The organism is Magnetospirillum sp. 15-1 (assembly GCF_900184795.1).
Classification (GTDB): domain Bacteria; phylum Pseudomonadota; class Alphaproteobacteria; order Rhodospirillales; family Magnetospirillaceae; genus Phaeospirillum.
The window spans coordinates 1-115,343 of sequence record NZ_FXXN01000025.1 but is presented as its reverse complement, the minus strand read 5'-3'; the positions used below and the strand labels follow the sequence as shown (position 1 = coordinate 115,343).

The following is a 115,343-nucleotide window of genomic DNA, read 5'->3' as shown; positions in this document are numbered from 1 at the left end:
ACCATGCGGGGCGAGCCGTCATCCTGAATCTTGGCGATGAAGCAGCACACCTTGGTGGTGCCCACGTCCAGCGCCGCGACGAGGCCATTCCTTGCCGCCATGCTCAGCGCTCCCTTGCCATGGCGGTGGGCGGCGCGATGGAGGCGGTGTTGACCGCCGTCGGCTCGCGCGAGCTCTTCAGCACCATGCGGTCGGGAACGCGCAGGTCGATCATGGTGATCTGCTTGCCCGACAGGGCGCGGGTCTTCTCCAACTCGGCCAGACGGTGCCACGCGGCTTCGGTGTCCAGTTCGGGCAGGCGGGCCTCCAGGCCCTTCTCCACGTCGTCCAGCTTGATGTTCCAGCGGCGGTTGCCCACCCGGACGGCCGCCTTGACCCGGGCGGCCAGTTCGGGCTCGGTGGCCAGCAGGGCGAACAGCTCGTCGGTGCGAGCCGGCGCGCCGTCGCCGACCACCAGGGGCAGGTCCTCGAAGCCCTCGATGGCGCCGGGGATGTTGTGGCCGTCGCGGTCCACCAGCACGAAGCTGCTGTCGGTCTGCCACAGGGCCACCGGCTGGCGCTCGACGATGGACAGGTGCAGGGCGCCGGGCAGGCGACGCTCGATGGCGGCGGCGCGCACGCTGGGCAGCGCCTCGACCCGCGCCCTGGCGGCGGCGATGTCGACGCCCAGGATGGGATCGCCGTAACGGGCGCCGAGCGCCGAGACCAACTGTTCGGCCGGGGTGCGGCGGCGGCCCGAAACGGTGATGTCGGCCACCTGGAAGCCGGCCTCGGCGGTGGAATTCAGGAACGCCATGCCGGTATCGCGCACCAGACGCTGCGGCTTGCCCGAATGCCACAGGGCCAGCCCGCTCACCATGACGGCGGTGACCAGCAGGCCGGCACCGGCCAGCTTCTGCAGCGGGGTCATGTCGAGGCGCAGGCGCGGCAGGCGGCGCTTGGCCTTGGGCCGAGCCGGGGCAGCCGTCGCGGCGGCCGTCGCCGTCTGGCGCTTGGCCGAAATCTGGCGCGGCGCCCGGTGGACGCCGGGACGGTCGTCGGCGGTGATGACGATATCGGAGGGGTTCAGTCGCATCGCGCCTCCTCCACCATCCACCGCACCAGCTCGGGGAAGGTGATTCCCTGATAGGCGGCCATCTCGGGCACCAGCGAAGTGGCGGTCATGCCGGGCTGGGTGTTGACCTCCAGCATGACCAGCCGGGGCGCGGCACCCAGAGTGGTGTCGTCGTAACGCAGATCGGCGCGGCTGACGCCCCGGCAGCCCAGCGCCTTGTGGGCGGCGACGGCCAGCCGGCAGGCCTCGGCGTAATCGGCGGGGGCGATGGGAGCGGGCATGATGTGCCGCGAGCCGCCCGGCGCGTACTTGGCCTCGTAATCGTAGAAGCCGTGCTCCGAGGTGATCTCGAGAACGCCGAGGGCCCGATCGCCCATCACCGCCACGGTCAGCTCGCGCCCGGGGATGAAGCTTTCCACCAGCACCTCGTCCGCGTCGAACGGCCAGCCGGTCAGCGGCGAGGGCTGGTTCTCGCGCACGATGAACACGCCGACCGACGACCCTTCGTTGAGGGGCTTGACCACGAAGGGGCGGGGCAGGGGATCGGGACCGGTGCTTTCGGCGCGGGTGATCACGCGGCCCTCGGCCACCGGAATGCCCGCACTGGCGAACAGGGCGCGGGCGAAGGCCTTGTCCATGGCCGCCGCCGAGGCCAGCAGGCCGGAATGGGTGTAGGGCACGCCCAGGAGGTTCAGCACGCCCTGGACGCAGCCATCCTCGCCGAAGCGGCCGTGGAGCGCGTTGAACACCACGTCGGGCTTGGTCTCGGTGATGGCGCGCACCAGTTCGGCCGGATCGCGGCCGCAATCCACCAGAGCGACCTCGAATCCTGCCTGCTCCAGCGCCTTGGCGGCGGCGGCCCCCGAACGCAAGGACACGTCGCGCTCGGCCGAGGCTCCTCCCATCAGGACGGTGACGCGCTTGGCCTTGCTCATGACTTGTCGCTCCTGACGCCGATACGGCGGATTTCCCAATGCAGGTCCACGCCGCTGGTCTCCAACACCCGGCGGCGGACCTCCTCGCCCAGATCCTCGATGTCGGCGGCGGTGGCGTCGCCGGTGTTCAGGAGGAAGTTGCAGTGCTTTTCCGACACCTGGGCGCCGCCCCTGACCAGCCCGCGGCAGCCCGCCGCGTCGATCAGCTTCCAGGCGCTCATGCCCTCGGGGTTGGCGAAGGTGGAACCGCCGGTGCGCACCTTGACCGGCTGGGCGTCTTCCCGCGCTTTGGCGATCTCGGCCATGCGCGCGCCGATATCGGCCGGCTTGCCGGGGCGGCCCTTCAGCGAGCCCGACAGGAAGATCCAGCCCTCTGGCACCGTGCTGCGGCGATAGGAGAAGCCCAGCTCGTCGGGTCCGAGAATCTGCAGGTTACCCGCCCGGTCCAGGGCCTGGGCCGAGACGGTGACGTCCTTCATCTCGGCCCCGAAGGCGCCGGCGTTCATGCGCAGCGCGCCGCCGATGGTGCCCGGCACGCCCGACAGGAATTCCAGCCCGGCCAGACCGGCTTCCTCTGCGGTACGGGCCACGGTGAGGTCGAGAGCGCCCGCGCCGGCGGTGATGATGTCGCCGCTGACATCGATGGTGGCGAAGGGACCGACCAGACGGATCACTATGCCCGGCACGCCGCCATCCCGGACCAGCAGGTTGGAGCCGACGCCCACCACGGTGACCGGCACGTCCTCGGGCAGGACCTCCAGCACGGCGATCAGGTCGTCCAGGTCGGCGGGGCGGAACAGCGCTTCGGCATTGCCGCCCACCCGGAACCAGGTGAAGGGCGCCATGGGCGCGTCGAAGCTCATCCGTCCCCGCACCGGGGGCAGGGCGTCGCGCCAGTCATGGAGCTTGCGCGCCGTCATCATTCGGCGCCTCCCGGCGAAGGATCGGGCAGAGCGGCCAGTTCGGCGGGCAGGGCATGGGCCCAGGCGGTGATGTTGCCGGCACCCAGGCAGACCACCATGTCGCCGGGGCCGGCCAGGGAATTGACCAGTGGCGCCAGGGCCTTGGGTTCGGCCAGCGCCATCACCCGGCGGTGGCCGTGTTCCTGCAGTCCCTTGACCAGCGAGGCCTTGTCGAAGCCTTCCATGGGCTTCTCGCCCGCCGCGTAGACGTCGGCGACCACCACCATGTCGGCGTCGTTGAAGCAGGTGCAGAACTCGGGGAACAGGCTGGACAGGCGGGTATAGCGATGGGGCTGCACCACGGCGATGACGTTGCCCCGGCAGGCGGAGCGGGCGGCCTTCAGCACGGCGGCGATCTCCACCGGGTGATGGCCGTAATCGTCGATGACGGTGACGCCCTTGGCCTCGCCGGTGCGGGTGAAGCGGCGCTTCACGCCCTTGAATTCCGAAAGCGCCTTCTTCACCACGTCGTTGGGCAGGCCCAGCTCGTTGGCGACCGCGATGGCCGCCAGGGAGTTCAGCACGTTGTGCTCGCCGTACATGGGGAGAAAGATGTCGGCGATGGTCCGGGTGGCGCCGGTGACGCGGTCGGTGATGACCACGTCGTAGCGGGCGCCCTTGATGTCCATGGTCAGCCTGTCGACCCGCACCAGGGCCTGGTGGTTGAAGCCGTAGGTCACCAGCTTGCGGTCGGGGATGCGGGCCACCAGGGCCTGGACCTCGGGGTGGTCGATGCACATGGCGGCGAAGCCGTAGAACGGGATGTTCTCGACGAAGGTGCGGAACGCCTCGTGCAGCTTCTCCACCGTGCCGTAATGGTCCATGTGCTCGGGGTCGATGTTGGTCACCACCACGGCGGTGGACGGCAGCTTGATGAACGAGCCGTCGGATTCGTCGGCCTCGACCACCATCCATTCGCTGGCGCCCAGGCGGGCATTGGTGCCGTAGGCGTTGATGATGCCGCCGTTGATCACCGTGGGGTCCAGCCGCGCGGTGTCGAGAAGTGCGGCGATCAGCGAGGTGGTGGTGGTCTTGCCATGGGTGCCGCCGATGGCGATGGCGGATTTCAGGCGCATCAGCTCGGCCAGCATCTCGGCGCGGCGCACCACGGGGACCAGCTTGGCGCGGGCCGCCTGGACCTCGGGGTTGTCGGCCTTGACCGCCGACGACACCACCACCACGCGGGCATCGCCCAGCGCTTCCGCCGCGTGGCCGATATGGACGCGGATGCCCATCTTGCGCAGGCGCTCGACGTTGTAATTGTCGGCGATGTCGGTGCCCTGGACCGAATAGCCCAGGTTGTGAAGGATCTCGGCGATGCCGGACATGCCGATGCCGCCGATGCCGACGAAGTGGATGGTGCCGATGTTCAGCGACATGGTGCGCATGGGGTCAGGCTCCACTCATCTGGGGGATCAGCCCGACCACAAGGTCGGCCAGCGCTTCGGCCGCGTCGGGGCGGCCGGCGTTGCGGGCGCAGGCGGCGGTCCGCACCAGGGCTTCGGGCTGGGTGAACAGGGAGTCCAGACGGGCGGCCAGGGTCTCGGGCGTGAACGAGTCCTGCTGCATCAGCCAGGCGCCGCCGCAATCCTCGGCGGCGTGGGCGTTGGCGGTCTGGTGGTCGTCGATGGCGAAGGGATAGGGCACCAGGATGGCCGGGCGGCCCAGCGTGGTCAGCTCGGCCACGGTGGAGGCGCCGGCCCGCGCGATGACCAGATGGGCGGCGGCCAGACGCTCGGGCACGTCGGCGAAGAAGCTTTCCAGGGTGGCGTCGATGCCGGTGCCGGCATAGGCCCGGCGCACGCCGTCCAGATCCTCGGGGCGGCATTGCTGGGCGATGCGGATGCGGGCGCGCAGGGTCTCGGGCAGGCGGGCCAGCGCCGCCGGGATCACCTCGGACAGGATGCGGGCGCCCTGGCTGCCGCCCAGCACCAGCAGGTCGATGGGACCCTCGGCGCCGATCTCGGGATAGGGCGTCTCTCGGCTGGCCAGGATGCCGGCGCGCACCGGCATGCCGGTATGGACCAGCTTGGGGACCAGTCTGGCCTCCACGTGGCTGACCTCGGCGAACGAGGTGGCGATGCGCCGCACCCGGCCGGCCAGCAGGCGGTTGGCGCGGCCCAGCACGGCGTTCTGCTCGTGAATGGCGGTGGGAATGCCGGCCAGCGAGGCCGCCGCCATGCCCGGCACCGAGGCATAGCCGCCGAAGCCGATCACCGCCGCCGGGCGGATGCGCTTCAAGATGGATCGGGCCTGGATGATTCCCAGGCCCAGTTCCAACGCGGAGCGCAGGGCAGAAAGCTTGCCGCGCCCGGCGATGCCGCCGGCCGAGATGCGGAAGGTCTCCAGCTTGCCCAGCGTGCCGCCGTAGGCGGCGCCGCGCTTGTCGGTGATCAGCGCCAGGCGGTAGCCGCGCGCCAGCAGTACCGAGGCCAGGGCCTCGGCGGGGAAGACGTGGCCGCCGGTGCCGCCGGCAGCGAGAGCGATCAGGGGCTTGGTGCTCATGCCTCCATGCCCTCCCTGCCGTAGCGGGTGCGGGTCAGCGCCAGCACCATGCCCATGCCGAGAGCCAGGGCGACCATGGAGGAACCGCCATAGGAGATGAACGGCAGCGTCATGCCCTTGGCCGGCATCATGCGCAGCGTGGACGCCATGTTGACGATGGCCTGCAGCCCGAACTGCACCAGCAGTCCGGCGGTGGCCAGGACGACGAACAGGTTGTCCTCCTTGTGGATGCGCGAGAAGCCGCGCAGCACGATGAAGGCGAACAGCATGACCACGAACAGGCACAGCACCACGCCGAATTCCTCGCCGCCCACCGCCAGGATGAAGTCGGTATGGGCGTCGGGCAGCACCAGCTTGACCCGGCCCTCGCCGGGGCCGCGACCGAACAGCCCGCCGTTCTTGAAGGCGTTGAGCGCGGTGGTCACCTGATAGGCGCCGCTGCCCGAGGGATCGAGGAACTTGTCGAAGCGCGCCTGGACGTGGGGGAAGACGTAATAGGCGCCGACGATGCCGATGGGCGCCGCCAATCCCAGGCCGACCACCAGGATCAGCGGCAGCCCGGCCAGGAAGAACTGGGTGCCCCAGATGGCGGTCAGAATGGCGGTCTGGCCCACGTCCGGCTGGATCAGCAGCAGGAGGGCGACCACGCCGAAAAGGGCGGTGGCGATCACCCGGCCGGGGAAGGCGGGGTCCAGGCGGGCCGAGGCGAACATCCAGGCCGAGACCACCGCGAACATGGGCTTGACGAATTCGGAGGGCTGGATGGAGATGCCGGCCAGATTCAGCCAGCGCTTGGCGCCCTTGATCTCGCCGCCCAGCACCGGGACCAGGACCAGCAGGGCGATGGAGCCCAACAGGCCGATCACCGCCATGCGCCGCACCTGCTTCGGGCTGAGCAGAGAGACGGCCAGCATGATGGCGATGGACGGGGCCAGGAAAACGAACTGGCGGCGCACGAAGTGGAAGCTCTGCGCCCCGATGCGCTCGGCCACCGCCGGGCTGGCCGCCATGGTCAGGATGGCGCCGACGGCCACCAACAGGAACAGCGCCGCGATGGTCCAGCGGTCGACGGTCCACCACCAGCGGCCCAGGACGGAGGTATCGGTGCGCCCGAAGGTGACGCTCATACCGCCCCTCCGTCGCTGAAGGCCTGGACCAGCGCGCGGAAGGTGTCGCCGCGATCCTCGAACGACTTGAACTGGTCCCAGGACGCGCAGGCCGGCGACAGCAGCACCACGGCGCCGGGGATGGCGTCGGACACCGCCAGATTGCGGGCGGCGGCCACCGCCTTGTCCAGGGTGGCGCAGCGGGTATAGCGCACCTTGCCCTCCAGGGTGGCGGCGAAGGCTTCGCTGGCCTCGCCGATCAGGAAGGCATGCTGGACTCGGCCGAAATGCTTCTCCAGCGAGGCGATGCCGCCTTCCTTGGCCTGACCGCCGGCAATCCAGTAGACGTGGTCGTAGCAGACCAGGGCCTTTTCCACCGCGTCGGCGTTGGTGGCCTTGGAATCGTTGATCCAGTCGATGCCGTGATCGCTGCCCACCAGCTCCTGGCGATGCCCGAGGCCGGGATAGGTGGCGAGCGCTGCGGCGATCACCTTGGGGGCGAGACCTTCGGCCCGCGCGGCGGCGTAGACGGCGCAGGCGTTCTGCCAGTTGTGGCGGCCGGGCAGATTGGCGATCTCCTTGAGGTCGCAAATGGGCTTGGCGTTGTCCAGCAGCACGCCTTCGGGGGCGGAAACGCCCTCGGACAGCACGGATTCCACGGAAACCTTCACCACCCGGACGCCCATGCGCGACAGTTCGGCGACAATGGACCGGCAGGGGCCGTCATCGACGCTGATCACCGCGGCGCCGCCGGGGGTCAGGTAGTCGAATACCCGGCGCTTGGCGGCGATGTAGCCGGTCATGCCGCCGTGGCGGCCCAGATGGTCGGGAGTGACGTTGAGCAGGATGGCGACGCCCAGCTTCAGGCTGTTGGTCAGTTCCAGCTGATAGGAGGACAGTTCCAGCACATAGCGTCCGTCGCCCGGCAGTTCGGGCAGGTCCAGGGCGGGCGTGCCGAGATTGCCCCCGGCGGCGGCGGCGATGCCGGCCTCGGCCAGCACATGGGCCAGCAGGGTGGTGGTGGTCGACTTGCCGTTGGTGCCGGTGACGGCCAGTATGCGGCTGCCAGCCTTGGCCAGGGCCAGCAGTTCCACGTCGCAGACCAGCGGCACGCCGGCCGCGCGGACCCGTTCCGCCACCGGATGGGGCTGGGGATGGGTGTGGGGAATGCCGGGGCTCCACACCACCAGATCGGCCTTCTCCAGGGGAATCTGCGCGGGATCGCGGATGGGGATGCCGGCCTCGGCGGCGGCCTTGCGGCCGGCCTCGCTGTCGTCCCAGGCCATCACGCCGGCGCCGGCCGCCAGCAGGGCGCGCGCCGTGGCGGTCCCGGACTTGCCCAGGCCCATCACCAGAACGCGCTTACCTTTGAGGAAGGGGACGGGGATCATGACCGGTTTACCTCAACGCAGCTTCAGGGTGGCCAGCCCGGCCAGGGCCAGGATGGTGGCGATGATCCAGAAACGGATGACCACGGTGGGTTCGGCCCAGCCCTTCTTCTCGAAGTGATGGTGCAGCGGCGCCATGCGGAACACCCGTTTGCCGGTCAGCTTGAACGACGCCACCTGGACGATGACCGAGACGGTTTCCAGAACGAACAGGCCGCCGACGATGCCCAGCACCAACTCGTGCTTGGTGACCACGCTGATGGCGCCCAGCGCGCCGCCTAGCGCCAGACTGCCGGTGTCGCCCATGAACACCATGGCCGGGGGCGCGTTGAACCACAGGAAGCCGAGGCCGGCGCCCACCAGGGCGCCGCAGAACACCGCCAGTTCGCCCGAGCCCGAGACGTAGTGAATCTGCAGGTAGTTGGCGAAGACGGCGTGGCCGACCAGATAGGAGATGATGGCGAACACGCCGGAGGCGATCATCACCGGCACGATGGCCAGCCCGTCCAGGCCGTCGGTCAGGTTCACCGCATTGCCGGCGCCGACGATGATGAACACCGCGAAGGGCAGGTAGAACCACGAGAGCTGGAGCAGCACGGTCTTGAAGAACGGCACCGCCAGGGCGCCGGCCAGGGGCTCGCGCTGCAGGCTCATGACCCAGACTGCGGCGCCCAGGCCGATGGCGATCTCGGCCACCAGCTTGACCTTGCCCGGCACGCCCTTGGGGTTCTTCTTGGAGACCTTCAGGTAATCGTCCCAAAAGCCGATCAGGCCGTAGCCCAGGGTGACCAGCAGCACGATCCAGACATAGTGGTTGCGCAGGTCGGCCCACAGCAGGGTCGAGATGGACAGGGCCAGCAGGATCATGAAGCCGCCCATGGTGGGCGTGCCCTTCTTGGTCAGCAGGTGGGATTCCGGACCGTCGGCGCGGATGGGCTGGCCCTGCTTCTGCCACTGGCGCAGCCAGGCGATGATCCGGGGGCCGACCAAGAAGGCGACGATCAGCGCGGTCAGCACCGCGCCGCCCGTCCGGAAGGTCAGGTATTTGAACAGGTTGAACAGCGGAACCTGATCGGCCAGGGGGTAGAGGAAATTGTACAGCATTCAGCGGCCCCCTTCGGCCAAAGCGTTGACCACACGTCCCATCCGGCTGCCCGCCGAACCCTTGACCATCACCACGTCGCCGGGCCGCAGGGCCGCCTTGACCAGCGGCGCGACGGAATCCGCGTCGGCGGCATGGCCGCCCCGGCGTCCCTCGGCCAGGGCCTGATGCAGGTGGCTGGTCAGTGTCCCGGCGGTGAACACCAGATCGATGTTCCAGCTTTCCGCCGCCTGCGCGATGGAGGCATGCAGGGCGGGACCCTGGGGACCCAGTTCCAGCATGTCGCCCAGCACGGCGATGCGCCGGCCGCCCTTGGCGGGCCGCACCGAGGCCAGGGTGGCGATGGCCGCCTTCATGGAGACCGGCGAGGCGTTGTAGCTTTCGTCGATCAGCTCGAAGCTGCCGCCCGCCATCTCGACCCGGCGGCGCTGGCCGCGCCCCTTGGGCGCCGCCATGGCGGCCAGGGCCATGGCGCCCAGATTGATGTCGGCGCCCAGCGCCTCGACCGCCAGCAGCACGGCCAGGGAATTCATGGCCCATTGCCGCCCGGCGACGCCGACCCGATAGGACAGCGGCTGGTCGGCCACCAGGGCGAACACCGCCGTGGACTGGGGATCGACGGCGCAATCCAGCAGGCGGGCGGTGGCCTCGATGTGGTTGCCGAAGGTGCGGACATCCTTGATGCCGGCCTTGGCGGCTCTCTCGGCCAGGAAGGCGAAATGGGCGTTGTCGCGGGGCAGCACGGCGATGCCGCCGGCCTCGATCCCGTCAAAAATCTCGGCCTTGGCGGCGGCGATCTCGGCGGTGGAGCCGAAGAACTCCATATGCACCGCCTCGACCGTGGTGATCGCCGCCACGTGCGGGCGCACCATGCGGACCAGCGGGGTGATCTCGCCCGGATGGTTCATGCCGATCTCGAAGATGGCGTATTGCACGGCGGTGGGCATGCGGGCCAGCGACAGCGGCACGCCCCAGTGATTGTTGAAGCTGCCGACGCTGCAATGGGTGGTGCCCTGGTCGGACAGCGCCAGGGCCAGCATCTCCTTGGTGCCGGTCTTGCCGACGCTGCCGGTCACCGCGACGATATGGGCGTGGCTGCGGGCGCGCGAGGCGGTCCCTAAGTCCTGCAGCGCGGCCATGGTGTCCTTGACCAGCAGCAGGGGGGCGTCCTCGTTGGTGCCCTCGGGCAGCCTGTGGACGATGGCGGCGGCGGCGCCATTGGCCAGGGCCGAGGCCACGTGGTCGTGGCCGTCGTGGTTGGGGCCTTCGAGCGCGATGAACAGATCGCCGGACTCGATGCTGCGGCTGTCGATGGACACGCCGTTGGCTTCCCAGGCGGGGCCGGAGGGGGTGCCCGCCACGGCGGCGGCGACTTCGGCCGAGGTCCACAGCGGGCGGATCATGACGCGCTCCCTTCGATGGAAGGAGGGGCGTCGGCGAGGCGGACCGCGTCCTGGGCTTCCTCGGCATCGTCGAAGGGCAGGACGGCCGCGCCGACGATCTGGCCGCGCTCGTGGCCCTTGCCGGCGACCACCAGCACATCACCCTTCTGCAGGCCGGCGACGGCGGCGCGGATGGCCTCGCGGCGGTCGCCGATCTCGATGCCGGCCGGGCAGACGCCACGCACGGCGGCACGGATTGCGGCGGGGTCCTCGGAGCGGGGATTGTCGTCGGTGACGATCATGGCGTCGGCCAGACGGCAGCCGATGGTGCCCATCAGCGGACGCTTGCCGGGGTCGCGGTCGCCGCCGCAGCCGAACACGGCGACCAGACGGCGGGCGGCGTGGGGGCGCAGCGCCTTCAGCACGGTTTCCAGCGCATCGGGGGTGTGGGCGTAATCCACATAGACCGGGGCGCCGTTGGCGCGTTCGGCCACCTTCTGCAGGCGGCCGGGCACGCCCACCAGATGCTCGAGGGCGGCGAGGGCGGCATCGGAATCGGCGCCAGAGGCCAGGGCGAGGCCTAAGGCGGCCAGGGCGTTGTCGGCCTGGAAACGGCCGGCCAGCGGCAGATGGATGGTGGCGGCCTTGCCCATGATCTCCAGCTTCAGGTCCTGACCGCGGGCGGTGGGCCGCACGGCGATCAGGCGCAAATGAGTGGCGGCGCGGCCGTAGCCCAGCACCTTGATGTCGCGCTTGGCGCACAGCTCGACCACGCGGGGCGCCAGATCGGAATCGGCGTTGATCACCGCGGTGGCGCCTTCGGGCAGCACTTCGGCGAACAGCCGCAGCTTGGCCTCGGCATAGGCGTCCATGTCGGCGTGGTAGTCGAGATGGTCGCGCGTCAGGTTGGTGAAGGCGGCGGCGGCCAGCCGGACGCCGTCCAGGCGGTGCTGGTCGAGGCCGTGGCTGGAGGCCTCCATGCAGGCGTGGGTGACGCCCATGCCGGCCAGACGGGCCAGATCGGCATGCAGCCCGGCCGGATCGGGGGTGGTCAGGCCGCCGGAATTGTCCCAGCCCGGCGCGATGATGCCGAGCGTGCCGATGGCCGCCGAGGCATGGCCCAGGCGCGTCATGATCTGGCGGAAGAAGTCGGCGGTGGAGGTCTTGCCGTTGGTGCCGGTGACGGCGGCCATCACCTTGGGCTGGGCGCCGTGGAAGGCCGAGGCCATCAGGGCGAAGCGGCGACGCGGATTGGCATCGGTGACCAGGACCACCTCGGGCGGCAGCTCGATGCGCGAGCCCTCGGGGGCCAGCACGGCCACGGCGCCGGCGGCGATGGCGGCGGGGATGAAGGCGCGGCCGTCGGCCCTGGTGCCGGGCAGGGCGGCGAACAGGTAGCCGGGCGCCACCGCGCGCGAATCGGCGGTCAGACCGGTGATGGTCACGTCGCGGGAGGGCGCGGTCGCCGTCATGTCACTCAACCGCCGCAACTTCACGGCCTCCTCCGGTGTGGGCGATTCCCTTGGTTCCGTTGGACGGGGGAATCGGCAAGGTCTTGGGCATCAGCCCCAGCAGCGGCGCGATCTGGGCGATCACCCGGCCGGCGGCGGGCGCCGCGGTCCAGCCGGCGGTGATGAAGCCGAAGGTCTGCTTGGTGGCCTGGGGCTCGTCGATCATCATCAGCACCGCGTAGCGCGGCGCATCCATGGGGAAGGCGGCGATGAACGAGGACAGCACCGCCTTCTTGCGATAGCCGCCGTTGCCGACCTTCTCGGCGGTGCCGGTCTTGCCGCCCACCTCGTAGCCGGGAACGTCGGCCTTCTTGCCGGTGCCGTCGGTGACCACCATGCGCATCAACTGGCGCATGGCCTCCGAGGTCTTGGGCTTGACCACCCGGATGGCGGGCACCGCGTCGCCGGGGGCGCGGGCCAGCAGGGTCGGCGCGTGGTATTCCCCGCCGTTGACCAGGGCGGCGGTGCCGGCCAGCAATTGCAGCGGCGTCACCGACAGGCCGTGCCCGAAGGAAATGGTGACGGTGTTGATCTCGCGCCAGGGGGAGGGGACCAGGGGGCCGCCCACCTCGGGCAGTTCCAGCGGCGGGGATTGCAGCATGCCGATGCGGGCCATGAAGGTGCGCTGCGCCTCGGTGCCGGCGTCCAGCGCCATGCGGGCCGAGCCGATATTGGACGAGTGGATGAGGATTTCCGGAATGGTCAGCCAGCGATTGAGCGCGTGGTCGTCGTGGATGGTGTGTCCGGCGAAGACCAGCGGCTTGGTGGCGTCGAAGCTGGAATTGAGGTTGGCCTTGCCCAGATCCAGCACCATGGCGGTGTTGAACAGCTTGAAGGTGGAGCCCATCTCGTAGGCGCCCTTGGTGGCGCGGTTGAACATGGACGCGTCGGTGGGGGCGGGCGGGTCGTTGGGGTCGAAATCGGGCAGGCTGACCATGGCCACCAGCTCGCCGGTGCGCACGTCCATCACCATGCCGGTACCGCCCACCGCCGAGAATTCCTCGACCGAACGGGCCAGCTCGTTGCGCACGATGGTCTGGACGCGGATGTCGATGGACAGGGCCAGCGGCTCGCGGCTTTCACGCAGCGCGTTCTCGAAGCGCTTCTCGATGCCGGCCACGCCCTTGTTGTCCACGTCGGTGACGCCGACGGCGTGGGAGGCTAGCGGGCCGTGCGGATAGATGCGGCGCTCGCCCTTTTCGAACAGCAGGCCGGGAATGCCCAGGGAATTGACGTCGTATTGCTGGCGCGGCGTCAGGTTGCGCTTGAGGTAGACGAACTGACGGCCCGACGACAGGCGCTCGATGGTCTCCTCCAGGTCCAGCTCGGGCAGCACGGTCACCAGGCGGATGGCGGCGTTCTCGATGTCCACCTTGGCGAGCTTCAGGTCCTCGGGCCGGGCGAACAGCGACACGGTGGGAAGCGACGAGGCCAGCAGCACCCCGGTACGGTCCGAGATGTCGGCCCGGTCCATCTGCAGGTCGTCGGTGCGGGCCTGGGGCTGGGTATGCTGCTTGGGCGGGTTGCGCTCGATGACGGCGACATCGACCATCCGCGCCCCGATGGCGGTGAAGGCCAGCAGAAAGACCAGGGCGGTGACCACCAGACGCGAGCGGCCGGTCTCGATGGCCTGCATGCGCACGCCGTCCAGACGAAGCGCGGCGCCGGCCTGAAGGTCGTCGCCGGCATGGAAGCCGGGGGTGTGGCGGCGAGGCGCGAAGATGCTCACTGGACGCCTCCCGGCTCGGTCTGAGCCAGGGCCGGGGACGGAATCACGATGCTCCGGCCGCCCTTCGCAGGGGCCGGAGCCGGGGTGGCGGCCTTCGCCGAGGGGGCTTCCAGGGGTTTGACCGTGGGACCTTGGGCCAGGGTCGCGGTGCCGGGCTTGTTGGGTTGCGGCTTGCCGGGCTGCTGCGGTTTGGCGCTGTCCACCGGCCGGGGTTTGGCCGGGCCCTCGGCCAGCTTGACCGGGGTGGCGTGCGGCGCGGACTTGGGCGCCTGGGTGGCCGGCGCCTGGACCGGCAGGGACATCCGGGACGGCGATACGGCGGCGTAGACCACGCCGGTGGCCGGAATTCCGTCCTTGGGCAGGGTGTCGAGCGTCGCCACCTGGGTGGGCGTCACCGGCTTCATGCCCAGATGCTTCTCGGCCAGGGTGCGCAGGCGGACCGGATCGTTGAGATAGCTCCACTCGGCGCGCAGGACGTGGATGGTCTCCTGGTTGCGGTGAATCTCGGCGTTCAGGCCGGCGAGCCGCGCCTCCAGATCCTTGACCTCGTACTTGACCACGAACAGCACCACGCCGACGCTGACCGCCAGCAGGGTCCACAGGATGGTGCCGGTCAGTCCGCGTCTCATGAGCCGGTCTCCCAGGCGGGAGCCTCGGTGCGGATGGCGGCGCGCAGCTTGGCCGAGCGGGCGCGGGGATTGGCGCGCGCCTCGTCCTGGCCGGGAGCGATGGCCTTGCGCGACAGCAGGGTGAAGCTGGCGGCGGGACCGGTGCCCTGGGCCTGGGGCACGTGGCGCGACGGGCGCGACGCCTCGCCGGCGCGGGCCTTCAGGAAGCCCTTGACCACCCGGTCCTCCAGGGAATGGAAGGTCACCACGGCCAGACGCCCGCCGGGAGCCAGCAGGCGCTCGGCGGCTTCCAGACCGCGCTCCAGCTCGCCCAGCTCGTCGTTGACCGCGATGCGCAGCGCCTGGAAGGTCCGCGTGGCGGGGTCGATGCCGTCGCCCGAGCGCGGCACCACCCGGCGGATCACCTCGGCCAGTTCGCCGGTGCGCTCGAAGCGCTTGGCGCGGCGGGCCTCGACGATGGCCTTGGCGACGCGGCGCGACAGCCGCTCCTCGCCGTAGCGGTAGATGATGTTGGCCAGCTCGCCCTCGGGCGTGTCGTTGACCATGTCGGCGGCGCTGGGGCCCTGGGCCTCCATGCGCATGTCCAGTGGCCCGTCCTTGGCGAACGAGAAGCCGCGCTCCGGCTGATCGATCTGCATGGACGACACGCCGATGTCGAGAGCGATGCCGTCAACCTGGTTGACATTTTGCTGACGCAGCAACGAATCCATATCGCCAAATCGACCCTCGATCATGGCGAAACGGCCGTCCTGGCTTTGCTCCAGGGCGCGGCCGCGGGCCACGGCGGTGGGGTCGCGGTCGATGGCCCACACCCGGCAGGCGGAGGTGGACAGGATGGCGCGCGAGTAGCCGCCGGCTCCGAAGGTGCCGTCCACGTAAACGCCGCCGTCGCGGGGCGCCAGCGCCTCGATCACCTCGGCCAGCAGGACCGGGATATGGGGGGCGGGACTCACGAGGACACCTTGGGGGAGGGGCGCAGCGGCAGGGTGGGGCGGGACTGCAGGGCGCGGGCGCGGATTTCGGTCTCCACCGCCTTGTAGGCCTCGGGCTGCCAGATCTGGAAGGTCTGGCCCTTGCCGACGAAGGCGACGGACTCGGTGATGCCGGCATGGGCCATGATGTCCTCGGGCAGGACGATGCGGCCCTCGGGATCCCAGGGCAATTGGCGGGCATCGGCGAAGATCAGGGCCGACAGGTCTTCCTGCTCGGCGGAAAAGGCATCGAAGTTCTGGGCGCCGTCGGACAGGCGCTCCATGAAATCCATGCCGCAGCCCTCGACACAGGCATTGGTGAACGAGCGGTAGCAGACGATTCCGGCGAAGCTTTGGGCAGCCAGGGCCGCACGGAAGGTCGCCGGCACCGAAGCCCGCCCCTTCTTGTCGACCCGATTGACGAATGTGGAGAGGAAGAGTGCCACCCTCGTCCGCCTTCCGCTTGCTGTGCCCGAAAACCCCTTGCCCATCCCCGCGACACACTACGCCTGTGTGTCCCGATGGGATGGTGTCTAATGGGATAACATGGGAAAACATGGGAGTCAATGGAATCGGATAGTAATCGCATGGGAGAAACCCAATTAGGAACAATGCTGGGAAGTTTTTACTAAAGTAGTCGAGGAACGCCCTGCAGCGCCTTGATATTTACCAATTTTTCACATTTCGCCGCCGAAAGGGTGGAAAAACCCCGGCGGGATCGCATCGTGAACAGATGGCTCAAAGGCCCGGATGGGACCTTGGGACGGGTTTGGGAATTCATGGGAAAAGCGTCAGACGGCCTGTAAGCCGGGTTCTGTCCCCGCGGTTAAGCGGGTGACGGCCATTCATCTGGGACGCCCGTTACCGGACGCCTCTCGCGACCGACCCGGACGGCGACGCGGAAACGCGTTTCGTCCCCGGCCGAAGCCAGGAACAGTGCCGTCCCTATTTGGTCTTGCTCCCGGTGGGGTTTACCGTGCCGCTTCCGTTGCCGGTCGCGCGGTGCGCTCTTACCGCACCCTTTCACCCTTACCCGCTGCCGGGCCGAAGCCTGGGGGCGGGCGGTTTGCTTTCTGTGGCACTTTCCCTGGGGTCGCCCCCGCCGGACGTTATCCGGCACCGTGTTTCCGTGGAGCCCGGACTTTCCTCCCCCAGACGCGAAGGTCCAAGGGCGGCCGTCCGGCCGTCTGACGCGGCCCCACTTTAGGGCCTGGAGAGTGCAGGTCAAGTGCCACGAAGTGTGAACGTGGTTCAAAAGAAAAGGCCTCCGGATGGTGGAGGCCTTTATTGGTTCTATACTTAGGTCTGGTCGGGTGGAAACCGTATTTACCCGAACAGCTTGTCGATCTCGTCCTGGGAGATTCCCTGGTTTTCCAGGGCTGGGCCGTTGAGCAGCTTGGAATCGTCGTCCTTGTGCTCCTCGAAGATCTTGGGCGATACGTCGGAGATGTTCTCCGGCCCCCAGATCTCGATCATGGCGTTGATGCGGGCCTCGACGTATTTGAGGGTCTTGACCACCTTGGTGATGCGCTGGCCGGTGATATCCTGGAAATTACAGGCCTCGAAGATGCTGCTGACGGTGTCGTTGATGTCCTCGACCAGACGGCCGACATAGGAATCGGCGGCATGGGCGTGGATTTCCTTACCGATGCTCTCGATCTTCTCGGCGGCTTCCAGGATCTGCTCGGTGGCCCGCTCGGTGGACGACACGATGGCGTCCAGCTCGAAGGTGACGGCCATCAGGCGGTCGTCGTCGGCGTCCTTGGGGCGCAGCGCGGCGATTTCCGCCTTGGTGTGCTCAATGCAGACCGCCAGGGCGCGCAGCTCGGTCTTCAGCATGGAGACCTCGGCGGCCTTTTGCGGCAGCACGTCGTCGGCCGGGGTCGCCACCGCCGCCACCGGCGGAGCGTCGCCGCGGATCAGGAACTCCAGACCCTTGAGGTCGGCACGCAGTTCGGTGATGGCCTTGAGGACCTCGGAATTGGAGGCGTTGGGCGTGGCCTCGCCGCGCGCCTGAAGCCGCTTGATCTCGGCCGTAAACAACTTGCGCTCGGTCGTCATGACTGCCTGCCGTTCCCTTATACTGTCACCGATGGCGGTCTTGCTCCGCCATCAACCACCCGCTCCACCCACGGCCTGTATGATTTATCCGTAACCTGGATATGCTGGGTCAACCACTTCTTGAGCAATTCCACAACTTGCTCGTCCAAAGCGCCGCGCTCTCCCGCCCGGTAGCGGCCGCAGACGTCGCGGACACGGGTTTCCATCTGGCGGTGCTCCGCCTTATGGGCCTCGAGGTCGGGATAGCCGCAGGCGGCCATCATACCTTCCTCGCGGCGAAAATGATGCTCTGCATATTCGGAAAGGGCGGACAGGACGCTGCCGACCACGTCCCGGCTCTGGCCGGTATCGATGGCGTCATATAGCTGGATCAGCAGGTCGATCAGGATGCGGTGGTCGGAATCCAGCAACGGATTGCCCACGCTGAATGCTTCGCTCCACGCGATCGATGTCATCGGGCCCCCTGCCCCTGCGTTCCCGCCTATAGTTACTATACCGTACATCCGAGGCGGCACAAGCATTCCCGATGTCCAGTGCGCCTCTCGCCGGGCGATCGGGCTTGATGTAGACTCCGGGAGCGGAGGATGATGTGACCCGACTGAGACTCGCCACCTTCAATCTGGAAAACCTGGACGACCACCCGGCGGGTGGAATCGATTTCGAGGACCGGATCGCGGTGATGCGGCCGCAATTCCTGCGGCTGCGCGCCGACGTGCTGTGCCTGCAGGAGGTCAACACCCATCCGGCCACCAAGAGCGGGCCGCGCCTGTTCTCCGCCCTCGACCGCCTGCTGGCCGGCACCGAGTACGAGCACTGGCACCGGGCGGCGAGCCTCAATCGCGGCGGCGTGCATCCCTCGGACAAGCACAATCTGGTCATCGTCTCGCGCCTGCCGATCCGTTCGCACCGTCAGCTCTGGCACGATCTGGTGCCGCCTTGCGCCTATCGGCCGGTGCGCTCGGAGCCCGCTCCGGCCGAGGCCCAGAAGGTGGAATGGGACCGCCCCATCCTGCACGCGGCGCTGGGCCTGCCGGGTGGGCGGGTGCTGCATGTGATCAATGTTCACCTGCGGGCGCCGCGCGCCGTCTGGCTGGAGGGCCAGAAGGAACGCTTCGGCCGCTGGCTGTCGGTGGGCGGCTGGGCCGAGGGCTTCTTCCTGGCCGGAGTCAAGCAGGCGGGGCAGGCCCTGGAGGTTCGTCTGCTGGTGGAGGAGATCTTCGATGCCGAGCCCGACGCCCTGGTGGTGGTGTGCGGCGACTTCAACGCCGCCGAACGCGAAACCGGCCTGCGCATCATCCGGGGCGACGAGGAGGATACCTGCAACGGCCATCTGGCCATGCGCATGCTGGTGCCGCTGGAGCGCAGCCTGCCGGAGAACCGGCGCTATTCGGTGATCCACCATGGACGGCCGGTGATGCTGGACCACATCCTGGTGTCGCGGCCGCTGCTGGGCTGGTACCTGGGCGCCGAGATTCATAACGAGACCCTGGGCGACGAACTGGTTTCGCCCGCCACCATTCACGCCACGCCGGAAAGTTATCACGCTCCGGTCGTCGCCGAATTCGCGCTGCCCGAGCCCTGAGGGCATCTCGATAATCATCTCAATTCCGACGATGCGCCTCCGGCCCGGCGTCGCTATAGTAGCGGCGGAGCGAGGGGAGGGGCCATGACCGAGTGGCTTTATGGATTGGTGGGCGAGGTACCGTTCCCACCCAGGCGCGCCGTGGTCTACCGGGCGGTTCTGGTGGTATGCATCGTGCTGTCCACCGCCATCGCCATCATCGATACCGTGCCGGGTGCCTGGATCGGTTTTGAAAGCGCCGTCTCGGCGACCGGCGGGCTGTTCCTGGTCATTCTGTCCCTCGATTATATCCTGCGGCTGGTGATTGCCTGGGGTCAGCGGGCCGAGGACGAGGCCGGGCTGGCGGCCATGGCGCGTTATGCGCTGTCGCCCTACGGTATCTTCGACTTCCTGGCGGTGGTGCCGTTCCTGGTGGGCGAGGCCACGGCCCTGATGCCCCACGACGGCGAGACGGTGTTCGGCATCCTGCGCTTCCTCAAGCTGGCGCGCTACTCCCCCGCCCTGGAAACCCTCGGCGTGGTGGTGCTGCACGAGTTGCGGCCGCTGCTGGCGTCGCTGTTCATCATGCTGATCCTGGCCATCTCGGCCTCGACCCTGATCTATTTCACCGAGCGCGCCGCCAATCCGGCCCTGGCCAGCGTGCCGGCCGCCATGTGGTGGGCCATCGTCACCCTTTCCACGGTGGGGTTCGGCGACGTGGTGCCCATCACGCCGCTGGGCAAGCTGTTCGGCAGCGTGGTGGCGGTGCTGGGCCTGTGCATGTTCGCGCTGCCGGCCTCGATCCTGGCCTCCGGGTTCGCCGAGGAGATGAAGCGCCAGAACTTCGTCTCCACCTGGCATCTGGTCGCCAAGGTGCCGTTCTTCCAGCGCCTTCAGGCCAGCCAGATCGCCGAGATCGCCGGCCTCCTCAAACTGGCCCGCGCCATCAAGGGCGAAGTGCTGATGCGCGAGGGCGATACCGGCGAGTGCATGTATTTCATCGTCAACGGCCAGGTGGAGGTCAAGGGCAAGGCCGGGACCTTCATCCTCAAGAACGGCGATTTCTTCGGCGAGATCGCCCTGATCGAGCGCTGCCCCCGCACCGCCACGGTCAAGGCGATCAGCCGCTGCCAGTTGCTGATCCTCGACGCCCGCGACTTCCACAAGTTCGTCGCCCACGACCATGCCCTGCTGGAAGTGATCTGGGAGACCGCCCGCGCCCGCATGGCCCAGGCCGAGAATGCCGGCGACAAGGCCAATAAGGAAAAGGAACCCGCGTGAGCGAACCGCGCCTGAAGGCGAAGCTGTGGATTCACGCCGCCATCCGCCGCTGCAGCGTGCTGGCCATCCCGGCCTTCGTGGTAGCCAAGGGCGACGAGGATGCCGGCGCGGTGCTGATCAAGCTCAACCGAGGCGCCGCCGGCTGCGAGGTGTTCACCCAGGTCAGGGACGGGGCGGGCGAGGCGGCCTGGCTGCGCGCCACCGGTCCCGACCCGGTGGCCGAGGGGGTTGCCGATGCCTATATCCGCCGCCAGCGCGACATCGATTCCGACCTGTGGGTGCTGGAGGTGGAGGACCGGGAGGGGCGCGTGCCGTTCCTCGAGCGCATCTTGGCGGGCTGACCTTAAATACGCTATGAAGCTTCCTTCCGAAATTTCTGCCCAAGGACCCGTACCATGACCCGTCAGCTGATCTCTTCCGGTTCCTCGTTCGAGGAAGTGGCCGGCTATTCCCGCGCCGTGCGCCAGGACCCCTGGGTGTTCGTCTCCGGCACCTCGGGCTTCAAGGACGGCAAGATCGCCGAGGACGTGGTCGCCCAGGCCGAGCAGTGCATGGCCACCATCGCCGCCGCGCTGGAGCAGGCCGGCTCGTCCCTGAAGGACGTGGTCCGCGTCAAGGCCTACATCACCGAAGCCGCGTTCTTCGAGAAGATCGCCCCGGTGCTGGGCAAGGCCTTCAAGGGCGTCCGCCCGGCCAACACCACCATCGTCTGCGGTCTGGTCGATCCCCAGATGAAGGTGGAGATCGAGGTCACCGCGCTGAAGGCCTGACTCTTCGTCCATGAGTGCCCGGACGTCGTCCGGGCCCTCATTTCCTGAATCTCCGTCACGGGAGCACCGCATCATGCCCACCATCCTGATCACCGGCGCCAATCGCGGCATGGGATTGGAATTCGCCCGGCAATATGCCGCCGAGGGCTGGCGGGTGCTGGGCACCGTACGCGATCCCATGGCCGGTCGCGCCCTGTCCGAGGCGGGCGGCGAGGTCTATGTCTGCGACGTGGCCGATCCGGCCCAGGTGGCGCGGCTCAAGGCGTCCCTGGCCGGGGTGGGGCTCGACATTCTGCTCCTCAACGCCGGTATCTACGGCGAGAAGCAGGATTTCGGCGACGTCGATCCCGCCGCCTTCATGAAGGTGATGGCGGTCAACGCCCTGGCCCCGCTCAAGCTGGCCGAGGCCTTCGCCGACCAGCTGGCCGGCCGCAAGATCATCGCGGCGGTGTCGTCCATGATGGGCGCCATGTCGGACAACACTTCGGGCGGCTCCTACGCCTACCGCGCCGCCAAGGCGGCTCTCAACATGGTGATGAAGAACCTGTCCATCGATCTGGCGCCCAGGGGCATCCTCACCGTGGCGCTGTCGCCCGGCTGGGTGCGCACCGATATGGGCGGCCCCGACGCGACCCTGGACGCCGCCACCGCGGTGGCGGGTATGCGCAAGGTCGTGGGCGGTCTGAGGGCGGAGGACAGCGGCGCCCTGATCCATTACGATGGGTCGCGCCTCGCCTGGTAAGGAGTGGGTCATCATGGCCGCACCGGTGGAGTTCTATTTCGATTTCGCCTCTCCCTACGGCTATTTCGCCTCGCTGGAGGTGGATGGCGTGGTGGCCGGCTTCGGCCGCGAGGTGGAGTGGAAGCCGATCATGATCGGCTCGGCTTTCAAGGCGTCGGGCAACCTGCCGCTGGTCAGCCAGCCGCTGAAGGGCGATTACGCCCGCCACGACTGGGAGCGCATGGCCCGGCTGATGGGGGCGCCCTATCGGCTGCCCGATCCCTTTCCGGTGCCGGCGCTTGCCCCCTCGCGGGCCTATTGGTGGCTGGAATCCAAGGATAGGGGGCTGGCCAAGAGCTATGCCCGCGCCGTCTATCTGGCCTATTTCGCCGAGAATATGGATATCTCCAATCTGGAGGTGGCCTGCGCGCTCGGCGTACCCCTGGGCATCGACCCGGACGAGATGGCCGCCGCCGTCCAGTCGGCCCAGTGGAAGGGCCGGCTGAAGGACGAGACCGAGGCGGCCATCGCCAAGGGAGTGTTCGGTTCGCCGTTTTTTCGTGTCGACGGCGAAGGCTTTTGGGGCGCCGATCGTTTATGGATGGTGCGAAGCTGGCTGGAAAAGGGCGGCTGGTAACCTAAATTAGCAATAGGGTCCCGACCGGAGGTCAAGCCATACTTGCCGCCGGTTGTCTGCGATGGCGCTTGGTGCCATTGTCGCCGCCCTGAATGAACGGAGTGCGTTGCGTTGCCGCTTATCATCGATCTGAAGCCGGGCGAGAAACTCATCATCAACGGCGCCGTGCTGGAGAATGCCAGTTCCAACACCAAGGTGCGGGTGCTGAACGACTGCTCGATCCTGCGTCAGAAGGAGATCCTGTCGGATTCCGACAGCGTGACGCCAGCGTCGCGGGTCTATTTCGCCCTGCAATGCGCCTATATCTTCCCGGCCAAGCGCGGCGAGTACCTGCGCATGTTCAGCCACTATCTCGACAGCTACGTGGAGGCCTGCCCCAGTGCCGCCCCCATCAAGGACGAGATCGGCGAGGCGGTGGCCGAGGGACATTACTACAAGGCGCTGAAGTCGACCCGCCACCTGCTCGAGCACGAGACCAAGGTGCTGGGCTCGCTGCAATCCGCCGCCGCGGCCGAGGAAGCCGCCGCGCACGAGTAATGCGGGCTCTTTTCCCGATGCTTCGCCCGGCATGACATTGGCCGGCCGGCTTATTCGCCGGCCGGCCAATTTTACTTCAGATAGGTCAACAGCGACAGGCTGCGGGTCTGGGCCAGCGACTGATAGCTGGCCTGCAGCGCCGTCTGGTCGGACAGCATCTGGGTTACCGCCGTGGTCTGGTCGATCTGGGAGATGTCGGTTACCCGCTGGCTGAGGAAGCCGATGAACTGGTTATGCTTCTCGTTGGCCTGAGACATGGTCTTGCGGGTGCTGTCCAGCAGGCTGGCCACCGTCTTGACGTCGCCGGTCTTTTCCGCGCCGAAGGGCGGGGTGCCGGGGGCGGGGGAGTCCAGGGCGTCGTTGATCAGGAACAGGGCCTGACTGATACGCTCCTGGTGGGCGTCCAGACCGCCGGCGGTGCCGTACTGGCCCTGGGCGATCAGGCCCAGCGCCCGGATGGCCTTCTCGAAGGCCGGGTCGGACGCATAGACTCCCACATCCACGGTGCGGCCGGTATCGATGCGGTGCTGCAACTGCAGGCTGTCGCCCTTGTACCAGCTGTCCGTCTCGATCTTGGTGTTGGTCGAGAGGTTTTCAGTGGTCAGGGCGACGCTGGCGATCTCGATGTAGCCGCCGGTGTTGGCCACCACCTTGTAGACGCCGTCGTTGACGCCGCTGGTGCTCTTCATGGTGATGACGGTGTCGACGGCCGGATAGGGGTTGCCGTTGAAATCCTTGAAGCCGTTGGGGTCGGGCGAGGTGATGCGCTCGCCGAGCGTGCCGGAGGAGCTGAAATCCAGCGAGGTGAAGTTGCCGGAATCCCGCGTGACCGTCGTGTTGTTGTTGGCGTCGAAGAACGACATCTTCACATCGGTGCGGCCGGTCTGGGGCAGAAGCTGAGACACCCGCGCGCCTTCGGGATTGAGCACGAAAGAGACTGAGGTGGGGGTGGTGGCGGTCACCGTGAAGGTGCCGTTGTGGCCGACGGTGCCGCCCAGGGAGATCTGGTCGCCCACATTGACGCCGGCAAAATCGACGGCGGCGCCGTTGGCGGCGGTCAGGGTCACGGTGGTCTGGCCGGTGGCCGCCGAACTGGTGCTGGTGAAGTTCAGCGTGCCGGCGGTGGCCGGACTGGCCATGGCGCCACCGTTGACCCCGAAGGTGATGGCGGTCGAGGCGACCGCTTCGTCCTTGGCCGGATCGAGGTTGGTCTTGAAATTGACCACGCCGTTCTTGTTGCTGACGACCTCGTAACTGCCTTCATAGCCGGTGGTGGCCCCACCGTTGGACAGGTCCGGCGCAATGGTGAACTTGGTGCCGACCGTCAGGCCGGACAGTGACCCGGCCGTATTGGCGGTCATGTTCATGCTGCCGTCGGGGGCGAAGGCGAAGTTCAACTGGGAGGTGGCGGCGGCCAGGATGTTGGTGGGCGTCCCGCCGAAGCTGATGACGTTGGTGGTGCTGTTGCCCTCGGCCAGCGGGGTGCCGGCGACGTTGCACATGGCCTTGGACTTGACGGTGAAATCGCCGTTGTTGGAGGGCGTGGCGTTGCTGTCCGAGACGGTGATGCGCGACCCGGCATAGACGTTCTTGAACGCATCCGAGCGGCCGGGGATGATCACCCCGGTGGTACCGTCGAAGCTCATGGACGTGGCTTCCAGGTTGGTGATGGACAAATCCTGGAGGTTGGCGTTGCGGGTGGTCGAGAAGGTGTTGATGGAACCGTCGTAAAGGGACTGGAACTGGGACAGGCTGGCGGCGGGCAACTGGACCGGCACGTTGGATACCCGGCCGCCAGAGAACAGGTACTGGCCGTTGACGTTGGTGGCCAGGTCGGACTGCATGCTCTGCATCACCTGGAAGGCGGTGTTCTGGATGCCCTTGATGTTCTGCTCGGTCTTGGGATTGGCCTGCCGGAACGATTCGAGCGAGTCGCGGAAGATGGTTATCGACTTCTTGATGCCGTCCATGGCGGTGGTGGCCGCCTGCAGCTTGGTGTCCCACACGCTGTTGTTGTCGATGAAGCGCTGGGCCGAGGTCTGCTCGTTCTCGAAATTGATGACCGTATTGGCGCCCGTCGAGATGCCGTCGTAGGTCTGCGACTTCATCTTGGTGGTAACCTGAAGCTGTTCGTTCTGAATCCGCGTCTGGATGTCGAGGATCCGGTTGACGTAGGCGGTGTTGGCGCCAAGCGTGCCGATACGGGTCATGATCGGCCTCCCTTACTTCACGATATTGACGAGGACATCCAGCATTTCCTGCAGCGTCGAAATAACCTTGGCCGACGCCGAATAGGCTTGCTGGAAATTGATCATATTGGCGACTTCTTCGTCCAGGTTCACGCCGCTGGTCGAAGTGTACTGGGAATTGAGCGCCTGGCCCAGGGTGGTCTGGTAGTCCTGCTGGTCCTTGGAATGGGCCGCGTCAGTGGAGACCTGGGCAATGGAGGCGGCGGCGTGCTCGGCGAAGCTGTAGGCGCCGGCATACAGGCTGCCGGCCGTCGCCATCTGGGTCTTGCCCGACATGGCGGCGCCCAGCGCCAGCGCGGTGGTGTTGTCGCCTTCCGACAGGAAATATTTGCCCAGGTCGGTGTTGTACTGCATGGCGCCGCGGCTGACCTTGGCGGGCGAACCCTGGATGTCGGTGCGCACCTCGAGGGTTCCCGACTTGCGGCTCGACGCCGTGTGCATGTTCAGTTCGGTGATGAAGCTGCCGGCCGGGGTCAGGGTATCGGGGGTGGCGCCCAGGAACAGCTCGCGGTCGGAGGTCTGGCGGATGCGCAGGCGATAGCCTGACCCCTCGGGGATCACCGCGGCCTGGGCCAGCTGCGATTGCTGCAGGCCCAGGTAGGATTTCATGTCCGACACGCCGATGGTGCCGCCGGTCACGTCGATGTTCAACGGGACGCCACGGTCGTCCCAGACGCGCAGACGGTAGGCGTTGGGGCCTTCCTGCACGGCCGCGGCCTTGGCCGAGCTGCCCTGGGCATTGATGGCGTCGGCGATGTCCTTCAGCGTCATGGCTCCGGCGCCGATGGAAATCTGGCTGACCGTGCCGTTGGCGTCGGTGATGCCGATATTGGTGGACGACGTGGTGGTCAGCGACGACGAGGACAGGGTGGCGGATTCGTTGGTCTGGGTCTGGGCGTTGATCTTGGCGGCGATGTCGTAGAGCGACGAGCCGGCCGCCATGCTGATGGTGTTGCCGATCTTGCCGGTGGGGTCGGAGAGGGTGAAGCTGCGCGCCGCGCCCAAGGTGAAGTCCTTGGAGACCACATCGGAATCCACGATGGAATTGGGCACCGTGGTGGTGAAGAAGTCGTTCAGGCCGAAGAAGTTGGAGAATCCGGCCACCTGCTTGTCGGCCTTGTTGTCGCCGTCCACGTCGAAATTGATGCGGGCGTCGGTGGCGTCCGAGCCGGCGGCGGTGGCCTTCTGGTCGCGGAAGGCCAGGGTCACCGACGGCACGCCGGTGTCGAGGACCAGATTGCCGGTGGTGATCGAGGCGCTGGCCGAGGTCATGGCGTTGCCCTGATAGCTCTGCTGGCGCATCCAGCTTTGGATCTTGGCCGCCACGTCGGTCATCTTGACGCCGGGCGGGGTGGCCGTGTCCGACATGTCCAGCGCGGTGGCGGCGCCGGCATCGTCGGTATAGCTGGTGCTGCCCATGATGGTGCGCAGCGTGGTGGAGGCGATCTGATTGCCGCTGGTGTCGAACAGGGCGATGGTGGTGTCGTCGTTGCCCGAGAACCAGATGTGCTGCGGGTTCGAGCCGTTCAGCGCCGGATTGTTGGGGTTCACCAGCTGGCGGGTGCCCACCATCTTGGAGTTCTGGGTGGGGAAGATGGTGCCGCGATTATGGGCCTGGTTGACGCTGTCCTTCAGCTTGGCGGCCACCTCGTCCATCTGGGCCTGAAGGTTGGGGATGGTGGTGTCGCGCATGTCGAGCAGGGCGCGCAACTGGCCGTCGTTGATGTCCGCGCTGATGTCGGGGGAATCGCTGGTGCTCAGCGTCAGCTTGTTGAAGTTGCCGCCGGCCGCGGTCATCCAGGAATCGGTGATGGTGGTCGCCACGTGGCTGAGCACGGCGGGGCCCTTGTCGACCAGGGTCTTGCCGGTCTTGGTGAAGACGCCCACCGACCCGTCGCCGCGCTCGAAATACTGGATGTCCATGTACTTGGAAAGCTCGGTCAGGGCGGTGTCGCGCTTGTCCTGCAGGTCGCCGATATCGGCGCCGACGGCGTTGTTGCGGACGATCTTCTGGTTCAAGTCGAAGATGTTCTGAAGCTGCGTGTTGACCTGCCCCGCTGTGTCGTGGATGGCCCGGTCGGCCTCCAGCCGCAGGTTCTGCATGTGGCTGGTCATATCGGTGAACTGGCTGGTCATGTCCTTGGCGGTCTGGACAACCGACGACTGGAAGGCCGGCGTGTTGACCTGGGTGGCCAGGGTCTCGAACGATGTCTGCAACTGCTCGATCTGGTGCGAGATGGAGGTGCTTTGCCCCACCGTGCCGAACAGATCCTCGAGCCGGGGGTAATAGGTCTGGGTGACGTCCAGGGCGCCCTGGGTCGAGGTCTGGCGACGGATGTCGCGCATCAGTCCCTCGTCCACGTTGCGGGTCAGCGCGCCTTGCTGCACGCCGGCGCCGATGCCGTTGACCACCCGGGATTCCGGGGTCATCTGCTTGCGGACGTAGCCCTTGGTATTGACGTTGACCACGTTCTGGGAAATGACGTCCAGGCCCTTCTGGTTCGTCAAAAGTCCCGAAACTGCAGTATTGAGTCCGAAGGTAAGGGACATGATTTCTCTTCCCCGCCTTTGACGGCGTTACAGGGCTTTGTTGAAGGACAGCGAGCCGCCCGTGCCGGCGCCGGCGTCGAAGATGCCGGCCCGACCATAGGCGGTGGTGCTGGTGACGTTCTTCTTGGCGGCGTCGACCATGATGTCCATCACCCGCTGATAGGCTTCCATCTCGGCCTTGAGGCGCCGCGCGTTGGTCTCGACCAGCTCGTTCAGGCGGGTGCCGACGGCCACCAGCATCTCGCGCCGGTCGTCGTCCAGCAGGCGGGCCAGGTCGGGCTCCTCCACCAGGGGCTGGACCGACTGCTCGTAGAGGCGCGCCAGGGCGGCCTTGTTTTCGGCCAGCAGGCGCACCGTCTCGGGATCGTGGGAGAGCAGGGCCTCGTTCTCGACATCGAGCAGGTCGCACAGATTGGTGCAGGCGAACAGCAGGTCGTCGTACCAGAACAGCTCGGCTTCGGCCTGGGCCGCGGCCAGTTCGTCGTCGTCGAGGAGGTCGTGATCGTGGAGATCGGTGTGCGGGAAATCGCGGTCGTCGGTCATGTCACTGCACCTCCTGGTGGCTCAGCAGCATTTTCTGGACGGCGGCGCCGATCCCGATGCCATTGCCCTTGCTGGCGACCATCTTGCCGTACTCGTCGATCAGCAGGGACCGGAACATCTGCTCGCCGCTGCCGCCGCCGAAGATGCCGTCGGTTTTGATGCCTTCGAACATGTGCTGCATCATCTGGCTCATATACATGGCCTCGAACTGGCGGCCGGCCTTGGCGGCCTTGGCGGTTTCGGCGGGATTGGCCTTGGGCATCTTCACCCCCGGCATGCCGGTATCGGTGAAGGGCATGGCGGCCAGGGAGGGGAGCGTGCTCATCACAGGACCTCCAGTTCGGCCTGCAGCGCACCCGCCGCCTTGATGGCCTGAAGGATGGTGATCAGGTCGCGCGGGCCTATCCCCAAGCTGTTCAGGCCCTCGACCAGCTCCTGCAGGGTGACCTTGTGGGGGACCACGGCCAGCTTGTTGCCGGCGCCTTCGTCCACCTGGATGTCGGTGCGCGGCACGGTGGTGGTGGTGCCGCTATCGGAGAAGGGCGAGGGCTGGGAGACCTGCGGCGTCTCGGTGATGCGGATGGTCAGCTGGCCCTGGGCGATGGCCACCGTGCTGATGCGCACGTTCTCGCCCATGACGATGGTGCCGGACACTTCGTCGATCACCACGCGGGCCATCTGGTCGGGCTCGACGCGCAGTTGCTCGATATCGGTCAGCAGGCCGACCACGTTGCCGCGATAGCCCGGCGGAACCGAGATCTGCACCGTGCCGGGGTCGATGGGGCGCGCCATGTCGCCGCCCAGGAAGGAGTTGATGGCCTGGGAGATGCGGCGCGAGGTGGTGAAGTCGGGATTGCGCAACGACACCTTGACCGATTCCAGGTGCGACATCTCGAAGGGCAGTTCGCGCTCGACGATGGCCCCGTTGGCGATGCGGCCGGCGGTGGGCACGCCCTTGGTGACCGACGAGCCCGAGGCGCCCGAGGCGGTGAAGCCGCCGGTCGCCACCTGGCCCTGGCCCACGGCATAGACCTCGCCGTCGGCGCCGATCAGCGGGGTGACCAGCAGGGTGCCGCCGCGCAGGTCCTTGGCGTCGCCCATGGCCGAGACGTTGACGTCGATGCGGGTGCCCTGGCGGCCGAAAGGCGGCAGGACGGCGGTGATCATCACGGCGGCGACGTTCTTGGGAGTGAGCTGGCTGCTGATGGTGCCGGTCTTGTCGCGGATGTTGACGCCCAGGCGCTCCAGCATGCCGGTCAGGCTTTCCTTGGTGAACGGCGCGTTGGTCAGCGAGTCACCGGTTCCGTTGAGGCCGACCACCAGGCCGTAGCCCACCAGCATGTTGTCGCGGACGCCCTCGAAATCGGCGATGTCCTTGATGCGCGAGGCCCCGAAGGCTTCGGCGGGCATCATGCCCAGCGTCGCGGCCAGCAGCGAGGCGGCCAGCAGCAGGGCGCGGATCGGTTCGGCGGGAAACAGGGCTCGGCGGACAATGGGTCTCATGGCGGTCTCATCCCAACGAACAAAATATGGGTCTGGCAGCCATGCTCTTGCGAAAGTCATGCCAAAGAAAAGTTCGTTGTATTTCAATGTGATGCCGCTTTGCGTTCAGAGGCTGCGGCGGTTTTAGCCGGGCAGTTAAGGCCCTTTGGCCCGGCAAAACCTGCCCAGTTGACCCGGAGCGCCGGCTCTGGCGAAATAACGCCTGTCGTACTCTGGCCCAACCGGGTAGAATCGGGGCATGAAGATTTCAGGCGTGGGCTCCAAGGGTGCCGTCTCCGGCACCAAGAAGTCCGCAAGTTCAGGCGCCAAGGGCGAGTTCAAGAAGGCTCTCATCGATTCCATGGATTCGATGGAGGAGGCGCATGCCGTCGAGGCCCCCATGGGCATGACCGGCATCGACGCCCTTCTTCTGGTCCAGCAGGTGGATAATTCGACCGAGCGCGAGTCGCGGCGCCGCCTGGTCCGTCGCGGCGAGGAATTGCTGGACGGTCTGGAAGAACTGCGTCACGGCCTGCTGATGGGGGAAATTCCCAGTGGCCGGATGATGGCCCTGGCCCAGAACGTGCGGGCCCGGCGCGAGAATTGCGGCGATCCGCGTCTTGCGGCGATCCTTGACGAGATCGAACTCCGCGTCGAGGTCGAACTGGCCAAACTGTCGCCGCGCGGCTGATTTTCCTGTTGCGAGCCGATTTTACCCTTCGATGGGGTGCCGGGATGCAAGACGGCGCTTGCGAGGGTGCGCCCCTATCCATATATTGCGCAGCGACTTGAACCCCGAGCAGGAATTCGAGGGATCGTATGAACGTCACGTTGCCGCCGGACTACGTTCCGTCCGAGGACGAGCCCTTCATGAACGACACCATGAGGGAGTATTTTCGCCAGAAGCTGCTGCGGTGGCGGGCCGAACTCCTGCGGGAATCCGACGAGACCCTTCAGCACCTTCAGGAAGGCGGCATGCAGGAGCCGGATATCGCCGACCGCGCCTCCGCCGAGGCCGACCGTGCGCTGGAGCTTCGGACCCGCGACCGCGAGCGCAAGCTGATCTCCAAGATCGATGCCGCCATCGGCCGTGTCGCCGACGGCTCCTACGGTTATTGCGAGGAGACGGGCGAGCCCATCAGCATCCGCCGCCTTGAGGCGCGGCCCATCGCCACCCTGTCCATCGAGGCGCAGGAGCGTCACGAGCGGTTGGAGCGGACCCACCGCGAGGACTAAGTCCTCCCCGGACATAAGTATAGTTGCCAATGCCCCGCCTTCCGGCGGGGCATTTTTTGTTGATAAACCACATTTTCAATGCCTAAAAAAGAAGCGACAATATATCAGCGGTTCAAAAAATAGGCATTGGGGGTGGGGATGGCCGAGCCGGAACGAATCCTGGAACTGACCCAGGCGGTGCATGCGGTTGCCAACGACAAGATCAGCGAAATCAAGAAGGTGACGGGCACCACCCGTATCTTGTCGCTCAACGCCCTGATCGAGGCGGCGCGGGCCGGCGAGTTGGGGCGCGGCTTCGCCGTCGTCGCCAACGAGGTCAAGAACGTCTCGGACAACATCAACACCATCACCCGGTCGCTGGAGGGCGAGCTGTCTTCGACCATCAACGACCTGATGAGCCTGGGGCAGGTGATGGTCAAGCAGTTGCGCGGCTCGCGCCTCGCCGATCTGGCGCTCAACATGATCGAGATCATCGACCGCAACCTCTATGAGCGCTCCTGCGACGTGCGCTGGTGGGCCACCGATTCCGCCGTGGTGGAGTGTCTGGCCCAGGAGAACGCCGAGGCGGCCAATTTCGCCTGTCGCCGCCTGGGCGTCATCCTGGATTCCTACACGGTCTATCTCGACCTGTGGATCGCCGATGCCGAAGGCCGGGTGGTGGCCTGCGGCCGTCCCGACCGTTACCCGCGGGCCATCGGTTCCGACGTGTCGGGCCAGTCGTGGTTCAAGGGGGCCATGGCGAGCCGCGACGGCGGCGAATACGCGGTGGCCGACATTTCCACCAACCCGCAACTGGGCGGGGCCCAGGTGGCCACCTACAGCGCCGCCATCCGCGAGGGCGGCGACAATTGCGGCCGGGTGATCGGCGCGCTGGGCATCTTCTTCGACTGGCAGGCCCAGGCCGAGAGCGTGGTCAAGGGCGTGCGCCTGCGCGAGGAGGAGAAAGCCGCCACCCGCTGTCTGTTGCTGGACCAGGATTTCCGGGTGATCGCCGCCTCGGACGGCCTGGGCGTGCTGACCGAGCGGGTGCCGCTGGACACCCGGCACGGCACGGCCGGCTCCTATGTGGACGATCGCGGCACGGTGATCGGCTACTCCCTGACGCCGGGCTACGAGACCTACGAGGGGCTGGGCTGGTACGGGGTGATCATCCAGCAGCCGCAGGCGATTGCGACGACCCGGCACTGAGGCCGATGGCCTCGACCAGGGTGCGCAGTTCCTGGCGGGCCGCCACGTGGCTCATGTTGAAGTCGAAGCCCAGCGGCTTCTTCTTCAGGTCGATGAGGGTCAGGCCTTCCAGGAACATGGAGCGGTAGATCACCCGCTCGCCCAGGCCGGGAATGACGCGGAAGCCCACCCGCTTGGACAAATCGGCCAGCAGCTTCTCCATGTCGCGCTTGTTGCGCGCGTCCAGGGTGGACAGGCGGTTCCTGAGCACGATCCAGTCGACCACCGCTTTCTCGCCCCGCATGGCGCGGGCCTTCTTGGTCTCCCACACCATCTCGGCGTAGTGGCTGGGACGGCGGATCTTCATGCTGCCCGGTTCCACCAGGGCCAGCACGTCCAGGTCCACCAGGGAATCGTTCAGCGGCGTCACCAGGGTATCGGCGAAGGAGTGGCCGAGGCGCGACATGGGGTGATCGCTGCCGGGAGTATCGATCAGCACCACATCGTGGCGGGCGACGAAATCCTTGAACACCTCCTCCAGCCGGGCGCAATCGGCCGCCCCGTCGCCGGAGGGCGGAATGGCCACGTGCTCGGGCAGGGGCAGGCCCAGTTCGGCGCGGTCCTGCCGGGCCGCCCGGTTGCCGATATAGCGGGTCAAAGTCGCCTGGCGGGCGTCGATGTCGATGCTGCCCACCGACAGCCCCTTGTCCAGCAGGCTGACGATCAGGTGCATGGAGATGGTCGACTTGCCGGTGCCGCCCTTCTCGTTGCCGACGACGATGACGTGGGCTTTCTTCATGACGGTTCCACCTGTTTCAGCCAGACCTTGGTGTCGTGGAAGACGGCGCCGCCGCCCGGCACGGCCGGGTCGGCGCTGGTCAGATGATTGATGCCCAGGCCGCCCTCGAAGAACTCGTCGGGCCAGATGCCTTCCACCGCCACCACGCCCCGGGCGATGCCGGGGGTCGGCTTGACGTGGACGGTGACCTCCGCCTTGGAATTGCCCAGGGTCACCAGCCCGCCATCGGTAAGCGCCAGGGCGGCGCAGTCGTCGGTGTGGATCAGGGCGGTGGGCCGCCCGGCCCCTGCTCGCGAGGTGGGCATCTCGGTGAAGCTGGTGTTGAGGAAGTGCCGCGACGGCGGCGTGATCAGGCGGAAGGGATGGGCCGCGTCGGCGTCGTCGGTGACCGGCAGGTGGTCGGGCAGTTCGGGCAATCCCTCGGCCTTCCAGTCGGGAGCGAAGCGGAAGCGGCCGTCCTCGTGGCCGAAGCCGGAAAGGAAATGGGCGTCCTCGAACACCTTGGCGCAGTCCAGCCCGCCCAGCACGTGCAGTTCGTCGGCGCCCGGCAGGTCCGAGGCCACCAGCACCTGATCGATCATCTCCCACTCGTCCATCTCGAAGCCGGGGTGGACGGCGCCCAGGCGGGCCGCCAGATCGGCGATCACCCGGTGGTTGGCGCGACTCTCGCCCACCGGCGGGATCACCGGCTTGGCCACCTGCAGGAAGGTATGGCCGTAGCTGGAATAAAGGTCGGCGTGCTCCATGCTGGTGGTGGCGGGCAGCACGATGTCGGCGAAGCGCGCCGTGGCGGTCATGAACTGCTCGTGTACAGCCAGGAACAGGTCGTCGCGCAGCAATCCCCGGCGCACCAGGCCGCTGTCGGGAGCGACGGTGGCGGGATTGGAATTCTGCACCAGCATGGCGGTGACCGGCGGGCCGCCGGCCAGATCCTTGGGGTCGTTGGTCAGCACCGGGCCGATGCGGCTCATGTCCAGGACGCGCACCTTGGGGGCGGGGACGTCCAGGCCGTCCAGCAGGGTGCGCTTGAGGTCGAAGACGCCGCCCATGCTTTGCACCGCGCCGCCGCCCCTGTGCCGCCACGCTCCCGACACGGCGGGCAGGCACGACACGGCGTGCAGGTTGACCGAGCCGTTGCGCGACCGCGAATAGCCGTAGCCCGAGCGCAGATACGAGCGCTTGGTGCCGCCGTAGAGGCGGGAGAAATCCTCGATCTCGTCCACGGACAGGCCGGTGATGGCGGCGGCCCATTGCGGCGTGCGGCTCTCCAGGTGGCGCTCCAGCCGTTCGGGGCAGTCGGTGTAGCGGGCCATGTAGTCGCGGTCGGCCAGACCGTCCCTGAACATCACATGCATCACCGCACAGGCCAGCGCCCCGTCGGTGCCGGGGCGCAGCATCAGGTGAAGGTCGGCCTTCTCGGCGGTGGGGGTGCGGTAGGGGTCGACCACCACCAGCTTGGCGCCGCGCCGCTTGCGCGCCTGACTGATCAGGCCCATCAGGTGCACCTGGGTGGCGGCCGGATTGGCGCCCCAGATGACGATCAGGTCGCTTTCGGGTATTTCGCGCGGGTCGACGCCCCATTTGGCGCCGGTGCCCGCCACCCAGCCGGTGCTGGCGGCCGCCGAGCAGATGGTCTTGGCCTGCTCGGAATAGCCCATGACGCGGCGCAACCGGTTGATGCCCGATTGCTGCACGAGGCCCATGGTGCCGGCGTAGAAATAGGGCCATACCGTCTGCGGCCCCAGCCGGGCGGCCGCCTCTTTGAAGCGGGCGGCGATCTCGTCCAGCGCCTCGTCCCACGAGATGGGGGCGAAGCGGCCCTCGCCCTTGGCGCCCACGCGCTTCAGCGGCGTGGTCAGCCGGCCCTCGTGGTGCACCCGCTCGGCATAGCGCGCCACCTTGGCGCAGACCACCCCCTCGGTATAGGGCATGTCGCCGCCATGCACCCGGCCGATGCGGCCCGGTTCGGGAATCTCCACCACCAGCGGGCAGGCGCTGGGGCAGTCGTGGGGGCAGACGGAAAGGGCGGTGTCGACGGTCACGGGCGGAAATCCGGTCATGGTGCGTTGCAGCGGAGTCTAGCGGTGGCGGGGGGCGGGTGCAACGGCGATGCGCCTTTAACCCTTGATCCACCGATGCTATTCTCCGCGACATCTAGATGGTTCCATATCGAGGAAGAACAAGGTGTTGACGGAAAGCCCCGCCGAACGGGTGGATTGCGTGGTGATCGGGGCCGGAGTGGTCGGGCTGGCGGTGGCGCGCGCCCTGGCCCAGACCGGCCGCGAGGTGATCATCCTGGAAGCCGAGGGCGCCATCGGCACCGGCATCTCGTCGCGCAATTCCGAGGTGATCCACGCCGGCATGTACTATCCGGCGGGCAGCCTTCGGGCGCGCCTGTGCGTGGCCGGTAACCGCATGCTGCGCGATTATGCCAGCACGCGCGGCGTACCCCACAGGATGACCGGCAAGCTGATCGTCGCCACCAATGAGGCCGAGGCGGCCCAACTGGACACCATCCTCGCCCGGGGCAAGGCCAACGGTGTCGAGGGGCTGGCCCCCGTTTCCGCCGCCCATGCCAAGGAGATGGAGCCCGACCTCAACTGCGTCGCGGCGCTGTGGTCGCCCTCCACCGGCATCGTCGACACCCATGGGCTGATGCTGTCGCTGCTGGGCGAGGCCGAGGAGCGGGGCGCCGCCCTGGCCGTCAAATCGCCGGTGACCGGCGGGCGCCCGACCGATGGCGGCATGCTGCTCTCGGTAGGCGGCGTCGAGCCCACCACCCTGCTGGCCCGCCGGGTGGTGCTGGCCGCCGGCCTTGCCGCGCCGCGCCTGGGGGGCGTTCTGGGGCTGGCTAATGTGCCGCCGGCCTATCTGTGCAAGGGCAATTACTTCACGCTGACCGGCCGTACGCCGTTTTCGCGGCTGGTCTATCCGGTGCCGGTGGCCGCCGGGCTGGGGGTGCACTTCACCCTGGACATGGGCGGGCGCGGCCGGTTCGGTCCCGATGTGGAATGGCTGGAGGCCGAGGATTACCGGGTCGATCCCCGCCGGGGCGATTCCTTCTACGCCGCCATCCGCCGCTACTGGCCCGGCCTGCCCGACGGCGCGCTGGAACCCGCCTATGCCGGCATCCGCCCGAAGATTTCGGCGGAAGGCGCGCCGGCCGCCGATTTCATGATTCACGGCCCGGCCGAGACCGGGCTGCCTGGCGTGGCCGCCCTTTACGGCATCGAGAGTCCGGGGCTGACGTCCAGTCTTGCCATCGCCAAGCATGTGGGGGAGTTGCTGGCATGATCAAACGCCTGATCGCCATGATGGCGCTGCTGGGGGCCGCGTCGCCGGCCCTGGGGCTGGACCGGCCCCGTGACTTCGTGCCGCCGCCGCCCTCCATGATCCCCAATTTCCGCGAGCAGACCCGCGACGTGGTCATCGAACTGGGCACCTATGCCAAGAAGCGCAATCCGGCCTTCCAGGTGCTGATGCGCGGCGGCTCGGAGCTGCTGGTCAAGGGCGAGCTGGAGATGGAGTGGGACGACCTGCACGATCCCTCCGGCGCCAACTTCATCAAGCGGCTGCCGCTGCGCTCGGTGTTCCGGCCGCTGGTCAAGGTGCTGGACGGCATCGTCATGGACGGCCTGTATTGCGGCCCCTATTCCTTCGACAAGCCGCTGGGCGAGGTGATCAAGGCGCGGCGCGACCTGGATCTGGAACTGGACGCCGAGAAGAAGCGCGGAATCCACCGTCCGCCGGTGGCGGTGGAGATGGGGCCGTTCAGCAATGACCCGGCCGAGGAACTGCGCAAGTACAACGAGTTGAAGCAGAAGCAGGCCCGCGCCGAGACCCAGCGGCGCGAGACCTATGCCCTGGACGCCCTGCGCTCCGAGGGCCGCAACGTGCTGACCATCGAGATGTGCGACAAGCCGGCCGAGCGCGAGGCCGCCTACAAGTCCGCCATCCGCGACCACGTCACCCCCTATGCCAAGGTCGGCACCGGCCCGCTGGACGAGACGCCGCGTGCCCATCCCGCCTTCGAGAACGCCAAGGAAATCCTTACCGTCGCCAATGCCCGCAACTGGCTGCCGGTGCTGCGTTCCGACCGCTTCGGCACCAAGGGCAAGTTCATCGAGGCCATCGCCGAGACCAATTACGACATCGTCCTGGTGGACGTGGCGCACCGCTCGGCCGAGCTGCTGGTCAAGGCCGACGTCCAACGCCTGAAGTTCAAGAAGCTGGGGCCGCGCCGGCTGGTCATCGCCGTGATGCCGCTGGGCCGCGCCTATGACTGGCGCTGGTACTGGCAGAAAGGCTGGGAGGTGGGCAATCCCGCCTTCCTCTACGCCCTGGACGAGGACCCCGGCACCTTCGTCACCGACCTGGGCAGCGGCGAATGGCGGGGCATGCTGGGCAAGTATCTGGCCGGCGTCATGGATCTGGGCTTCGACGGGGTGATGTTCGACGATGTCGGCACCTATCTGTGGTTCGAGGACCTGATGCCGTTGGGTGGGTGACGGAGCTGTTGACATGGATGGGGGAATCGCCATTTACTTCCTTGTGGCCGGGAGATCTGCCCTGAGCGGATCGCTGAGACGAGGTTCTCACCCGACCACCTTATTTTTTGTCGGGAGGGGCTGAGTGCACCTCCTCTATCTCGACGATTCCGGTAATGCCAACGATGCCAGCCAGCAATTCTTCGTGCTTGCCGGAGTTTCCGTATTCGAGCGCCAGGGGCATTGGCTGTCGGAGCGTCTGGATGCCATTGCCGCCCGCTTCAATCCTGCCGATCCTGGGAGTATCGAACTCCACGGCTCTCCGATGCTGACGGGGGCTAAATTTTGGCGCTCGGTGCCAAAGGCCGTGCGGGTCGAGGCGATGAAGGATGCGCTTGGCGTTCTGGCATCCTCCCATGTCAGCAACCGGGCCTTTGGAGTGGCGGTCCGCAAGGCGGCTATCTCGCCGCGCGATTCCGTCGATTATGCCTTCGAGCAGTTGAGCAGCCGTTTCGATCAGTACCTGATGCGCCTGTTCAAGGGAGGCGACACCCAGCGCGGCCTGATCATCTTCGACAAGAGCGCCCGTGAGGCGGCAATCCAGAATTTGGCGATCGGGTTTAAGAAGAATGGGCATAGCTCGGGTGTGTTGAGGAACATGGCGGAGGTGCCGGTGTTCCTCGATTCCAGGAATTCCCGGTTGGTGCAATTAGCCGATCTGATCGCCTATGCGCTATACCAGAAATATGAGCGTTCGAATTCGACGTTCTTCGACGTTATCGGAGCCCGGTTCGATTCATCCGGCGGCATCGTTCATGGCTTGCATGTCATTGACCAGATGGATGGCCTGAGTTCATCATGCTGACCGCGTGCCGCAGTTACGAGGAAGCCTGCCGGACCTTTCGCTGGAAGATTCCGGAACGCTACAACCTGGCCTTCGACGTGTGCGACCGCCAGACCATGGCCGGGGCCGACGGTCATCGTACCGCCCTGATCGTCGAGGCTCCGGACGGCAACGTCGAGCGCCACACCTTCCACATGTTGCGCCTGCTGTCCAACCGGCTGGCTAATGCCCTTGCCGCCTTCGGGCTGGTGCCCGGTGATCGGGTGGCCATGGTGCTGCCCGCCGGATTGGAGGCGGCGGTGGTCCTGCTGGCCGTCACCAAGATGGGCGCCGTGCTGGTGCCGGTGCCGCTTTCCTTGGGGGCCGAACCCCTGGGCTGGCGGCTGGCCGACAGCGGCGCCAGGGTGGCGGTGATCGATCCGGCGGCGGTACCCGCCCTGGACCGCGCCCGCCATCGCCTGCCCGAACTGGAGCGGGTGCTGGCGGCGGGGGAGGGCGGCGCCGGAGCGCTGGACCTGTGGTCGGTGCTGGAGAAATCCTCCGACGCCTTCACCCCCCTGGTGACGCCCGCCGACCACCCGGCCTTCATCTTCTATCCCGAAGGGGCCTGCGGCACGCCGGCCGGGGTGATCCACGCCCACCGCGCCATGGCCGGCGGCCTGCCGGCGGTGGAGATGTCGCTCACCTTCTTCCCCCAGTTCGGCGATATCGTCTGGACCTCGGGCGACTGGATGGGGGCCGAGGCGCTGTTCCGTGCCGTGCTGCCCGCCTGGCATCACGGCGTGCCGGTGGTGGCCCGCGCGGGGGGCTTCGACCCGGCGATGGCGCTGGACCTGATGTCGCGCCATGGGGTGCGCACCCTCTATGTGCCGCCCCGTCACCTGGGGCCGCTGACCGAGGCGGCGGCCACCCGGCCCCATGCCATGCCGCGCGCCATCGCCACCGGGCCGGACCCGGTGGACGAGGCCCTGCACGAACGGGTGATCAAGGTGTTCGGCGTCCATGCCAACGAAGCCTGGGGCGTGCTGGAAAGCGGTGCGGTGGCGGCCAATCTGGCCGGTCTGATGGAGTTGCGCCCGCCGTCGCCCGGCCGGGCGGCGCCAGGGCTGTCCATCGAGTCGGTGGACGAGCGCGGCCGCCCCATGCGGGCCGGCGACCGGGGTCTGCTGGCGGTATCGCCCAACGCGCCGGGCAGTTTCCTCGGCTATTGGGGGGATGGCGCCGGCGCGGCCAAGCGGGTCAACGGCTGGCTGCTCACCGGGCGGAGCGGCTTTCGCGATCTCGATCATTACCTGTGGCCCGATCCGCCGGCGATGGCCGACATCACCATCCTGGTCAACGGCGGCGTGGTGCAGCCCGACGAGGTCGAGGCGGCGCTGGCCACCCATCCCGACGTGGCGGCGGCCGGCGTGGTGGAGTGGCCGGCCGGCGAACTGAAGGCCTTCGTGGTGTCCAGGGGGCGGGCGGGTGACGCGGCCTTCGCCCGTGAACTCCAGGGCTGGGTCAGCCTGATGCGCTCTCCCGTGGAAGTGCCGGCCCGGTTCGATTTCGTCGCCGAGCTGCCGCTGTCCATGGACGGCAGTTTGCGGCGCGGCGACCTGCTGGACCGCCCCATCCGCCTGGATGCTCCGTCGCCCGACGAACGCTGGCCGGGAAAAATGCGCTGATTGCTGGTGTTTGCCCGTGTGCGATGCCATGATTATCCCGAAAGGAGGGGGCTTCATGGCGTCTGCGACCGACGATATCCCGCTGTCCGACGAACAGCTTCTGCTGTTCGACAAGATGTGCGCCCTGATCGATGCCCAGACCGATGGTCTGGTGCTGATGGCTGCCTCCCAGGATTTGGTGAGCGGGTTACTGCGCCGCGAGTGCGATGCCCAGTTGCGCCACCAGACCCTGGGCGAGATTTCCCGCTTTTTCCTGGGTATCCTCAAGGCGCCCAACCTGTCCGAGCAGTACAAGATCGGACGGCTCAGGATGTTCGCCCGCGCCACGGTCAAGATTCTGTTCGACCGCCGCGCCCAGCAAAGCGCTCAGGTTTTGTCGGCTCCTCCTCCGGGGCTGGCCCGCCGGGCCAGCGACCGGGCTCCATCCGCCGACTGAGTTGGCGCCGACTCAGAAGCTCTGGAATTTGTCAAGAATCCGATTGCTTCATAACGGCCAAAACCTGTAGTCTATGCCTTGTGCCAGAAGGCGCTGTCGGGCGGAGTCCCTCCGTGGCCTCCCAGGTCCGGCAGTTGTCGAGTTCAATGATAATAGGAGGGCAGAATGTCCACCTCGATCGCATCAGACGCCCCGCTCCGGTCACCCGTCGCCGAGGCGGCCCACCCGGCAGCACATGCGGCTCAGCCTGCGACTGTCGAGGCCACGGGAACCGCTTCCGTCTCCGAACCCCCCCGTTACACCTCTCCGGTGGTCAAGGTCGACAGTGGAACCGGCTTGGCTCTGCTGGTCGTTCGTGACGGCGATACGGGCAAGGAAGTCGAGCAGTACCCTTCGCGCCAGGTGGTCGAAGAGTACAAGCGCAACATCCCGACAGGTATCGAGCAGCAGCAATCCTCGTCCGCCAAGGCTTCCGCCTCGGCCGCCGAGGACGTCAAGGCTCCGCCCGCTCCGGTGGCTGCCGCCCCCAGCGCTCCGGCCCCCGCGGCCGCACCCGCGCCGACCGGCGGTTCGATCAAGGTCTGAGCGGCGACCCAGGTCGCCGCTTGACTTGAAGGAAACGGCCGGCGAAAGCCGAGGCCGGCCCTACAGTTTCGCGCCTTATTGAGGTCCGCCCGCAAGGTCGGACCCGTTTCCGTTTGGCTGGAAGGTCCAGGCCTCTCGGCTCTCTGGGGGCCGTGAAAAAGGCCGCTTCAGCCGCCGAGGGCATTCTCCAGGCGCTGTTCCTCGGCGGTGCCGCCCGGCAGACCGAAGCGCAGGATGTCGGGGCGAAAGGCGAAGGCGCGGACCAGGATGCCGGCCCGTCCCAGCCGCTGGTAAATGGCCGGGGCCTGATCGTGGCGGGCCAGGCGGAACAGGAAGGTGCCGCCCGCGATCTCCAGCCCCGCCCTGCCGAGAATGGCGTCCAGGCGGGCGGCGGCGGCGGTCAGGCGGGCGATGGTGGCGGTGCTCCACTCCCGATCCGCCAGAGCCGTGGTGCCCACCGCCAGGGCCGGACCGGAGACCGGCCAGGGGCCGAGATGATCGGCCAGACGGCCCGCCATCTCCGTCGCCGCCACGGCGAAGCCCAGGCGCAGCCCGGCCAGACCGAAGAACTTGCCGAACGAGCGCAGCACCACCAGACCGGGCCGTACCAGTGCGGTCAGCGACAGATCGGGCCGCTCGTCGCAGAACGCCTCGTCCACCACCAGTATGCCGCCGCGCGCCGCCAGACGGCCGGCCAGTTCGAGCAGCCGCTCGGGGGCGATGATCCGTCCGTCGGGATTGTTGGGATTGACCACCACCACCGCGCCCGCCTCTCCGGCCTCCTCCGCCGTGGCGACGGCGTGCACCCGGTGGCCGGCGGCATTCCAGGCGCGGGCATGCTCGCCATAGGTGGGGCCGAGGATGGCGACCTCGGTGAGCGGGGTGACGCGGGGCAGGGCCTGGATCAGCGCCTGGCTGCCGTTTCCCGCCACCACCCGTGCTTGCGCCGGGATATCCCAGCGCCGGGCGGCCGCCTCCAGCAACGCCTGATGGGCGGCGGAATCGGGCAGCCGCTGCCAGCACGGGGACGGCACGTCGGGCAAGGGGTAGGGCCAGGGATTGATGCCGGTGGACAGGTCCAGCCAACCCTGGGCCGGCCGGCCCCACCGGGCCTGGGCGGCGGCGAGATCGCCGCCGTGAAGGGGAAGGTCGGTCAGGCTCGATTGGCGCTTTCCAGCAGCCCCTCGGAAATTTGCAGGTTGACGTTCACCAGGGTGGTGATGGTGTTGTCGCTGATGTCGACGCCCTTCTTCAAGGTGGTGTCGGCGACGAAGTCGGACAGGCGCTTCAGGTTGGCCTTGATGGCGTCGGGCAGGGTGCTGCCGGCATCGGAGACCAGGGTGCGGATGGCCACCCAGAGCTGGAGGTTATGATCCAGCGCCGCCGCCAGACGGGCCTTGTCGCCGCGCGACTGATCCAGGGTGATGGCAGCTTCCACCAAGCCGAAGGCGTCTTGTTCGCCGATCTTCAGCGACTCGATCTGGATAGCTTGGGACATTAGGTTTTCCCCCGGCATCAAGTGAGGACGGCCCATCGCCGCCTTCGGTGCGTTCCCGAATCATACGTCAGGTCATGGAATCATGCCAAATCGTATGTTGAAAAACCCTTAAATGCCGGACCACGGTTCCATCGCACCGTCCCGATGGGTACCGGCATGGGTAGACGCGTTGACGGTTGGCTGGCCGCCCCCTATCCTCGACGAATGATCTATCTTGGATGGAGCGGCCCGTGAGCGGTGGCAAGCATAAGTCGGCGGACCAGCTTCTGCACGATGCGGTGAAGCTCCATCTTGCCGGCGACCTGGACGGGGCGGGCCGCTTATACAAGGGCTTGCTCAAGCAGTCGCCGCTGCATCCCGACGGCCTGCATCTGTCCGGTCTGGTGGCCATGCAGAAGGGCCAACTGGCCGAGGCGGAGCGCCTGATCCGCGGCGCCATCGCCGCCAGCCCCAAGGCCGCCGCCTTCCACGGCAATCTCGGCACCGTGCTGATCTCCACCGGCCGGCCGCAGGACGCCATGGCCTGCTATCGCCGCGCCGTGGAACTGGACGAATCCTATGTGGACGGCTGGCGCAACATGGCCAGTCTGGCGGCCCAGATGGACGACCACGAGGGGGCCGCCCTGGCCTACAGCAACGTGGTGCGCCTGACCGGCGGCGCCGATGGCGGGGCGCTGGGCTATCTCGGCCTGGAACTGGCGGTGCTGTGCGACTGGGACAACGTCCCCATGGTCAGGGAGGCCATCTCCGCCCTGCCGTCGTGGCGCACCGGCAAGAGCCTGCCGGCCTCGCCCTTTTCCCTGCTGATCCACGATTTCAGCCCGGCCGAGCAGCGCCGCTATGCCGACGAGGCCGCCTCGTTCATCGAGAACCGTACCGCGCCCATGGCCCATAAGCCTTCGGCGCGGCGTCCGCGTCTTCGGCTGGGCTATCTGTCCGAGGACTTCCACGACCACGCCACCGCCTATCTGCTGGCCGAGGCGCTGGAAAGCCACGACCGCTCGCGCTTCGAAATCTTCGCCTATTCCTATGGCCCCGAGGACAAGGGGGCGGTGCGTTCCCGCCTGCGCGACGCCTGCGACCACTGGGTGGAACTGGGGCCGCTCTCCGAGGCGGACGGCGCCCGGCGCATCCAGGCCGACGGCATCGATATCCTGGTGGACTTGAAGGGCCATACGGGCCGTGCCCGCACCGGCATCCTGGCCGCCCGTCCGGCGCCGCTTCAGGTGGCGTGGCTGGGCTTTCCCGGCACCTTCGGCGGCACCTGCATGGATTACATCGTCGCCGATTCCTTCGTTATTCCGCCGGGAGGCGAGGGCGACTACGCCGAGCAGGTGGTGCGCCTGCCGCTGTGCTATCAGCCCAACGATTCCCGCCGGCCGCGTGCCGTGCCGCGCGAGCCTAAGGCCAAATGGGGGCTGCCGGAAGACGCCTTCGTGGTGGCGGTGTTCAACAACACCTTCAAGATCAACGCCGAGACCTTCGCGGTGTGGATCAGCGTGCTGCAGGCGCAAAGCGACGCGGTGCTGTGGTTCGTGGAATTCCACCCGGCGGCCACCGCCAGCCTGCGCGCCATGGCGAGCGCGGTGGGCATCGACCCGGCCCGGCTGATCTTCGCGCCGCGTCTGCCCCAGGCCGAGCATCTGGCCCGCCTGTCGGCCGCCGACCTGTTCCTCGACACCTGGCCGTGCGGCGGCCACACCACGGCCAGCGACGCCCTGTGGGCCGGCGTGCCCCTGGTGGCCTGGGCGGGCCGCACCTTCGCCTCGCGGGTGGCGGGATCGCTGCTGCGGGCGTTGGGCTTCGACGAACTGATCACCGACTCGCAAGGGGCCTATCATGCCCTGGCCCAGTATCTGGCCAAGGAGCGGGTCGCCCTGGCCGATCTGCGCCAGCGCCTGTGGGCGGCGACCCAATCCTCGCCCCTGTTCGACGGCAAGGCCTTCGTCGGCCCGCTGGAACGGGCTTTCGACACCATGTGGGCGACGTGGGAGAAAGGCGAGAAGCCCCAGGGCTTCGACGTTTAGCGGGGATGACTACACCCCGATAACCCACTTCACCCGCAGGCTTCGTCCCGAGGTGAAGCCGCGCTTGAAGAAGGCGATGGAGATTTCCTTGTCGTCGGCATGGCCGCGCGGCGGAATCTCGCCCAGGTCGAAGGCCGACAGCCCCGCCTCCCGGGCGCGCAGGATGGTGTTCCACAGGGGCCAGTGGCCCAGCGGCTTGTCGAACTTGTCGCGGTCGTAGACGCCCGAGGCGTAATAGGCGGTACTGCCCGCCCATACCACCAGGGAGCCGGCGGCCAGGGTGCCGTCCTCGCCGTTTTCAGGGGGCAGGAAGCCCAGCACCATCTCGGCCCGGCCCTGGGCGATCTCGTTCCAATAGACCTGCCAATACGCCTCGTCCCGCCGGCGCCCGCCGGCGATGCGGGCGTGGAAGTCGGGAAACAGGTCGAAGGCGGCGCGGTCGGGGTTGGCGGCGTTGACGAAGGAAAGCGTCAGGTTGCGGCTGCCCCAGTTGGTCAGCGAGCGGTAGCTGTCGCGGATATCGGCGCGCAGAGCCTCGGCCGGGCGGTGGAGGTCGACCATGGCCGAGGCCTGGACGGTTCCTTCGGCGCCGCGATCCACTAGCAGGGCGGCCAGGGGATCGCACGCCGGTTCCGCCGCGCCGCCGATCACCAGACGGGAGGCGCCGCCCCGTGCGGCGGTCTCGGTCAGGTGGTCGAGGGCGGTGGCGAGGCCGTCCTTGATATGCCGGGGCTCGGCATCCGGCTTCCAGGCCAGCACGGCGGGCAGGCCCCACAGCGACACCTGATCGGGGCCGAGGGTGGCGCGGACCCGCACCACCGGACCGGAGGGACCGGTCACCTGGAACGAGATGTCCCGGTGGGCGGGGGCCACGGTGGGATAAAGCCGGGCGGCGAACCCACCGCGCAAGGGGTGGGCGTCCCATTCGAGAAAGCCGTCCGCCGTCGCGCCAGGGTCGATGGGTTCCGCCCGGTACTTGGACATCAGCGCCGCTCCAGCTCGCGCAGGCCGGCCATGTTCTCCGCCACCTTGGTGAAGGCGTTGGCCACGTCGTCCAGGTCGGCGCGGCTGGCCGGCGGGCGGATCAGTTCATGGGTGATCACCCGATTGAAATGGGCGTCCTCGGTATTGGGGCACGATCCGGCGGCGTAGTCGGGAGTGCCGGAATAGTGGGGGCACTTGAACGGACAGCCCACCTCGCCATAGCCCACCTGCTTCTGGTAAAGCGGTTGCAGGTAGAGGGGCCGGACATAGCCCTCGCCCATCAGCACGCCTTCGCCTTCGCGCAATTCTGTGGCGGCCAGTTCGGCCTTCAGCGCGCGGACGAAGGTGGCGCGCGACACGCCCGCCGCCTCGGAATCATAGGACAGGCCGTGGACGTAGTAGACGTGCTCGATTCCGTCCTGGACCCTGGGCATGGACAGGAAGGGGATGCCCTTGATGCGGTCCTCCAGATACCTGACGTTGGCCTCGCGGCGCTTGACCAGATCGGGGCCTTTCAGCAGTTGGCGACGGCCGATGGCCGCCTCGATCTCGCCTAAGCGGAAGTTGAAGCCGATCATGTTGATCAGGTCGGTGGCGCCCTTCTTCTCCACCACTGCCTCGGCATGGTTGCGGATCAGCTGCACCTTCTCGGCCAGACGGGAATCGTTGGTGGTGACCACGCCGCCTTCGCCGGTATGGATGTGCTTGTGGTAGTTGAGGCTGAACACCCCCATGTGGCCCAGGGTTCCCACCGGACGGCCCTTGTAGGTGGCGAAAGGCGCCTGGGCGCAGTCTTCGATCACCGTGAGTCCATGTTCTTCGGCCAACGCCATGATGGGGTCCATGTCGGCCACGTTGCCGAAGATGTGGACCACGATGATCGCCTTGGTGCGCGGCGTGATCTTGGCGGCGATGGTCTTGGCCGACAGGCAGTAACTGTCGGGATCGATGTCGGCGAACACCGGCACGGCGTTGAACACCAGGGCGGCCACCGCCGAGGCGCTCATGGTGTAGGGCGAGACGATGACCTCGTCCCCCGGTCCGATGCCGGCGGCGCCCGCCGCGGCATAGAGACCGCTGGTCGCCGAATTGACGCTGACCGCGTGGGCGGCGTTGAAGGCGGTCGCCCATTCGTGCTCGAAGGCCTTGACCTCGGGGCCGCCGAAGAAGTCGTTGTGCCAGGTGCCGAGAAAGCGCGACAGGATGCCGCTTTCCATCACCTTGGCCACGGCGGCGCGGTCGTCTTCGCCGATGACCGAATAGGCGGGGAACAGCTTGGTGCGGACGGGATCACCGCCCAGAAGGGCCAGGGTGCTCATCAATGGGTCTCCGGCAGGCAGGCGAGGGTGGCGCACAGCTCCTGAACCGCCAGGGCGGTGCGCCCGGTGCTGCGCAAGGGCACGCCGTCGTTCAGGTGGCGGGCGATGTTGTCGACGGCGTCCAGCATGGCGTAACCCAGGCCGCTGTCCTTGGTCGCGCCTTCGGCCAGGGCGCGGTAGCCGGCGAAGCGCGGGCTGTCGGTCACCGGGCGCCGCGTGATCTTGAAGGTGGAATCGGTCAGGCCGATCCGGCCCCCGGCAAATATCAGGTCGGCCTCGAACAGCGAGAAGGCGTTCATGTCGGCCCCCAGCAGATGGATGGGTGCGCCCGCCGCCGTCCTCACCACCACGTCCAGGGTGGGGTCGTCGGCACGGCCGTCCGCCACGGTGCCCAGCGCGCAGACCGGCGCCAGCTCGCCCAGCAGGAAGGACAGCAGATCGAGGAAATGGCTGCCGTTGTTCAGCAGGCCCTTGGTGTACCACGCCGTGGCCTTTTGGAAGGCGCCCCACTGGCCACGGGCGATCTCGGCCTGCAAATGGACGAGGCCACCGGCCCAGCGACGCAGATAGTTCACGCAAAGCGGCTTGCCCGCCCGCTCATAGGCCCGGACGATGGCGCGCGAGCGGGCAAGGTCGTCGGTCAGCGGCTTTTCCGCGAACACCAGCCGGGCGGGAGACGCCAGCAGCGCCTCCAGAATCCCGGCGTGATGGGCGGTGGGAACGCAGACGCTGGCCACATCGTAGGCCACGTTCACTTCGCCCAGGCCGGCGAAGCCGGCGGGGATGCCCCAGGCCCGCATGAAGGCGGCGCGTCGCGTCGCGTCGGGCTCGACGCAGGCGACGATCTCGAAGCCGGGATGGCGGAGATAGGCCTTGGCGTGGGTCAGGATTTGCTCGGACTTCGGGTCAGCCTCGTCATAGCCGCCGGCGATGGCGCCGCAGCCGATGATGACGGCCCGCAGCCGCTCAGACCCAGCGGTGGGCGACATGGTCGTTGATCTTGCGCAACTCGGGCCGCGCCTTGAGCAGGGCCAGGATATCGGCCAGGGAGAAGCCCGCACCGCCGGGCAGCAGCGCCGCGAACACCTGATCGATCATCTGGTAGTCCTGGGGGGTGTCGAGCGTCAGGCGCAGTTCGGGGTCGTACAGCTCGGGCGGCGCCGCCACGTTCTTCAGGGAATAGAGGTCCGGGTGGCGGTAGATGTAGAGGCTGACATGCTCGTGGTCGGTGGGGTCGCTGGTGCGGCGCGCCACGTCGTCGAGAATTCTGGTGGCGAACACCTGGGTGTCCATGCCGATGGGGTAGGTCCGCTCCATCACGTTGGAAAGGTAATCCACCCCCGCCGCACGGTAGGCCTGGACGCATTGCTCGACGATCACCGGGTCGATCAGCGGGCAGTCGCCGGTCAGCTCGACGATGACGTCGGCGTCGAAGGCGTGGGCGGCGTCCAGCACGCGGGCCAGCACGTCGTCCTCCGAGCCGCGCCAGCAGCCGATGCCCAGCTCCGCCGCCAGGACCTCGATGGGGTCGTCGGTGGCGTTGACGGTGGTGGCGACCACGATGCCGTCCAGCGAGGGCACCATGCGCAGCCGTTCGACCATGCGGGCCAGCATGGGCTTGCCCTGGGCCGGCAGCAGCACCTTGCCCGGCAGGCGCGACGAGGTCATGCGCGCCTCGATGGTGGCGATGATCTTCATGGGTGGGCGAAACTCTTCGACGGCGATGGCAAAAGGGTAGGACCGCGCCGTTAAGATCGGCTTAAGCGATCGGGGGAAGGCATGGTAGAAGCGGCTATGACCCCCGACGAAATCCTTTCCCGCGTGCTCTACAAGGACCAGGACGTCATCGTGCTGGACAAGCCCGCCGGGCTGGCGGTGCATGCCGGTCCCAACGCGCCCGATCACCTGGAACTCTACCTGCCGTCACTCTCCTTCGGCTGGGCCGAGGTGCCGCGCCTCGCCCATCGCCTCGACCGCGACACGTCGGGCTGCCTGATCCTCGGGCGTCACGCCAAGGCCATCAAACGCCTGGGCAAAATGTTCGAGCACCGCCGGGTGGACAAGGTCTACTGGTCGGTCTGCCATGGCTCGCCGCCCGCCGACAGCGGTACGGTGGACGCGCCGTTGCTCAAGGTCTCGGCGCGCGGCCAGGGCTGGCGGATCAAGGTCGATCCGGCGGGTCAAGATTCTATTACCGACTGGTCAGTAAAGGGGCGGGGTGAGGGGCTGACCTGGATCGAATGGCGGCCCCGCACCGGGCGCACCCACCAGATTCGCATCCACGCACAGTATCTGGGCTGTCCCCTGTTGGGCGATGCCTATTACGGTCCCGATCCCGAGACCAGGATACGGCTGCACCTGTTGGCCCGCGAGGTGGCCTTTCCCGCCCTGGCGCCGTCCAAGGAGCCGATCCGCGTCACCGCTCCGCCGCCCGCCCATATGGTCGAGGCGTTGCGTAAATGCGGCTGGGCGCCGGAACCCTGACGGCCCCATCCGTATCGACCCCCCATATGGCCTGGGGTGCTCTATATATGTTAGCCTCTACCGAATGGCGTGCCCTGGGCGAAAGTGCGGGGATAACGGCCGGCATGGGAGGTGACGATGTCGATAAAGGGCTTCGTTTCGGCCTGCCTGATGGCGGTTGCCGCCGTCCTGGCGATCATGGCCGTGGTGCTTCTGGCGAGCAATTGGAGCGATTACCGCGCCGCTCGCGATGCCGGCCAACTGGTTGATCTGCTCGGCGTATCCACCCGGATTTCGGAGGCCCTGGCGCCCGAGCGCGGCGCCACCAGCGTCGCCCTCGACGGAGATCCCGCCGCCCGCAAGACCATGGGCGAGGTCCGCGCCACCCTGGACGAGGCCCTGAACGCCACCGAGACGCTGGCGCGGGCCACGCCGCTGCCCGAGGCCCGGGAAGTGGCCGAGGGCGTGGCGACGATCCGCGCCACCATCACCGGCTGGCGCGGCAAGTCCGACGGAGTGATCGGTTCCGACCCCCAGAAGATCGCCGCCTTCCGCAAGGATTTCGTCGCCGGCATGTATGACGTGCTGAAGGTCGCCGGCGGCATGACCGGACGGCTGGAGCACCGGCTGTTCGCCATCGACGCCCAGGTGGCGACCCCGGCCTCCCTGGCCGAAACCGCCTGGCAACTGCGCGACCATGGCGGCCGGCTGGCGACCATGCATCTGTCGGTGATCCAGGGCGGCAAGCCCTTCACGGCGGAGCAGATTCATCAGATCGACCTTGCCGACGGGCGGGTCCAGCAATTGTGGGACATCCTGACCGCCGCCGCTGCGTCGCCCGACAGCCCCGCCGGGCTGCGCGACGGATTGGCCAAGGTGGACTCCGCCTACATGGTGCCGTTCAAGCCTCTGCGCGCCAGGGTGACCAAGGCCGGCATGGCCGACGGCAAGTATGACCTCGATCCCGCCGAGTGGCGGCGCCAGAGCGCCCCCATGCTGCAGGCCATCATGCTGATGCGTGACGCCGCCATCGGCGAGGCGCGCCGGGTCGCCGACGAGAAGCGCGACCATGCCCTGCGCAATCTCATGCTCATGGGCGGGCTGGCATTGGCGGCGGCGGCGGTGCTGGCCTTCGTGGTGGTGAGCATCGGCCGCCGCGTCATCGTGCCGCTGGCCGATTTGACGCGGGTGATCGGCGATTTCGCCGGCGGCTCGCGGGATTTCTCCGTTCCCCATGCCGGACGCAGCGACGAGATCGGGGCCATGGCCGGGGCCATCCGGGTCCTGCGTGACAACGCCCGCGAGGCCGACAGCCGCGCCGCCCAGGAAGAAGTCGCCGCCCGTCAGCGGGACCAGCAGCGCCAGCGGGTGGAATCCGTCACCGTGGCCTTCGTGGATTCCATCGATTCGGTGGTGGGGGGAGTGGCCGCCGCCGTCAACGGCCTGCGGGCGTCCACCGAGACCCTGTCGCAGACCGCCGCCACCACCACCGAGCAATCCACCGTGGTGGCCAGCGCCGCCGAGGAAGCCAGCACCAATGTTCAGACGGTGGCCGCCGCCGCCGAGGAACTGTCCCACAGCATCCAGGAGATTTCCCGCCGGGTGGCGGAAACCGCCACCGCCACCGACGGCGCGGTGCGCGAGGCCGAGGCCACCAACGCCACGGTGCGCGGCCTGGCCGAGGCGGCCCGGCGTATCGGCGACGTGGTCAACATGATCACCGATATCGCCGCCCAGACCAACCTGCTGGCGCTTAACGCCACCATCGAGGCGGCCAGGGCCGGCGACGCGGGCAAGGGCTTCGCCGTGGTGGCCGGCGAGGTCAAGAATCTCGCCAACCAGACAGCCCGGGCCACCGGCGACATCCAGGCCCAGGTAGGGGCCATCCAGGCGGAGACCGAACGGGCGGTGGCCGCCATCGGCGGCATCGCCACCACCATCGCCACCGTCAACGACTACACCATGGGCATCGCCTCGGCGGTGGAGGAGCAGGGGGCCGCCACCCAGGAAATCGCCCGCAATGTGCAGCAGGCCGCCGCCGGCACCAGCGAGGTCTCCCAATCCATCGGCAAGGTGCTCGATGCCGCCCGCCAGACCGGCGTCGCCGCCCGCCAACTGTCGGGGCTGGCCGACGGTCTGTCGGGGGAGTCCGACCGGCTGCGCGGCAATGTGGGCGGCTTTATCAGCGAAGTCCGGGCAAGCTGATCCGTAAAAGGGGCTCCGCTCGGGCCATGGAGGCTCTATACTGCCGCCATGAGCCGTCCACTACCCTTCGACTTCATGGAGCGTCCGCCTCTGCCCCAGGGCGAGGCGGCGTTCAAGATCGTCTCCGACTACCAGCCGGCCGGCGACCAGCCCCAGGCCATCGACGAGTTGTCGGCGGGCGTGCTGGCCGACGAGCGCGATCAGGTGCTGCTGGGGGTGACCGGCTCGGGCAAGACCTTCACCATGGCCCACGTCATCGCCCGGACCAAGCGCCCGGCCCTGGTGCTGGCCCCCAACAAGACCCTGGCCGCCCAGCTTTACGCCGAGATGAAGGGCTTCTTCCCCGACAACGCGGTGGAATATTTCGTCTCCTACTACGACTACTACCAGCCCGAAGCCTATATCCCGCGCACCGATACCTATATCGAGAAGGACTCGGCGGTGAACGAGCAGATCGACCGCATGCGCCACGCGGCGACGCGGTCCCTGCTCGAGCGGCGCGACGTGATCCTGGTGGCCTCGGTGTCGTGCATCTACGGCATCGGCTCGGTGGAATCCTACGCCCGCATGACCGTTTCGCTGAAGGTGGGCGACAGCATCGACCGCTCCGATCTTTTGAAGCGGCTGGTGGAATTGCAGTACACCCGTAACGACGCCGCCTTCGAGCGCGGCACCTTCCGTGTCCGGGGCGACGCGGTGGAGATCTTTCCGGTCCACTACGAGGACCGCGCCTGGCGCCTGTCCCTGTTCGGCGACGAGATCGAGGCCATCAACGAGTTCGATCCCCTGACCGGCGAAAAGACCTGCTCGCTGTCGGAGGTGACCGTCTATCCCTCCAGCCACTACGTCACGCCGCGCCCCACCGTCACCCAGGCCATCAAGGGCATCAAGGCGGAGTTGAAGGAGACGCTGGAGCGTTTCCACGCCGAGGGCAAGCTCCTGGAGGCCCAGCGGCTGGAGCAGCGCACCAATTTCGACCTGGAGATGCTGGAGACCACCGGTCACTGCAAATCCATCGAGAACTATTCCCGCTATCTCACCGGGCGGCGCCCCGGCGATCCGCCGCCGACCCTGTTCGAGTACCTGCCGGAAGACGCCCTGCTGATCGTCGACGAAAGCCACGTCACCGTGCCGCAGATCGGCGGCATGTTCCGGGGCGACTTCAACCGCAAGAGCGTGCTGTCGGAATTCGGCTTCCGGCTGCCGTCCTGCGTCGACAACCGGCCGCTCAAGTTCGAGGAATGGGAGCTGATGCGGCCCCAGACCGTTTACGTCTCGGCCACCCCCGGCCCGTGGGAGATGGAGCGCACCGGCGGCGTGTTCACCGAGCAGGTGATCCGTCCCACCGGCCTGATCGATCCCGTCTGCATCGTGCGCCCTGTCGAGCATCAGGTGGACGACCTGCTGGGCGAGGTGCGCCAGATGGCCCGCGCCGGCAACCGCACCCTGGTCACCACGCTGACCAAGCGCATGGCCGAGGACCTGACCGAGTACATGCACGATAACGGTGTGCGGGTGCGCTACCTGCATTCCGACATCGACACCCTGGAGCGCATCGAGATCATCCGCGATCTGCGGCTGGGGGCCTTCGACGTGCTGGTGGGCATCAATCTGCTGCGCGAGGGACTGGATATCCCCGAATGCGCCCTGGTGGCCATCCTGGACGCCGACAAGGAAGGCTTTCTGCGCTCCAAGACCTCGCTGATCCAGACCATCGGCCGGGCGGCGCGCAATATCGACGGCCGGGTCATTCTTTACGCCGACAAGATGACCGCGTCGCTGGAATACGCCCTGGCCGAGACCAACCGGCGGCGCGAGAAGCAGCAGGCCTACAACGCCGCCCACGGCATCACCCCGGAAGGCATCCGCAAGGCGGTCTCCGATGTGATGGACAGTGTCTACGAGGCCGATTACGTCACCGTCGGCACCGGCGATTCCGGGCTGGCCCATGGGGTCGGGCACAATCTGGCCTCGGTCAAGGCCGACATCGAGAAGCGCATGAAGGCCGCCGCCGCCGACCTGGAATTCGAGGAGGCGGCGAGGCTGCGCGACGAATTGCGCCGCCTCGAGGCCCTCGACCTCGGCATCGAGGTGGATCTGGGCTCCAAGAGCCGTCCGCGCCCCACCGGCAAGCCCAAGGGACGGGGCCGCCGGCGCGGTTGATTCGGCATCTACCCATCGGCCAGGGGGACGACGGCTTTCTACTCTGTTAGAGTAGGTCCAGAGGATGGGGCCGGCGGCGACGCCGGCAGGGAAGGAGCACGGACAAGCTCATGGAGCGGATCGGAAAATACGTCATTCACACGGCGGTGGTGACCTCTGGGTATGCCCGCATTCTGCTGTGCCACGACCCGGACCTGCAGGTGCCGGTGGCGGTCAAGCTGTTCGACCCCAAGCCGGGCGACGACGGGCCGCTCAGCCCGGCGCAGCAGTTGACCCGCTTCCTGACCGAGGTCCGCACCCTGGCTTCCTTCGATCACCCCTATGTCGTCGGGGTGAAGACGCTGGAGCATCTGGCCGACGGCCGACCCTATTTCGTCATGCCCTACATGGCGGCGCATCTGCCCTATGAGATCGGCAAGGATTTCGCCTCGCCCGAGGATGCCGCCGCCGCGTCCGAGCGTGACCGGCCGCGCCGCATGAGCGGCCAGCGGGCCATGCTGGTGATGAAGCAGCTCTCCTCGGCGGTGCTGGCGCTGCACAAGCGCAATCTGGTCCACCGGGCGCTGAAGCCCTCCAACGTCCTGCTGAGCGCCACCCAGAACGGCACGGTCAAGCTGTGCGACTTCTCGCTGATCAAGCTGGCGGAAAAGAATCTGCCGCTGCCCGATTTCTGGATGGGCGACGCCGCCTACACGGCGCCGGAGCAGCGCGAGAACGCCACCGCCGTCAACGCCACCGCCGACGTCTATTCCCTGGGCGTGCTGGCCCATCGCCTGCTGGTCGGCGCGCTGCCCGACCTGTCGGCCGGCCCGGCCGTGCTCGGCGGTGGTTTTCCCGCTCCGCTGGTGGAACTGATCGCCGCCTGCACCGACCCCGAGCCCTCCCGCCGCCCGCCCCATGCGGGCGAGGTTCTGGGCGGTCTGGACCGCGTGCCGCCGCCGTCGCGTCCGGCCCAGGTCAAGCCGGTGGTTCAGGTGGTGAGCAAGCCGCGCGTGGCGGCCCCCGCTCCCCAGCCGGTCGCCGCCGAATCCTGATGACGTCCGATTTCGTGTCGTCTGATCTGCCGCGCGTCGCCCTGGTTACCGGGGGCGGGCGGCGGATCGGCCGCGCCATCGCCCTCGACCTGGCCCGGCTGGGCTTCGCAGTCGCCGTCCATTACCATCATTCGGCCGATGATGCCGATGCGGTGGTGTCCGAGATCGCCGAGATGGGCGGGCGGGCGGTCGGACTGGCCGCCGATCTGGGATGCGAGGCGCAGGTGGCGGCCCTGGTCGGGCAGGCCGCCGATGCCCTGGGACCGCTGGGCCTGCTGGTCAACAACGCCTCGGTGTTCGAGCGGGACGATGCCCTGGGGACGACGCGGGCCAGTTGGGACCTCCACATGGAGGTCAACCTGCGCGCCCCCTTCGTGCTGACGCAGGAATTCGCCCGCCGATTGCCCGATTCCGCCGAGGGATTGGTGGTCAACCTGCTGGATCAGCGGGTGTGGAGCCTCAGCCCCCACTTTACCAGCTATACCCTGTCCAAGGCCGCCCTGTGGGCCGCCACCCAGACCCTGGCCCTGGCCCTGGCCCCGCGCATCCGGGTGGTGGGCATCGGCCCCGGCCCCGCCCTGCCCAGCGCGCGGCAGAGCGAGGCCCAGTTCGCCGCCCAGGTGGCGGACCTGCCCCTGGCCCGTGGCACATCGCCCGACGAAGTCTGCCGGACGCTGCGCTTTTTATTGGCGACTCCCTCCATCACCGGCCAAATGATCGCATTGGATGGTGGACAGCATCTGGGGTGGGCAACCTCCGGGAATGCTCCCGAGGAATAGGGAGACCGTTTGCTGCGTTGCGGTAGCCGCTTCTTTTGAACCGCTTCCGCAACGGTCCAGGCAATGCCTGGGACTCTGCCTCAATGGGGAAAAGTGTCGAGTTGTTCACAGGCGTTAACGCGCCGGCGCGGTTGTCAGGAACCCCCCTTTCTGTCCAGGGAAAAAAGCCGATATTTGCCAATTGTTTACACTTGACTTGGTTAAGTCATTGAAAAATAAAGACATGGCTATCGTGCTTACAAAATGGGCAAAGTGCTCGGACCCAAGGAGACTCAAGGGGGCGACCCGTACCGCATGAACTTGCCAACAGACTTATCCACAAGTTTCGTGGATATCCCGTGATGCAAGGAAAATTCTACTGCCCCTGCGAAATAGATAGGTTCATTCTCTGCCGCTGGTCTGCGGGAGACGTGATTTGACCGAATCGGAAGCCCCCGCCACGCCCCTGGCCACCGGCGTGGAGGTTATCGCCCAAGTGGTGGCGACCCTGCCGGGAACGCCCGGCGTCTATCGCATGCTCAACGGCAAGGGCGACGTTCTTTACGTGGGCAAGGCCAAGAGCCTGAAGAAGCGGGTGGTGGCCTATACCCGGCCCGACCGCATGCCGCTGCGCATTCAGCGGATGATCGCCGAGACCGCCACCATGGAGGTGGTGACCACGCGCACCGAGGTCGAGGCGCTGCTGCTGGAAAGCAACCTGATCAAGACCCTGGGGCCGCGCTACAATATCCTGCTCAAGGACGACAAGAGCTTTCCCCATATCCTGGTCACCGCCGACCATGACTGGCCGCAGGTGCTGAAGCATCGCGGCGCCAGAAGCCGCAAGGGCGAGTATTTCGGCCCCTTCGCCTCGGCCGGCGCGGTCAACCAGACCCTGGCGGCGCTGCAGCGGGCCTTCCTGCTGCGCTCGTGCTCGGATTCGGTGTTCGCATCGCGCACCCGGCCCTGCCTGCTGTTCCAGATCAAGCGCTGTTCGGCGCCCTGCGTCGACCGTATCCCCCGGGAGGAGTATCTGGGGCTGGTGGAGGAGGCCAGGGCCTTTCTGTCGGGCCATTCGCGCCGCATCCAGCGCGACCTTACCGCCCGCATGGAAGCGGCGGCCGAGGATATGGAATACGAGAAGGCGGCGGTGTTCCGCGACCGCATCCGGGCGCTGGCCCGTATCCAGGCCCATCAGGACATCAACCCCGCCGAGGTGGAGGAGGCCGACGTGGTCGCCCTGCATCAGGCCGGCGACGGGGTGTGCATCCAGGTGTTCTTCTTCCGCTCGGGCTGCAATTACGGCAACCGGGCCTATTTTCCCGTTCACGCCCAGGGCGAGGAGGCGCCCGAGATCATGGCCGCCTTCCTGGGGCAGTTCTATGCCGACAAGGTGCCGCCCCGGGAAATCCTGCTGTCCCAGGAGCCCGCCGAGGCCGGTATCGTCGCCCAGGCCCTGTCGGAGAAGGCGGGGCGCAAGGTGGTCCTTTCGGTGCCGAAGCGCGGAGACCGCAAACGGCTGGTGGAACATGCCTGGGACAACGCCCGCGACGCGCTGGGCCGCCGCATGGCGGAAAGCGGGGCGCAGCGCAAGCTGCTGGAAGGCGTGGCCGAGGTGTTCGGGCTGGATGCGGTTCCCGAACGTATCGAGGTCTACGACAATTCCCACATCCAGGGCTCGGACGCGGTGGGGGCGATGATCGTCGCCGGCCCCGACGGGTTGATGAAGTCGTCCTATCGCAAGTTCAACATCCGCTCCACCGAACTCACCCCCGGCGACGATTTCGGCATGATGCGCGAAGTGCTGACGAGGCGCTTCGCCCGAGCCCAGAAGGAAGACCCCGACCGCGACCGGGGGCTGTGGCCCGATCTGGCGCTGATCGACGGCGGCCGGGGCCAGCTCAACGCGGCGCTGGGCGTGCTGGAGGAGTTGGGCATCGACGACGTCATGCTGGTGGGCATCGCCAAGGGGCCCGACCGCAATGCCGGGCGCGAGCGCTTCTTTCTGGCGGGCAAGGAGCCCATCAGCCTGGAGATGCGTCACCCGGTGCTCTATTTCCTGCAGCGCCTCAGGGACGAGGCGCACCGCTTCGCCATCGGCACCCACCGGGCCAGGCGCTCCAAGGGGCTGGTGCAATCCACCCTGGATGCCCTGCCCGGCATCGGGCCGAAGCGCAAGAAGGCGCTGCTGCACCATTTCGGCTCGGCCCGCGCCGTAGCCGAGGCGGGGGTGCCCGACCTGGAAAGCGTCGAGGGAATCAGCCACGCCATGGCCAAAAAGATTCATGACTACTTCCATCCCGAGGGTTAGTATTCGCCCGCCATGCTGACCAGCCTCCCCAACCTGCTGACTCTTTCGCGGATCGTCGTGATTCCGCTGGTGGTCGGGCTGTTCTATGTGGAGGGCGAGGCCGCCCGCTGGACCGCCTGCGCCCTGTTCGTGGCCGCCGCCATCACCGATTGGTTCGACGGCTATCTGGCGCGCTCGTGGAATCAGGTGTCCAAGTTCGGCCGTTTCCTCGATCCGATCGCCGACAAGCTGCTGGTCGCCTCGGTGCTGTTCATGCTGGCCGCCTTCGACCGCCTCAGCGCCATATCGTTCCTGCCCGCCCTGATCATCGTGCTGCGCGAGATTCTGGTCTCGGGCCTGCGCGAATTCCTGGCCGAGGTCCGGGTCGGCATGCCGGTGTCGCGCCTCGCCAAGTGGAAGACCGGCATTCAGATGACCGCCATCCCCGTGCTGCTGGTGGGCGATGTCGCCACCTTCATGCCCACCCGTCTGGTGGGCGAGGTCGGCCTGTGGGTCGCCGCCATCCTGACCATCATCACCGGCTGGGACTACCTGCGCTCGGGCATGCGGTACATGGGAGAGTCGGCGGAATGAAGGTGTTCGGGATCGCCGGGCGCTCCGGGATGGGCAAGACCTCGCTGATCATCCGGTTGATTCCCTGGTTCCGGGGCCGTGGCATCACCATCTCCACGGTCAAGCAGGCGCACGAGGCCTTCGACGTGGACAAGAAGGGCAAGGATTCTTACGAGCACAGGGAAGCCGGCGCTTCCGAGGTGATGATCGCCTCGGCCCGGCGCTGGGCGCTGATGCACGAGTACCGCGACGAGCCGGATTATTCCATGGAACAGTTGCTGGCCCGCATGAGTCCGGTGGATCTGGTGCTGGTCGAAGGCTTCCGCCAATGGCCCCATCCCCGCCTGGAGGTCTGGCGCGAAGAGGGGGGCAAGCCGCCCTTCTGGCCCGAGGACGACCGCATGATGGCCCTGGTCAGCGACAAGGGCGTTGCCGGCTGCCCGCTGCCTCAACTGAACATCGACGATACCGATTCCATCGGCCGGCTGATTTGCCAGGAGGTGGGGCTGTGACCGACCGCTTCGCCGCCGGTACGGAGATGATGAACGTCGCCGACGCCCTGGCCCGGCTGGAGGCGAAGCTGTCGCCCGCCGTGGAGGCCGAGGATGTCCGCCTGCACGACGCCTTGGGCCGCATCCTGGCCGAGGATGTGGTCTCGGCGGTCAACGTGCCGCCCCACGACAATTCGGCGGTGGACGGCTGGGCCTTCCGCCGCGCCGATCTGCCCGCCGACGGGCGTCTTCCGGTGGTGGGCCGCGTCGCCGCCGGCCATCCCCTGGACGGGCCGCTGCCCCGGGGCGGCGCGGTGCGCATCTTCACCGGCGCTCCCATGCCGGCCGGTGCCGATACCGTCGCCATGCAGGAGGATTGCAAGGACCTGGGCGAGGCGGTGGTGCTGCCCACCCGGCTGGCCGAGGGTGACAACGCCCGTGCCGCCGGCGAGGACATCTCGCGCGGGTCGGTGGTGCTGCACGCCGGAACCCGCCTGCGGCCGCAGGAATTGGGCGTCGCGGCGGCCACCGGCCGTTCGTCGCTGCGGGCCTACAAGCCGCTGAAGGCCGCCGTGTTCTCCACCGGTGACGAAATCCGCGATCCCGGCACCGACCTGCCGCCCGGCTGCATCTATGACACCAATCGCTTCACCGCTTCGGGTCTGCTGCGTGCCCTGGGGGCCGAGGTCACCGACCTGGGCATCCTTCCCGACCGCTTCGAGACCATCAAGGCGGCCCTGGCCGAGGCGGCGGAAACCCATCAGCTGATCCTGACGTCGGGCGGCGTGTCGGTGGGCGACGAGGACCATGTGAAGCCCGCCGTACTGGCCCTGGGCTCGCTGGATTTCTGGCGCCTGGCCATCAAGCCCGGCCGCCCGGTGGCCCTGGGGGAAGTGGCGGGAACGCCCTTCGTCGGACTGCCCGGCAATCCGGTGGCGGTGATGGTCACCTTCATGCTGATCGCCCGGCCCATGGTGCTGCGCCTGATGGGGGCCGCCCAGACGGCCTTGCCCCGCTATCCGGTGGAAGCCGGCTTCGCCTTCAGGCACAAGCCGGGGCGGCGCGAATATCTGCGCGCCCGGCTGGCCCACATGAACGGGCGGCTGGTGGCGGCAAAGTTCCCCTCGGACGGCTCCGGGGTGCTGACCTCCATGACCTGGTCGGACGGGTTGGTGGACATCCCCGAGGCGCGGGGCGACATCGCGCCGGGCGAGATGGTGGATTTTCTCTCCTATGCGGACATGATGCGATGAAGGTGCTGTACTTCGCCTGGCTGAAGGCCAAGACCGGAACCGGCGAGGAAGATATCGTCCCGCCGGCCGCGATCACCACCGTCGGGCAACTGGTGGAGTTCCTGAAGGCCCGCTCGCCGGGTCATGCGGCGGCCTTCGAGTCCATCAGCGCGGTGCGCGTCGCCGTGAACCAGGATTTCGGCAATCTCGACACGCCGGTCAAGGCCGGCGACGAGGTGGCGTTCTTCCCGCCGGTTACCGGAGGCTGACATGGCCATCCGCGTCCAGCGCGAGGATTTCGATCCCGGCGCCGAGCTGGCCCGGTTCTCTTCGGGCAAGACCAATGTGGGCGGCATCTGCCTGTTCGTCGGACTGGTCCGCGACTACGTGGGCCACGATCCGGCTGCGGGCACCACGGTCAACGCCATGACCCTGGAACACTATCCCGGCATGACCGAGCGCCAGTTGGAGGCCATCGAGGTCGAGGCCCGGAGCCGCTGGCCCCTGGACGATGCCCTGGTCATCCATCGTTACGGCCGGCTGGAGCCGGGCGAGCGCATCGTGCTGGTGGCGGCCTCGTCGGCCCATCGCGATGCCGCCTTCGAGGCCTGCCGCTTTCTCATCGACTGGCTGAAGACCAAGGCGCCGTTCTGGAAGGTGGAGCATACCCCGGAGGGCGATGCCTGGGTGGAGGCCAAGGATTCCGACGATGCGGCGGCGTCCCGCTGGGATCAGGCCAAAACCTGATTTACTGGGGCAAAAGGTTGCGGGATCGGTGATGCAGGGTCAAGGCTAATCCGCTTTTACCTTTTGTTAACTTCTGGCGCTGTGATAAACTGTGGGCCTGCCATCCACAGGTTCCGCCATGTCCGACTTGATCCGCCAATCCGTATCCTGGCCTTCCATCCACGGTACCCGCAGCTATTCCCGCGTCACCCAGTTGGCGCGGTCATCGTCTGCCGAATCGTCGGAGAAGGCGGACGAGACGGATCGCCCGCAGGCCAAGGCCAAGTCCGAGAGCGGCGGGGGCGAAGGCACCACCTCCACCGTCCGCGGATCGCGGTTGGACCTTTCCATCTGATGCGCTGACCCGGTAAGCAAAAACCCCATCCAGGCCGTGGCCGGGATGGGGTTTTTCGTTCGGTGAGGCCTATAGCGTGATGCCCAAAATGTGCATCACGCTATAGGCCTTATCATTTTCCCTCGCCGGGCGGGCGCATCCACGCCCTTGGCCGCGCCCTCAACGGGCGCTGGAGCGGCGCGCCTCATATTTGAGGCGCGCCGCTCTACTTGCCCTTCTTGGCCTTGCCCTTGGCCGGGGCGGTGGATTTGGCTTCTGCCGCTTTGCCCGGCCACAATCTGGTGTCGGGCGGGATGGGGCAGTGGCGATTGTAGTCGCGCAACTGGGCGCCATAGAGTTCCAGGTAGTCGGTCCGGCCCAGCATCTCCACGGCGTCGCTGTCCAGATCGGTACCGATCTCGTCATAGATGCCCAGATTGGCGAGGTCGGGGACCGGAACCCGGTCGGCGGCGAAGTCGTTCCACATGCCTTCGAGCAGATTGTCGAGATGGCGGACCAGCTTGTCGGTGTCGAACAGGTCGCAGGTGGCACGGTTGGCGGCCAGCGTCTCGCGGTAGGCATTGCGCCGGCGCTTGTCGTTGCCCAGTTCCACCGCCTTTTCCACGTAATCCTCGAAGGTGGAGCAGACCAGATCGCCCAGACCCGCCGCCACCGCCAGACTGCCGCATACCCGCGAGGCGAAGCCGCGTCCCGCCACGGTCAGCACCGGTACGCCCATCCACAGGGCATCCGAGGCGGTGGTGTGGGCACCGCAGGGTGAGGTGTCGAGGAACAGATCGGCCAGGGGATAGCGCGACAGATGCTCGGTGTTGATCAGCTTGGGAGCGAAGATGATGCGGTCGGGGGTGACGCCGTGCCGGATGGCCTCCTGGCGCAGGCGTTCGTTGATGCGCTCGCCGCCGTCCAGCAGCCACAACACGCCGTTGGGCACCCGGCTGAGGATGTCCATGAAGCGCGCCCACATGGGAGCGGTGAACTTCTGCAGTCCGTTGAAGCCGCAGAACACCACGGCGTTGGAGGGCAGGCCCGCCGCCTCGCGCGTCCACTTGATGTCGGCCACCAGCCGCCGGCGGTCGTTGGGCTGGTAGCACGGTAGCCGCACCACCTTCTCCGAGTAGTACTTCTCGAAGTCGGCCGGAATGGTGAAATCATCGGCGATGACGTAATCGTGGTAGGGCGTGCCCATGGAGCCGGGATAGCCCAGCCAGTTGACGGCCACGGGAGCCGGGCGCATGGCCATGATGGCGGGCCTTGCCTCGCCGGTATAGCCGTTGAAGTCGATCAGGATGTCGATGCCGTCGGCATGGATGCGCTTGGCCGCCTCCTCGTCGGACATATCCAGGATGTCGACGAAGTGATCCACGTCCTTCATCACCTGGGTCTGGATACGGTCGCCGGTGCGGCGCGAGCAGGAATAGGCATAGACCTCGAAGCGCGAGCGGTCGTGCAGCTTGTACATCTCGGCCGTCAGGTAGCCGTGGGCGTGCTCGCGGAAATAGGATGACAGATAGGCGATGCGGATCCGTCGCTTGGGCCGTTCCGCCAAGGCGGCGCGGTGACTGTCCTTGTCGAAGAACACCTTGGGCCGGCCGATCTTGACCTTGTAGTACCTGTAGCCGCGCGCCAGATGCAGCAGCGGGTCGTCGGTGTGGAACACCAGGCAATGGGGCGACATGGCCGCGAACAGCTGGCGCCGGGTCGGACCGGTGATGCCGGAGAGGACCGGCCACTTGCACAGCTTCTGGCGGATGGCGATCCAGTGCTGCATGGCGTCGGTGGGCTGGACCAGTTCGATGCACTGGCGCAGCGCGTCCTCGCCCGATTCCTCCAGGGAGGTGTGCTCCAGCACGCGGCCGATCTGCTTTAAGGCCGAGACCTTGTAGGTCACCGCCTCACCGGTCACGGTGGGCAGCTGGTTGACCATGCCCAGCCACTGGGTCACCGCATCGGGGGTGCGGCCCAGCCGCTCATAGGTGCTGCCCAGGTTGATATGGGCGGGGAAGAAGTCCGGCCGCTGGGCAATGGCGGCCTTGAAGGCCTCGACGGCGCCGGTCTGGTCGTTGAACTTTCCCAGCAGGACGCCGAGATTGTACTGGATGGCATAGGCCAGCGGATTGTCGCCGTTGTACTGCAGCCAGGTCCGGTAGAGGCCCAGCGCGTCGGCATCGGCCCCCTGGGCAGTCAGGCTGTCGGCGGCGGCAATGACGCGGGTCGCCTCGATCTTGCCGGATGCGATCTGACTCATGACCTCCGCGAGGGCATTGCTCATCAACCGTTCTCCGTATCAGGGGTGGTCCACAGACGGCTGTCCGCCGGGATGGGATAGAGGTGATCACGCTCGGCCAGACCGCGCCGCCAGCGGGCGAGATAGTCTTCCTCCGGGGCGAAATCGATGGTCTCGGCCGGGTGCTCGATGCCCACGTCCAGATAGACGTCGAGATTGCGCAAATCGGGCCGGGGCAGGCGTCCGGCCATGAAATCGGCCCACATCTCGGCGTAGAGGTCCTCCAGCCGGCCGACCAGCAGGTTGGTGTCGAACATCACCGCGTTGGGTTTGGCGGCGCGCAACTGCTCGCGGTAGGCCTGCAGCCTGGAGCGGTCGTTGCCGAGCGCGATGGCGGTCTCCACATACTGCTCGGGGGTCGAGCAGACCAGTTCCGGCAGTCCCGCCGAGCGCAGCAGCGATCCGCCCACCCGCGAGGCGAAGCTGTGGCCCGACAGCGTCAGGATGGGCACGCTCATCCACAGGGCGTCGGAGGCGGTGGTGTGGGCGCCATAGGGGAAGGTATCGAGGAACAGGTCGGCCAGGGTCATGCGGGCCAGATGATCCGGACTGGCGAGGCGGCGTCCGAAGATCACCCGCTCGCGGGGGATGCCGCATTTCTCGGCGTGTTCCCACAGGCGGTTGTGGACCTCCTCGCTGGCCTCGAGCAGCCACAATACGCTGTCGGGGACCGCGTTCAGAATGCGCATCCAGCGTTCGAACATCAGCCGCGAGATTTTCTGCTGGCTGTTGAAGCAGCAGAAGACCGCCGCGTCCTCGGGCAGGCCCACATCGGTCCGTGACGGCGGCGCGGACGCCACCGCCCGCTGGCGGTCGTTGGCCTGGTAGCACGGCAGGCGCATGACCTTTTCCGAGCAGTACATCTCGCGCCCCGGCGGGATGATCCACTCATCGGCGATGATGTAGTGGTGATAGGGCGTGCCCATGGTGCCGGGATAGCCCAGCCAGTTGACGTTCACCGGGGCCGGGCGCATGCCGAACACGCGGGTGCGCGCGCCCTTGGTATGGCCGTTGAGGTCCACCAGGATATCGATGCCGTCTTCACGGATACGGTTGGCGACAATCTCGTCGCCCATGCCGGTGATGTCGAGCCAGTGATCGAAATCGGCGCGGATGCGCTGCTTTAGCGGGTCCTCGCCGGCTGGACCGCAGTAGTAGGCGAAGATCTCCACCTTGGAACGGTCGTGCAGCCCGAAGATTTCGGCGATCAGGTAGCCGACGGCGTGCGCCTTCAAATCCGAGGACACATAGCCGATCTTGAGCCGTGTGCGCTCGGCCCGCTCGGCCGGTTTGACCTCCGGCAGGCGGGGGATGCGGCGGCCGATCAGCTTGCAGCAATGCTCCCAACTGGACGCCAGGTGCAGCAGCGGGTCGTCGGTATAGGCGGCCAGGGACAGCGGACTGAAGTTGCGCATCTGGGCCAGTTGGTCCATGCCCTCGAAGGGGACCACCACCGGCCAGCGGCACAGGACCATGCGCGACGCCAGCATGTGCTCGGCATTCTCACGCTGGGTGTTGTCCAACTCCAGACTCTGGCGCAGCACGTCCTCGGCCAGGACCGCCTGATGGCGCTCTTCCAGCACCCGGGCGATCTGCTTCAGCGCCGTGGCCTTCATGCGGATGCCGTGGCCGGTGATCGGGCCCAGGCGGCTGACCAGGCGGTTCCAGGCATCCACCGCCGCGTCCGGCATGCCCAGCGTCTCGATGACCCCGCCGAGGTTGATGTAGGCGGGGTAGAAATCCGGATTCAATTCGATGGATTTTTCCAGCGAAGCCCTGGCCTGCTCGTGGCGGCCCGCCGCCGACAAGGTGACCGCCTGATTGAAATGGGCGGCATAGAGCAGGTGGTGGTCGCGATTGAGCCCGATCCACAGTTGATAGAGCTGCAGGGCCAGGTCGACGTTGCCGCCCCGGTGCAGGGCCTCCGCCGAGCCGAACACATCCTGCAGCGTCAGGCGCCCCTCGGTAAGGGCCTTCACCGCAGACAGAAAGACATCCTGTGTCATCGAGCGTCCCGTTTCCGGTTGGGGCTGGGACCCGCTCGAATGGTCATTCCGAGCGGGTCGCCGCCCATAATGACCGCTCAATGGTTAACGGATTGATGCTCGCCGCGATCAGCCGGCGGAGCCTGTGCGATAGGTGCAAGGGCACGTCATCGCCATGCCGGACGGCATGCGGGTGGCGGGCTGGGACCCCGGGATGAGCCGTCCCATGCGGGACGGCTCAGCTCAAGAGTTAGGGATAGGCGTACGCCGTGCTCCAGGCGTTCTGCTGGTCGGTTGTCATGTTGCCGACCAGCGGACCGAGCGCCTGGGCCTGAACCGAGGTCATGGCCAGGATATCGGTGGTTTCCAGACCGGAGACCTGCGTTGTGGTCAAGGCCCCCAGTTGCGTCGTGGTCAGACCGGTCACCTGGGTGGTGGTCAGGGCCTCGATGGAGGTCGAAGTCAGGGCTCCGAACTGGGTGGTGGTCAGAGTTCCGATGTCGGTGCTTTCGAACGCCGCCAGCACGGCGGTGGTCAACCCGGCCAACTGGGTCGTCGCCAGACCGCCGACCTGGGTGGTGGTCAGAGCCGCCACGTTGGTGGTGGTCAGGGCGTTGACCGCGGTGGTGGTCAGTGCGCCGATCTCGGTGGCGGTCAGCGCACCCAGCTTGGTGGTGGTCAACGCCGCCGCCTGGGTATCGGTGATGCTGGCCATCTGGGTGACGGAGAGCGCCGCGATATCGGTGGTCGACATGGCGTTCAACTGGGTGGTGCTGATCCCGCCGATTTGAGTGGTGGTCAGGCCGGAAACCTGGGTGGTCGACAGCGCCGCCACCTGGGTGGTGGTCAGGGCGTTGAGGTTGGTGATGGTCAGCGCCCCCACCTCGGTGGTGGTCAGGACCGCCAGATTGGTGGTGGTGAGGGATGCCGCCTGGGTGGTGGTCAGGCCGCCGATCTGCGTGGCGGTCAGCGTCGCAAGGTCCGTGGTCTCCAGGGCATTCAACTGGGTGGTGCTGATGCCGGCGATCTGTGTGGTGGTGACGGCCCCCAACTGAGTGCCGGAGAGCGCCGCGATGTCGGTGGTCTCCATGGCGTTCAGCTGGGTGGTGCTGAGGCCGGAAACCTGGGTGGTGGAGAGCGCCGCCACCTGGGTGGTGGACAGTGCCGCCACGTTGGTGGTGCTCAGCGCATTCAGCGTGGAGGTCGAGAGGGCCACCAGATCGGTGGTCTCGATGGCGCCGAGCGCGGTGGTGCTGAGGCCGGCCGCCTGGGTGGTGGTGATCACTCCCACCTGGGCGGTGGAGAGCGCCGCGATGTCGGTGGTCGACAGGGCGTTCAGCGTGGTGGTGCTGAGGCCAACCACCTGGGTGGTGGTCAGGGCGCCAACCTGGGTGGTGGTCAAAGCCGCCACGTCGGTGGTCTCCAGGGCGTTCAGCGTGGTGGTGTCGAGTCCCTTCACCTGGGTGGTGGTCAGGCTGGCCACCTGGGTGGTGGACAGCGCCGCCACGTTGGTGGTGGTCAGGGCGTTCACCGCGGTGGCGGTCATCACCGCCAGATCGGTGGTTTCGATGGCCGCCAGCTGGGTGGTGGTCAGACCCGCCGCCTGGGTCGAGGTCACGGCCGCCGCCTGGGTGCTGGACAGCGCCGCCACGTTGGTGGTCGACAGCGCGTTCAGGGACGTGGTGGACAGGCCACCCACCTGCGTGGCGCTCAGAGCCGCCACCTGGGTGGTGGTCAGAGCCGCCGTGTTGGTGGTGGTGAGCGCGTTGACCTGGGTGGTGGACAGTGCCGTCACCTCGGTGGCGGTGATGCCCGACAGGGCGGTGGTGTTCAGCGCCGCCACCTGGGTGGTGGAGAGGCCGCCGACCTGGGTGGTGGTCAGGGCGCTGATATCGGTGGTGGTCAGCGCGTTGACCTGGGTGGTGTTCAGATTGCCGATCTGGGTGGTGCTCAGCGCATTGACCTGGGTGGTGGTCAGCGCCGCCACGTCGGTGGTCTCCAGGGCGTTCAGCGTGGTGGAGCTGAGGCCGCCGACCTGGGTGGTGGTCAGGCTGGCCACCTGGGTGGTGGACAGCGCCGCCACGTTGGTGGTGGTCAGGGCGTTGACCTGGGTGGCGGTCAGCACCGCCAGATCGGTGGTCTCGATGGCGCCGAGCTGGGTGGTGGACAGGCCCGCCGTCTGGGTGGTGGTCAGCGCTCCGACCTGGGTCGAGCTGAGGCCGGCCACGCCGGTGGTGGACAGCGCGTTGATATTGGTGGTGCTGAGGCTGGACACCTGGGTGGTGGTCAGGCCGGACACCTGGGTGGTGGTCAGTACCGCCGCATTGGTGGTGGTGAGCGCGTTGACCTGGGTGGTGGACAGCGCCGTCACCTCGGTGGCGGTGATGCCCGACAGGGCGGTGGTATTCAGCGCCGCCACCTGGGTGGTGGAGAGGCCGCCGACCTGGGTGGTGGTCAGGGCGCTGATATCGGTGGTGGTCAGCGCGTTGACCTGGGTGGTGTTCAGGTTGCCGATCTGGGTGGTGGTCAGACTCCGGGCCTGGGTGGTGGAGAGCGCCGCCACGTCGGTGGTCTCAAGGGCGTTCAGCGTGGTGGAGCTGAGGCCGCCGACCTGGGTGGTGGTCAGGCTGGCCACCTGGGTGGTGGAGAGCGCCGCCACACCGGTGGTGGTCAGCGCGTTGATGGTGGTGGCGGTCAAGGCCGACACCTCGGTGGTGGTCAGCGCGCCGAGCTGGGTGGTGGTGATGCCGGCCGACTGGGTCGAGGTCAGCGCCGCCGCCTGGGTAGCGCTCAGACTGGCTATGCCGGTGGTCGACAGGGCGTTCAGCGTGGTGGTGGTCAGGCCCGCCACGTTGGTGGTGGTCAGGCCGTCCAGCTGGGTAGCGGACAACGTCGCCGCGTTGGTGGTGGTCAGCGAGTTGATCTGGGTGGTGGACAGCGCCCCCACCTCGGTCGAGGTGATGCCCGACAGGGCGGTGGTGTTCAGCGCCGCCACCTGGGTGGTGGTGAGGCCGCCGACCTGGATGGTGGTCAGGGCGCTGATATCGGTGGTGGTCAGCGCGTTGACCTGGGTGGTGTTCAGGTTGCCGATCTGGGTAGTGGTCAGACTCCGGGCCTGGGTGGTGGAGAGTGCCGCCACGTCGGTGGTTTCCAGGGCGTTCAGCGTGGTGCTGGATACGCTGCCGATCTGGGTGGTGGTCAGGCTGGCCACCTGGGTAGTGGACAGCGCCGCCACGTTGGTGGTGGTCAGGGCGTCAATCTGGGTGGCGGTCAGTGACGCCACCTGGGTGGTGGTCAGCGCACCAAGCTGGGTAGTGGACAGGCCCGCCGACTGGGTGGTGGTCAGTCCATTCAACTGGGTGGTGGACAAGGCCGCGACGTCGGTGGTGGTCAGCGCGTTGACCTGGGTGGTGTTCAGGCTGCCGATCTGGGTCGTGGTCAGCGCCCGTGCCTCGGTGGTGGAGAGCGCCGCGACGTCGGTGGTCTCCAGGGCGTTCAGCGTGGTGGAGCTGAGGCCGCCAACCTGGGTGGTGGTCAGGCTGGCCACCTGGGTGGTGGACAGTGCCGCCACGTTGGTGGTCGACAGCGCGTTCAGCACCGTGGCGCYGATGGAGGTCAGATCGGTGGTCTCGATGGCGCCGAGCGCGGTGGTGGACAGCGCCGCCGACTGGGTGGTGGTGATGGCACCGATCTGGCTCGCGGCCAGGCCGGCGATACCGGTGGTCGACAGAGCGTTCAGCGTGGTGGTGTTGAGGCTGCTGACCTGGGTGGTGCTCAGGCCGGACAACTGGGTGGTGGAGAGCGCGGCCGAGTTGGTGGTGGTCAGGGCGTTGATCTGGGTGGCGGACAGCGCCCCCACCTCGGTCGAGGTGATCCCCGACAAGGCGGTGGTGGTCAGCGCCCCGGTCTGGGTGCTGGTCAGGCCACCGACCTGGGTGGTGGTCAGACCCGCCACATTGGTGGTGGACAACGCGTTGATATTGGTGGTGCTGAGGCTGGACACCTGGGTGGTGGTCAGACCGGACACCTGGGTGGCGGACAGTGCCGCCGCGTTGGTGGTGGTCAGCGAGTTGATCTGGGTGGTGGACAGCGCCGTCACCTCGGTGGCGGTGATGCCCGACAGGGCGGTGGTGTTCAGCGCCGCCACCTGGGTGGTGGAGAGGCCGCCGACCTGGGTGGTGGTCAGGGCGCTGATATCGGTGGTGGTCAGCGCGTTGACCTGGGTGGTGTTCAGATTACCGATCTGGGTGGCGGTCAGCGAGCGCGCCTGGGTGGTGGTGAGCGCCGCCACATCGGTGGTCTCCAGGGCGTTCAGCGTGGTGGAGCTGAGACCGTCGACCTGGGTGGTGGTCAGGCTGGCCACCTGGGTGGTGGACAGCGCCGCCACGTTGGTGGTGGTCAGGGCGTTGATCTGGGTGGCGGACAGCGCCCCCACCTCGGTCGAGGTGATCCCCGACAAGGCGGTGGTGGTCAGCGCCCCGGTCTGGGTGCTGGTCAGGCCACCGACCTGGGTGGTGGTCAGGGCGCCGATGTCGGTGGTGGTCAGCGCGTTGACCTGGGTGGTGTTCAGGTTGCCGATCTGGGTGGTGGTCAGCGAGCGCACCTGGGTGGTGGTCAGCGCCGCCACGTCGGTGGTCTCAAGAGCATTCAACTGGGTGGAGCTGAGGCCGCTGACCTGGGTATTGGTCAGGGAGTCCACCTGGGTGGTGGACAGTGCCGCCACGTTGGTGGTCGACAGCGCGTTCAGCACCGTGGCGCTCAGGGCGCGAAGATCGGTGGTGGTGATGGCGCTCAGTTGGGTGGTGGAGAGCGCCGCGGCCTGGGTCGTGCTGATGCCCGCGATCTGGGTGGCGGTCAGGCTGTCCACGCCGGTGGTGGACAGGGCGTTCAGCGTGGTGGTGGTCAGACCGCCGAATTGGGTGGCGGTCAGGCCGTCCAACTGGGTGGTGGTCAGTGCCGCCGCGTTGGTGGTGGTCAGGGCGTTGATCTGGGTGGTGGACAGCGCCGTCACCTCGGTGGCGGTGATGCCCGACAAGGCGGTGGTATTCAGCGCCGCCACCTGGGTGGTGGTCAGGGCGTTGGCCTGAGTGGTGGTCAGGGCGCTGATATCGGTGGTGGTCAGCGCGTTGACCTGGGTGGTGTTCAGATTACCGATCTGGGTGGTGGTCAGCGAGCGCGCCTGGGTGGTGGTGAGCGCCGCGACGTCGGTGGTCTCGAGGGCATTCAGCGTGGTGGAGCTGAGGCCGCCGACTTGAGTGGTGGTCAAGGAGTCGACCTGAGTGGTGGAAAGGGCCGCCACGTTGGTGGTGGTCAGCGCATTCAGCACCGTGGCGTTCAGGGAACGGAGATCGGTGGTCTCGATGGCGGTCAGTTGGGTGGTCGACAGAGCCGCCGATTGGGTGGTGGTGATGCCGGCCGCCTGGGTGGCGGTCAGGCCGGCGATGCCCGTGGTGGACAGGGCGTTCAGGTTGGTGGTGCTGAGGTTGCCGACCTGGGTGGCGGTCAAACCGGACACCTGGGTGGTGGACAGCGCCGCCGCGTTGGTGGTGGAGAGCGCATTGATCTGGGTGGCGTTCAGGACGCCCACTTCGTTGGCGGTCAGGCCCGACAGGGCGGTGGTGGTCAGCGCCCCGGTCTGGGTGCTGGTCAGGTTGGTCACCTGGGTGGTGGTCAGGGCGCTGATATCGGTGGTGGTCAGCGCGTTGACCTGGGTGGTGCTGAGGCCGGAGATCTGGGTTGCGCTCAGAGTCCGGGCCTGGGTGGTGGTCAGCGCCGCCACGTCGGTGGTTTCCAGGGCGTTCAGCGTCGTGGTGTCGAGGCCGCCGACCTGGGTGGTGGTCAGGCTTTCCACCTGGGTGGTGGACAGTGCCGCCAGATTGGTGGTGGTCAGCGAATTCAAGGCCGTCGCCGAAATGGCCCGCAGATCGGTGGTCTCGATGGCGCCCAGCGCCGTGGTGGAGAGGCCACCCGATTGGGTCGAGGTCAGGCTCGACAGCTGGGTGGCGCTCAGACCGGCCACGCTGGTGGTGGACAGGGCGTTGAGGCTGGTGGTGGACAGGCCGGCCACCGTGGCCGAGCTGACGGCCGACAACTGGGTGGTGGTCAGGGTCGCCACGTTGGTGGTGGTCAGCGTGTTGAGCAGGGTGGTGGACAGGGACGCCACCTCGGTGGCGGTCAGGCTGCCCAGGGCGGTGGTGGTCAGCGCTCCGGTCTGGGTGGTGGTCAGGGCCGCCACCTGAGTGGTGGTCAGAGCCGCCAGATCGGTGGTGCTGATCGCATTCAGATTGGTCGTCGAGAAGCCGGCAACCTGGGCGCTGGTCAGCGAACGCACCTGGGTGGTGGTCAGCGCCGCCACGTCGGTGGTCTCCAGGGCATTCAGCGTGGTGGTGGTCAGGCCACTCACCTGGGTGGTGCTGAAGCTGGACACCTGCGTGCTGGTCAGACCGGCCAGACTGGTGGTGGACAGGGCGTTGATCTGGGTGGCGGTCAGGGTGCTGATCACCGCCGAGTTCAGGGCCGCCGCCGCCGTGGTGGTCAGCGCGCCGGTCTGGGTGGTGGTCAGGCCGCGCAGCTGGGTGGCGGTCAGACCGGCCAGGGTGGTGGTGGTCAGGTTGTTGAGGTTGGTGGTGGACAGGCCGCCAACCGTGGTGGAGGTCAGGGTGCTGACCTGGGTGGTGGACAGCACGGCCACGTTGGTGGTGGTCAGCGCGTTGAGGTTGGAGGTGGACAGCGCCCCCACCTCGGTGGCGGTCAGCTCACTCACGGCCGTGGTGGCCAGTGCCCCGGCCTGGGTGGTGCTCAGGCCGCCGATCTGGGTGGTGGTCAGGGCCGCGAGATCGGTGGTTTCCAGGGCGTTGAATTGGGTGGTGTTCAACGCGCCGATCTGGGTGGCGGTCAGCGAACGCACCTGGGTGGTCGACAGGGCGACCACGTCCGTGGTCTCCAAGGCGTTCAGCACGGTGGAGGTCAGGGAGCCCACCTGGGCGGTGGTCAGGCTGGCCACCTGGGTAGTGGAGAGCGCCGCCACATTGGTGGTCGACAGCGCGTTCAGGGCGGTGGTGGTCACCACTGCGAGATCTGTGGTTTCCAGCGCGCCCAGTTGGGTGGTGGTCAGGGCGGCGAGCTGGGTGCTGGTCAGACTCCGGGCCTGGGTCGCGCTCAGGCTGGCAATGGAGGTGGTGGTCAGCGCATTGAGGTTGGAGGTCGACAGACCCGTCACCTGGGTGGTGGTCAGCGCACCCACCTGGGTGCTGGTCAGCGAGGCGGCGCTGGTGGTGGTCAGCGCATTCAACTGAGTCGCGGTCAGCACCTTCACGTCGGCGACGGTGAGTTCCGCCGCGGAGGTGGAGCTCAGCGCCGTCAGCTGGGTGGCGGTGAGAGCCGAGGCCTGGGAGGTGGTCAGGGCACCGATATCGGTGGTCTGGAGCGCATTGACCTGGGTGGTGTTCAGCGCACCGACCTGGGCGGCGGTCAGACTCCGCACCTGGGTGGTGGTGAGCGCCGCCACATCGGTGGTTTCCAGCGCGTTCAGCGTGGTGGTGGACAGGCCGCTCACCTGGGTGGCGGTCAGGCTGGATACCTGGGTGGTGGTCAGGGCCGCCACGTTGGTGGTGGTCAGCGCGTTGATGACCGTGGCGGTGACCGCCGCGATACCGGTGCTCGACAGGGCGCTGGTCACGGTGGAGGTCAGGGCAGCCGCCTGGGTGGTGGTCAGACTCCGGACCTGGGTGGCGTTCAGGACCGCCACACCGGTGGTGGTCAGGGCGTTGAGATTGGTCGTGGAGAGGCCGTTGACCTGGGTGGTGGTCAGGGCGCCGACCTGAGTGCTGGTCAGTGCCGCCGCATCGGTGGTGGTCAGGGCGTTCAACTGGGTCGCGCTCAGGGCCTTGACCTCGGTCACCGTCAGTGCCGCCGCGTTGGTGGTCGACAACGCCCCGAGCTGGGTTGTGGTCAGTCCGCCGACCTGGATGGTGGACATGGCCGCGATATCGGTGGTCTCGAGCGCGTTCAGCGTGGTGGTGGTCAGACCGCCGACCTGGGTCGCGGTCAGGCTGCGGATCTGGGTGGTGGAGAGCGCCGCGACGCCGGTGGTGTCCAGGGCGTTCAGGGCGGTGGTGCCCAGACCGGCGACCACGGTGGCCGACAGCCCACTCTGCTGGGTGGTGGACAGTGCCGCCACGTTGGTGGTCGACAGGGCGTTGAAGACGGTCGCCGACAAGGCGCCCAGCCCGGTGGTGGACAGAGAACTGGCCTGGGTGGTAGTCAGCGCCCCGACCTGGGTGGTGTTCAGACTCTTGGCCTGGGTGGCGCTCAGACTGGCCACCGCGGTGGTGGACAGCGAATTCAGGTTGGTGGTGGACAGCCCGGCCACCTGAGTAGTGGTCAGGCTGGCAACCTGGGTGGTGGTCAGTTGGGCCGCGTTGGTGGTGGTTAGCGCGTTGACCTGGGCGGTGCTCAGCGCCTTGGTTTCAGAGGCCGTCAGCGCACCCACCTGGGTGGTGGTCAGGCTGGCCACCTGGGTGGTGGTCAGGCCGGCTACCTGAGCCGTGCTCAGCGCCGCCACATCGGTGGTCTCCAGCGCGTTGATCTGGGTGGTGGAGAGGCCGGCGACCTGGGTTGCGGTCAGGTTGCGCAGCTGGGTGGTGTTCAGCGCCGCGACGCCGGTGGTTTCCAGCGCGTTCAGCGTGGTGGTCGACAGACCTGCCGCCTGGGTGCGGGTCAGTCCATCAACCTGGGTGGTGGTCAGCGCCGCCACGTTGGTGGTGGTCAGGGCGTTGATGACCGTGGCGGTCACGGCCGCCAGATCGGTGGTCTCCAGCGCGCCCAGCGCGGTGGTGGAGAGAGCCCCGAACTGGGTGGTGGTCAGATTCCGGGCCTGGGTGATGCTCAGGCCCGCCAAAGCGGTGGTGGACAGGGCGTTGAGATTGGTGGTCGACAGGTTGGACACCTGCGTGGTGGTCAACGCCGCCGCCTGGGTGGTGGTCAGCGCCGCCGCATTGGTGGTGGTCAGTGCATTGACCTGGGTGGTGGTCAGCGACTTGGTTTCAGAGGCCGTCAGCGCACCCACCTGGGTGGTGGTCAGGCTGGCCACCTGGGTGGTGCTCAGGCCAGCCACCTGGGCGGAGCTCAGGGCCGCGATGTCGGTGGTCTCGAAGGCGTTGACCTGGGTGGTGGTCAGGCCGCCGATCTGGGTGGCGGTCACCTGCTTCAGCTGGGTGGTGGTCAGGGCGGCGATGCCGGTGGTGTCCAGCGCGTTCAGGCTCGTGGTGGACAGGCCGCCGACCTGGGTGGCGGTCAGCGCGCTCTGCTGGGTGGTGGAGAGCGCCGCCACGTTGGTGGTGGTCAGGGCGTTGAGCACGGTCGCGGCCAACGCGCCCAGCTCGGTGGTGGACAGCGACGACACCTGGGTGGTGGTCAGCGCCGCCACCTGGGTGGTGGTCAGACTCTTGGCCTGGGTCGCGCTCAGGGCGCCCACGGACGTGGTGGTCAGGGCATTGAGAACCGTCGTCGACAGGCCGGATACCTGGGTGGTGCTCAGCGCGGATGCCTGGGTGGTGGACAGTTCCGCCACATTGGTGGTGGTCAGCGCATTGATCTGGGTGACCGTCAGGGCCTTGGTCTCGGTGGCGGTCAGCGCGTCCACCTGGGTGGTGGTCAGCGCGGCCACCTGGGTGGTGGTCAGGCCCTTGACCTGGGTGGCGTTCAGGGCCGCGATGTCGGTGGTCTCGAAGGCGTTGATCTGGGTGGTGGTCAGATTGCCGATCTGGGTCGCGGTCAGCGAGCGCACCTGTGTGGTGGTCAGCGCCGCGACGTCGGTGGTTTCCATCGCGTTCAGTTGGGTGGAACTCAGTCCACTGATCTGGCTCGCGGTCAGCGACTGGACCTGGGTGGTGGACAGTTCCGCCACGTTGGTGGTGTTCAGCGCATTGAGCTGGGTGGCCGTCAGGCCCGCCAGATCGGTGGTTTGCATGGCTCCGAGCTGGGTGGTGTTGAGCGCGCCCAGCTGGATGGTGGTCAGGGACTTGGCCTGGGTGGCCGTCAGGCCCGCCAGGGTGGTGGTGGACAGGGCGTTGAGATTGGTGGTCGACAGGCCGGACACCTGCGTGGTGGTCAGGGCCACCGCCTGGGTGGTGGTCAGTTCCGCCGCATTGGTGGTGGTCAGCGCGTTGATCTGCGCGGTGCTCAGCGCCTTGACCTCGGTGACGGTCAGCGCCGAGGTCGTGGTGGTGGAGAGGCCCGCCACCTGGGTGGTGGTCAGCGCACCGATCTGCGAGCCGCTCAGGGCGGCGACATCGGTGGTTTGCAGCGCGTTCAGCTGAGTGGTGCTCAGGCCCTTGACCTGGGTGACGGTCAGCGCCTTGACCTGGGTGGCGCTCAGTTCCGCCACATTGGTGGTGGCCAGCGCATTGAGATTGGTGGTCGAGAGGCCGCCGATCTGGGCGGCGGTCAGCGCGCTGGACTGGGTGGTGGTCAGCTGCGCGACATTGGTGGTGGTCAATCCGTTCAGGGCGGTGACGGAAAGTCCGGCCAGATCGGTGGATTCCAGGGCGCCGAGGGCGGTGGTGGTCAGCCCGCCGGCGGCCGTAGAGGACAGACTCCGGGCCTGGGTGAGCGTCAGACCCGCCAGGGCGGTGGTCGACAGGGCATTCAGCGTGGTGGTGGAAAGGCCGGCGATCTGGGTGGTGCCGATGGACGTCACCTGGGTGGTGGACAGTTCGGCGGCGGCCGTGGTGGACAGGGCCGACAACTGGGCCGCGGTCAGGGCCTTGATTTCGGTGGCGGTCAGCGTCGCGGCGAGAGTAGAGCTCAACGCGCCCAGTTGGGTGGTGGTCAGGTTGCTGATCTGGGCGGTGGTCAGGGCCGTGATGTCGGTGGTTTCGAGCGCATTGATCTGGGTGGCGTCCAGCCCGGAAATCTGCGCGGCGGTCAGCGCCTTGACCTGGGTGACGCTCAGGCCGGCGACGCTGGAGGTCTGCAGCGAGTTCAGCGTGGTGGTGCTCAGGCCGGTCAGCTGGGTGGTGTTGATGCTGCCCAGCTGAGTGGTGGTCAGCGTATTGAGAGCGGTGGTGGTCAGGGAGTTGAACACCGAGGCCGCCAGGGCACCCGACTGGGTGGAGGTCAGCGAACTCACCTGGGTCGAGGTCAGCGACGCCGACTGCGTCGTGGTCAGGCCACGCAGCTGAAGAGTCGTGAGGGCGCTCAGGGCGGTGGCCGACAGCACGCCGAGATTGGTGGTGGAGAAGCCGGCCACCAGGGCGGAATTCAGGCCCTTGATCTGGGTGGAGGTCAGCGCCGCCACGTTGGTGGTGGACAGCGCGTTCAGCAGCGTGGCGGTCAGGGCGCCGATCTCGGTGCTGGTCAGGGCGGAGAATGCCGTGGTGGTCAGCGAGCCGGTCTGGGTGGTGGTCAGTCCACCCAACGACGTGGTGGACAGCGCAGCGATATCGGCGGTTTCCAGCGCGTTCAGGCTGGTGGTGGTCAATCCGCCCACCTGAGTCGCGGTCAGCGAGGCGGTCTGGGTCGAGGTCAGACCGGCCAGCCCGGTGGTGGACAGGGCGTTGAGCGCCGTGGTGCCCATCTGGCTGACCTGGGTCGCGGCCAGCCCGGACAACTGGGTGGTGGTCAGGCTGGAGAGCTGGGTGGTGGTCAGGCTGTTGAACTGGGTGTTGCTCAGCGCATTCAGTTCGGTGGTGGACAGCGAGGCAGCCTGGGTGGTGCTCAGGGCGCTGATCTGGGTGGCGGTCAGTCCGCTCACTTGGCCCACGCTCAAGCCGGCCAGGGTGGTGGTGGCGAGCGCGTTGAGATTGGTGGAGGAGAAGGCGCTGAGCTGGGTGACCTTGAGGGCGGAAATCTGCGTCGTGGTCAGGACGGCGACATCGGTGGTTTCGAGCGAGTTCAGCAGGGTGGTCGACAGGTTGCCGAGCTGGGTGGTGGTCAGGCCGCTGACGGCGGTGGAACTGAGAGCCGCAATATCCGAGGACGAGAAGGCGCCGAGCTGCGAGGCGTTGAGCACGCCGAGCTGCGCCGCGTCGAAGACGATCTGGGTATTATCGAAGGCGGCGATCTGCGTCGAACTGAACGACGTCAGCTGCGTGGTGGACAGCGCCGCGATATCGGTCGTTTCCAGTGCCTGGATCTGGGTGACCGTGAGTGCCTGGAGCTGGGTGGAGACGAGGGCGGCGATGTCGGTGGTGTTCCACGCGGCGACGTTCGTCGTGGAAAGTCCCGAAATACCTGTGGCTGACAGGAATGTGACTGAAGAAACCACGGCTACCCCCTTTCTGGAGATTTACGCGCCGCTTCGGACGCCCGCTCGCTAAAAATATATTGGCACTCAGGTTAATTAACTACCAAAACGCAGGCCCGTAAGCAATGAATTTATGGCCGGCTCGGCGGCCCGATCTTATTGGAATCGCCCGGATTCCGTGGCTGGCGGCGGAAAGACCTATACTTTTTGCCTGCCGCCGCCGAGCCTGGGAAGTTGGTATGTCGGGTTAAACCTGTAGAGCGCGCATTCTTTCGATTTTCATCTGTCCATCGGTCTCGCGACTGTAGTTTTCGTCCAGCTTGGCGCCGGGATACGACTTGAGATTCGAGACGCGACCCAGGGTGTGGAGCGGGGCGCCCTCGATCTCGGCACAGCCGGATTTCTGGCACGAATCGAGCGGCAGCGAGGCCATGTAGGTCTCGGTGTCCTGCATCTGCTCGGGGGTTTCGCCGGGCAGGCCGAAGGTGAACGTGCCGTGCAGGGTCATGCCCACCCGCTTGATCTCGAAGGCGGCCTTGCGGGCTTCCTCCAGGTCGAGGCGCTTGTTGACGATGTTGTCGACCACCTCCTGGTTGCCGCTCTCGAAGCCGATCTTCACTCCGAAGCAGCCGCTGTCCTTCATCTCCTGCCACAGGTGGAAGCTGGAGGTGTCGGCGCGGCACATGGCCGACCACGGCACGCCGATCTTGCGCATCACGGCGCACATCTTCTCCACGTGGCGGTCGCCCAGATTGAAGGTGTCGTCGTCGAAGTAGATGGAGCGGAAGCCGTATTTCTGGACCAGTTCGGTCAGGAATGCCTCCATGTAGTCGGCGCCGTACTGGCGCACGATACGCTTGCCGCCGCCGTCGGGGTCGTTGGAGGTCATGGTGGCCGGCCAGACGCAGAAGATGCACTTGTAGGGGCAGCCGCGGCTGGACAGCACCTGGGCCTGCGGGAATTGCTGGCCGCGCGGATTGGTGTCGCAGTAGCGGTGGGCGATGACGTTGTCGAAATAGGGGAATGGCGCCGAATTCATCTCGGCCACGGTCAGCAGATCGAAATCCACCACGCCGTTGGCGCCGTTCAGCGCCTTGATGACGCCCTTTTCGTACTCGCCGCGCACGGCGGCCTGGATGTTGGGCGCCTCGTCCAGCAGCCTTTCGCCGTGGGAGGTGATGGGGCCGGTGATGATGAAGCGGGTGTGGGGCAGGCGTCGCGAGATCTCGCCGATCACCTCCTTGTCGTGCTCCCAACTGGGCGAGGCGGATTCGATGACGATGTACTCGAACCGCTCGGCCTGCAGGAACTCGTAGTATTTATCGTAGGACTCGCGCAGCGCGATGCTGTCGCGGAACGTCACGTTGCCGCCCAGTTCGCGGTCGGCCCAGGTGGCGGCGTGCCCCATGAAATAGGGGTACGGCAGGTACGAGCCGAACTGGTAGTTGTCGGGTCCATGGTTGAGAAAGAAGGTGAACGGCCAGCGGGACCCGGCGCGGACACCCGCGCGATGCACCAGGCATTGGGTCCCGTCGGGCAAGGGGTAGAGGGCTTGGCCCTGCCACCACGGGGGATTGCTGAACAAAACCTTCATCGGACCTGGTCCTTCCTTAAGATGCCGCCTGCCAGGACAGCAATGTGTCCACCAGACATTTGGCGCCGCGCGTTTCCCCCCACCGGATGGAAGCCTGCTTGGCCTGGCCGGCCAGACGGTCGAAATCATCGAGGGCGGCGACCACCGCCCCATGGATCGCCTCGACGCTTTCTTCCCTGAATATTGTGCCGGGCTCGCCGAATTCACGCATCACCCCGTGCAAGGTGGTGCCCTCGGGCGCCACCAGCGGAATGGCGTTGGCCATGGCTTCGCTGGCCACCGCCGAATAGGACGAGACGAAGCGGTTGCGCATGTAGGGGCAGACCATCAGGTCGGTATGTTCGAGCAGGCGGCTCCACAGCACGGCGTCGGCCACCTGCTCGTTGAGAACGAGGCGGGAGTCCGATGCGGCGATGTCGCGCAGGGCCTGCTGGTACTCGGGCATGCCCTCGGGCCAGCCGTTGTGGACCAGTACCTGGATATCGTTGCGTTCGGCCAGTAGGCGGGTGACCAGGGCGGGGACCTTGTGAAAGCCCTTGTCGCCCCGCTGATGGCCCAGGATGCCGATGGTGATGGGGCGTGCCCCTGTCCGGTCGCGGCAGGTGGTGACCGCCCCCTGGGGGAGGGGCAGCGTTCCCACGGGATAGTCCAGCAGCATCTGGAAGATGGCCGAGGACTGGGAGTCGAAGGTGGCCAGCCGCAGCCAGCGCTGATCGGCCTCGGTCAACTGCCGGCCGGTAAAGCGCAGCAGCACCGCCCGGGGGTCGACGCGCGGGTCCATGGACACGAATTGGGGCGGGGCATTTTCCGATTCCACCAGGACCAGTCCGGGGTCGGTGCCGAACTCCATGATCACGGTGGGGCGCTCACTGTCGGGCAGGGTGCGGCCCCAGCGCAGAACCGCCATGAACTGGGCCGGCTGGACGGAGTTCACGTAGATCAGGTCCTTGGGATGCAAGCCTTGCAGTCGCCCGATATCCTCGGCGGTGACGCGCGCGCCCATCTCGAAATCGTTGAGCCAACCGCAGATGGGGTCGCGATCCACCACGGTATAGGTGTTCCAGCGGAACCATGGGACGGCGCTTAACTCCGTCTGCAGTCCGGGCTCGATTTCGGCGTGGCCGAGGATGGCGCAGGGGATGCCGCGCGTCCGGATCTCCCGGACGATGTTGCGGCCGGAATTGGCATGGTGGCCCAGATTGTTCATCAGGGCCGGGTCCAGATAGGCGAACATCGGGGCCCGTGTCATTTCAGCGCATCCCTCCCGTGCGGTATCCCAGCCGGTCGGTCATGGCGTCATGGATCTCCGCCATGATCCGTCGGATGTCGTAGGTGAAATTCCATTGGGGGTAATCGGCGCGGAGGCGTTCGACGCTGCTGATCCACCAGATATGATCGCCGATGCGGTTCTGTTCCGAATAGGACCAGTTCATGGGCCGCCCGGTCAGTTCCTCGCACATGGATATGGCTTCCAGCATGGAGCAATTGGAGTGGCGCGCCCCGCCCATGTTGTAGACGGCCCCCGATTTCGGCGCCTGGAAGACGTGCCAGAAGGCGTTGACCAGATCGGCGGAATGGATGTTGTCGCGGACCTGCTTGCCCTTGTAGCCGAACACCGTATAGGGATCGCCGGTGACGGCGCACTTGACCAGATAGGACAGGAAGCCATGCAATTGGGCGCCCGAATGTCCCGGCCCGGTCAGGCAGCCGCCGCGGAAGCAGGCGGTCTTCATGCCGAAATAGCGGCCGTATTCCTGCACCAGCAGGTCGCCGGCCACCTTGGATACTCCGAACAGCGAGTGGGTGCAGGCGTCGATGGACATGGTCTCGTCGATGCCGTGCCGGGCCCAGGGATGGCCGGGGTCCAGTTCCCAGCGGGTCTCCATCTCCACCAGCGGCAGGTGGTTCGGCGTGTCGCCATAGACCTTGTTGGTGCTGCAGTGGATGAAGCAGGCGTCGGGACAGTGCTTGCGGGTGGCTTCCAGCAGCACCAGGGTGCCGTTGGCGTTGACGGTGAAGTCCACCTGCGGCTCTTTCGCCGCCCAGTCGTGGGAGGGCTGCGCCGCCGTGTGGATCACCGCCGTGATGGCCTCGCCGTAGCGGGCGAAGACGGTGTCGATGGCCCCGGCATCGCGGATATCGGCTCCGGCGTGGGTGTAGTCGCTTAGGGTGCGCTCCAACTCGGCCCGCGCCCAGGCGGTGCTGGCCGACTCGCCGAAGAAGTAGCTGCGCATGTCGTTGTCGATGCCGACCACGCTCATGCCCTGACGGCCGAAGAAACGGGCAGCCTCGGCGCCGATCAGTCCTCCCGAGCCGGTGATGATGACGACACTCATGATTCCTCCGGGCTGATGATTGATCCCCTCAAGGGACGCGGTCTTGCCGAGGAGGTCTCATCACGCCGACGGGGGCCGACGTTGCTGTACCCTGCTCCATCCCTTGCGACGTTTCTTGTCAGGTCCATGCTGGAGAGCTCTGGAAGAGGCCGGCGGTTCTGCCGGCCGTCGTTGAAACTCCCCTTTATCGCCCCGGATTCCATAAAACTTCATTAAATGGGGCGAAATGGGGCGGCGTTCGGGGCGACCAATTGGGGCGATGGCCGTGGTAACACGGATATTGCGGTAATTCGGTACCGGTATGCCGTTTTTGCATCGGCCCATGCGAATTGGTCGATTCTCACGCAGGAGGGAGCCGCCGTATGGTTGGGGCAACAGAGAAAACACTTGAGACCGAGGTTCCCGCCATGACCCTGCATCAGCTGACCCAGACCGCCACCGTCGAATTCGACCTCCGCCTGGCCGAAACCGTCCGCCGCGTCGCCGCCAAGGTTCAGGGGTTCATGGCCGCTCGCCGGCTGGAGCGGGAACTGGCCATGCTCGATCACCGCGAGATCGCCGATTTGGCGTTCCGCCGCTGAGTTTTCTTTCGCGTATCCTCCCCTATAAGACTTCGGGCCGGTTCCCATTGGGAACCGGCCTTTTTCTTATGCGGAAGCCTTCTCCAGCACGGCGGCGAAGAAGCCGTCGGTGCCGTGAGCCCGCGGCGACAGCCGTAGCCAGGGGCCGGGAACGGGGCAGGGGGTGCCCACCAGTTCCGCCCACAACTCGGGAACCGGGACCGGGCGATAGTCGGGATGGGCGGCCAGGAAGGCCTCGATGCGGCCTTCGTTTTCATCGGTCATGATGGAGCAGGTGGCGTAGACCAGACGCCCGCCCGGCTTGGTCAGCCGGGCCGCGCTGTCCAGGATGGCGCCCTGGCGGACCACCAGTTCCAGCAGGTCGGTCTCGCCCAATTGCCACTTGGCGTCGGGGTTGCGGCGCCAGGTGCCGGTGCCGGTGCACGGCGCGTCCACCAGCACCCGGTCGAACGAACCGGCCGAGCGCTTGATCCACTTGTCGGACTCGCCTTCGATCACCCGCCGGGTGACGTTGTGGACGCCGGCGCGGCGCAGACGGTCCTGGGCGCGGTCCACCCGCCACTCGGCCACGTCGCAGGCCACCAGGCGGCCCTTGTTCTGCATGGCGGCGGCCAGCGCCAGTGTCTTGCCGCCGGCTCCGGCGCAATAATCCACCACGGCCTGGCCGGGTTTGGGGTCGGTGAGCAGCGCCACCAGTTGCGAGCCTTCGTCCTGCACCTCGATCAGCCCGTTGCGCCAGGCCTGGACCTGGACCAGCGGCACGCGGGCGCCCAGGCGCAGGCCCAGCGGCGACAGGGCGGTGGGCTCGGCCTTGATGCCTTCCTTGGCCAGGGCGCGGATGGCCTCTTCCCGCGTCGCCTTCAGGGTGTTGACCCTGAGGTCGAGCGGCGCCTCGTCGCGCATGGCGCCCATCTCGGCATCGAGGTTATCGCCATACAGCGCCGAAAGGCGCGGCGTCAGCCATTCCGGATACTCGCCGCGCACATGGGGCGGCATGTCGCGGTGGAACAGGCTTTTCTGCCCGGCCAGCATGTCCAGCACCCGGCGCTCGGGCGGCTCGGGCGGATAGGCCGAGTGGGGGCCGCGGAACAGGTCTGGCTCCGGCCTGATGCCCTCGAAGATCATGTCGGCCAGCACGCGGGCCCGCGCGCCCCCCTTGCCTTCGGCGTTGGGCCGCTCGGGGTGGTCCAGATGCTCCAGCCACCAGTCGATGCGGGCCCGGCGGCGCAGCACCCGCCAGACCACTTCGGCCACGGCGCGGCGATCCTTGGCACCGATATAGCGGCGCTGCTTGAAATAGAACGATGCGACCGAATCGGCCGGCTTGGCCGACTTCTCGATTTCGGAAAGCACCTCGATGGCGGCCTGAAGGCGTGCGGCGGGAGTCATGGGCGCATAAATGCTGTAAATCCCCGTTCATCGCAAGTCCCGCATACCACCCTGGACGACAGGCCGGATTGACAGTCCCCGCGCCACGGGTGTCTAGTCTTCGCCCATTAATGTCATTGGAATAAGTCGAGATGGCCGTGATTCGCGCCGTGTTGCTGTTGGCCCTCGCTCTGGTGCCCGCCGCTGCCCAGGCCGGGCCGGAACCCACCTTGGATAAGGTCAAACGCGGCGGCACCATCGTATTGGGTGTGCGCGAGGCGTCCTACCCGCTGTCCTACCTCGATGCCGCCAGGCAGCCGGTCGGCTATCACGTGGAAATCTGCCGCCGCATCGCCGAGGCGGTGAAGACCGAACTCGGCCTTGCCGCCCTGGAGGTGCGCACCGAGGTGGTGACCTCCAAGAACCGCATCGGCAAGATGGTCGACGGCGCCATCGACCTGGAATGCGGCTCGACCACCAACAACGTGGCGCGTCAGGCCCAGGTGGCCTTCGCCCCCACCACCTACGTGGCGTCGGTACGCATCGCGGTGAAAAAGGCCAGCCACATCTCCAAGCTGACCCAGTTGGACGGCAAGGCGGTGGCGACCACCGCCGGCAGCACCAGCGTGCAGTTGCTCAAGGCCCGCGTCCAGGGCCGCGACATCAAGGTGAGCGAAATGTTCGGCAACGACCACGCCGAATCCTTCCGCCTGCTGGAAACCGATCAGGCCGCCGCCTTCGTCATGGACGACAACCTGCTGGCCGGGCTGATCGCCAACTCGGCGGCGCCCAAGGATTACGAGATTCTGCCGCAGACCCTGAACACCGAGCCCATCGCCATCATGCTGCGCAAGGGCGATCCGGCCTTCAAGGCGCTGGTGGATCGGACGGTGAAGGCAATGATGGCCTCGGGCGAGGTGGGACGGCTGTACGCCAAGTGGTTCCAGTCGCCCATTCCGCCGGTCAACACCGCCCTGGATTTCCCCATGAGCCCGGTGCTGGCCAGCCTGATCAAGTTCCCCGGCGACGATCCCGCCGAGGCCTTCCGGCCGGAGGAGTGAGGGCGGCCAACCAGTCTTCCGCCCGTAGCCCGGCAACACGATTGAATTCGTCGAGATTACCGGTGATCACCATCAATCCCCGGCTGCGGGCATGGCCAGCGATCATCAAATCGTAGGGGCCGATGGTCTGGCCTTTGCGTTCAAGATCGGCGCGAATATCGGCGTAATGCGCCGCCGCATGGGAATCAAACGAGAGGACATCGAGGCGCGCGGCAAAGGCTTCGACCTGCTGGCGAATTTCGATCGGCCTCGATGATTTCTCCGCACCGACCAGGAGTTCGGCCAGCGTGACCGTCGAGATGCACAGATTTGCCGCTTCGGCATTGAACCGTTCGCGCAGACCGGCGGGACGGTCACGCAGCACGCGAATGCACAAATTGGTATCGAGCATGTAACGCAACATGGTCAGAAGCTTTCCCGCTCCTGCATGTCCGGCTGTTCGCGATCCGGCAGTCCCACCCCAGGAGCCGCGAAGAAATCGTCCCATATGGCATTGGCGGGAACGACAATCCGGCGGGCGCCATCGCGCAGAATCGCCACTTCCTTGACCCCTTCGGGGAAGGCCACGTCCTTGGGCAGGCGGACGGCCTGTGAACGATTGCTCTGGAACAGGTTCGTACGTGTCATCGCCGGCCTCCGCCCTGGGATATCGTCATTGTATATCCCAGGGCGGCGCCGTGTCAAAGAGGACTGGAATTCAATCGGTCTTGTAGTTGGGCGCTTCCTTGGTGATGGCCACGTCGTGGACATGGCTTTCACGCAGGCCCGCCGAGGTGATGCGGCGGAAGGTGCAGCGGGTCTGCATATCCTTGATGGTGGCGTTGCCGGTGTAGCCCATGCCAGCGCGCAGGCCGCCGATCATCTGGTGGATGACGGTGGTGACCGGGCCCTTGTAGGGGACGCGGCCCTCGACGCCTTCGGGCACCAGCTTCAGCTTGTCGCCGACCTCGGCCTGGAAATAGCGGTCGGCCGAGCCGCGCGCCATGGCCCCGATGGAGCCCATGCCGCGATAGGACTTGTACGAGCGGCCCTGGAACAGGAACACCTCGCCGGGGCTTTCCTCGGTGCCGGCGAACAGCGAGCCGATCATCACGCAATCGGCGCCCGCCGCGATGGCCTTGGCGATGTCGCCGGAATACTTGATGCCGCCGTCGGCGATCACCGAGACGCCGTGCTTATGGGCCACCTCGGACACTTCCATGATGGCGGAAAGCTGGGGCACGCCCACGCCCGCCACCATGCGGGTGGTGCAGATGGTGCCCGGCCCGATGCCGACCTTGACGGCGTTGGCGCCGGCCTTGATCAGGGCCAGGGCGGCTTCCGGGGTGGCGATGTTGCCGCCCACCAGTTGGATATGGGGCGAGGCCTTGCGGATCTCGGCGATGGTGTCGATCACGCCGCGCGAGTGGCCGTGGGCGGTATCGACCACGACGACGTCCACCTCGGCCTCGATCAGCTTCATGGCGCGGGCGAAGCCGTCGCTGCCCACACCGGTGGCGGCGGCGACGCGCAGCCGCCCCTTCTCGTCCTTGGCGGCGGTGGGGTGGGCCTGGGCCTTCTCCATGTCCTTGACGGTGACCAGCCCGATACAGCGGTAGTCGGCGTCCACCACCAGCAGCTTCTCGATGCGGTGCTGGTGCAAAAGCCGCTTGGCCTCTTCCTTGTCGACGCCTTCGCGCACGGTGACCAGCTTGTCCTTGGTCATCAGCTCGTAGACCGGCTGGGCGGCATCGTTGGCGAAGCGCACGTCGCGGTTGGTGAGGATGCCCACCAGCTTGCCCGAGCCGCGCTCGACCACCGGAATGCCGGAAATCTTGTAATCGGACATCAGGCGCAGCGCGTCGGCCAGGGTCTGGTCGGGGTGGATGGTCAGCGGATTGACCACCATGCCGGATTCGAACTTCTTGACCTTGCGGACCTCGGCGGCCTGGGCGTCCATGTCCAGGTTCTTGTGGATGACGCCGATGCCGCCGTCCTGGGCGAGCGCGATGGCCAGCCGGCTTTCGGTCACCGTGTCCATGGCCGCCGACAGCAGGGGGATGCCCAGTTCGATGGACTTGGTCAGCCAGGTGCGGGTATCCGCCTGCGCGGGCAGCACGGAGGATTCCGCCGGGACCAGCAGAACGTCGTCGAATGTAAGGGCTTCCTTGATGATCATGCCGCCTCCGGGGGGGTGGGGTCCGGTTAGTGGCGCGCCATCATACACATTCGTGGCCGCGTCTCAAGCATCGCCTCGTGGAGAGCCATGTGCCGGGAGGATTGCCGCCATGCCTTTCCCGCCCAAAGGCCGAACGGTGGTATAGTAGTGGGTGGTGGGAAGCCTTGTTCAACATTCGGTGAGGGAGGCTCACATGGCAAAGCCCTGCACATGGATTTGCGTCGCCGATGGAACCCGCGCCCGGTTCTTCCATTGCGATGGCCCCGGACGGGATATCGTGCCGGCCCTGAACTACATGCTGGCCGCGCCGTCGCGGGCTCATAACCACGCCATGACCACCGACCGCCCCGGACGGACCTTCGATTCCGCCGGAATCGGCCGCCACGCCTACGACGAGGGCGATTGGCAGGACGAGGAGAAATGCCGCTTCGCCGGCCGGGTGGCGGCCCAGTTGGACCGCGCCGTTCTCGCCCACCAGTTCGACCGGCTGGTGGTGGTCGCTCCGCCGGCCATGATGGGCGAGTTGCGCAAGCACTTCTCCGACTTCACGCGGCGCATGGTGGTGGTGGAGGTGGTCAAGGACCTGACCCACGCCACGCCGCGCGAGATGCAGAGCCACCTGACCGAGGCGCTGCTGCATTGAGGCTGGAGGTTTATTCGGCGGAACCGCGGAAGCCGGTGGCCACCACATAGGTCTCGGCCGAGCCCTGGCGGCTGGCCGGCGGCTTGGCGTGGCGGACGGTGGTGAAGTTCTTCTTCAACTGGTCGAGCAGGGTCTTCTCGGTGCCGCCCTGGAAGACCTTGGCGACGAAGGTGCCGCCCGGCGTCAGGATCTCGAGGGCGAAGTGCAGCGCCACCTCCACCAGGCCGATGATGCGCAGGTGGTCGGTGGAGGGGTGGCCGGTGGTGGGGGCCGCCATGTCGGACAGCACCACGTCGGCGGGGCCACCCAGGGCCTCCTTCAGGCGGTCGGGGGCGTCGTCGGCCAGGAAGTCGCCCTGCAGCGTGATGGCGCCGGGCAGCGGGTCCCATTCCAGGATGTCCATGCCGACCACCTTGCCGCCGCCCTTGGGCTTCAGGGCGCCGACCTTGTCCACCGCCACCTGGGTCCAGCCGCCGGGGGCGGCGCCCAGGTCGACGACGCGCAGGCCGGGCTTCAGAATATGAAAGCGCTCGTCCAACTGGATCATCTTGAAGGCGGCGCGCGAGCGATAGCCCAGGCGCTTGGCTTCGTGCACATAGGGGTCGTTGAGCTGGCGCTGCAGCCACAGGGTGGACGACAGCTTGCGCCTCTTGGCGGTCTTCACCTTGACGGTGAGATTGCGCGAGCCGCCGCTCGGACCCGAGCCGGTGGTGCGTCCCGAACTCTTCTTGCCCCCCCCCTTGCTTCCCGTGGCCGCCATCAGTTCCGTGCTCCCAGGGTTCCATCTTCGCGCATCATATTCAGCAGCACGCCTTCGCGCACGCCGCGATCGGCGACCCGCAGCTTGCCCAGCGGCCACAGGCGGCACACCGCCTCCAGGATGGCACAGCCGGCCACCACCAGATCGGCGCGTTCCGGCCCGATGCAGGGATGGGCGGCGCGCTGGTCGTGGGTCATGGAGGCCAGCTTGCGGGTGACGGCGGCGATGTCGGCGAAGCCCAGTTCCAGCCCGTCCACCTGGGAGCGGTCATAGCGCTCCAGTCCCAGATGCAGGGCGCCCAGCGTGGTGACGGTGCCCGAGGTGCCCAGCATCTGCACCATGTTGCCGGTCAGCATGGCGCCGATGGCATGCAGCGCCTCGAACGGGCGGAAGGCGGCACCGATGCGTTCCACCACCCGGTCGTAGCCGGCGTTGGACGCCAGGTCGTGCGCCCATTGCTCGGCCAGGGTGACCACGCCGGTGGGAATGGACTGGATGCCCATCACCTGCTGTCCCTGCGAGGAGTTGCGTACCCAGACCAGTTCGGTGGAACCGCCGCCGATGTCGAAGACCAGCGCCCAGGGCACGCCCGGGTCCAGCAGCGAGGCGCAGCCGCCCAGGGCTAGGCCGGCTTCCTCGCTGGGGCTGATGATATCGGGCTTGAGCCCGGTACGCTCGGTGATGCGGCTGGTGAACTCCGCGCCGTTGCTGGCGCGGCGGCAGGCCTCGGTGGCCACCAGCCGGGCCCGGCCCACCCGGTTGCGCTCCATCTTCTCGGCACAGGCCTCCAGCGCGTTCAGGGTGCGGACCATGGCCGCCTCGGACAGCACGCCGCTGGCGCCCAGCCCCTCGCCCAGCCGGGTGACGCGGGAAAAGGCGTCGATCACCTTGAAGGTCCGGCCCTGCGGGCGCGCCACCAGCATCCGGCAATTGTTGGTGCCGAGATCAAGGGCGGCGTAAATCGGCATGGTGCGGGACGAGGACGAGGAGGCGTAAGCCAAAAGCGGGACTCTATAATTCGGGGCGGCGGATGTTACTCCCAAACGGGCATTGGTGGGAAGCACCCTGTCCCGACAGGCGGAAACCCCCGGATTTCCGCCCCTTTGCGGCCAATTTCCGTCTTCGCTCTTTCGCCATTGATCCGGCCGGGAGCCTGTGTTAGAAGGTGCGCCTCTCGTGGTTACCCCGGTCGTCGCCGGGGGTACGGACCACCAGCCGGACTGGTGGGGGATCGTCTAACGGTAGGACAGCGGACTCTGACTCCGCCAGTCTAGGTTCGAATCCTAGTCCCCCAGCCAACCTATTTTTCTCAACGAAATCAACGACTTATGTCGGTTCTGCCTTTAAGCGGGACTCCATAGGCTTTATTTGAGATAGCCCTAGCTTTATGTGGGGCGGATTCGTATGCCGTTTCCTGTGGAAACATCCGTCGAATCATATGGTTGTTGCTGCACGGGTGTCCTGGATTGCGGCTCCTCCAGGGTGCGGTGACGAATCACGAATGCACACGGACTTTCCGGATTCGTCTCGTCTATAGGCTGCTCCCTTCGATCACGGGAAACGCAAGCCTCTGCGCAGCCCGATGAGTCCTCTGCCCTGCGCCTGGTGGCGGTCGGCAGTGCTATGATCCTCGGCCTCCACTTCGGTTGGAGGCTGGGCCGATGCGCGACGATGACCGCTGGCCAGGGCACCCCAGGCTGTTGCCCGACGAGTCTGTATCTTCATGGTTCACCCGAACCGCCGCTGCCAATGGCCTGCGGCCGAGCGAGCTTTACCGCATCGTCCAGCCCGGCGGAGACCGTAATCCCCGTGATCTCGACCGCCACGCCGACGACTGTTTGCTGGACCTGTTGGCGGGGAAGACGGGGCTGACGGTCGAGGACCTGAAGCACGCCACCTTCCGCCGCTGGTCCGGACGCCTGTTCGAGTACGACGACGGTCTCTGCAAGTTGGCCTGGTTACCGCCGGCCGGGCGCGAGGGTGGGCGGCGCTGCTTCGGCCAGCAGATTTGCCCCATGTGTCTGCGGGGCGATGCGCAGCCCTATCTGCGCCTTAACTGGCGGCTCTCCTTCTTCACCATCTGTCCGATCCATGGACGCCTACTGCTGGACCGCTGTCCGATCTGTGCCGAGCCGTTCAGTATCCTGCGCCAGGATGGGCGGGGCACTATCTGCTGCCCGGGCTGTGGCGCCGACCTCCGCGATTTCAGTGGGGATGAACCTGCACTCGACACCGTCCCCGTGCAGCGCGATCTGCTGGAGCTGATCCGGGAAGGGTGGCGAGGCCTCGGCGAATACGGGCCGGTCTATTCCTTCGCGGTGTTCGAGATGCTGGCCCAGCTGCTCCGTCTGCTGGCCGGCGGCAAGAACGCCCATGCCTTGAGGCTCTGGTTGGCCGAAAGTGCCCCAGGACTGGCGGTTCGGCCGGAAAGTCTCCCTCGGTCTCGGGATGGCGCCCTGCTGACCCCGCGCGCCCGGGGTGTGCTGGTCGCCTTGGCCTATTGGCTGCTGGCCGACTGGCCGCATCGCTTCGTCGAGGCTGCCAAGGCGGTGGGTATGACCAGCACCGATCTGCGCAAGCGTCCGGTGGGCGAGTATCCCTTCGCCTATGCTCACGCGGTGGACTGGCACCTGAAGGAGCCGCACAAGGGTGACGCTACGGAAGAGATCATGGTGGCAGCCCAGGTGCTTCACGACCATGGCCAGGCGGCCAGCCATCGGAACCTGGTGGCCCTGTGCGGAACCAAACTCGGCTCCATGGGCGCTGTGGCCGAGCCCGTGGCCTCCGGTCTGCCCTGGGGTAAGGGGCGTTACTGGAAGTTGGATGGCGTCTCGCCCGAGGTGAAGGCGGCCGCCCGCCGGGCCGCGCACCGTGCCGGCGAGGATGTCGGGCCATGGCTGGATGCCCTGCTTCGCCGGAAACTTGGGCTTGGTGCCATCAAAACACCTTTTGATGGTCATGATCCCGACACAATCACGCCCGACGGTAATGTTGATTGTAAAGAGTGATGGGGGACACTCGATGCCCGTGCGCAAGATCGGCCTTTGCTATCGCAGTGTCAGTGGACGGGTGCCCATGGGACAGGGGCGGCCCGGCGTCCAGGTGGAATCAACCCTGGAGCGGGACTTCGCCTTGCTCTGCCGCTTCGATCCGTCCGTCGCCGGCATCGAGGAACAGCCGGTGCGGATTGAGTACGACGATGCCGATGGCCGTGCCCGCTCCTACGTGCCCGACTTCCTGGTGACTTATCGTAGCGGTCGGCCGGTACCGCGTCTGGTCGAGATCAAATACTCCACCGATCCCATGCTGACCTCCGGACAGTTGGACGGCCGGTTCGCCGCTGCCCGCACCTATGCCCGCCGCCAGGGCTGGCGCTTCCAGGTGATGAGCGAGTTGGAAATCCGCACGCCCCGGCTGGAGAACGCCACCTTCCTGCTGCCGTTCCGAGGCCGCCCCGTTGCGGCCGGTCTGCGTGAGGCTTTGCGCTCGGTCCTGCGGAAAGGTGGCCCGAAAAATGTCGCGTCGCTCGCCGACGAGATGGCCGAGGCGCTGGGCTTGAGCCGGCCGGAGGTGTTGCCCGGCATCTGGACCTTGGTGGCGGAGTTCCAGGTGGCGGCCGACCTGGACTGCCCCCTGACCATGAATACCTTCGTTACACCGGCAAAGGAGAAGCGGCCATGAGCAATGGATTCAGCTTTCAGCCCGGCGCCTCAGTTCTCTGGCGTGGCAAGCGCTGCACCGTCGTCGAGGCGGTGACGGCATCCTCGGTGCTGCTCGACGTCGGGGGCGGGCAGGACAAGGAAGTGGTGCCTGTCTCCAAGTTGCGATCGCTCAAGGATGTGGAGTCCGCTCAGGCGGATCGCAGCTTGGACGCATTGGCTGCCGAAGACCTGGCCGAGGCCAAACGGCGTTTCGCCATCATCAAGCCGCTGGTGCGCTGCGAGCGGCGGAGCGAAGAGGATGTCCAGCGCGTCGCCGAACAGCATGACGTTCCTCGATCCACGCTGTATCGCTGGATCAAGCGGTACGAGGGGCGGAGGCGCATGACTGACCTTGCTCCCTCGCGCCGTGGCCGCAAGATGCCCAAGCGCCTGTCGCCCGAGGTCGAGGCGATCATCGCCAGCGTCATTGATGAGAAATATCTCTCCAAGCAGAAGGCCAGCGGCGAAGAGGTCATCCTGGAGGTCCATCGCCATTGCCGTGCCGCCAGTCTATCGAAGCCCTGCGCAGAGACGGTTCGTGCCAGGCTACGGGCCATCGACCCGAAGGAAAAGGTGCTGAGGCGCGAGGGTAAGAAGGCCGCCCACGACAAGTTCGGGGCGGTGAAGGGCAACTTCCCCGGGGCGGATGCGCCGCTGGCCGTGGTGCAGATCGACCACACCTTGCTCGACATCTTGGTGCTCGACGAGGAGATGCGCCTACCCATCGGCCGTCCGTGGCTGACCCTGGCTATCGATGTCTTCAGCCGCATGGTGGTGGGCTATCACCTCTCGCTCGACAATCCCGGCTCCTTCGCCGTCGGCCTCTGCCTGTGCCATGGGATGTTGGACAAGGCGGCGGAACTGGAGCGGCTTGGCGTTAAGGGCGAATGGCCGGTCTGGGGTAAGCCCCGCATGATCCATTCCGACAACGGCAAGGACTTCCGTAGCTACCTGATCCAGGACACCCTGGACGAGCACGATATCCGCTACGAATTCCGCCCGCCGAAGACGCCACATTACGGCGGTCACATCGAGCGCCTGGCCGGGACTCTGGCGCGGAAGGTTCACGCCCTTCCTGGGGCGACCTTCTCCAATCCCAAGCAGCGCGGCGAGTACAAATCCGAGGCCCAGGCGCGGATGACGCTGCGGGAACTGCGGTCCTGGCTGCTCAACCTCATCGTCGGCGTCTACCACAACAAGGTCCACAGCGGGATCGGCTGCCCACCCCTGGCCCGGTGGAACGACGGGATCATGGGCAACGACCGGTTTCGGGGTATCGGTCTGCCCGAGCCTATCGCCAACCCTCGGCGGTTGCGCCTGGATTTTCTGCCTTTCAGAACCAGGACAGTTCAGTCGGAAGGTATCGTCTGGGACAAGATCTGGTACCGCGATCCGCTGCTATCCCAGTGGGTCAAGACCGACGAAGGCCGTCGGCGGCGGAAGTTCAAGGTCCGCCGTGACCCTACCGACATCTCCAAACTCTACTTCCTCGATCCGATGCTCAATGATTACGTCGAGATTCCCTACCGCGACACCGGCCGGCCATCGATCTCCCTGTGGGATTACCGGGCGGTTGAGGCATGGCTGCACCGCCAGGGCAAGGCCGCCGAGAACGAGCAGGCGATTTTCGACGCCTACGAGGACATGCACCGCATCACCGCCGAGGCAACCCGCCAGACCAAGCGCGTGCGTCGTGAGCAGGCCAAGAAGCGAGAACTCGGCAAGCATCGAGCCGAACTGACCCTGGACCCGCCGCGCCCACCAGCGGAATCGCAGGCGAAGCCCAAGGCCATGCGACGTCGCGACGGCCATCTGGCCCTGGTGGTCAACAACCAGGAAGCCGATCCGCCGAAGCCCAGGCCGACATCCAACGACTTCGATTTTGATGATGCCGAGATCAAGAGGGGGGTAGAAGAATGGTGACGCCCGATCTGTTCGCGCTGAATCCGGCGCCCATGCTGCCGCTGGATTTCCCTCAGGATGAGCTTGAGGGCCGCATCCGCCGCATTCGCAGCCCGCGCTATGTCGCGTACGAGGCGGGCGAAGCAATCCTCGGCCGTCTCGCCTGGCTGTACGACCACCCCAAGGTGGTTCGGCCGCCGTGCAGCCTGATCTATAGCGACACCAACAACGGCAAGACCGCCCTGGCGCAGAAGTTCGTCCGCGACCACAGCCCGGCGGAAGATAGCCCCGATTTTGGCAAGCGCCCGGTGGTCTATGCCCATGCCCCGCCCTATGCCGATATCAGCGGCCTCTACGATGCGATCCTGCGGTCACTGGGCGCCCCCTACCGATCGACGGCCCGGCCCCAGGCCAAATGGGACCAACTGCTCCAACTGCTGACCGCCGTCGGCACCCGGGTGCTGATCCTCGACGAGGTGAGCAACTTCCTGATCGGCAAGGTCGATCAGCGCTCCATGGTGCTGAACAGCCTGAAGAGCCTCAGCAACGAGCTGAAGATCCCTGTGGTGGCCATGGGCACCCAGGATGCGGTTCGGGTCTTCCAGACCGACCAGCAATTGGGCAACCGGTTCGAGCCGATCGGCATCCCGCGCTGGAGCGTCAGCCGGGAGTACGCCCTGTTCGTGGCACGCTACGCCCAGAGCCTGGAACTGCGGCAGGAGAGCGATTTCCGCTCGAAAGAGTTGATCGGCCGCATTCATGCCATGTCGGAGGGGCTGACCGGAGAGACCTGTAAGCTACTCGCGCTCGCCGCTGAAACCGCGATCCATGCCGGTCGAGAGATCATCGATATGGGGACGCTTGATCAGGTGCCGTGGGTGATGCCGAGTGAGAGGAGACGGGCGGCGAGGTGATGCGATAGCCTGATCGACGGGACTAAAATGCCGAAAAGGAGGTGAGACGGCACATCAGATCTTGCCAGACTCGCACTTTTCAGATTCTATGGGCACCAGTAATAGTGATATTGGTGGGTGCTCATTATGCGCAAATTGCGAGCGATCGATCTCTATTCGGGTGTAGGGGGGTGGTCACTTGGCCTGCGCCTCGCTGGCATCGATGTGATCGCCTCCTATGAGTACTGGGGGCCCGCTAACGAGACAAATTTCAAGAACAATTCCCATCAAGCCCAGACGGTCGACATCCGTCGACTTTCATTTGAAGATTTGCCGACGGACATCGACGTTGTCGTGGGCAGCCCGCCATGCACGCAATTCTCTTTCAGCAATCGCGGCGGTGGCGGAGACATTGCGGACGGTCTTGAGGACATCAAGCGGTTCCTGGCCATCGTCGATCATCTTAAGCCGCGCGTCTGGGCAATGGAGAATGTACCGCGCGTAGCGAAGATCATCGAGGCAGAGCTAGAAGAGGGCGGGAAGCTCGATGCATTCCGCCATCTGGGTTGTGTCACGCATATCGTCGATATGGCGGAATATGGGCTGCCACAGCGCCGTCGCCGGTGCATCGCCGGCAACTTCGACATCGATCTGCTCGAAGACTATCGCGCGGCGGCCCAGCCCCGGACTCTCGGCGAGATCGTTGCGGCGCTCTCCTCGGACCCAATCGTAGACCCTCTCTTCGGCCTCTCGATCCCGCGTTCGGACCTCACAGATCATGTCGCAGAGGATGCGCTGAGCGAGGAGGAAGTCAGGATAAACTGCGCCAACAAGACGACGCACACCGTGTACAACGCAATGCCTTTCCCGGACCCGCTCGATCGCTCTGTACGCACGATCACCGCCACATGCACTCGAGTCTCTCGTGAGAGCATCGTCATTCAAGCCGCAGAACCCGAAGGCGCCTTCCGACGGCTTACGCTTCGCGAGCGCGCAAGCCTACAGGGCTTCCCCGTGACATTTCAATTTTATGGGGCGAACTATGGTCAGAAGCTGCGGATGATCGGCAACGCCGTACCGCCAGCCTTTTCCTATCTGATGGGACACGTCCTCCAGGGGCATTGCTCTCGCGCCGTGCCAAGCCTTTCAATGGCGGCTCAAGGCCTCACGCGACCCAAACCTTTGCCTCTCGAAACGCCGCCCGATCGAGTTGGCGCAAGCTATCCAGCGAGTAGAACCTTCAAATTCGCGATCCCAAGCCTGCAGCTTAAAAGCGGTGTCCGCTTCGAGATATGCAATGACACCTCCAGGCCCGTTGTCGAGTGGCGGCTGGCCTTTTTCTTCGGTACCTCAAAAGCGATCAAGAGCTTGCGTCTCGATGCAGCCTTAGCGAAGTGTCTCTCGGCGCAAATGCCGGAGGCACTGGCTATCGCCGTCGAGCCCATCCTCTCCAAGGCGTGCTCCTTTATTGCCAAAGCCGATATCGCCAATATGCAAGCGCTCTGGGCGCACCGAGGTCCTGGCGGCACGCGCGCCTTCATGCTGCTTGATATGCTGGACGAAGTTGGGACCGCCCTCGTCGAGGCGATTAGTGCTCACCAGGGTCAGGCCTGCAAGCTGATTGATTTCGCACTTGTGGCGGAGTACGGAGACGCGACCAGTGGCCTTCCTGGCGTCGCCAAACTGCACCGCAATGCGGCTCTCATTCTGTCCGGTCTATTGCTCGGTTCGGTGGTGAACCCATTGTTGGCGGATCGGGGTCGGGCAGCGGTGCGTACCAAGAGGGACGCCATGTGTGCGCTGCGGCCGGGTGAGCTTGCATTCTCGTCGTCTATATAGGCGCTATGGCAGATAGGTTAATAACGGAGCAACGCAGCGCCCACATGGCGTGCATTTGGTAGTCGGACACGTGGAAGGGGGGGGCGTGCAAGCCCTCTGATACTTGCCGGTCTCCTCATTGGATCTCTATCCAATGAGGAGCTTAAAAGGCATAAAGTTGAAGTATCGGTACTTGTCCTGACCGGGGCTGCCAGTTGACAATAGGTGTCTATTCCGATTCGCTGAGATACTTCCTTAGGCGCGCCCAACTCTCTTCAGGAAGCTGACTTATAACATTGATAAGTTTTTGGTCTCCGCTTGCCATGACAACCTTCCTGACGCTCTCCGCCATAGCTTCTCCTGCTTGGACGTCTTCTTCTTCGATGTCCATGCCACGGACAATTGCGCCCGTTCTTAGTGCCTCATCCAGGCTCAGGCTAAAATCAGACCCAAATACAGTGCCGCAGTGCTGGCAAGCGGTTGCGCTTAGTTGATTAAGTCCGCTGCACGACGGGCATGGCTTGAACTTAGGGGGCGCTTTGGGGAATTCAAATCCGCAGACATCACAAAATTTTGCTCCGAGCGGCGCTTCGGTTGTGCACGATGGACATTTTTTTGTTTTCGGCTTCTCGTCGTCCTTAAGAGCATGGGGAGGCATCTCCTCTTCCACGCGCCGGGCGAATGTCTCCAATGTATCGAATGAGGGCATAACCACATAAGCCCTGGTATCGTCGTTTGGCCCGTTGGTTCTGACAACTCGCCCATATAGCCTGCCGGAAAGCAAGTTCCGTAAGTGCACTAGGAAGATATATTAAAACGCGCAGCCTATGTATATCTACGCCCTCAGAAATCATGGCGACAGAGACAATCCATTTTTTGTCCGTATGACGAAAGCTGTCTATTCTATTATCAGCGTTAGGCAATTGACTATGAACAAGTGTCGGCGTCTCCCCTTCCATTAACTCAATAAGCTTAACCATGTAGTTGGCCATTTCAATGGAAGGGGCAATAACCAATCCACCCGCGTTGGGCATGCGGTGCCGAAGATCGGCCAACTTAGCGCTGGCCCACTCGACCATTGTTCCCTGGTAGCCATCGAGTCGTTGGAGTCGTTTTATCCGCTTCGTATTGAGGGGCGCAGGCCAGCTTGTAGAAATCAAGGGCTCTCTGGAGTCCTGGAATTCGCTTCAAATTTGGAGTGAGCTCCGCAGGATGCTTACTTGATACGAATATCTTTTCACCATCATCAAGATCTACCGTAAACTTTCCTTCGTGGCGGTGAAATGTTGCTGGGCGACAGTACCCAAAATCTACCGCTTCTCCATAAGAGAGCGTGTAAATCCCTCCTTCGGGGTGGTCGATAGCTCCTAGATCGTCATATGCCAACCAGACCGATTTCTTCGAATCGGACCGGATCGGCGTACCTGTCAGGACAAGGACATATTTTGCGTCTGCGAAGGCCGAGTCGGCGCTATTGCCCCAAGCGGCGGAAACAGCCGCGTGATGATGCTCGTCGCAGATCAATAAAGTCCGGTGTGACCGGCAGACAGCCTGGAATGCATCCTGAAGATTTTGAACGGCAGCCCATGTAACGCCAACGTCATACTCAATTTCAATTTCGCTGCCAGCAACTTTTCCCATAAAGCGGGATGTTATGTCGAAAAAATCTTTCGTCCACTGCTTAACTACCTCAACGCGAGGTGCAATAACTATAACGCGATCGATGAGGTTTTTATCAATTAGCGTCTTTGCAATAGAGCATGCTAGCTTTGTCTTTCCAGCACCTGGCGCTGCATTAATGAGGAAATGCTTATCGTCTCCCTGATCAACGAGCCATTTCAAGGCCTTTTCTTGAGCCTTTTCTTGCCATGGGCGTAATTTTACCATCTTGTCGCCTTTCCGGAGATTGCATCTAGGACAAAGCGCCTGCCCATTTAGTAATGTCGTTGTGCCATTGCGTGAAAATGGGATGACGTGGTCTGCATGGTAGCTCTTTTCCAGTCTTTCATTGCAGATTGCACATCGGCCACCACTTATCAGGGCCAATATGAGCCGCTGCCTTAACGTAAATAGTCGCCTCACTTTTCTACCCAATATTCCGTTATTTTAATCTCTCGTATTGGTAGATTGGCGGGTGGCTGCAAATACAGCGTACTTATTTACTCTGACCATTGCCGTGGCATATGGAATTGTGCGCGATTTGATAACCCAGCCTGCCTGCCGTAATTCGTAGACAACTTCGGGAAGGTTGGACACGCCGAACAAAATCAGCGCCTCCAAACGTGTCGTTGGCAGACCAGAAAGCAGGTGTTCCTTAGCTGCCTGAATCATCCCGGTGGTGTTCGCCTTTGCCATTCTTCACCTAGAAGGTTGTCAAGATATCGATATATTTGCGCAAGGCTGTCTGGTGTAAAATTATCAATGCTACGGATGCAGCGATTCTCAAAAAAATATATAGCCCATCCACCGTCTCTCATTGCGATATCAACCGGGAGAGATCGTAACGATCTACTCTCGCGTGGAGAATCTGCAATTTCATCATCGACAACATCAATTGAGTAGGCTGCTAAAATATGGTGGGCTAGACGAATCAGATCGCCGGATGATACCTCTGCGCCGACGCATCTCCTCAGTTCTGCATAGATTTCTTTGAGTCGCGCGTGCTTTTGCATCCCCTCCACCAATGGGGGTATAATGCAACGTGTTGTGGAATGTTGCAAGTGCAGCTCTTGGCCAATAGCGCTTCTGACATTGCGCCATCTCCGCATTAAGTGTGGTGTGGGGCGGGCGTAAAATTGCGGTGACGAACTAATAGTGGGCAGGGCAGTCAGGCTTCTGAGCGACCGAACTGCACCCGCAGCACACGTTAAAGCTTGTCGAAGACAGACCCAATCCTCGGCGCAAAGAGACGCTCATATGTCTTCAAAAGGTAGGTGTCCGTCATCCCCGCAACATAGTCGCAGATATCGCGCAGCGGGTCAGAACTACGCTCATATTTGGCAAAAATATCTGACGGAAGAAAGCTCTTTGGGTCGGACCTCAAAACCTCAAACACCGAGATCACCATCATCTGTCCTTTGAATTCCAGATGCTGAACGCTCGGAGATAGTATGACTTCGTCACGAACGAAGTCCTTCACAGCTTCAACGAATTGTGCGACCGGCTTAGGGAGGTAAGCGCGAAAGCGCAGGCGCGGTTCCTCAAATTCTGGAAGTTCCATAATTGCTACGCTGGGGATAACAAAATTCAGAATACGGTTGATCTGGTGCTTTCGCTCGGCACCATCAGCAAAAATGCGCCCGATAAGACCTTCGTAGACGTCGTTTCCATATTTGCCAGCGTAGTTCGAATTGAGATAGTCGAGCAGACCTTCGCACTTCTTGGGAGTCACGTGCCGGCGGAACCCAGCTTCGTCTACCAACCGCAATGCCAGTGCATCCTCCATGTCATGGATGCCGAAACTTATGTCATCGGCAAGGTCCATAATGCTGCACGCAAAGGACTTGTGCCGCGCCTTAGCGTGCTTCTCCGGTTGCGGGTCACTAGCTTGAAAGAGAGACCTATCCCCTTCAGAAAGCGGCTTAAGCAACCAGGAAACAACGTCCGCCTCGCTATCCATGTAGCATTTGGGCGGCTTGGACGCCTTGCGATCAAGCAGCGGGGTGCCACTAGTATCGGCAAGCATTCTCGGAACGATTCTTGGATTTGCAGCGGCACTATAGGCCACTGGGTATTTCAGTACACCAAGCAACGCCTCGCGGGAAAGGTCCGCACCATCGGCGCCTGAGAATTTTTCTAGTCTTGAGAGAATGCGAAGAGTTTGCCCGTTCCCCTCGAAGCCACCGTTCTCCCGCATGCAGTAATTCAGCGCAACCTCCCCACCGTGACCGAACGGCGGATGGCCAAGATCGTGCGTACAGGCGACGGCCTGTATCATACTTCGGTCTGGAATATAACCAATCGCATCGTGATTAGGGAAACTGTGGAGCAACTGGGCACCAAGACCCGCTGCAATTTGGGCAACCTCAAGGGAGTGTGTCAGCCTCGTGCGATAGAAGTCGCTGTCACCTAGATTGAGGATCTGGGTCTTGCCTTGTAGCCGCCTGAACGAAGCGGAGTGGATCACACGCCCGTAATCGACATCGCCTGGTGTACGAGCATCCTGGGGGTTTTTTTGCCAGCCGGATCGCCGCTCAAGCCAAACCATTATTATGCCCCCTATACATCTGTGGCCATCATATCATGGAAGGCCGTCTGGGTCCGAAGCGTGAGGATTTTCCCATATCCGCTCTCGTGAAATCGTTGGCAGGCTCGGATGTCAGTTAGAGGCGCAATTTGCCTCCCAGATCGAGGCGATTATTCATATTCTTGGAGGTTTGAATAGGAGCGGTGCCCTTTACTCCTGTTGAGCTTCGCAAGGCCAGTTCTATCGATGCACTCCTGAAGGTACTTGATCAACTCATCGGCCCGCTCGACAGACAGATTTTTCCAATGAGCCCGGAACCGTCTCTCCAAGTTCTTTCGAAACCTAGCGGGGTTAAAGCTGCGGGCCTGGAATGGGTCCTTGCCCGCAAATTCGATGTATCGTCTGATCAGGTAGTCGATGTAGCGGAGCAGTTTCTGGTCCGCGCCGATAGTACCTGGCGCTGGAGCGATCGTCACTTTCTTGGTCGAGGTTCGAATGTTCACGGTTTTGGCGCCGTTGACGATAACGTCGCCCGATACCTGTTCCACGGAGAGGTTCCGGACGTACACCTGCAGGAGCCTTTTGGCGATGGCTGCGTCGCCCGCCTGTACATCGCGCCCAAAGCTGCGTTCATGGGTCCGTTTCATCTCGCGCAGCTTTTCGGTTGAGTGTTTCTCTGGCTGAGCGTCGACCTCCTTATGATGGTCTCCACAGAGAAGGATCAGGTTGTCATAGGCGTTCCGGTCCTTGTCTGTCTGTGTTGGATCAAATCTGGGGCCGCCTGGGCTTCGCGCATTGATGTGGCAGACCTCCACCATGACGGTTCCCGTCGTGCGATCAATCACCTGGCGACCGCATGAGGGGTACGTGCAGAATTCACCAGATTGGGCGAATAGACGTTTGATTGTCGCTTGGGTTGGGTGAGCCACTGTTCCTCCTGCCAGGACCGCAGCGATGCCGATTGACAACAGCTACGCAGAATACGTTAGCTGTTGACCAAAAATGATCAACTACTGATTGCCGCTCTGGCGCGCGCTGCTCCATTCTGGGCGGCTTAAGCCGTAACGGGACGCAAGGGAGGCCCGCCAAGGCGCGTTCACGCAAACGGGCTGCGGAGAATGGGTGATATCGGGCAACAATCGATCCTGCCTAAAGCTGGATTTTTCGGATCGGTCCCATTTATGAATACCGCGCAATCCCGGCTATAGGCTCAAATCACGGCCCGCGACCTTGTCACCGTCCCACCTATGTCCGAATCCGACAACTTACGACATTTTCAAAGCTGCTGTGTACCATCAATGTGTACCAGTGGTGTGGCATGTCGTATCTGATTCGACGGACTGCAACGTACTACTTCCGTTGTCGTGTCCCCCTCGATTTGATAAAGAGCTTTGGACGGTCTGAAATCCGTCACTCTCTTGGAACACCAGACCATCGTTCTGCAAAGCGGTTGTCATCGTGGTGCTACACCGCCAGCCAAAACTTTTTTGACAAAGCTCGCAGAATGACAGAGGACAAAGGCGTACTCATTGAGCGACTCAAGCAAGAGTTGCTGAAGTGTCACGATGCGCTACTGGAAACGCTTAACGCATATGATGAGCTTGAATCTCGACATGAGAATCTGAAGGGCCAAGTTCGTCATCTGCTAAAGAGCCGTGAGACGGTCGATAAATTAGCCGATAAAAGACTTGCCTTAGCCGACGAAGCTCTCGAAGAGGCTTCCAGTAGCCTGGATGACCTGGGCAGCGATCTGGCATCCCTTCAACGTCAAATTCAGACTGCTGAATCTGCTTCTGCCCTGGCTGGTGCTGAAGCGGTAGTGCCATTGCATGCAGTGGTCCTGCGCCCATTTCAGCACGGCGTTGCTGGTCAACTCGGTGCCGTTGTCGGACACGATCATCTCCGGCTTGCCGCACCGGGCCACCAGCGCCGTCAGCTCGCGGACCACCCGTACGCCCGAGATCGAGGTGTCGGGCACCGAAGCCAGGCACTGGGATACCGAGTACAAGGCGCGATGGCTCGGCCACACCGTCCCATTTGGAGCTGTGTGGCCGTGGCTGGGGTAACTTCTTCTGCTCGGCCGAACCTGATGGCTTGACGAAATTGATCATTCCTCATTTCCTAAGCAGTCAATTCGCTTGCCCCTCTCCTCGAATTCCAATTTCCCCACGGCCTCAGCCAGAACGGACAGCGAGTAACCCTTCCCGTAGCTCCGCCCCACATGAGGGGCCACATGGCCGGTCAGGGCATCGTGGATTGCTTCCTCGATTCCGGCGGCGCGGCAGGCATCCTTGAAGGCGTGACGGAAGGAGTGGAACACCTTGCGCGGATCAATGATGCCGATCTTGGCGGTGTAGCGCCCCCACCACTTGGACCACGCCGCCGTGGTCTTGCCGCGCGGGTCGCGAAGCAGGTCAGGAAACACCCGCGTCTCCCCCCGCTTCCGCAGAGCCGCCACGTGGACCAGGAACCCGGCCTCGATCACCTTGGGATGCAGTGGCACCCGGCGCCGTGAGCCCTTGGTCTTGAGGGATTGTCCCTCCGCCAGATCATTGATGTCGAGAAAGGCGATGCCGTCCTCTTCCTTCACGTCGGCCAGGGTCAGTTGCCCCAATTCCTCCAGCCGACAGCCGGTATGGAGCCCCAGCCGCGGCAACCAGAAGCAGGCATCCCGAATGACCAGCCTGCCCAGCGCCCACCGCCTGGACTCGGAGGTGCAACCGGTATAGAGCGGCGAGGAGAAGATGGTCTTCAGGTCCTCGCCATCGTAGGGCAGGCGGCGCAGTTTGCCGTTCTCAGCTTGGGTCGGCTTCAGGCCGGCGGCGGGATTGCCTTCCAGGTAGCCGTTCTTGGCGCACCAGCCGAGTACCGTCTGGAGCATGCCCATGGTCTTGCGCACCGTGGTGAGGGACACCCGTTCCACGCCATTGCCGTCCAGGCCCGCCAGAAGCCGGGGCAACGGCATTTCCCGCTCCTTGGCCGTCATCCGCTTCGGCATGGCCATGAGCGCCTCCTTATAGGCTCGGACATCAGCCTTGGTGATGGCCGCCACGGGGCGGTCGTCACCCACCACCTCGCGGAAGCGCCGGATGGCAGCCAGGAACTCGATCCGGGCCTGGGGGCGCAAACGACGCTCGGAATCGTAGCGCTCGAAAGCCTCGTTCAACCGCAAGCCATCGGAGGCCGGCTCGGGAGAGGGATTTGGAATATTGAACGCCCTGCGGACAGCGGCCTCGATCAATGCCGCGAGGTCAGGAACCGCAGGTGATATCGACGATGGCTGAGCCAATGCCTCCCCACCTTTCGCCCGTGCCAGCAGGTTCTCCGCCTCGACGGCGTGAACCAGGGCCAGACGTCGGGCCTCGCGGCGGTCGCGGGTCTTCAGCGAACGAACGATTTCGCAGCGCCCGATGGCAGTGCGCAAGGCGGCGGGAACGGCGCGGCGGAACCAATAGATGCCGGTGCGGGGATGGCGACGGAGATAGGCGGTCGCGGGCATTTTGGAACACTCCTTTGGAACACTGGAGTGCCGATCAGCCGTTGATCTGTCTGGATGTCGCGGTTTTCCTCGTGATACGAGGAGATTTGGCGTAGGAAAGGGAGCTGACGTCCAACCCTCTCTTTCTTAGAATCAATCTGTTACCCTGTTATGGGTGTGCTTGATATGCACAGCCCATCGAAATAGGAGTTCCTTTCACTTCTTGCACTGGAGCCCTACTTATTCACAGAATAGTTTACCGATTTCATCGAGCGACATGTGGCGGTAACGATCCCCCATTTCTCCTATGCCAATGGCTCCGTCGAACCAACGCCCGTCCGCGCGCTGTCCCACCACGCGGTGTTTCCCGTTGTGGCAGTCGACACGGTAATACTGGATTTCCCCGACCTTGTCGGCTTTTCGCACATTCTTGATTCCCACCATTTGGACGTTTGTGGAGGAAGATGGCGAGGAAGGCCGTGAATGATCGGCACCGGCCTTGCTTGGGCTGCGATCAGGGCTGGAGGAAACAGGATCCGGCGCACCCCAAACAATCTCTTCCCCGATGCTGCTGCGGGCCGTCCACGAGGAACGGACGAAGCGCAGCGGCGAGGAGGATGCGCCGTGTGCGCTGATGCTGTCGATGACGGAGGCGTCACCGCTGGACAGAGTGCAGCGGAAACGTTGGTAATGAAGAATCTTTTCTTTAGGAACCTGACGCCCTCCGGTACCGAGCGATAAACCGAGGAAATCGAAAAACCCGACGGACGTGCTTTCGCTTTCTTGTCCGTCGTCTACGCATTGGGCGTCGGCGACCAGATCCATCGAAGCTTTTTTTGACGATATTCCCAGATGGAATTGCCGTCCATCGACCCTTTCTTGGACGGAATAGCCTGTCTTCATGAAATGGTATCGGTTCTCTATGGATGCAGGAAACGACTGTAGAGAGGCGGTTTTCGCGAACCCAGGGATATTGGCGACGTGTTCGAAAAGGCTGCGGCGATCGCAATCCCGGCATTTCTCCACCAAAGCCGCATAACCTGGAACGTCACTCAGACTGGTGACAAAGACGCCAAGATAGGCGCCGAAGACATCGCTTTCGATGCCTTCCCCGCCTGATGAGGTAAGGCCGATGGCGCGTTGGAGATGTGCTCGGTTCTGTGTGGCGGTATAGGCGTAATAATAGCCACGGACGCCACCCTTTTGCAGAAAACGCTGTAAGGCTACCTCGCGATAGCGGAGGAACCATTCGCTGCTTCGAATGCTTTCTTCACCAAAAGCCTGATGCAAGTCGTCGATGGAGCCGCCAACCGTGAAGCGTTCAAGGTCGCCGGGGTTAGGGCCAAGCCGATAGGCCTTGAGGAAATCGTGCGCCTGTCCGCTCTGGGCGCCATCACGCCGATATATGGTTTGTAACTCTTGCCTGCTACTATCCCAGGTGCCGGGATCAAGCCGGGTTTGACGTAAGGAAAGTAGGGTTTCAAACTGCTGGCGGTTCGCCCCCTGCCGGGCGATCTCGAACATTTTACGGATAAAGGCCGGATTGCGCCCCGTGCCGTTTTGATGCATCTGAAGGCAGGCGTTGAAATCGCCCTTGCGGAAGCATTTGACCTCGATCTTGTCATCCAGGCCCTTTTCGTACTGTTCATCGAATAGCCTGTCGAACTCCTCCTGCTCCGCGTCCTCTCCCCCCGATGCGCTTAGGACAAGCACAGCCACAGCCGCCATCGCCACTCTGCCCAGGCATTGCGCCGCAGTTCGGGGGGGAGGGGGTTTCATTTCGTTTTCTTGGAGCCGGTCGCGGGCTTGGGGCCACCGGTGTCGTTCCGGACAAGGCGGATATAGACCGGGTCTGCGACTTTGCCGCTCCGGCTGCTACGCATGCTGGAGACGGCTTCGGCGGGCACATTCGGGTTCGCAAGGCCGGAGCTGAAATCGACGGTCCAGGCCAATTTCCCAAATTTGCCGAAAGCGGAAGCCAATCGCCCCAAATCCTGTTGTTCAATCCGCGACGTCAGATAGGGGGCGCCTTCGCCATAGAACACCGAATCGAATGTCGGCTGGGCTAATTGCCGGGATTGGCCGGATGACAATGGTTCCGTGCAGCTCTCTCCATCCGCCAGTGGGGTCGGCTTGCCGTTCGAGCAAATGACCAAAGACTTCAATTCCTCTGGGGTCGGCAGACGCCAATCGACTTTTCCCGCCACTCCCCCATTCTTATTGAATTCGCTGACCATTTTTTGCGCATCCGCCACACCGCCATTCACAGGCTGCGGCTGGGTGGCGCATTGGTACTGGTTGAGGTTCTGCTGCCCCAACGAGCATTGCATCCATTGCAGGCCAGTCGCCCGATCTGAAATGGTGCCGTCGTTGTTGTCGACCAGGGTCGGACGCAAGGGGATGGGGCGCTCAGGCCTTTCGAAGGAAACGAAATAGCCGAAGGTGCGGTCTTCAAAATTGCATCGCGTCATAACGGTATCGGTGTTGGCGCAATCGGCACTGATACCAAGATAGGTGTTCTTGCGCCCTTCAGGATCCGGGAACAGGCGGATACAGGGCATCACGGTGAATGCGGCCTTTTCGACACTGTTGATGGCGACGCACAACATGTCATCGACGCGGCCATTAGCGGCATCGACCTTAGCTTTTTTCAAAAACCATAGCCCTTGAGAATAAGTTCGCGCTTCTCGGTCTTCGTAAAGCAATCGTCCATTTTTCGCGAACAGGAACATTTCATCCGTTCGCACGAGGCTTTTTCTGCCAGTCGTCAGTTGGCCCAACTGCTCGGACGTCAACGGCATCTTTGAAACGTCGCGGGAAGACGAATTGGCACCGCCGAACAGGTTCAAGCCGCCCCTCTGCGACTGATCCACGGTGACACAGGATGCCGCAGTGCATAGCATGGCAATGGCAGCGATTGCCTTGACGGCAAAATGGAATCTCATCAGGCATCCCTTTCCGTGTCTGGATATCCGGGTCATTTTCCGCCTCGCATCTCGCCCTGGCTGGGCGAGGGTGTACTTTCCAGGCTGCCAGCCGGCACCATTTGCGGCATTGCGCCCTGGGTCGGTTTGGCCATTATCTCCCCCTTGCCGTCGGGCGGCATGGGGTGATGGCGCAGCACCAACACCGCGGCAAGAGCCGCCGCCAGGACGGCGCCACCGACCCACAGCCAGGGTGTCCAGCGCCGAGTTGGCCTGTCGGGCTTCGCATTCGGCGTTGCCGTTACCTGTCCCAGTAAATCCGCCGGTACTGCCACCAATCGGGCCGCGACGGCGTCCACCAGTTCCGCCGAGGCGGCCATCTCCTGGTATTCCTGGCCATCAGCGGCCAGGGTGCGGTCAAGCCGGTCCTGGGCTTCCCCATCCAGACCGCCATCCAGCCGTGCAGCCACTTCCGCTGTGGTTTCCCGTGCCGTGTTCGTCGCCATCGCACCGTCCATGACCCGTGCCGCCACTTCCGCCGCCACGGCCTTATCCGGGCGGGGGGCGTCTGGGTCGATCAATCCGAGGATCAATTTCGTCTCACGGTTCATTAGACGGACTCCCGCCATTTTTTGACCGTGGGATGCTCGGATAAAATATCATGCAGGCGGACCATGACCTTTTGCCTGATCTTGTAGACCTCCGTAACTGGCCGTCCCATCAGGCGGGCGATTTCGCGCGCCGGCAACGGTTCGGCACCGTCCAGGGCGATGCGCAGATACAATGCCTCGGTGGCGGGCAGGGTGTCGATCAGATCGGTCAGAATGGCGGCCACCCGCGACAGCAGGGCCTCTTCCTCGGTGTCCAGGGCAGACTGTTCGGGCGAAGGGGCTGGGCAAGCCAAACTTTCCCATTGCGGCCCGTCCAATTGCACAGGCCGCGGCTTGGCCACGGCCTCGCCACGGCCCAGGGTGCGCCGCACGATGTCGATGGCCAACCGGTCCACGGTATGAAGGACGAATCCACCGAAGCTGCCGGTGCCCTGATAGGCCCGCAGCCGCCGGAAATCGTCTTCGACCAGCCGCAGGCAGATTTCCTGATAGGCGTCGCGGCGTGCGTCGTCCTGATCGTCGCCGGGCAGGCGGCGGGCGACGATGCGACGGATGTCGGTGGCGAAGAAATGCTCCAGCGCCGACCATCCTTGCTTGCTGCCCTGGACCAGATTGCCCATCAGGCGCTCGATCAGGATTTCCCGGGTCAGCAGGATGACGAAGGTCTCGATCCGGCTGGAGCCGTCATAGTCGCGCAGACGCCGGAAGCCGTTGGCGCGCAGACCCGCCATGGTCAGGGCAAAGGCGTCTCGGGCTCCCACCTCGTCGCCCTCGAGGATCAGGCAGGCGGTCCAGACGGTGTCGGCAATGCGCCCGACCAAGTTTTCCCAAGCTTGCGGTCGCGCGGCGGCAACGTCGCGGATCAGGCGCAAATCGTCGGCATGGGTCACCGCCATGGCGACGCCCCATGAATGAATGCCGTGACCACCGAACCGACCATGCCGTGATACTGCCCCCAGCCCCACAACCGGTTTTCAGTATGTGCGAGCAACATCATGTCGGCAAGGCATGCATTCATTCACATTCCCACGGATCGGTCCAATGCTTGGTAAATCTCGACCTCGTGCCTCGCCAATTCAGGGGATCGCTCCAGATAGTTTGCCACCACTCCCATCTGCACGCGGAACAAATCACCGCGCGTGCCGACCAACGATGGGCCGTCGACCTGCTGCCACTCCCGCAGCTCATCATGAAAGGCCTGAATGATTTGGGGCAACAACGTGGCTGGAAGCGGCGGAAAATCATGCCGCCATGCTTGAACTTGCCGCATAACTTCACGTCCCACGACAAATCCGACAACGGTGCCTCCCAGCAGGACGGCCGCCAAATCGGTGATCCCGCCGCGTGGAGGGGCCAGGGCGCCCAGCAGCATGGAAGAAACACACGTCAACACCGTCGCCAACTACGCCAGTCCGCTTTGGGTTTGGCTGGGCCGCATGATTGTCAGCACTATTCGGTATTCGGCGCCCCGCCATAGCAGCCAGCCGATGCGCGCGGCAAATAGCCCCGCCCAAAGCAAATGGAAAGAGACCGACGCCCAAGGCAAAACCGGCAGATCGTAGATGCCGGCCAGCACGACATGCCACCCGACGGCGCTCAACCCCAGCGGCAGCCAGACAAAAAACCCGCCTTCCCAACACGGCCAGCACCATCGATCCGGTTCGGCCAATCCTGGACAGGCCCGCAGGTGTGTTCTCCATGCGCCGTTCCTACTCGTCCCGTGGCCGCTCCCGCCAAGCTTTCAGAAATGATCCCGTCAGCCGATGGAAGACATAGAAGACGATGCCGACCACCAGCCAGTCGGAACCGTCATCCCAACGCAGATGGATTTCATCGTCCAGCCACAGAACGCATAGCAATGCCGTCGCCAGCGCAGCCATGCCGAGGCGGACCCAGTCCACCCCTAGAAAGCGGCTGCGGCGCAGGGCCTGCTCGGTCTCGATTCGCTGAAACTGCTGTGCGGCGAAGCGCAAAAGCTCCTGGTCGTGTTCCTCGGCGACCACGGCCAGGGGGATTTCGGGCTGCGGCAGATCGCAATGGCGGCGAATGACGCGGTCCAGATCGACGGCGATGTGGTGGCCTTGGAAACTGGAAACCTGGCGGGCGTCGCATGGCGCGGCCAGGGGAATCATGGTCTTGCTGGAACCGCCCAGAAGGCCGCGCGTAGCCACATAGGGGCGGGTGCGGGGATTGCCGAAAGCGTCAAAAAAGGTATCGACGCCGCAGCCGGTGATCTCGGCATAGGCGAAGCGTTGAACCCGGCAGGGACGCGGACCGGCGAAAAAGGCGACTTCCAGGTAATCCTCACCCTCCGCCACCCGCAATCCGGCCTTCTCGCCGCGCCGCATGCTCAGCCATGTTCCCAGCAGGCCACGGCCCAGGAACCAGATCATACCGCCGTTCGACAGCCAGACCACCACCAGCGCCGTTTCCGGCGGCCCCTTCAAGGCCACCTCCTTGATCGGCAACAGCACGAACAGGGCGCCGAAAACCGCCAGGGCGATCATGGGCCACAGCTGATCAGCCACGCTGAATTGGGCTTCGTGGAAGGCGAAGATGGGCGCGGGTGTTTCTGGTTCAGCCGTCATGGCGTTTTCCGGCCCTCCTGGCGGGGGGATTCATCACCTCCATCCCCAGCAGCAGACGATAGAAGCTCACACCCGAGGCCAAGGTCAGCAGGATGATGACGATCAGGCTGGTCCGGGGATAATCATCCAGCCACGGATGAAAAAACCATTTGTTCAGTTGAAAGATCACGGCGAATGCGGCCCAGGCGCAGCCATTGCTGACCACATAGATCATCAGCACATATTCCTGTAGATCAACGGAATCGCGCAGTGCCTTCAGGCTCAGCCCATCGCGCATCCAGATCACCAAGATGAAAACCGGCAGCAATTGCACCAGAAGCAGGCCGACAATGCCGATCCCGGAAAAATGCGGCACGCCCAACGCCTCAAGCACCCCGCCGAAATGGAGCATGGTCTTGCCCCCGATGGTCGAGGCGTAATCGTAAACAGCCACAATCAACAGCGGCGCCAGAATGGCGAAGAAGCGGCGGCGGCGGGCGGCAGGATAGGGCGTGCTCCAGTTGGATATGAACAATGTCGAGCGCAACGGCAGCCTTCGCCTGATCCATGCCGCGAACGGCGGACTCAGCAGATAGGCCACCGCCAGCACCCAGCCGCCCTGATCGGGCGACAGCCCCGCCACCGCCAGCATCACCACCAGCCAGATTCCATAGAACCGCAGGGAAAATCCCAGACATTGGAAGGCGTTCAAGGTCTCCCATCGTCCGAACGGCAGGGCCGAGAAGATCACCCCGGCGATCAGCGCCACATACCCGGCACCGGAAGACTCAGCGTGCAGCCCCCAGGCCCCGGCGCCGGGCAGCAGCAGCATGAAGCCCAGCCACAACGCGCCCACCCGGCCCCAGCCGTCATGACCGTCGGGCGCCCGCCAATCCACCCGCAATAGCCCGAACGAACCGCCCACCATGCCGAGCAGGGCGGCAATGGCCGTCACCTCGTCGCCCCAGCCCAGCCGGTTCATCATCGGCAAGGGACCGAGGGCGGCAATGACGGCCCAGAGCAGCGGCGGCAGCAGGAAGGCGAAGCGGCGCTCGCGTTCCGTCTTGGGATCGGACAGCGGCCACCAAATCATCCGAACATCCACCGCCACCATGCCGCCAGCCGGGCGAACGGAGAGGGCGGAGTGCGCTCGGGTTCTGCGAGTGGCGGCACCCGATCTTCCGGCGGCAGCGGGTAAACGTCGTGGCTGGGAATAGGCTTGGCATTACGTTCCTTGGCCGCCGCTTCCATCTTGCCGCAGGCGGTGGCGAAGTCGTCCCCTTCCACCTCGTGCAGGGCCGAGATGAACCGCCACAGCGCCGAGCCGCCAAAACCGTCGGGATCGGAAAACTCGCTCCCGCGCCAGCGGTCACTTTGCGCGTCAAGCCCCGCGATCACCAGGGCGCAGAACGCCGCCCAACTCTCAGCCTCGGCATTGTCGAGGATGGTGTCGGCGGCCTCCCGCGCCTCGCGCACCCACGACCCGGCGCGGGGGCCGTAATGGGGCGTGTCCAACTCGTCGCGGAAGCGGTGGGCGACGGAGTGGATCTCCTGGCGCAACGCGGTGCGCCAGGAAATCGTCGTATTATCTGAACGTTGTGACACGGACCACCTCTTACCCCATGTCTCGCTGAGCGGAACTGCCCCTGAAGCCCCCAAACGGCGGGCTGGTGTCGTCGAAATCATTGTCGCCGACGCCATGGCTCGTATTGTCCTTTGAGCTTCTCCAGTTCTCGCCGAGCGGCACTTGCCAGGATTTACGGCAATGAATCGGAATGCCGAGACAAACGTCCCCCGCCGGTCGGACGCGTCTATTTGCCTTACTTAATATCTATGCAATCAACCTCAGCATCTGCCTTTCGAATGTCAAGGTAGCGGACCTGGGTCTTTTTTATCTCTTTAAATACGTTTGTGATAATAACCTTCTTATCATCAGGTCCAACCATCGTCATTTCAGAATAAGTCATGGATTTTCCAGGTAAAATATGCTGGCAATTTGATCGTCTGGTGTAATCTTCATTTTCAGCGGCTTGCTTTTTTTCTCGCTCCTCGCGGAAAGTTCGGTCTCTGGCGTCCTGGCGGGCTTGTCGTTCCCGATCTTGCTTGTCGAATTCGACCACGCGACTACCATTGCGATCCAAAATAACCGGGGGGCTGCGTCTGTCGATCTGCGCAATGAACAGGCCATTGGCACACGGAACCATCGATTTATATTTGTCAGTTGCGACAATACTTCCGGACACGTCAATGATTGCATACATTCCGTCGAACTTAACGCTGGTTCTTTCGAAAAGAAAATCATCGGCATCGTCAAATGTCGGAGGCATCACCTCTGATCCATCTTTTGATATATATCCGTAAATACGATTTTTTTCGATACGCGCCAGTCCATTTTTAAAGTTAAATGCAAATTCAAATTTTGGGGAAATAACCATCTTCCCCGACGCATCAATGTATCCGTATTTTTCATTGAGCTTAACTCTTGCCAATCCTTCCGAAAAATCATTGGCACTTTCATACTTTGGGCTGATGACGGTGCGTCCTGACTGGTCAATAAATCCATAAGACGAGCCAATCTTAACTGCCGCACGCCCTTCAGAAAATTTTGATGCTGACTCAAATTTCGCAGGTATTTTAAATTTTCCTGTTTTATCTATAAACCCAAACTTGCCACTGGAATCTTTTACAGGAGCAAGTCCAGAGACGAACGTTCCAGGATAGTTCAGTTTCGGAGGGATGACGACTTTCCCGGCCTTGTCAATGTATCCAAATAATGTTTCACGATTTATGGCGCTTCCAGTCGCTTTTCCAAAGTTTGCAAGGCCGTCGCTGAAATTTCCAGCCATATCATATGTGGCAGGGATAACCTCATTTCCCGCCATATCAATATAGCCGTATTTTCCGTTCTTCTTGAAGTACGCATAACCTTCTAAAAAATCTCCAACTTCTTCATATATTGTGTCTATAACCATCTTTCCATGCTGATCGATAAAACCAGATTGGTTTATTCCTTCAATTTTGATCGAACACAATCCGTTGTTTGATGCCGCCCACGCAGAGGTGGTCGCGCTGCTAAGGACAAGCGACGCCGTGAAGATCGCGGCATGAATTTTATAATTCATCTTTAACCACCTTCGCTTTGTATGAATTTTGACGACTTGCCTTTGTTCGTTACCGCCACGCCACCATCTCTTCCCTATCCCCCCGCCAGTGCCGGTGATTGATGCGGGCGGCTTCGTGTCGCGTGTTGCGCTTGACGATGGAGCGGGCTTCCTGGCACACGCGCCATGCGCCATGCGCCATGCGCCATGCGCCATGAAAATATCTTGGCCATGGCGGCTATGGGCGAATGAAAAATTCCACGGCGGACCATCGCTTTTCACCGGCCAAGCACGCTGTATCGGCTCATTTGAGATTACCGCAATGTGCCACATCGAATGTAGTCGGGGGATCAAGATAGCGAACCATTGCCTCATTGCGCACATCATAAACCCTCGCAATTTTGACTCTTCTGGTTCCTGCATCCGGGGCGGTCGGATTCGTGTAACTCATTGTGTCGCCGTTTTTCAGGCCTTTGCAGATCGATTTTGCAATGAACTCTTCAAGGTCAACCACTTCTTTTTTGTCTTTTTCTTCGCGCGCGACACGCTCTTTGGCGTTCTGGCGCTCCAATCGCTCCTGTTCATTTTTGTTAAATTCCACAATGCGCTTGCCACTGCCATCAAGCAGCAACACCGCTCCATCCTTCTTTTCTTGCGCCACAAACAAACCATTTTGGCAATGATACAATGATGAGTACATTGCTTTTATGACTGTATCGCCAGACTTGCTGATATATCCGTAATAAATGACATCACCTGACTTTGGTTCAAGGCCAATTTTTGCCAGTCCTCGAATGAATTTGTCGGCGCTATAGAACTGAGGTGGAATGATAGCCGTGCCATAATTATTAATATAACCCCATTTATTTCCTTTTTGTATACTTGCTATGTTTTCTGAAAAATCATCGGCACGGTCAAATTGTAAGGGGATTTCTGCTTTGCCGGTTTTATCTATATATCCCCATTTATTGTTTATCTCGACGACCGCCATTCCATTGGAAAAGGATCGAGCGCTCGAGAACTGCCTTGCGATAATTTCTTGTCCAGATTTGTCGATATAGCCCCATTTATAGTCGCGCAGAATCGGCGCCAAGCCTGAGGAGAAGTTTTCTGCATGGGCGAACTGGGGCGGAATAACCGTTTGTCCGGTGGGATTGATGAAACTAACCTTGCCACCACGCTCGACCCAGGCCAGCCCCTCATAGAAGCTTCCAACATAGTCTGTCGTTAGTGGGGGGATGACCACTTTTCCAGATTTATTGATGTATCCTCTGTACCCATCTATCTTTACCGCCGCTAATCCTTCCGAGAATTCGGAACTTTCCTCAAATTTGGCGGAAATAACTTCTTCGCCGATACTATTGAGGTATCCGGCCCGACCATTCCGGCGAAACGCCGCTAGCCCTTCAGTGAAATCTTTTACGTCGTCGTAAATCGGGGGTATTACCCATTGCCCCCGACTGTCGACGAATCCTTCCTTTCCGATGGCAGGTAGCGCGACCCGGCAAATATTGACCTTGTCCAGTTGCTCTTCCGCCATGGCGGCTGACGTATAGGCCAAGACGCAAGCTGCCAATGACAGAACGGTGTTTATTTTGTACACGTCTCGCCCTCCGTCGATGTTTGTATGAAAGTGACTAGGCCGTAAACTCATAAACAGGCTTCCCCTTCGTCGCGCGTCGTGATTCAACGATTCCCTCTGGCACGGAGGGCATTGATGGCACGGCGGCGGTACGAGTTGACGGATCACGAATGGTCGATCATCGAGCCCTGACCTGCCTTGGAAGTTTCATCCGGCCGTAAGTAGAGCCTTGGGCGAAGTTACGCCGTGTGGCGCGGTCTGAGCAATGGGGCCGGGCTCGGAGCCCCGGAGGGGCGGAGAGGCCGGCCCCATTGCTTTGAGTTTGGCAGCGTGGGCCGCCGGTGTCTGGTAGCCCAGGGCCGAGTGCGGCCTGGTCGTGTTGTAGTCGGCGACCCAGGTGGCGATGACGGCGCGGGCCTGGGCCATGCTGGTGAACACCGTTTCGTTGAGCAGTTCGTCGCGCATGCGGCCGTTGAAGCTCTCGACGAATCCGTTCTGCATGGGCCTGCCGGGGGCGATGTAGTGCCATTGCATGCAGTGGTCCTGCGCCCATTTCAG

Annotated in this window: 97 protein-coding genes, 1 tRNA gene, 1 other RNA gene and 1 pseudogene (1 of these 100 running past the window's edge); 38 read left to right on the top strand and 62 right to left on the bottom strand. The window is 65.1% G+C overall.

The window, feature by feature from the left end; all coding sequences use genetic code 11:
- From ftsA to CP958_RS13400, 18 genes are all read right to left on the bottom strand, one after another.
- A protein-coding gene (gene ftsA / locus CP958_RS13485; RefSeq protein WP_096702471.1) for a cell division protein FtsA crosses the window boundary here: on the bottom strand, positions 1 to 101 show its start. It extends 1,144 nt beyond the left edge of the window; the window shows 101 of its 1,245 coding nt (coding positions 1-101); the start codon lies at positions 99 to 101; its stop codon lies off the left edge, out of view.
- Positions 102 to 103: 2 nt separating this feature from the next.
- Entirely contained in the window at positions 104 to 1,075 is a 972-nt protein-coding gene (locus CP958_RS13480; RefSeq protein ID WP_096702470.1) for a cell division protein FtsQ/DivIB, read from the bottom strand.
- A complete protein-coding gene (locus CP958_RS13475; RefSeq protein ID WP_096702469.1) occupies positions 1,066 to 1,989 on the bottom strand; it encodes a D-alanine--D-alanine ligase in 924 nt (307 codons plus the stop codon). The genes CP958_RS13480 and CP958_RS13475 overlap by 10 nt, the downstream gene beginning before the upstream one ends.
- Positions 1,986 to 2,912, bottom strand: coding sequence for a UDP-N-acetylmuramate dehydrogenase (gene murB, locus CP958_RS13470; protein ID WP_347337840.1), 927 nt, complete (start codon positions 2,910 to 2,912; stop codon positions 1,986 to 1,988). The genes CP958_RS13475 and murB overlap by 4 nt, the downstream gene beginning before the upstream one ends.
- Positions 2,909 to 4,339 (bottom strand): UDP-N-acetylmuramate--L-alanine ligase, encoded by a 1,431-nt coding sequence (murC, locus tag CP958_RS13465; protein WP_096702468.1) that lies wholly within the window; start codon positions 4,337 to 4,339, stop codon positions 2,909 to 2,911. Before murC ends, murB begins: the two co-directional genes overlap by 4 nt.
- A gap of 4 nt (positions 4,340 to 4,343) precedes the next feature.
- Complete coding sequence (gene murG / locus CP958_RS13460; RefSeq protein ID WP_096702467.1) at positions 4,344 to 5,456, bottom strand: undecaprenyldiphospho-muramoylpentapeptide beta-N-acetylglucosaminyltransferase; 1,113 nt, start codon at positions 5,454 to 5,456, stop codon at positions 4,344 to 4,346.
- Positions 5,453 to 6,583 (bottom strand): putative lipid II flippase FtsW, encoded by a 1,131-nt coding sequence (gene ftsW / locus CP958_RS13455; protein WP_096702466.1) that lies wholly within the window; start codon positions 6,581 to 6,583, stop codon positions 5,453 to 5,455. Before ftsW ends, murG begins: the two co-directional genes overlap by 4 nt.
- Positions 6,580 to 7,953 (bottom strand): UDP-N-acetylmuramoyl-L-alanine--D-glutamate ligase, encoded by a 1,374-nt coding sequence (gene murD, locus CP958_RS13450; RefSeq protein WP_096702465.1) that lies wholly within the window; start codon positions 7,951 to 7,953, stop codon positions 6,580 to 6,582. Before murD ends, ftsW begins: the two co-directional genes overlap by 4 nt.
- Before the next feature lie 12 nt (positions 7,954 to 7,965).
- Complete coding sequence (mraY, locus tag CP958_RS13445) at positions 7,966 to 9,054, bottom strand: phospho-N-acetylmuramoyl-pentapeptide-transferase (RefSeq protein ID WP_096702464.1); 1,089 nt, start codon at positions 9,052 to 9,054, stop codon at positions 7,966 to 7,968.
- Positions 9,055 to 10,455 (bottom strand): UDP-N-acetylmuramoylalanyl-D-glutamyl-2,6-diaminopimelate--D-alanyl-D-alanine ligase, encoded by a 1,401-nt coding sequence (locus tag CP958_RS13440; RefSeq protein WP_096702463.1) that lies wholly within the window; start codon positions 10,453 to 10,455, stop codon positions 9,055 to 9,057.
- On the bottom strand, positions 10,452 to 11,906 hold the full coding sequence (locus tag CP958_RS13435; protein ID WP_096702462.1) for a UDP-N-acetylmuramoyl-L-alanyl-D-glutamate--2,6-diaminopimelate ligase: 1,455 nt from the start codon (positions 11,904 to 11,906) through the stop codon (positions 10,452 to 10,454). The genes CP958_RS13440 and CP958_RS13435 overlap by 4 nt, the downstream gene beginning before the upstream one ends.
- Position 11,907: 1 nt before the next feature.
- Complete coding sequence (locus CP958_RS13430; protein ID WP_096702461.1) at positions 11,908 to 13,674, bottom strand: penicillin-binding protein 2; 1,767 nt, start codon at positions 13,672 to 13,674, stop codon at positions 11,908 to 11,910.
- Positions 13,671 to 14,303 (bottom strand): energy transducer TonB, encoded by a 633-nt coding sequence (locus CP958_RS13425; RefSeq protein WP_096702460.1) that lies wholly within the window; start codon positions 14,301 to 14,303, stop codon positions 13,671 to 13,673. Before CP958_RS13425 ends, CP958_RS13430 begins: the two co-directional genes overlap by 4 nt.
- Complete coding sequence (rsmH, locus tag CP958_RS13420) at positions 14,300 to 15,256, bottom strand: 16S rRNA (cytosine(1402)-N(4))-methyltransferase RsmH (protein ID WP_096702459.1); 957 nt, start codon at positions 15,254 to 15,256, stop codon at positions 14,300 to 14,302. Before rsmH ends, CP958_RS13425 begins: the two co-directional genes overlap by 4 nt.
- Complete coding sequence (mraZ, locus tag CP958_RS13415; protein WP_096702458.1) at positions 15,253 to 15,720, bottom strand: division/cell wall cluster transcriptional repressor MraZ; 468 nt, start codon at positions 15,718 to 15,720, stop codon at positions 15,253 to 15,255. Before mraZ ends, rsmH begins: the two co-directional genes overlap by 4 nt.
- A 341-nt stretch (positions 15,721 to 16,061) precedes the next feature.
- Positions 16,062 to 16,465: RNase P RNA component class A (gene rnpB / locus CP958_RS13410), an RNA gene on the bottom strand.
- Positions 16,466 to 16,600: 135 nt separating this feature from the next.
- The gene (locus tag CP958_RS13405) at positions 16,601 to 17,335 is read right to left on the bottom strand and encodes a protein phosphatase CheZ (RefSeq protein ID WP_096702457.1); all 735 of its coding nucleotides are present in this window, start codon (positions 17,333 to 17,335) and stop codon (positions 16,601 to 16,603) included.
- 17 nt (positions 17,336 to 17,352) lie between these two features.
- Positions 17,353 to 17,790, bottom strand: coding sequence for a bacteriohemerythrin (locus CP958_RS13400; protein WP_096703017.1), 438 nt, complete (start codon positions 17,788 to 17,790; stop codon positions 17,353 to 17,355).
- Positions 17,791 to 17,924: 134 nt separating this feature from the next.
- On the opposite strand from CP958_RS13400, the gene CP958_RS13395 reads away from it, so the two are divergent.
- The 7 genes from CP958_RS13395 to CP958_RS13365 all read left to right on the top strand — a co-directional run bounded on the left by CP958_RS13395 (position 17,925) and on the right by CP958_RS13365 (position 22,842).
- Positions 17,925 to 18,917: an endonuclease/exonuclease/phosphatase family protein gene (locus tag CP958_RS13395; RefSeq protein WP_096702456.1), complete on the top strand. Its 993-nt coding sequence runs from the start codon at positions 17,925 to 17,927 to the stop codon at positions 18,915 to 18,917.
- Between the two features lie 84 nt (positions 18,918 to 19,001).
- Positions 19,002 to 20,177 carry a cyclic nucleotide-gated ion channel gene (locus tag CP958_RS13390; RefSeq protein WP_096702455.1) on the top strand — a complete coding sequence of 392 codons (1,176 nt, stop codon included), beginning with the start codon at positions 19,002 to 19,004 and terminating at the stop codon, positions 20,175 to 20,177.
- Positions 20,174 to 20,518, top strand: coding sequence for a DUF1491 family protein (locus CP958_RS13385; protein ID WP_096702454.1), 345 nt, complete (start codon positions 20,174 to 20,176; stop codon positions 20,516 to 20,518). Before CP958_RS13390 ends, CP958_RS13385 begins: the two co-directional genes overlap by 4 nt.
- A gap of 54 nt (positions 20,519 to 20,572) precedes the next feature.
- Positions 20,573 to 20,947: a RidA family protein gene (locus tag CP958_RS13380; RefSeq protein ID WP_096702453.1), complete on the top strand. Its 375-nt coding sequence runs from the start codon at positions 20,573 to 20,575 to the stop codon at positions 20,945 to 20,947.
- 73 nt (positions 20,948 to 21,020) lie between these two features.
- Entirely contained in the window at positions 21,021 to 21,689 is a 669-nt protein-coding gene (locus tag CP958_RS13375) for an SDR family oxidoreductase (protein WP_096702452.1), read from the top strand.
- Positions 21,690 to 21,702: 13 nt separating this feature from the next.
- A complete protein-coding gene (locus tag CP958_RS13370) occupies positions 21,703 to 22,305 on the top strand; it encodes a 2-hydroxychromene-2-carboxylate isomerase (RefSeq protein WP_096703015.1) in 603 nt (200 codons plus the stop codon).
- A 111-nt stretch (positions 22,306 to 22,416) separates the two neighbouring features.
- On the top strand, positions 22,417 to 22,842 hold the full coding sequence (locus CP958_RS13365) for a flagellar biosynthesis repressor FlbT (RefSeq protein WP_096702451.1): 426 nt from the start codon (positions 22,417 to 22,419) through the stop codon (positions 22,840 to 22,842).
- Positions 22,843 to 22,913: 71 nt separating this feature from the next.
- Here CP958_RS13365 and CP958_RS13360 read toward each other — a convergent pair whose 3' ends face one another.
- From CP958_RS13360 to CP958_RS13340, 5 genes are read right to left on the bottom strand one after another with little or no spacing between them, the layout of a single operon-like run.
- On the bottom strand, positions 22,914 to 25,052 hold the full coding sequence (locus CP958_RS13360) for a flagellin (protein WP_096702450.1): 2,139 nt from the start codon (positions 25,050 to 25,052) through the stop codon (positions 22,914 to 22,916).
- A 12-nt stretch (positions 25,053 to 25,064) separates the two neighbouring features.
- Positions 25,065 to 27,641 (bottom strand): flagellar hook-associated protein FlgK, encoded by a 2,577-nt coding sequence (gene flgK / locus CP958_RS13355; protein WP_096702449.1) that lies wholly within the window; start codon positions 27,639 to 27,641, stop codon positions 25,065 to 25,067.
- 27 nt (positions 27,642 to 27,668) lie between these two features.
- Positions 27,669 to 28,184: a flagellar protein FlgN gene (locus CP958_RS13350; protein WP_096702448.1), complete on the bottom strand. Its 516-nt coding sequence runs from the start codon at positions 28,182 to 28,184 to the stop codon at positions 27,669 to 27,671.
- A gap of 1 nt (position 28,185) precedes the next feature.
- A complete protein-coding gene (locus CP958_RS13345) occupies positions 28,186 to 28,509 on the bottom strand; it encodes a rod-binding protein (protein WP_096702447.1) in 324 nt (107 codons plus the stop codon).
- A complete protein-coding gene (locus CP958_RS13340) occupies positions 28,509 to 29,687 on the bottom strand; it encodes a flagellar basal body P-ring protein FlgI (protein WP_096702446.1) in 1,179 nt (392 codons plus the stop codon). Before CP958_RS13340 ends, CP958_RS13345 begins: the two co-directional genes overlap by 1 nt.
- A 238-nt stretch (positions 29,688 to 29,925) precedes the next feature.
- On the opposite strand from CP958_RS13340, the gene CP958_RS13335 reads away from it, so the two are divergent.
- From CP958_RS13335 to CP958_RS27340, 3 genes are all read left to right on the top strand, one after another.
- Positions 29,926 to 30,357, top strand: coding sequence for a flagellar assembly protein FliX (locus tag CP958_RS13335; RefSeq protein WP_096702445.1), 432 nt, complete (start codon positions 29,926 to 29,928; stop codon positions 30,355 to 30,357).
- A 128-nt stretch (positions 30,358 to 30,485) separates the two neighbouring features.
- Complete coding sequence (gene dksA / locus CP958_RS13330; RefSeq protein ID WP_096702444.1) at positions 30,486 to 30,902, top strand: RNA polymerase-binding protein DksA; 417 nt, start codon at positions 30,486 to 30,488, stop codon at positions 30,900 to 30,902.
- A gap of 138 nt (positions 30,903 to 31,040) precedes the next feature.
- A complete protein-coding gene (locus CP958_RS27340; protein ID WP_096702443.1) occupies positions 31,041 to 32,090 on the top strand; it encodes a methyl-accepting chemotaxis protein in 1,050 nt (349 codons plus the stop codon).
- On the opposite strand, the gene CP958_RS13320 is transcribed toward CP958_RS27340, so the two are convergent.
- Together CP958_RS13320 and CP958_RS13315 are read right to left on the bottom strand one after the other, a co-directional pair.
- Positions 32,050 to 32,868, bottom strand: a complete 819-nt coding sequence (locus CP958_RS13320) for a division plane positioning ATPase MipZ (protein ID WP_096702442.1) — start codon at positions 32,866 to 32,868, stop codon at positions 32,050 to 32,052. The genes CP958_RS27340 and CP958_RS13320 overlap by 41 nt on opposite strands.
- Complete coding sequence (locus tag CP958_RS13315) at positions 32,865 to 34,910, bottom strand: molybdopterin oxidoreductase family protein (RefSeq protein WP_096702441.1); 2,046 nt, start codon at positions 34,908 to 34,910, stop codon at positions 32,865 to 32,867. The genes CP958_RS13320 and CP958_RS13315 overlap by 4 nt, the downstream gene beginning before the upstream one ends.
- Before the next feature lie 142 nt (positions 34,911 to 35,052).
- Between CP958_RS13315 and CP958_RS13310 the strand changes: the two genes are divergently transcribed.
- The 6 genes from CP958_RS13310 to CP958_RS13285 all read left to right on the top strand — a co-directional run bounded on the left by CP958_RS13310 (position 35,053) and on the right by CP958_RS13285 (position 40,887).
- Positions 35,053 to 36,162 (top strand): NAD(P)/FAD-dependent oxidoreductase, encoded by a 1,110-nt coding sequence (locus CP958_RS13310; RefSeq protein WP_170958971.1) that lies wholly within the window; start codon positions 35,053 to 35,055, stop codon positions 36,160 to 36,162.
- Positions 36,159 to 37,376 (top strand): hypothetical protein, encoded by a 1,218-nt coding sequence (locus CP958_RS13305; RefSeq protein ID WP_096702440.1) that lies wholly within the window; start codon positions 36,159 to 36,161, stop codon positions 37,374 to 37,376. The genes CP958_RS13310 and CP958_RS13305 overlap by 4 nt, the downstream gene beginning before the upstream one ends.
- A gap of 124 nt (positions 37,377 to 37,500) precedes the next feature.
- The gene (locus CP958_RS13300) at positions 37,501 to 38,220 is read left to right on the top strand and encodes a DUF3800 domain-containing protein (RefSeq protein ID WP_096702439.1); all 720 of its coding nucleotides are present in this window, start codon (positions 37,501 to 37,503) and stop codon (positions 38,218 to 38,220) included.
- The gene (locus CP958_RS13295) at positions 38,214 to 39,866 is read left to right on the top strand and encodes an AMP-binding protein (RefSeq protein WP_096702438.1); all 1,653 of its coding nucleotides are present in this window, start codon (positions 38,214 to 38,216) and stop codon (positions 39,864 to 39,866) included. The genes CP958_RS13300 and CP958_RS13295 overlap by 7 nt, the downstream gene beginning before the upstream one ends.
- Positions 39,867 to 39,921: 55 nt before the next feature.
- Positions 39,922 to 40,302, top strand: coding sequence for a hypothetical protein (locus tag CP958_RS13290; protein ID WP_096702437.1), 381 nt, complete (start codon positions 39,922 to 39,924; stop codon positions 40,300 to 40,302).
- Between the two features lie 336 nt (positions 40,303 to 40,638).
- Complete coding sequence (locus tag CP958_RS13285) at positions 40,639 to 40,887, top strand: hypothetical protein (protein WP_141400514.1); 249 nt, start codon at positions 40,639 to 40,641, stop codon at positions 40,885 to 40,887.
- A 167-nt stretch (positions 40,888 to 41,054) separates the two neighbouring features.
- On the opposite strand, the gene cobD is transcribed toward CP958_RS13285, so the two are convergent.
- Both cobD and CP958_RS13275 read right to left on the bottom strand, forming a co-directional pair.
- Positions 41,055 to 42,044, bottom strand: a complete 990-nt coding sequence (gene cobD / locus CP958_RS13280; RefSeq protein ID WP_096702435.1) for a threonine-phosphate decarboxylase CobD — start codon at positions 42,042 to 42,044, stop codon at positions 41,055 to 41,057.
- Positions 42,041 to 42,385, bottom strand: a complete 345-nt coding sequence (locus CP958_RS13275; RefSeq protein ID WP_096702434.1) for a flagellar biosynthesis regulator FlaF — start codon at positions 42,383 to 42,385, stop codon at positions 42,041 to 42,043. Before CP958_RS13275 ends, cobD begins: the two co-directional genes overlap by 4 nt.
- Before the next feature lie 230 nt (positions 42,386 to 42,615).
- On the opposite strand from CP958_RS13275, the gene CP958_RS13270 reads away from it, so the two are divergent.
- Positions 42,616 to 44,412: a tetratricopeptide repeat protein gene (locus tag CP958_RS13270; RefSeq protein WP_242442888.1), complete on the top strand. Its 1,797-nt coding sequence runs from the start codon at positions 42,616 to 42,618 to the stop codon at positions 44,410 to 44,412.
- 9 nt (positions 44,413 to 44,421) lie between these two features.
- On the opposite strand, the gene CP958_RS13265 is transcribed toward CP958_RS13270, so the two are convergent.
- Genes CP958_RS13265 through CP958_RS13250 form a run of 4 tightly spaced genes read right to left on the bottom strand, consistent with a single transcriptional unit; the run spans position 44,422 to position 48,413 of the window.
- Complete coding sequence (locus CP958_RS13265; RefSeq protein ID WP_096702432.1) at positions 44,422 to 45,396, bottom strand: GNAT family N-acetyltransferase; 975 nt, start codon at positions 45,394 to 45,396, stop codon at positions 44,422 to 44,424.
- Complete coding sequence (locus tag CP958_RS13260; RefSeq protein WP_096702431.1) at positions 45,396 to 46,715, bottom strand: DegT/DnrJ/EryC1/StrS family aminotransferase; 1,320 nt, start codon at positions 46,713 to 46,715, stop codon at positions 45,396 to 45,398. Before CP958_RS13260 ends, CP958_RS13265 begins: the two co-directional genes overlap by 1 nt.
- Positions 46,715 to 47,704 carry a Gfo/Idh/MocA family oxidoreductase gene (locus tag CP958_RS13255; RefSeq protein WP_096702430.1) on the bottom strand — a complete coding sequence of 330 codons (990 nt, stop codon included), beginning with the start codon at positions 47,702 to 47,704 and terminating at the stop codon, positions 46,715 to 46,717. The genes CP958_RS13260 and CP958_RS13255 overlap by 1 nt, the downstream gene beginning before the upstream one ends.
- On the bottom strand, positions 47,682 to 48,413 hold the full coding sequence (locus CP958_RS13250) for a glycosyltransferase family protein (RefSeq protein WP_096702429.1): 732 nt from the start codon (positions 48,411 to 48,413) through the stop codon (positions 47,682 to 47,684). Before CP958_RS13250 ends, CP958_RS13255 begins: the two co-directional genes overlap by 23 nt.
- 96 nt (positions 48,414 to 48,509) lie before the next feature.
- On the opposite strand from CP958_RS13250, the gene CP958_RS13245 reads away from it, so the two are divergent.
- From CP958_RS13245 to CP958_RS13190, 12 genes are all read left to right on the top strand, one after another.
- Positions 48,510 to 49,199, top strand: coding sequence for an RNA pseudouridine synthase (locus CP958_RS13245; RefSeq protein WP_096702428.1), 690 nt, complete (start codon positions 48,510 to 48,512; stop codon positions 49,197 to 49,199).
- A gap of 117 nt (positions 49,200 to 49,316) precedes the next feature.
- Positions 49,317 to 51,383 carry a HAMP domain-containing methyl-accepting chemotaxis protein gene (locus CP958_RS13240; protein WP_096702427.1) on the top strand — a complete coding sequence of 689 codons (2,067 nt, stop codon included), beginning with the start codon at positions 49,317 to 49,319 and terminating at the stop codon, positions 51,381 to 51,383.
- A gap of 75 nt (positions 51,384 to 51,458) precedes the next feature.
- Positions 51,459 to 53,546: an excinuclease ABC subunit UvrB gene (uvrB, locus tag CP958_RS13235; RefSeq protein WP_141400534.1), complete on the top strand. Its 2,088-nt coding sequence runs from the start codon at positions 51,459 to 51,461 to the stop codon at positions 53,544 to 53,546.
- A gap of 110 nt (positions 53,547 to 53,656) precedes the next feature.
- Positions 53,657 to 54,580: a serine/threonine-protein kinase gene (locus CP958_RS13230; protein WP_096702425.1), complete on the top strand. Its 924-nt coding sequence runs from the start codon at positions 53,657 to 53,659 to the stop codon at positions 54,578 to 54,580.
- Positions 54,580 to 55,359 carry an SDR family oxidoreductase gene (locus CP958_RS13225; protein ID WP_096702424.1) on the top strand — a complete coding sequence of 260 codons (780 nt, stop codon included), beginning with the start codon at positions 54,580 to 54,582 and terminating at the stop codon, positions 55,357 to 55,359. The genes CP958_RS13230 and CP958_RS13225 overlap by 1 nt, the downstream gene beginning before the upstream one ends.
- Before the next feature lie 415 nt (positions 55,360 to 55,774).
- Positions 55,775 to 57,649: an excinuclease ABC subunit UvrC gene (gene uvrC / locus CP958_RS13220; protein ID WP_096702423.1), complete on the top strand. Its 1,875-nt coding sequence runs from the start codon at positions 55,775 to 55,777 to the stop codon at positions 57,647 to 57,649.
- Positions 57,650 to 57,661: 12 nt separating this feature from the next.
- Positions 57,662 to 58,222 carry a CDP-diacylglycerol--glycerol-3-phosphate 3-phosphatidyltransferase gene (gene pgsA / locus CP958_RS13215; protein ID WP_096702422.1) on the top strand — a complete coding sequence of 187 codons (561 nt, stop codon included), beginning with the start codon at positions 57,662 to 57,664 and terminating at the stop codon, positions 58,220 to 58,222.
- Positions 58,219 to 58,713 (top strand): molybdopterin-guanine dinucleotide biosynthesis protein B, encoded by a 495-nt coding sequence (gene mobB, locus CP958_RS13210; protein WP_096702421.1) that lies wholly within the window; start codon positions 58,219 to 58,221, stop codon positions 58,711 to 58,713. Before pgsA ends, mobB begins: the two co-directional genes overlap by 4 nt.
- Positions 58,710 to 59,945, top strand: a complete 1,236-nt coding sequence (glp, locus tag CP958_RS13205; protein ID WP_096702420.1) for a gephyrin-like molybdotransferase Glp — start codon at positions 58,710 to 58,712, stop codon at positions 59,943 to 59,945. The genes mobB and glp overlap by 4 nt, the downstream gene beginning before the upstream one ends.
- Positions 59,942 to 60,193 carry a molybdopterin converting factor subunit 1 gene (moaD, locus tag CP958_RS13200; protein WP_096702419.1) on the top strand — a complete coding sequence of 84 codons (252 nt, stop codon included), beginning with the start codon at positions 59,942 to 59,944 and terminating at the stop codon, positions 60,191 to 60,193. The genes glp and moaD overlap by 4 nt, the downstream gene beginning before the upstream one ends.
- A 1-nt stretch (position 60,194) precedes the next feature.
- Complete coding sequence (locus tag CP958_RS13195; protein WP_096702418.1) at positions 60,195 to 60,671, top strand: molybdenum cofactor biosynthesis protein MoaE; 477 nt, start codon at positions 60,195 to 60,197, stop codon at positions 60,669 to 60,671.
- A gap of 118 nt (positions 60,672 to 60,789) precedes the next feature.
- Positions 60,790 to 61,005: a hypothetical protein gene (locus CP958_RS13190; protein ID WP_096702417.1), complete on the top strand. Its 216-nt coding sequence runs from the start codon at positions 60,790 to 60,792 to the stop codon at positions 61,003 to 61,005.
- Between the two features lie 205 nt (positions 61,006 to 61,210).
- Here CP958_RS13190 and CP958_RS13185 read toward each other — a convergent pair whose 3' ends face one another.
- The 6 genes from CP958_RS13185 to CP958_RS13160 all read right to left on the bottom strand — a co-directional run bounded on the left by CP958_RS13185 (position 61,211) and on the right by CP958_RS13160 (position 81,451).
- Positions 61,211 to 63,250: a tetratricopeptide repeat protein gene (locus CP958_RS13185; protein WP_242442887.1), complete on the bottom strand. Its 2,040-nt coding sequence runs from the start codon at positions 63,248 to 63,250 to the stop codon at positions 61,211 to 61,213.
- A gap of 23 nt (positions 63,251 to 63,273) precedes the next feature.
- Positions 63,274 to 65,295, bottom strand: coding sequence for an O-linked N-acetylglucosamine transferase (locus CP958_RS13180; RefSeq protein ID WP_096702415.1), 2,022 nt, complete (start codon positions 65,293 to 65,295; stop codon positions 63,274 to 63,276).
- Between the two features lie 229 nt (positions 65,296 to 65,524).
- Complete coding sequence (locus CP958_RS13175; RefSeq protein WP_096702414.1) at positions 65,525 to 77,542, bottom strand: S-layer family protein; 12,018 nt, start codon at positions 77,540 to 77,542, stop codon at positions 65,525 to 65,527.
- 226 nt (positions 77,543 to 77,768) lie between these two features.
- Positions 77,769 to 79,115, bottom strand: coding sequence for a radical SAM protein (locus tag CP958_RS13170; protein WP_096702413.1), 1,347 nt, complete (start codon positions 79,113 to 79,115; stop codon positions 77,769 to 77,771).
- 16 nt (positions 79,116 to 79,131) lie between these two features.
- Complete coding sequence (locus CP958_RS13165; protein WP_242442886.1) at positions 79,132 to 80,364, bottom strand: glycosyltransferase family 1 protein; 1,233 nt, start codon at positions 80,362 to 80,364, stop codon at positions 79,132 to 79,134.
- A gap of 1 nt (position 80,365) precedes the next feature.
- Positions 80,366 to 81,451 carry an NAD-dependent epimerase/dehydratase family protein gene (locus tag CP958_RS13160; RefSeq protein ID WP_096702411.1) on the bottom strand — a complete coding sequence of 362 codons (1,086 nt, stop codon included), beginning with the start codon at positions 81,449 to 81,451 and terminating at the stop codon, positions 80,366 to 80,368.
- 407 nt (positions 81,452 to 81,858) lie between these two features.
- Here CP958_RS13160 and CP958_RS26425 point away from each other — a divergent pair, with 407 nt between their 5' ends.
- The gene (locus tag CP958_RS26425) at positions 81,859 to 82,032 is read left to right on the top strand and encodes a hypothetical protein (protein ID WP_170958970.1); all 174 of its coding nucleotides are present in this window, start codon (positions 81,859 to 81,861) and stop codon (positions 82,030 to 82,032) included.
- Positions 82,033 to 82,098: 66 nt separating this feature from the next.
- On the opposite strand, the gene CP958_RS13155 is transcribed toward CP958_RS26425, so the two are convergent.
- Positions 82,099 to 83,421, bottom strand: a complete 1,323-nt coding sequence (locus tag CP958_RS13155; RefSeq protein WP_096702410.1) for an RsmB/NOP family class I SAM-dependent RNA methyltransferase — start codon at positions 83,419 to 83,421, stop codon at positions 82,099 to 82,101.
- Positions 83,422 to 83,552: 131 nt separating this feature from the next.
- Here CP958_RS13155 and CP958_RS13150 point away from each other — a divergent pair, with 131 nt between their 5' ends.
- A complete protein-coding gene (locus CP958_RS13150; RefSeq protein ID WP_096702409.1) occupies positions 83,553 to 84,461 on the top strand; it encodes an amino acid ABC transporter substrate-binding protein in 909 nt (302 codons plus the stop codon).
- Here CP958_RS13150 and vapC read toward each other — a convergent pair.
- The 3 genes from vapC to guaB form a co-directional block, all read right to left on the bottom strand.
- Entirely contained in the window at positions 84,412 to 84,864 is a 453-nt protein-coding gene (vapC, locus tag CP958_RS13145) for a tRNA(fMet)-specific endonuclease VapC (RefSeq protein ID WP_096702408.1), read from the bottom strand. The genes CP958_RS13150 and vapC overlap by 50 nt on opposite strands.
- A gap of 2 nt (positions 84,865 to 84,866) precedes the next feature.
- Positions 84,867 to 85,088, bottom strand: a complete 222-nt coding sequence (gene vapB / locus CP958_RS13140) for a type II toxin-antitoxin system VapB family antitoxin (RefSeq protein ID WP_096702407.1) — start codon at positions 85,086 to 85,088, stop codon at positions 84,867 to 84,869.
- Positions 85,089 to 85,158: 70 nt separating this feature from the next.
- Entirely contained in the window at positions 85,159 to 86,619 is a 1,461-nt protein-coding gene (gene guaB / locus CP958_RS13135) for an IMP dehydrogenase (protein ID WP_096702406.1), read from the bottom strand.
- A gap of 193 nt (positions 86,620 to 86,812) precedes the next feature.
- On the opposite strand from guaB, the gene CP958_RS13130 reads away from it, so the two are divergent.
- Positions 86,813 to 87,262 carry a host attachment protein gene (locus CP958_RS13130; RefSeq protein ID WP_096702405.1) on the top strand — a complete coding sequence of 150 codons (450 nt, stop codon included), beginning with the start codon at positions 86,813 to 86,815 and terminating at the stop codon, positions 87,260 to 87,262.
- Between the two features lie 10 nt (positions 87,263 to 87,272).
- Here CP958_RS13130 and CP958_RS13125 read toward each other — a convergent pair whose 3' ends face one another.
- Both CP958_RS13125 and CP958_RS13120 read right to left on the bottom strand, forming a co-directional pair.
- Positions 87,273 to 88,022: an RlmE family RNA methyltransferase gene (locus tag CP958_RS13125; protein ID WP_096702404.1), complete on the bottom strand. Its 750-nt coding sequence runs from the start codon at positions 88,020 to 88,022 to the stop codon at positions 87,273 to 87,275.
- Positions 88,022 to 89,023 carry a Ppx/GppA phosphatase family protein gene (locus CP958_RS13120; protein WP_347337839.1) on the bottom strand — a complete coding sequence of 334 codons (1,002 nt, stop codon included), beginning with the start codon at positions 89,021 to 89,023 and terminating at the stop codon, positions 88,022 to 88,024. The genes CP958_RS13125 and CP958_RS13120 overlap by 1 nt, the downstream gene beginning before the upstream one ends.
- 223 nt (positions 89,024 to 89,246) lie before the next feature.
- Here CP958_RS13120 and CP958_RS13115 point away from each other — a divergent pair.
- The 6 genes from CP958_RS13115 (at position 89,247) to CP958_RS13090 (ending at position 96,357) form a co-directional block, all read left to right on the top strand.
- Positions 89,247 to 89,320, top strand: a tRNA-Gln gene (locus tag CP958_RS13115).
- 363 nt (positions 89,321 to 89,683) lie between these two features.
- Positions 89,684 to 91,030: a TniQ family protein gene (locus tag CP958_RS13110; protein ID WP_096700596.1), complete on the top strand. Its 1,347-nt coding sequence runs from the start codon at positions 89,684 to 89,686 to the stop codon at positions 91,028 to 91,030.
- 13 nt (positions 91,031 to 91,043) lie between these two features.
- On the top strand, positions 91,044 to 91,703 hold the full coding sequence (locus CP958_RS13105; protein ID WP_242442720.1) for a TnsA endonuclease N-terminal domain-containing protein: 660 nt from the start codon (positions 91,044 to 91,046) through the stop codon (positions 91,701 to 91,703).
- Positions 91,700 to 93,646 (top strand): Mu transposase C-terminal domain-containing protein, encoded by a 1,947-nt coding sequence (locus CP958_RS13100; RefSeq protein ID WP_096702403.1) that lies wholly within the window; start codon positions 91,700 to 91,702, stop codon positions 93,644 to 93,646. The genes CP958_RS13105 and CP958_RS13100 overlap by 4 nt, the downstream gene beginning before the upstream one ends.
- On the top strand, positions 93,640 to 94,539 hold the full coding sequence (locus CP958_RS13095) for a TniB family NTP-binding protein (RefSeq protein ID WP_096702402.1): 900 nt from the start codon (positions 93,640 to 93,642) through the stop codon (positions 94,537 to 94,539). The genes CP958_RS13100 and CP958_RS13095 overlap by 7 nt, the downstream gene beginning before the upstream one ends.
- A 126-nt stretch (positions 94,540 to 94,665) precedes the next feature.
- Entirely contained in the window at positions 94,666 to 96,357 is a 1,692-nt protein-coding gene (locus CP958_RS13090) for a DNA cytosine methyltransferase (RefSeq protein ID WP_141400513.1), read from the top strand.
- A 208-nt stretch (positions 96,358 to 96,565) separates the two neighbouring features.
- Here the strand turns inward: CP958_RS13090 and CP958_RS26650 are convergent, their stop codons facing one another.
- From CP958_RS26650 to CP958_RS13000, 19 genes and pseudogenes are all read right to left on the bottom strand, one after another.
- Positions 96,566 to 97,006 (bottom strand): zinc ribbon domain-containing protein, encoded by a 441-nt coding sequence (locus CP958_RS26650; RefSeq protein ID WP_197706404.1) that lies wholly within the window; start codon positions 97,004 to 97,006, stop codon positions 96,566 to 96,568.
- Positions 97,007 to 97,392: 386 nt separating this feature from the next.
- Positions 97,393 to 98,223, bottom strand: coding sequence for a DEAD/DEAH box helicase family protein (locus tag CP958_RS26645; RefSeq protein ID WP_242442885.1), 831 nt, complete (start codon positions 98,221 to 98,223; stop codon positions 97,393 to 97,395).
- A 219-nt stretch (positions 98,224 to 98,442) separates the two neighbouring features.
- Positions 98,443 to 98,691, bottom strand: coding sequence for a helix-turn-helix domain-containing protein (locus CP958_RS13080; RefSeq protein WP_096702400.1), 249 nt, complete (start codon positions 98,689 to 98,691; stop codon positions 98,443 to 98,445).
- A gap of 511 nt (positions 98,692 to 99,202) precedes the next feature.
- Positions 99,203 to 100,543, bottom strand: a complete 1,341-nt coding sequence (locus CP958_RS13075; RefSeq protein WP_096702399.1) for an anti-phage deoxyguanosine triphosphatase — start codon at positions 100,541 to 100,543, stop codon at positions 99,203 to 99,205.
- Between the two features lie 149 nt (positions 100,544 to 100,692).
- Entirely contained in the window at positions 100,693 to 101,367 is a 675-nt protein-coding gene (locus tag CP958_RS13070; protein ID WP_141400399.1) for an HNH endonuclease signature motif containing protein, read from the bottom strand.
- Between the two features lie 971 nt (positions 101,368 to 102,338).
- Positions 102,339 to 102,515, bottom strand: a pseudogene (locus tag CP958_RS13065) (IS3 family transposase); the annotation flags it as partial.
- Between the two features lie 114 nt (positions 102,516 to 102,629).
- Positions 102,630 to 104,021 (bottom strand): site-specific integrase, encoded by a 1,392-nt coding sequence (locus CP958_RS13060; protein WP_096702398.1) that lies wholly within the window; start codon positions 104,019 to 104,021, stop codon positions 102,630 to 102,632.
- Positions 104,022 to 104,240: 219 nt separating this feature from the next.
- A complete protein-coding gene (locus CP958_RS13055) occupies positions 104,241 to 105,728 on the bottom strand; it encodes a hypothetical protein (protein ID WP_096702397.1) in 1,488 nt (495 codons plus the stop codon).
- Positions 105,729 to 105,775: 47 nt separating this feature from the next.
- Positions 105,776 to 106,945: a DUF1566 domain-containing protein gene (locus CP958_RS13050; protein WP_170958969.1), complete on the bottom strand. Its 1,170-nt coding sequence runs from the start codon at positions 106,943 to 106,945 to the stop codon at positions 105,776 to 105,778.
- Between the two features lie 32 nt (positions 106,946 to 106,977).
- Positions 106,978 to 107,535: a hypothetical protein gene (locus tag CP958_RS13045; protein WP_141400512.1), complete on the bottom strand. Its 558-nt coding sequence runs from the start codon at positions 107,533 to 107,535 to the stop codon at positions 106,978 to 106,980.
- Positions 107,535 to 108,431: a sigma-70 family RNA polymerase sigma factor gene (locus CP958_RS13040; protein ID WP_096702394.1), complete on the bottom strand. Its 897-nt coding sequence runs from the start codon at positions 108,429 to 108,431 to the stop codon at positions 107,535 to 107,537. The genes CP958_RS13045 and CP958_RS13040 overlap by 1 nt, the downstream gene beginning before the upstream one ends.
- 122 nt (positions 108,432 to 108,553) lie before the next feature.
- Positions 108,554 to 108,907, bottom strand: a complete 354-nt coding sequence (locus CP958_RS13035; RefSeq protein ID WP_141400511.1) for a hypothetical protein — start codon at positions 108,905 to 108,907, stop codon at positions 108,554 to 108,556.
- Between the two features lie 30 nt (positions 108,908 to 108,937).
- Positions 108,938 to 109,111 (bottom strand): hypothetical protein, encoded by a 174-nt coding sequence (locus CP958_RS26415; protein ID WP_170958968.1) that lies wholly within the window; start codon positions 109,109 to 109,111, stop codon positions 108,938 to 108,940.
- Between the two features lie 133 nt (positions 109,112 to 109,244).
- Positions 109,245 to 110,123 carry a hypothetical protein gene (locus tag CP958_RS13025; RefSeq protein ID WP_096702391.1) on the bottom strand — a complete coding sequence of 293 codons (879 nt, stop codon included), beginning with the start codon at positions 110,121 to 110,123 and terminating at the stop codon, positions 109,245 to 109,247.
- Complete coding sequence (locus CP958_RS13020) at positions 110,113 to 111,195, bottom strand: hypothetical protein (RefSeq protein WP_096702390.1); 1,083 nt, start codon at positions 111,193 to 111,195, stop codon at positions 110,113 to 110,115. Before CP958_RS13020 ends, CP958_RS13025 begins: the two co-directional genes overlap by 11 nt.
- Positions 111,192 to 111,707, bottom strand: a complete 516-nt coding sequence (locus tag CP958_RS13015) for a hypothetical protein (RefSeq protein WP_141400510.1) — start codon at positions 111,705 to 111,707, stop codon at positions 111,192 to 111,194. The genes CP958_RS13020 and CP958_RS13015 overlap by 4 nt, the downstream gene beginning before the upstream one ends.
- A 215-nt stretch (positions 111,708 to 111,922) precedes the next feature.
- A complete protein-coding gene (locus CP958_RS13010) occupies positions 111,923 to 113,578 on the bottom strand; it encodes a WG repeat-containing protein (RefSeq protein ID WP_170958967.1) in 1,656 nt (551 codons plus the stop codon).
- On the bottom strand, positions 113,508 to 114,806 hold the full coding sequence (locus CP958_RS13005) for a WG repeat-containing protein (RefSeq protein WP_170958966.1): 1,299 nt from the start codon (positions 114,804 to 114,806) through the stop codon (positions 113,508 to 113,510). The genes CP958_RS13010 and CP958_RS13005 overlap by 71 nt, the downstream gene beginning before the upstream one ends.
- A gap of 186 nt (positions 114,807 to 114,992) precedes the next feature.
- Positions 114,993 to 115,343, bottom strand: a 351-nt coding sequence (locus CP958_RS13000; RefSeq protein ID WP_242442884.1) for a transposase, incomplete at its 5' end; no start/stop codon positions are given.

Excerpts from the sequence above, each read along its gene's own strand:
- murD (WP_096702465.1), bottom strand. The coding sequence starts at position 7,953 with ATGATCCCCGTCCCCTTCCTCAAAGGTAAGCGCGTTCTGGTGATGGGC.
- mraY (WP_096702464.1), bottom strand. The coding sequence starts at position 9,054 with ATGCTGTACAATTTCCTCTACCCCCTGGCCGATCAGGTTCCGCTGTTC.
- CP958_RS13170 (WP_096702413.1), bottom strand. The coding sequence starts at position 79,115 with ATGAAGGTTTTGTTCAGCAATCCCCCGTGGTGGCAGGGCCAAGCCCTC.
- CP958_RS13435 (WP_096702462.1), bottom strand. The coding sequence starts at position 11,906 with ATGACGGCGACCGCGCCCTCCCGCGACGTGACCATCACCGGTCTGACC.
- CP958_RS13080 (WP_096702400.1), bottom strand. The coding sequence starts at position 98,691 with ATGGCAAAGGCGAACACCACCGGGATGATTCAGGCAGCTAAGGAACAC.
- CP958_RS13075 (WP_096702399.1), bottom strand. The coding sequence starts at position 100,543 with ATGGTTTGGCTTGAGCGGCGATCCGGCTGGCAAAAAAACCCCCAGGAT.
- CP958_RS13370 (WP_096703015.1), top strand. The coding sequence starts at position 21,703 with ATGGCCGCACCGGTGGAGTTCTATTTCGATTTCGCCTCTCCCTACGGC.
- CP958_RS13230 (WP_096702425.1), top strand. The coding sequence starts at position 53,657 with ATGGAGCGGATCGGAAAATACGTCATTCACACGGCGGTGGTGACCTCT.
- CP958_RS13160 (WP_096702411.1), bottom strand. The coding sequence starts at position 81,451 with ATGAGTGTCGTCATCATCACCGGCTCGGGAGGACTGATCGGCGCCGAG.
- CP958_RS13060 (WP_096702398.1), bottom strand. The coding sequence starts at position 104,021 with ATGCCCGCGACCGCCTATCTCCGTCGCCATCCCCGCACCGGCATCTAT.
- CP958_RS13350 (WP_096702448.1), bottom strand. The coding sequence starts at position 28,184 with ATGACCGACGACCGCGATTTCCCGCACACCGATCTCCACGATCACGAC.
- murB (WP_347337840.1), bottom strand. The coding sequence starts at position 2,912 with ATGATGACGGCGCGCAAGCTCCATGACTGGCGCGACGCCCTGCCCCCG.
- CP958_RS13105 (WP_242442720.1), top strand. The coding sequence starts at position 91,044 with ATGCCCGTGCGCAAGATCGGCCTTTGCTATCGCAGTGTCAGTGGACGG.
- guaB (WP_096702406.1), bottom strand. The coding sequence starts at position 86,619 with ATGATCATCAAGGAAGCCCTTACATTCGACGACGTTCTGCTGGTCCCG.
- CP958_RS13265 (WP_096702432.1), bottom strand. The coding sequence starts at position 45,396 with ATGTCCAAGTACCGGGCGGAACCCATCGACCCTGGCGCGACGGCGGAC.
- CP958_RS13045 (WP_141400512.1), bottom strand. The coding sequence starts at position 107,535 with ATGAACCGTGAGACGAAATTGATCCTCGGATTGATCGACCCAGACGCC.
- CP958_RS13050 (WP_170958969.1), bottom strand. The coding sequence starts at position 106,945 with ATGAGATTCCATTTTGCCGTCAAGGCAATCGCTGCCATTGCCATGCTA.
- CP958_RS13100 (WP_096702403.1), top strand. The coding sequence starts at position 91,700 with ATGAGCAATGGATTCAGCTTTCAGCCCGGCGCCTCAGTTCTCTGGCGT.
- CP958_RS13320 (WP_096702442.1), bottom strand. The coding sequence starts at position 32,868 with ATGAAGAAAGCCCACGTCATCGTCGTCGGCAACGAGAAGGGCGGCACC.
- CP958_RS13290 (WP_096702437.1), top strand. The coding sequence starts at position 39,922 with ATGGCGTCTGCGACCGACGATATCCCGCTGTCCGACGAACAGCTTCTG.
- CP958_RS13275 (WP_096702434.1), bottom strand. The coding sequence starts at position 42,385 with ATGTCCCAAGCTATCCAGATCGAGTCGCTGAAGATCGGCGAACAAGAC.
- CP958_RS13225 (WP_096702424.1), top strand. The coding sequence starts at position 54,580 with ATGACGTCCGATTTCGTGTCGTCTGATCTGCCGCGCGTCGCCCTGGTT.
- CP958_RS13090 (WP_141400513.1), top strand. The coding sequence starts at position 94,666 with ATGCGCAAATTGCGAGCGATCGATCTCTATTCGGGTGTAGGGGGGTGG.
- CP958_RS13405 (WP_096702457.1), bottom strand. The coding sequence starts at position 17,335 with ATGACGACCGAGCGCAAGTTGTTTACGGCCGAGATCAAGCGGCTTCAG.
- CP958_RS13185 (WP_242442887.1), bottom strand. The coding sequence starts at position 63,250 with ATGAGTCAGATCGCATCCGGCAAGATCGAGGCGACCCGCGTCATTGCC.
- CP958_RS13380 (WP_096702453.1), top strand. The coding sequence starts at position 20,573 with ATGACCCGTCAGCTGATCTCTTCCGGTTCCTCGTTCGAGGAAGTGGCC.
- CP958_RS13010 (WP_170958967.1), bottom strand. The coding sequence starts at position 113,578 with ATGAGGCAATGGTTCGCTATCTTGATCCCCCGACTACATTCGATGTGG.
- CP958_RS13475 (WP_096702469.1), bottom strand. The coding sequence starts at position 1,989 with ATGAGCAAGGCCAAGCGCGTCACCGTCCTGATGGGAGGAGCCTCGGCC.
- CP958_RS13165 (WP_242442886.1), bottom strand. The coding sequence starts at position 80,364 with ATGACACGGGCCCCGATGTTCGCCTATCTGGACCCGGCCCTGATGAAC.
- CP958_RS13425 (WP_096702460.1), bottom strand. The coding sequence starts at position 14,303 with ATGAGACGCGGACTGACCGGCACCATCCTGTGGACCCTGCTGGCGGTC.
- CP958_RS13040 (WP_096702394.1), bottom strand. The coding sequence starts at position 108,431 with ATGGCGGTGACCCATGCCGACGATTTGCGCCTGATCCGCGACGTTGCC.
- pgsA (WP_096702422.1), top strand. The coding sequence starts at position 57,662 with ATGCTGACCAGCCTCCCCAACCTGCTGACTCTTTCGCGGATCGTCGTG.
- CP958_RS13110 (WP_096700596.1), top strand. The coding sequence starts at position 89,684 with ATGCGCGACGATGACCGCTGGCCAGGGCACCCCAGGCTGTTGCCCGAC.
- CP958_RS13335 (WP_096702445.1), top strand. The coding sequence starts at position 29,926 with ATGAAGATTTCAGGCGTGGGCTCCAAGGGTGCCGTCTCCGGCACCAAG.
- CP958_RS26645 (WP_242442885.1), bottom strand. The coding sequence starts at position 98,223 with ATGGTAAAATTACGCCCATGGCAAGAAAAGGCTCAAGAAAAGGCCTTG.
- flgK (WP_096702449.1), bottom strand. The coding sequence starts at position 27,641 with ATGTCCCTTACCTTCGGACTCAATACTGCAGTTTCGGGACTTTTGACG.
- CP958_RS13150 (WP_096702409.1), top strand. The coding sequence starts at position 83,553 with ATGGCCGTGATTCGCGCCGTGTTGCTGTTGGCCCTCGCTCTGGTGCCC.
- CP958_RS13025 (WP_096702391.1), bottom strand. The coding sequence starts at position 110,123 with ATGACGGCTGAACCAGAAACACCCGCGCCCATCTTCGCCTTCCACGAA.
- dksA (WP_096702444.1), top strand. The coding sequence starts at position 30,486 with ATGAACGTCACGTTGCCGCCGGACTACGTTCCGTCCGAGGACGAGCCC.
- murC (WP_096702468.1), bottom strand. The coding sequence starts at position 4,339 with ATGCGCACCATGTCGCTGAACATCGGCACCATCCACTTCGTCGGCATC.
- vapC (WP_096702408.1), bottom strand. The coding sequence starts at position 84,864 with ATGTTGCGTTACATGCTCGATACCAATTTGTGCATTCGCGTGCTGCGT.
- CP958_RS13240 (WP_096702427.1), top strand. The coding sequence starts at position 49,317 with ATGTCGATAAAGGGCTTCGTTTCGGCCTGCCTGATGGCGGTTGCCGCC.
- CP958_RS13180 (WP_096702415.1), bottom strand. The coding sequence starts at position 65,295 with ATGACACAGGATGTCTTTCTGTCTGCGGTGAAGGCCCTTACCGAGGGG.
- mobB (WP_096702421.1), top strand. The coding sequence starts at position 58,219 with ATGAAGGTGTTCGGGATCGCCGGGCGCTCCGGGATGGGCAAGACCTCG.
- CP958_RS13095 (WP_096702402.1), top strand. The coding sequence starts at position 93,640 with ATGGTGACGCCCGATCTGTTCGCGCTGAATCCGGCGCCCATGCTGCCG.
- CP958_RS13155 (WP_096702410.1), bottom strand. The coding sequence starts at position 83,421 with ATGACTCCCGCCGCACGCCTTCAGGCCGCCATCGAGGTGCTTTCCGAA.
- CP958_RS13390 (WP_096702455.1), top strand. The coding sequence starts at position 19,002 with ATGACCGAGTGGCTTTATGGATTGGTGGGCGAGGTACCGTTCCCACCC.
- CP958_RS13340 (WP_096702446.1), bottom strand. The coding sequence starts at position 29,687 with ATGAGACCCATTGTCCGCCGAGCCCTGTTTCCCGCCGAACCGATCCGC.
- CP958_RS13055 (WP_096702397.1), bottom strand. The coding sequence starts at position 105,728 with ATGGCGGCTGTGGCTGTGCTTGTCCTAAGCGCATCGGGGGGAGAGGAC.
- CP958_RS13020 (WP_096702390.1), bottom strand. The coding sequence starts at position 111,195 with ATGATTTGGTGGCCGCTGTCCGATCCCAAGACGGAACGCGAGCGCCGC.
- CP958_RS13255 (WP_096702430.1), bottom strand. The coding sequence starts at position 47,704 with ATGTCGCCCACCGCTGGGTCTGAGCGGCTGCGGGCCGTCATCATCGGC.
- CP958_RS13195 (WP_096702418.1), top strand. The coding sequence starts at position 60,195 with ATGGCCATCCGCGTCCAGCGCGAGGATTTCGATCCCGGCGCCGAGCTG.
- CP958_RS13035 (WP_141400511.1), bottom strand. The coding sequence starts at position 108,907 with ATGCTGCTGGGCGCCCTGGCCCCTCCACGCGGCGGGATCACCGATTTG.
- CP958_RS13375 (WP_096702452.1), top strand. The coding sequence starts at position 21,021 with ATGCCCACCATCCTGATCACCGGCGCCAATCGCGGCATGGGATTGGAA.
- CP958_RS13190 (WP_096702417.1), top strand. The coding sequence starts at position 60,790 with ATGTCCGACTTGATCCGCCAATCCGTATCCTGGCCTTCCATCCACGGT.
- CP958_RS13305 (WP_096702440.1), top strand. The coding sequence starts at position 36,159 with ATGATCAAACGCCTGATCGCCATGATGGCGCTGCTGGGGGCCGCGTCG.
- ftsW (WP_096702466.1), bottom strand. The coding sequence starts at position 6,583 with ATGAGCGTCACCTTCGGGCGCACCGATACCTCCGTCCTGGGCCGCTGG.
- CP958_RS13130 (WP_096702405.1), top strand. The coding sequence starts at position 86,813 with ATGGCAAAGCCCTGCACATGGATTTGCGTCGCCGATGGAACCCGCGCC.
- CP958_RS13245 (WP_096702428.1), top strand. The coding sequence starts at position 48,510 with ATGACCCCCGACGAAATCCTTTCCCGCGTGCTCTACAAGGACCAGGAC.
- CP958_RS13260 (WP_096702431.1), bottom strand. The coding sequence starts at position 46,715 with ATGAGCACCCTGGCCCTTCTGGGCGGTGATCCCGTCCGCACCAAGCTG.
- CP958_RS13360 (WP_096702450.1), bottom strand. The coding sequence starts at position 25,052 with ATGACCCGTATCGGCACGCTTGGCGCCAACACCGCCTACGTCAACCGG.
- CP958_RS26425 (WP_170958970.1), top strand. The coding sequence starts at position 81,859 with ATGACCCTGCATCAGCTGACCCAGACCGCCACCGTCGAATTCGACCTC.
- moaD (WP_096702419.1), top strand. The coding sequence starts at position 59,942 with ATGAAGGTGCTGTACTTCGCCTGGCTGAAGGCCAAGACCGGAACCGGC.
- murG (WP_096702467.1), bottom strand. The coding sequence starts at position 5,456 with ATGAGCACCAAGCCCCTGATCGCTCTCGCTGCCGGCGGCACCGGCGGC.
- uvrB (WP_141400534.1), top strand. The coding sequence starts at position 51,459 with ATGGAGCGTCCGCCTCTGCCCCAGGGCGAGGCGGCGTTCAAGATCGTC.
- CP958_RS13295 (WP_096702438.1), top strand. The coding sequence starts at position 38,214 with ATGCTGACCGCGTGCCGCAGTTACGAGGAAGCCTGCCGGACCTTTCGC.
- CP958_RS13440 (WP_096702463.1), bottom strand. The coding sequence starts at position 10,455 with ATGATCCGCCCGCTGTGGACCTCGGCCGAAGTCGCCGCCGCCGTGGCG.
- CP958_RS13400 (WP_096703017.1), bottom strand. The coding sequence starts at position 17,790 with ATGACATCGATCGCGTGGAGCGAAGCATTCAGCGTGGGCAATCCGTTG.
- CP958_RS13125 (WP_096702404.1), bottom strand. The coding sequence starts at position 88,022 with ATGGCGGCCACGGGAAGCAAGGGGGGGGGCAAGAAGAGTTCGGGACGC.
- CP958_RS27340 (WP_096702443.1), top strand. The coding sequence starts at position 31,041 with ATGGCCGAGCCGGAACGAATCCTGGAACTGACCCAGGCGGTGCATGCG.
- CP958_RS13480 (WP_096702470.1), bottom strand. The coding sequence starts at position 1,075 with ATGCGACTGAACCCCTCCGATATCGTCATCACCGCCGACGACCGTCCC.
- CP958_RS13345 (WP_096702447.1), bottom strand. The coding sequence starts at position 28,509 with ATGAGCACGCTCCCCTCCCTGGCCGCCATGCCCTTCACCGATACCGGC.
- CP958_RS13250 (WP_096702429.1), bottom strand. The coding sequence starts at position 48,413 with ATGAAGATCATCGCCACCATCGAGGCGCGCATGACCTCGTCGCGCCTG.
- vapB (WP_096702407.1), bottom strand. The coding sequence starts at position 85,088 with ATGACACGTACGAACCTGTTCCAGAGCAATCGTTCACAGGCCGTCCGC.